108 protein-coding genes, 1 tRNA gene and 1 pseudogene (1 of these 110 running past the window's edge) are annotated in these 108003 nt (G+C 62.6%); 65 read left to right on the top strand and 45 right to left on the bottom strand.

Annotation, left to right across the window (positions count from 1 at the left end):
- The 7 genes and pseudogenes from B058_RS18210 to cheZ form a co-directional block, all read left to right on the top strand.
- A pseudogene (locus tag B058_RS18210) lies at positions 1-239 on the top strand (methyl-accepting chemotaxis protein); the annotation flags it as partial.
- Between the two features lie 54 nt (positions 240-293).
- Positions 294-1958, top strand: a complete 1665-nt coding sequence (locus B058_RS0116105; protein ID WP_018509531.1) for a methyl-accepting chemotaxis protein — start codon at positions 294-296, stop codon at positions 1956-1958.
- A 142-nt stretch (positions 1959-2100) separates the two neighbouring features.
- A complete protein-coding gene (locus B058_RS0116100; RefSeq protein ID WP_026240995.1) occupies positions 2101-2970 on the top strand; it encodes a CheR family methyltransferase in 870 nt (289 codons plus the stop codon).
- Positions 2967-3575: a chemoreceptor glutamine deamidase CheD gene (cheD, locus tag B058_RS0116095; protein ID WP_018509529.1), complete on the top strand. Its 609-nt coding sequence runs from the start codon at positions 2967-2969 to the stop codon at positions 3573-3575. Before B058_RS0116100 ends, cheD begins: the two co-directional genes overlap by 4 nt.
- Positions 3576-3606: 31 nt before the next feature.
- Complete coding sequence (locus B058_RS0116090; protein ID WP_018509528.1) at positions 3607-4680, top strand: protein-glutamate methylesterase/protein-glutamine glutaminase; 1074 nt, start codon at positions 3607-3609, stop codon at positions 4678-4680.
- 101 nt (positions 4681-4781) lie between these two features.
- The gene (gene cheY / locus B058_RS0116085; RefSeq protein ID WP_018509527.1) at positions 4782-5180 is read left to right on the top strand and encodes a chemotaxis response regulator CheY; all 399 of its coding nucleotides are present in this window, start codon (positions 4782-4784) and stop codon (positions 5178-5180) included.
- 1 nt (position 5181) lies between these two features.
- Positions 5182-5856: a protein phosphatase CheZ gene (gene cheZ, locus B058_RS0116080; protein WP_018509526.1), complete on the top strand. Its 675-nt coding sequence runs from the start codon at positions 5182-5184 to the stop codon at positions 5854-5856.
- An 81-nt stretch (positions 5857-5937) separates the two neighbouring features.
- Here cheZ and fliR read toward each other — a convergent pair whose 3' ends face one another.
- The 13 genes from fliR to fliF form a co-directional block, all read right to left on the bottom strand.
- On the bottom strand, positions 5938-6723 hold the full coding sequence (gene fliR / locus B058_RS0116075; RefSeq protein ID WP_018509525.1) for a flagellar biosynthetic protein FliR: 786 nt from the start codon (positions 6721-6723) through the stop codon (positions 5938-5940).
- A gap of 16 nt (positions 6724-6739) precedes the next feature.
- Positions 6740-7009, bottom strand: a complete 270-nt coding sequence (fliQ, locus tag B058_RS0116070; RefSeq protein ID WP_026240993.1) for a flagellar biosynthesis protein FliQ — start codon at positions 7007-7009, stop codon at positions 6740-6742.
- A 22-nt stretch (positions 7010-7031) separates the two neighbouring features.
- Positions 7032-7766 (bottom strand): flagellar type III secretion system pore protein FliP, encoded by a 735-nt coding sequence (gene fliP / locus B058_RS0116065; protein WP_051082157.1) that lies wholly within the window; start codon positions 7764-7766, stop codon positions 7032-7034.
- 13 nt (positions 7767-7779) lie between these two features.
- Complete coding sequence (gene fliO / locus B058_RS0116060) at positions 7780-8199, bottom strand: flagellar biosynthetic protein FliO (RefSeq protein ID WP_018509522.1); 420 nt, start codon at positions 8197-8199, stop codon at positions 7780-7782.
- A complete protein-coding gene (fliN, locus tag B058_RS0116055) occupies positions 8196-8597 on the bottom strand; it encodes a flagellar motor switch protein FliN (RefSeq protein WP_018509521.1) in 402 nt (133 codons plus the stop codon). Before fliN ends, fliO begins: the two co-directional genes overlap by 4 nt.
- Positions 8590-9594, bottom strand: coding sequence for a flagellar motor switch protein FliM (gene fliM, locus B058_RS0116050; RefSeq protein WP_018509520.1), 1005 nt, complete (start codon positions 9592-9594; stop codon positions 8590-8592). The genes fliN and fliM overlap by 8 nt, the downstream gene beginning before the upstream one ends.
- A gap of 13 nt (positions 9595-9607) precedes the next feature.
- On the bottom strand, positions 9608-10105 hold the full coding sequence (fliL, locus tag B058_RS0116045; protein ID WP_018509519.1) for a flagellar basal body-associated protein FliL: 498 nt from the start codon (positions 10103-10105) through the stop codon (positions 9608-9610).
- 126 nt (positions 10106-10231) lie between these two features.
- Positions 10232-11467: a flagellar hook-length control protein FliK gene (locus B058_RS17350; protein ID WP_081616825.1), complete on the bottom strand. Its 1236-nt coding sequence runs from the start codon at positions 11465-11467 to the stop codon at positions 10232-10234.
- A gap of 15 nt (positions 11468-11482) precedes the next feature.
- A complete protein-coding gene (gene fliJ / locus B058_RS0116035; RefSeq protein WP_018509517.1) occupies positions 11483-11932 on the bottom strand; it encodes a flagellar export protein FliJ in 450 nt (149 codons plus the stop codon).
- A gap of 27 nt (positions 11933-11959) precedes the next feature.
- Positions 11960-13360, bottom strand: coding sequence for a flagellar protein export ATPase FliI (fliI, locus tag B058_RS0116030; RefSeq protein ID WP_026240992.1), 1401 nt, complete (start codon positions 13358-13360; stop codon positions 11960-11962).
- A gap of 5 nt (positions 13361-13365) precedes the next feature.
- On the bottom strand, positions 13366-13992 hold the full coding sequence (locus tag B058_RS0116025) for a flagellar assembly protein FliH (RefSeq protein ID WP_018509515.1): 627 nt from the start codon (positions 13990-13992) through the stop codon (positions 13366-13368).
- 273 nt (positions 13993-14265) lie between these two features.
- Positions 14266-15264, bottom strand: a complete 999-nt coding sequence (gene fliG, locus B058_RS0116020) for a flagellar motor switch protein FliG (protein WP_026240991.1) — start codon at positions 15262-15264, stop codon at positions 14266-14268.
- The gene (gene fliF / locus B058_RS0116015; RefSeq protein WP_018509513.1) at positions 15257-16888 is read right to left on the bottom strand and encodes a flagellar basal-body MS-ring/collar protein FliF; all 1632 of its coding nucleotides are present in this window, start codon (positions 16886-16888) and stop codon (positions 15257-15259) included. The genes fliG and fliF overlap by 8 nt, the downstream gene beginning before the upstream one ends.
- A gap of 228 nt (positions 16889-17116) precedes the next feature.
- Here fliF and fliE point away from each other — a divergent pair, with 228 nt between their 5' ends.
- A complete protein-coding gene (gene fliE / locus B058_RS0116010) occupies positions 17117-17476 on the top strand; it encodes a flagellar hook-basal body complex protein FliE (protein WP_018509512.1) in 360 nt (119 codons plus the stop codon).
- Between the two features lie 104 nt (positions 17477-17580).
- On the opposite strand, the gene B058_RS0116005 is transcribed toward fliE, so the two are convergent.
- The 12 genes from B058_RS0116005 to B058_RS0115950 all read right to left on the bottom strand — a co-directional run bounded on the left by B058_RS0116005 (position 17581) and on the right by B058_RS0115950 (position 28228).
- A complete protein-coding gene (locus tag B058_RS0116005) occupies positions 17581-18540 on the bottom strand; it encodes a chemotaxis protein (RefSeq protein WP_018509511.1) in 960 nt (319 codons plus the stop codon).
- 43 nt (positions 18541-18583) lie between these two features.
- Complete coding sequence (locus B058_RS0116000; RefSeq protein WP_026240990.1) at positions 18584-19351, bottom strand: flagellar brake protein; 768 nt, start codon at positions 19349-19351, stop codon at positions 18584-18586.
- Positions 19352-19356: 5 nt separating this feature from the next.
- On the bottom strand, positions 19357-19650 hold the full coding sequence (locus tag B058_RS0115995; RefSeq protein WP_018509509.1) for an EscU/YscU/HrcU family type III secretion system export apparatus switch protein: 294 nt from the start codon (positions 19648-19650) through the stop codon (positions 19357-19359).
- Positions 19637-20713: a flagellar hook-length control protein FliK gene (gene fliK / locus B058_RS0115990; RefSeq protein WP_157265963.1), complete on the bottom strand. Its 1077-nt coding sequence runs from the start codon at positions 20711-20713 to the stop codon at positions 19637-19639. Before fliK ends, B058_RS0115995 begins: the two co-directional genes overlap by 14 nt.
- 9 nt (positions 20714-20722) lie before the next feature.
- The gene (locus B058_RS0115985) at positions 20723-21052 is read right to left on the bottom strand and encodes a flagellar protein FliT (RefSeq protein ID WP_018509507.1); all 330 of its coding nucleotides are present in this window, start codon (positions 21050-21052) and stop codon (positions 20723-20725) included.
- 13 nt (positions 21053-21065) lie between these two features.
- A complete protein-coding gene (fliS, locus tag B058_RS0115980; protein WP_018509506.1) occupies positions 21066-21500 on the bottom strand; it encodes a flagellar export chaperone FliS in 435 nt (144 codons plus the stop codon).
- Between the two features lie 76 nt (positions 21501-21576).
- Positions 21577-22998, bottom strand: coding sequence for a flagellar filament capping protein FliD (fliD, locus tag B058_RS0115975; RefSeq protein ID WP_018509505.1), 1422 nt, complete (start codon positions 22996-22998; stop codon positions 21577-21579).
- Positions 22999-23013: 15 nt separating this feature from the next.
- Complete coding sequence (locus B058_RS0115970) at positions 23014-23382, bottom strand: flagellar protein FlaG (protein ID WP_051082153.1); 369 nt, start codon at positions 23380-23382, stop codon at positions 23014-23016.
- A 53-nt stretch (positions 23383-23435) separates the two neighbouring features.
- Entirely contained in the window at positions 23436-24152 is a 717-nt protein-coding gene (locus tag B058_RS0115965; protein ID WP_018509503.1) for a flagellin N-terminal helical domain-containing protein, read from the bottom strand.
- A 149-nt stretch (positions 24153-24301) separates the two neighbouring features.
- Positions 24302-25903, bottom strand: a complete 1602-nt coding sequence (locus B058_RS0115960; protein WP_040724693.1) for a GGDEF domain-containing protein — start codon at positions 25901-25903, stop codon at positions 24302-24304.
- A gap of 174 nt (positions 25904-26077) precedes the next feature.
- Entirely contained in the window at positions 26078-26725 is a 648-nt protein-coding gene (locus tag B058_RS0115955; RefSeq protein WP_018509501.1) for a response regulator, read from the bottom strand.
- 36 nt (positions 26726-26761) lie between these two features.
- Positions 26762-28228, bottom strand: a complete 1467-nt coding sequence (locus B058_RS0115950; RefSeq protein ID WP_018509500.1) for a PAS domain-containing sensor histidine kinase — start codon at positions 28226-28228, stop codon at positions 26762-26764.
- A gap of 141 nt (positions 28229-28369) precedes the next feature.
- On the opposite strand from B058_RS0115950, the gene amrB reads away from it, so the two are divergent.
- The 7 genes from amrB to B058_RS0115910 all read left to right on the top strand — a co-directional run bounded on the left by amrB (position 28370) and on the right by B058_RS0115910 (position 38479).
- Positions 28370-29761 (top strand): AmmeMemoRadiSam system protein B, encoded by a 1392-nt coding sequence (amrB, locus tag B058_RS0115945; protein ID WP_018509499.1) that lies wholly within the window; start codon positions 28370-28372, stop codon positions 29759-29761.
- 87 nt (positions 29762-29848) lie between these two features.
- On the top strand, positions 29849-30943 hold the full coding sequence (gene amrS / locus B058_RS0115935) for an AmmeMemoRadiSam system radical SAM enzyme (RefSeq protein WP_018509497.1): 1095 nt from the start codon (positions 29849-29851) through the stop codon (positions 30941-30943).
- The gene (locus B058_RS0115930; RefSeq protein ID WP_018509496.1) at positions 30940-31590 is read left to right on the top strand and encodes a dienelactone hydrolase family protein; all 651 of its coding nucleotides are present in this window, start codon (positions 30940-30942) and stop codon (positions 31588-31590) included. Before amrS ends, B058_RS0115930 begins: the two co-directional genes overlap by 4 nt.
- A gap of 45 nt (positions 31591-31635) precedes the next feature.
- A complete protein-coding gene (locus tag B058_RS0115925) occupies positions 31636-32355 on the top strand; it encodes an ABC transporter ATP-binding protein (protein WP_018509495.1) in 720 nt (239 codons plus the stop codon).
- 3 nt (positions 32356-32358) lie between these two features.
- Positions 32359-34905 carry a magnesium-translocating P-type ATPase gene (gene mgtA, locus B058_RS0115920; RefSeq protein WP_018509494.1) on the top strand — a complete coding sequence of 849 codons (2547 nt, stop codon included), beginning with the start codon at positions 32359-32361 and terminating at the stop codon, positions 34903-34905.
- A complete protein-coding gene (locus B058_RS0115915; protein ID WP_018509493.1) occupies positions 34902-37271 on the top strand; it encodes an ABC transporter permease in 2370 nt (789 codons plus the stop codon). The genes mgtA and B058_RS0115915 overlap by 4 nt, the downstream gene beginning before the upstream one ends.
- Before the next feature lie 38 nt (positions 37272-37309).
- A complete protein-coding gene (locus B058_RS0115910) occupies positions 37310-38479 on the top strand; it encodes an efflux RND transporter periplasmic adaptor subunit (protein WP_157265957.1) in 1170 nt (389 codons plus the stop codon).
- A 3-nt stretch (positions 38480-38482) separates the two neighbouring features.
- Here B058_RS0115910 and B058_RS0115905 read toward each other — a convergent pair whose 3' ends face one another.
- Entirely contained in the window at positions 38483-39109 is a 627-nt protein-coding gene (locus tag B058_RS0115905; RefSeq protein WP_018509491.1) for a phosphoribosyltransferase, read from the bottom strand.
- A 291-nt stretch (positions 39110-39400) separates the two neighbouring features.
- Between B058_RS0115905 and B058_RS0115900 the strand changes: the two genes are divergently transcribed.
- The 15 genes from B058_RS0115900 to B058_RS0115835 all read left to right on the top strand — a co-directional run bounded on the left by B058_RS0115900 (position 39401) and on the right by B058_RS0115835 (position 56907).
- A complete protein-coding gene (locus tag B058_RS0115900) occupies positions 39401-40270 on the top strand; it encodes an efflux RND transporter periplasmic adaptor subunit (protein WP_018509490.1) in 870 nt (289 codons plus the stop codon).
- Positions 40271-40310: 40 nt separating this feature from the next.
- The gene (locus B058_RS0115895) at positions 40311-41420 is read left to right on the top strand and encodes an efflux RND transporter periplasmic adaptor subunit (RefSeq protein ID WP_018509489.1); all 1110 of its coding nucleotides are present in this window, start codon (positions 40311-40313) and stop codon (positions 41418-41420) included.
- Between the two features lie 60 nt (positions 41421-41480).
- Complete coding sequence (locus B058_RS0115890; RefSeq protein ID WP_245539333.1) at positions 41481-44546, top strand: efflux RND transporter permease subunit; 3066 nt, start codon at positions 41481-41483, stop codon at positions 44544-44546.
- Between the two features lie 103 nt (positions 44547-44649).
- A complete protein-coding gene (locus tag B058_RS17155; protein WP_169335108.1) occupies positions 44650-47286 on the top strand; it encodes an ATP-binding protein in 2637 nt (878 codons plus the stop codon).
- A complete protein-coding gene (locus B058_RS0115880) occupies positions 47283-48677 on the top strand; it encodes a sigma-54-dependent transcriptional regulator (RefSeq protein WP_018509487.1) in 1395 nt (464 codons plus the stop codon). Before B058_RS17155 ends, B058_RS0115880 begins: the two co-directional genes overlap by 4 nt.
- Before the next feature lie 18 nt (positions 48678-48695).
- Positions 48696-49286 carry a DUF302 domain-containing protein gene (locus B058_RS0115875; RefSeq protein WP_245539332.1) on the top strand — a complete coding sequence of 197 codons (591 nt, stop codon included), beginning with the start codon at positions 48696-48698 and terminating at the stop codon, positions 49284-49286.
- 57 nt (positions 49287-49343) lie between these two features.
- Positions 49344-50060 (top strand): superoxide dismutase family protein, encoded by a 717-nt coding sequence (locus tag B058_RS17150; protein ID WP_245539331.1) that lies wholly within the window; start codon positions 49344-49346, stop codon positions 50058-50060.
- 553 nt (positions 50061-50613) lie between these two features.
- Positions 50614-51267 carry a TlpA family protein disulfide reductase gene (locus tag B058_RS0115865; RefSeq protein WP_169335107.1) on the top strand — a complete coding sequence of 218 codons (654 nt, stop codon included), beginning with the start codon at positions 50614-50616 and terminating at the stop codon, positions 51265-51267.
- Between the two features lie 51 nt (positions 51268-51318).
- Positions 51319-52785 carry a twin-arginine translocation signal domain-containing protein gene (locus B058_RS0115860; RefSeq protein ID WP_026240988.1) on the top strand — a complete coding sequence of 489 codons (1467 nt, stop codon included), beginning with the start codon at positions 51319-51321 and terminating at the stop codon, positions 52783-52785.
- 84 nt (positions 52786-52869) lie between these two features.
- The gene (locus B058_RS0115855) at positions 52870-53337 is read left to right on the top strand and encodes a hypothetical protein (protein WP_018509482.1); all 468 of its coding nucleotides are present in this window, start codon (positions 52870-52872) and stop codon (positions 53335-53337) included.
- Positions 53338-53435: 98 nt separating this feature from the next.
- Positions 53436-54212 (top strand): pentapeptide repeat-containing protein, encoded by a 777-nt coding sequence (locus tag B058_RS0115850; protein ID WP_018509481.1) that lies wholly within the window; start codon positions 53436-53438, stop codon positions 54210-54212.
- Between the two features lie 55 nt (positions 54213-54267).
- Positions 54268-54642, top strand: a complete 375-nt coding sequence (gene soxX, locus B058_RS17145) for a sulfur oxidation c-type cytochrome SoxX (protein ID WP_018509480.1) — start codon at positions 54268-54270, stop codon at positions 54640-54642.
- A 39-nt stretch (positions 54643-54681) separates the two neighbouring features.
- The gene (gene soxA / locus B058_RS17140; RefSeq protein WP_040724676.1) at positions 54682-55518 is read left to right on the top strand and encodes a sulfur oxidation c-type cytochrome SoxA; all 837 of its coding nucleotides are present in this window, start codon (positions 54682-54684) and stop codon (positions 55516-55518) included.
- 26 nt (positions 55519-55544) lie between these two features.
- Positions 55545-55874 (top strand): hypothetical protein, encoded by a 330-nt coding sequence (locus B058_RS0115840; protein WP_040724673.1) that lies wholly within the window; start codon positions 55545-55547, stop codon positions 55872-55874.
- 250 nt (positions 55875-56124) lie between these two features.
- Positions 56125-56907: a hypothetical protein gene (locus tag B058_RS0115835; RefSeq protein WP_018509477.1), complete on the top strand. Its 783-nt coding sequence runs from the start codon at positions 56125-56127 to the stop codon at positions 56905-56907.
- Between the two features lie 17 nt (positions 56908-56924).
- Here the strand turns inward: B058_RS0115835 and B058_RS0115830 are convergent, their stop codons facing one another.
- The 9 genes from B058_RS0115830 to B058_RS0115790 all read right to left on the bottom strand — a co-directional run bounded on the left by B058_RS0115830 (position 56925) and on the right by B058_RS0115790 (position 64470).
- Entirely contained in the window at positions 56925-57653 is a 729-nt protein-coding gene (locus B058_RS0115830; RefSeq protein WP_018509476.1) for a hypothetical protein, read from the bottom strand.
- An 11-nt stretch (positions 57654-57664) separates the two neighbouring features.
- Complete coding sequence (locus B058_RS0115825; RefSeq protein ID WP_018509475.1) at positions 57665-58483, bottom strand: FTR1 family iron permease; 819 nt, start codon at positions 58481-58483, stop codon at positions 57665-57667.
- 3 nt (positions 58484-58486) lie between these two features.
- Positions 58487-58804, bottom strand: coding sequence for a cupredoxin domain-containing protein (locus B058_RS0115820; protein ID WP_026240987.1), 318 nt, complete (start codon positions 58802-58804; stop codon positions 58487-58489).
- A 164-nt stretch (positions 58805-58968) separates the two neighbouring features.
- Positions 58969-60591: an MFS transporter gene (locus B058_RS17135; protein ID WP_018509473.1), complete on the bottom strand. Its 1623-nt coding sequence runs from the start codon at positions 60589-60591 to the stop codon at positions 58969-58971.
- Between the two features lie 12 nt (positions 60592-60603).
- On the bottom strand, positions 60604-61281 hold the full coding sequence (ypfH, locus tag B058_RS0115810; RefSeq protein ID WP_018509472.1) for an esterase: 678 nt from the start codon (positions 61279-61281) through the stop codon (positions 60604-60606).
- A gap of 32 nt (positions 61282-61313) precedes the next feature.
- Complete coding sequence (locus B058_RS0115805) at positions 61314-62411, bottom strand: NADH:flavin oxidoreductase/NADH oxidase (RefSeq protein WP_018509471.1); 1098 nt, start codon at positions 62409-62411, stop codon at positions 61314-61316.
- 22 nt (positions 62412-62433) lie between these two features.
- Complete coding sequence (locus B058_RS0115800) at positions 62434-63231, bottom strand: dioxygenase family protein (RefSeq protein WP_018509470.1); 798 nt, start codon at positions 63229-63231, stop codon at positions 62434-62436.
- Positions 63232-63265: 34 nt separating this feature from the next.
- Positions 63266-63841, bottom strand: a complete 576-nt coding sequence (locus B058_RS0115795) for a YceI family protein (RefSeq protein ID WP_018509469.1) — start codon at positions 63839-63841, stop codon at positions 63266-63268.
- Positions 63842-63876: 35 nt separating this feature from the next.
- Complete coding sequence (locus B058_RS0115790) at positions 63877-64470, bottom strand: YceI family protein (protein WP_018509468.1); 594 nt, start codon at positions 64468-64470, stop codon at positions 63877-63879.
- Positions 64471-64627: 157 nt separating this feature from the next.
- On the opposite strand from B058_RS0115790, the gene B058_RS0115785 reads away from it, so the two are divergent.
- The 12 genes from B058_RS0115785 (at position 64628) to B058_RS0115730 (ending at position 76318) form a co-directional block, all read left to right on the top strand.
- Positions 64628-65542, top strand: a complete 915-nt coding sequence (locus B058_RS0115785; RefSeq protein ID WP_018509467.1) for a LysR family transcriptional regulator — start codon at positions 64628-64630, stop codon at positions 65540-65542.
- A 96-nt stretch (positions 65543-65638) separates the two neighbouring features.
- Positions 65639-66031 (top strand): HIT family protein, encoded by a 393-nt coding sequence (locus B058_RS0115780; protein WP_018509466.1) that lies wholly within the window; start codon positions 65639-65641, stop codon positions 66029-66031.
- 65 nt (positions 66032-66096) lie between these two features.
- Positions 66097-66519, top strand: coding sequence for a rhodanese-like domain-containing protein (locus tag B058_RS0115775; RefSeq protein WP_018509465.1), 423 nt, complete (start codon positions 66097-66099; stop codon positions 66517-66519).
- Positions 66520-66838: 319 nt separating this feature from the next.
- Positions 66839-67963 carry a DegT/DnrJ/EryC1/StrS family aminotransferase gene (locus B058_RS0115770; protein ID WP_018509464.1) on the top strand — a complete coding sequence of 375 codons (1125 nt, stop codon included), beginning with the start codon at positions 66839-66841 and terminating at the stop codon, positions 67961-67963.
- A gap of 39 nt (positions 67964-68002) precedes the next feature.
- Complete coding sequence (locus B058_RS17130) at positions 68003-68683, top strand: DapH/DapD/GlmU-related protein (RefSeq protein WP_018509463.1); 681 nt, start codon at positions 68003-68005, stop codon at positions 68681-68683.
- Positions 68684-68690: 7 nt separating this feature from the next.
- Entirely contained in the window at positions 68691-70235 is a 1545-nt protein-coding gene (locus tag B058_RS0115760; RefSeq protein WP_018509462.1) for a class I adenylate-forming enzyme family protein, read from the top strand.
- A gap of 2 nt (positions 70236-70237) precedes the next feature.
- Complete coding sequence (locus tag B058_RS0115755) at positions 70238-71365, top strand: Gfo/Idh/MocA family protein (RefSeq protein WP_018509461.1); 1128 nt, start codon at positions 70238-70240, stop codon at positions 71363-71365.
- Positions 71362-71649: an acyl carrier protein gene (locus tag B058_RS17125; RefSeq protein WP_018509460.1), complete on the top strand. Its 288-nt coding sequence runs from the start codon at positions 71362-71364 to the stop codon at positions 71647-71649. The genes B058_RS0115755 and B058_RS17125 overlap by 4 nt, the downstream gene beginning before the upstream one ends.
- A 19-nt stretch (positions 71650-71668) precedes the next feature.
- On the top strand, positions 71669-72949 hold the full coding sequence (locus B058_RS0115745) for a class-III pyridoxal-phosphate-dependent aminotransferase (protein ID WP_018509459.1): 1281 nt from the start codon (positions 71669-71671) through the stop codon (positions 72947-72949).
- Between the two features lie 12 nt (positions 72950-72961).
- Entirely contained in the window at positions 72962-74023 is a 1062-nt protein-coding gene (locus B058_RS0115740; protein ID WP_018509458.1) for an FkbM family methyltransferase, read from the top strand.
- A 17-nt stretch (positions 74024-74040) separates the two neighbouring features.
- The gene (locus B058_RS0115735) at positions 74041-75192 is read left to right on the top strand and encodes an iron-containing alcohol dehydrogenase (RefSeq protein ID WP_018509457.1); all 1152 of its coding nucleotides are present in this window, start codon (positions 74041-74043) and stop codon (positions 75190-75192) included.
- A 16-nt stretch (positions 75193-75208) separates the two neighbouring features.
- The gene (locus B058_RS0115730) at positions 75209-76318 is read left to right on the top strand and encodes a class I SAM-dependent methyltransferase (protein WP_157265946.1); all 1110 of its coding nucleotides are present in this window, start codon (positions 75209-75211) and stop codon (positions 76316-76318) included.
- A 10-nt stretch (positions 76319-76328) separates the two neighbouring features.
- On the opposite strand, the gene B058_RS0115725 is transcribed toward B058_RS0115730, so the two are convergent.
- Positions 76329-78806 carry a tetratricopeptide repeat protein gene (locus B058_RS0115725; protein ID WP_081616821.1) on the bottom strand — a complete coding sequence of 826 codons (2478 nt, stop codon included), beginning with the start codon at positions 78804-78806 and terminating at the stop codon, positions 76329-76331.
- A gap of 676 nt (positions 78807-79482) precedes the next feature.
- On the opposite strand from B058_RS0115725, the gene B058_RS0115720 reads away from it, so the two are divergent.
- Positions 79483-79839: a helix-turn-helix domain-containing protein gene (locus B058_RS0115720; RefSeq protein ID WP_018509454.1), complete on the top strand. Its 357-nt coding sequence runs from the start codon at positions 79483-79485 to the stop codon at positions 79837-79839.
- A gap of 107 nt (positions 79840-79946) precedes the next feature.
- On the opposite strand, the gene B058_RS0115715 is transcribed toward B058_RS0115720, so the two are convergent.
- The 4 genes from B058_RS0115715 to B058_RS0115700 all read right to left on the bottom strand — a co-directional run bounded on the left by B058_RS0115715 (position 79947) and on the right by B058_RS0115700 (position 83918).
- Positions 79947-80022: transfer RNA gene (locus tag B058_RS0115715), tRNA-Asn, on the bottom strand.
- Positions 80023-80067: 45 nt separating this feature from the next.
- Positions 80068-81303, bottom strand: a complete 1236-nt coding sequence (locus B058_RS0115710) for a Y-family DNA polymerase (protein WP_018509453.1) — start codon at positions 81301-81303, stop codon at positions 80068-80070.
- Positions 81304-81398: 95 nt separating this feature from the next.
- Positions 81399-82697 carry a YhjD/YihY/BrkB family envelope integrity protein gene (locus B058_RS0115705; RefSeq protein WP_018509452.1) on the bottom strand — a complete coding sequence of 433 codons (1299 nt, stop codon included), beginning with the start codon at positions 82695-82697 and terminating at the stop codon, positions 81399-81401.
- A 27-nt stretch (positions 82698-82724) separates the two neighbouring features.
- On the bottom strand, positions 82725-83918 hold the full coding sequence (locus B058_RS0115700) for a pyridoxal phosphate-dependent aminotransferase (protein ID WP_018509451.1): 1194 nt from the start codon (positions 83916-83918) through the stop codon (positions 82725-82727).
- Positions 83919-84209: 291 nt separating this feature from the next.
- Here B058_RS0115700 and uvrB point away from each other — a divergent pair, with 291 nt between their 5' ends.
- The 5 genes from uvrB to B058_RS0115675 all read left to right on the top strand — a co-directional run bounded on the left by uvrB (position 84210) and on the right by B058_RS0115675 (position 88677).
- Entirely contained in the window at positions 84210-86237 is a 2028-nt protein-coding gene (gene uvrB / locus B058_RS0115695; protein WP_018509450.1) for an excinuclease ABC subunit UvrB, read from the top strand.
- Between the two features lie 7 nt (positions 86238-86244).
- Positions 86245-86724 (top strand): low molecular weight protein-tyrosine-phosphatase, encoded by a 480-nt coding sequence (locus tag B058_RS0115690; RefSeq protein ID WP_018509449.1) that lies wholly within the window; start codon positions 86245-86247, stop codon positions 86722-86724.
- A 154-nt stretch (positions 86725-86878) separates the two neighbouring features.
- Complete coding sequence (locus B058_RS0115685; protein WP_018509448.1) at positions 86879-87595, top strand: RNA polymerase sigma factor; 717 nt, start codon at positions 86879-86881, stop codon at positions 87593-87595.
- An 87-nt stretch (positions 87596-87682) separates the two neighbouring features.
- The gene (locus tag B058_RS0115680) at positions 87683-88282 is read left to right on the top strand and encodes a ferritin-like domain-containing protein (protein WP_081616820.1); all 600 of its coding nucleotides are present in this window, start codon (positions 87683-87685) and stop codon (positions 88280-88282) included.
- 11 nt (positions 88283-88293) lie between these two features.
- Positions 88294-88677: a c-type cytochrome gene (locus B058_RS0115675; RefSeq protein ID WP_018509446.1), complete on the top strand. Its 384-nt coding sequence runs from the start codon at positions 88294-88296 to the stop codon at positions 88675-88677.
- Positions 88678-88759: 82 nt separating this feature from the next.
- Here B058_RS0115675 and B058_RS0115670 read toward each other — a convergent pair whose 3' ends face one another.
- Complete coding sequence (locus B058_RS0115670) at positions 88760-91351, bottom strand: Rne/Rng family ribonuclease (RefSeq protein WP_018509445.1); 2592 nt, start codon at positions 91349-91351, stop codon at positions 88760-88762.
- Positions 91352-91769: 418 nt separating this feature from the next.
- On the opposite strand from B058_RS0115670, the gene B058_RS0115665 reads away from it, so the two are divergent.
- From B058_RS0115665 to B058_RS0115645, 5 genes are read left to right on the top strand one after another with little or no spacing between them, the layout of a single operon-like run.
- Positions 91770-92738 (top strand): RluA family pseudouridine synthase, encoded by a 969-nt coding sequence (locus tag B058_RS0115665; protein ID WP_018509444.1) that lies wholly within the window; start codon positions 91770-91772, stop codon positions 92736-92738.
- Positions 92722-93378: an HAD-IIIA family hydrolase gene (locus B058_RS0115660; protein ID WP_018509443.1), complete on the top strand. Its 657-nt coding sequence runs from the start codon at positions 92722-92724 to the stop codon at positions 93376-93378. Before B058_RS0115665 ends, B058_RS0115660 begins: the two co-directional genes overlap by 17 nt.
- The gene (locus B058_RS0115655) at positions 93357-93707 is read left to right on the top strand and encodes a Rieske (2Fe-2S) protein (protein ID WP_018509442.1); all 351 of its coding nucleotides are present in this window, start codon (positions 93357-93359) and stop codon (positions 93705-93707) included. The genes B058_RS0115660 and B058_RS0115655 overlap by 22 nt, the downstream gene beginning before the upstream one ends.
- Complete coding sequence (locus B058_RS0115650) at positions 93704-94642, top strand: S49 family peptidase (protein ID WP_018509441.1); 939 nt, start codon at positions 93704-93706, stop codon at positions 94640-94642. The genes B058_RS0115655 and B058_RS0115650 overlap by 4 nt, the downstream gene beginning before the upstream one ends.
- Positions 94639-94851 carry a hypothetical protein gene (locus B058_RS0115645; RefSeq protein ID WP_018509440.1) on the top strand — a complete coding sequence of 71 codons (213 nt, stop codon included), beginning with the start codon at positions 94639-94641 and terminating at the stop codon, positions 94849-94851. Before B058_RS0115650 ends, B058_RS0115645 begins: the two co-directional genes overlap by 4 nt.
- Positions 94852-94862: 11 nt before the next feature.
- Here B058_RS0115645 and B058_RS0115640 read toward each other — a convergent pair whose 3' ends face one another.
- The 4 genes from B058_RS0115640 to B058_RS0115625 are packed head-to-tail and all read right to left on the bottom strand — an operon-like array spanning position 94863 to position 99408.
- The gene (locus B058_RS0115640; protein WP_018509439.1) at positions 94863-95570 is read right to left on the bottom strand and encodes an SAM-dependent methyltransferase; all 708 of its coding nucleotides are present in this window, start codon (positions 95568-95570) and stop codon (positions 94863-94865) included.
- A complete protein-coding gene (locus B058_RS0115635; protein ID WP_018509438.1) occupies positions 95546-96145 on the bottom strand; it encodes a Maf family nucleotide pyrophosphatase in 600 nt (199 codons plus the stop codon). Before B058_RS0115635 ends, B058_RS0115640 begins: the two co-directional genes overlap by 25 nt.
- Positions 96142-97986 (bottom strand): sodium-extruding oxaloacetate decarboxylase subunit alpha, encoded by a 1845-nt coding sequence (gene oadA / locus B058_RS0115630; protein WP_018509437.1) that lies wholly within the window; start codon positions 97984-97986, stop codon positions 96142-96144. Before oadA ends, B058_RS0115635 begins: the two co-directional genes overlap by 4 nt.
- Before the next feature lie 3 nt (positions 97987-97989).
- The gene (locus tag B058_RS0115625; RefSeq protein ID WP_018509436.1) at positions 97990-99408 is read right to left on the bottom strand and encodes an acetyl-CoA carboxylase biotin carboxylase subunit; all 1419 of its coding nucleotides are present in this window, start codon (positions 99406-99408) and stop codon (positions 97990-97992) included.
- Between the two features lie 94 nt (positions 99409-99502).
- On the opposite strand from B058_RS0115625, the gene B058_RS0115620 reads away from it, so the two are divergent.
- The 12 genes from B058_RS0115620 to tmk all read left to right on the top strand — a co-directional run.
- On the top strand, positions 99503-99934 hold the full coding sequence (locus B058_RS0115620; RefSeq protein ID WP_018509435.1) for a YceD family protein: 432 nt from the start codon (positions 99503-99505) through the stop codon (positions 99932-99934).
- 45 nt (positions 99935-99979) lie between these two features.
- Positions 99980-100159 carry a 50S ribosomal protein L32 gene (rpmF, locus tag B058_RS0115615; RefSeq protein WP_018509434.1) on the top strand — a complete coding sequence of 60 codons (180 nt, stop codon included), beginning with the start codon at positions 99980-99982 and terminating at the stop codon, positions 100157-100159.
- 68 nt (positions 100160-100227) lie between these two features.
- On the top strand, positions 100228-101247 hold the full coding sequence (plsX, locus tag B058_RS0115610; RefSeq protein ID WP_026240981.1) for a phosphate acyltransferase PlsX: 1020 nt from the start codon (positions 100228-100230) through the stop codon (positions 101245-101247).
- Positions 101244-102203, top strand: coding sequence for a beta-ketoacyl-ACP synthase III (locus B058_RS0115605; protein ID WP_018509432.1), 960 nt, complete (start codon positions 101244-101246; stop codon positions 102201-102203). Before plsX ends, B058_RS0115605 begins: the two co-directional genes overlap by 4 nt.
- Before the next feature lie 16 nt (positions 102204-102219).
- Entirely contained in the window at positions 102220-103158 is a 939-nt protein-coding gene (gene fabD / locus B058_RS0115600) for an ACP S-malonyltransferase (protein WP_018509431.1), read from the top strand.
- A 10-nt stretch (positions 103159-103168) separates the two neighbouring features.
- Positions 103169-103939, top strand: a complete 771-nt coding sequence (gene fabG / locus B058_RS0115595; RefSeq protein WP_018509430.1) for a 3-oxoacyl-ACP reductase FabG — start codon at positions 103169-103171, stop codon at positions 103937-103939.
- A 72-nt stretch (positions 103940-104011) separates the two neighbouring features.
- Complete coding sequence (acpP, locus tag B058_RS0115590; RefSeq protein WP_018509429.1) at positions 104012-104245, top strand: acyl carrier protein; 234 nt, start codon at positions 104012-104014, stop codon at positions 104243-104245.
- Between the two features lie 164 nt (positions 104246-104409).
- Entirely contained in the window at positions 104410-105642 is a 1233-nt protein-coding gene (gene fabF / locus B058_RS0115585; protein ID WP_018509428.1) for a beta-ketoacyl-ACP synthase II, read from the top strand.
- Between the two features lie 54 nt (positions 105643-105696).
- Positions 105697-105894, top strand: a complete 198-nt coding sequence (locus B058_RS0115580; RefSeq protein WP_157265940.1) for a chorismate-binding protein — start codon at positions 105697-105699, stop codon at positions 105892-105894.
- Positions 105891-106700: an aminodeoxychorismate lyase gene (pabC, locus tag B058_RS0115575; RefSeq protein ID WP_018509426.1), complete on the top strand. Its 810-nt coding sequence runs from the start codon at positions 105891-105893 to the stop codon at positions 106698-106700. Before B058_RS0115580 ends, pabC begins: the two co-directional genes overlap by 4 nt.
- Positions 106684-107682, top strand: a complete 999-nt coding sequence (gene mltG / locus B058_RS0115570; RefSeq protein WP_026240980.1) for an endolytic transglycosylase MltG — start codon at positions 106684-106686, stop codon at positions 107680-107682. The genes pabC and mltG overlap by 17 nt, the downstream gene beginning before the upstream one ends.
- Positions 107679-108003, top strand: partial view of a dTMP kinase gene (tmk, locus tag B058_RS0115565; protein WP_018509424.1) — the 5' portion only. Its footprint extends 287 nt past the window's final position; the window shows 325 of its 612 coding nt (coding positions 1-325); it begins with the start codon at positions 107679-107681; its stop codon lies off the right edge, out of view. The genes mltG and tmk overlap by 4 nt, the downstream gene beginning before the upstream one ends.

The raw sequence follows: 108003 nt of genomic DNA, 5'->3' as shown, positions 1-108003 counted from the left end.
CTGCGGCTGCGGCCGAGAGTTTGCAGGACCAGGCGGGCAAGCTGGCCGAGGCGGTGAGCGTGTTCAAGCTGGAATCCGCTGCGCAGGCCTACAGTCGGCCTGCCGAATTGCCGATATCGAATGGCAACGTGGCCCGGCTGCCGGCTGCCCAGAAGCGCATGCCGTCCAAGGTGGTGCCGCTGGCGCGTCCGAAGAAACTTGCAGCCGGCGGCGGTAACAACGAATGGGAAGAATTCTGAGCGGTGGCACAGGAGAGTGAAGCGCCGCTACCAAACCTAAAAAAGGAAAAAGCAATGCGATCCAACCTGCCTGTCACCAATACTGAATACGTCCTGAAGGACCATGAGACGCCGACTTCGAAGACGGATATCCACGGCAGAATCACCTTTGTCAATCGGGATTTCGTCAACATCAGCGGCTTCAGCGAGGACGAACTGATCGGAGCGTCGCATAACATCGTGCGCCATCCCGACATGCCGGTCGAGGCGTTCGCCGATTTGTGGCGCACGCTACGGGGCGGCAAGGCCTGGACCGGGCTGGTGAAGAACCGCTGCAAGAATGGCGATCATTATTGGGTAGAAGCCAACGTGGCGCCGATCGTCGAGAACGGCACGGTTGTCGGCTATACCTCCGTTCGCGGCAAACCCAGTCGCGACCAGGTGCAGGCAGCGGACCGCGCCTACCGTGCGATCAAGGCCGGCGATTCGACGCTCGAAATCCACGAGGGCGAGGCAGTCAAGCGCTCCTTCGCCCAGCGCTGCCGCCTGTTGAAGAACCTGTCGCTGAAGACCATGCTGGCCATCGCCGCCGGGTCGGTCGGTGCCCTGTTTGCCGGAATCGGCATTCTGGCCTGGCTGGCGACGACCGGCGACGGTACGGCCTACCTGAACTGGCTGATGGCGATCTCGATATTGGGCGTGCCGCTGGCCGTGGTGTTCGGGGTGCTGTCCTATCGCAGCGTGGTGGTGCCGCTTGAGCACGTTCGGGAGGAAATCGACCGGATCAGCTCGAGCGATCTGACCGGACAGATCGAGGCCAAGGGAATCGTCGAGCTGGCCAGGCTGATGCAGTCGCTGCGTATCCTGCAGATCAACATCAAGTGGCTGGTCGGGCAGATCAGGGAAAGCACCGATCTGGTGAATTCGGGCGCAAGCGAAATTGCATCCGGCAACGCAGATTTGTCTGCACGGACCGAATCGCAGGCCTCGAGCCTGGAAGAGACGGCCTCCTCGATGGAAGAGCTGACCAGCACCGTCAAGCAGAACGCCGAGAGCGCGCATCATGCGAGCAAGCTGGTTTCTTCGACGGCGGAGATTGCGGTCAACGGCGGGGAAGTCGTCGGCAAGGTCATCCATACCATGGGTTCGATCAAGGACAGCTCGCGGAAGATTGCCGACATCATTGGCGTCATCGACGGCATTGCCTTCCAGACCAACATCCTGGCCTTGAACGCTGCCGTCGAAGCGGCGCGAGCGGGCGAACAGGGACGTGGGTTTGCCGTCGTCGCCTCCGAAGTGAGGAACCTTGCCCAGCGGTCGGCGGGCGCTGCCAAGGAGATCAAATCCCTGATCGAGGATTCGGTTGGCAAGGTTGACGCCGGCGGCAAGCTGGTGGACGAGGCTGGCAAGACCATGGACGAGATCGTCACCTCGGTCAAGCGGGTCACTGACATCATGAGCGAGATTGCGGCGGCGAGCCAGGAACAGAGCGCCGGGATCGAACAGGTCAACCAGGCCGTCGGCCAGATGGACGAGATGACGCAGCAGAACGCTGCGCTGGTTGAAGAGGCTGCGGCTGCGGCCGAGAGTTTGCAGGACCAGGCGGGCAAGCTGGCTGAACTGGTCAAGACTTTCAAGCTGGTCCGGACGGGACACATGTCGAATGGCGGCCATCAAACCACGGCAGCCATGAGGCAATCCCGCTCCCAGCCCGCCGTGGCGGAAAGCCTGGCAGCGTAGACGGATAGAGTGTTGGATGTTCCCGCCGGGTGAATCCGGCAGGCGTGGCGTGTGACGGAATGGTCCAGTACAGAGAAATCGGGCTTGGTTTGATTCGTGGGTTCAGCCTGGAACGCAACATAGATTGGACGCACATTTCGACATGAAGCCTGTATTGAAGAACACGCCTGACAACGCCAAGGTGTTTGCGTTCACCCCGCGTGATTTCGCCCGGATACGGTCATTGATCTACCGGCAGGCCGGGATTGCGCTGACCGACAGCAAGCAGGAGATGGTCTATAGCCGCCTGGCGCGTCGCCTCCGGGCAAAGGGCCTGAATTCCTTCGAGGAATACCTCGACGAACTCGAAAACGGACGCGACAGCGACGAATGGGAGGCGTTCACCAACGCGCTGACGACCAACCTGACCTCGTTCTTCCGCGAGGCGCATCACTTTCCGATACTCGCCGAGCACATGCTCGGCATGAAGGCGCCGCTTTCGATCTGGTGCTCGGCCAGTTCGACCGGCGAGGAGCCGTATTCGATCGCCATGACGGTATGCGAGGCATTCGGGACGCTCACGCCCCCGGTCAGCATCGTAGCCACCGACATCGACACCAATGTGCTTGAGACGGCGGCGAGCGGCGTGTATCCGATCGATCGCATCGACAAGATGGCGCAGGATCGGGTCAGGCGTTTTTTCCAGCGCGGCAAGGGAGAGCGTTCCGGCCTGGTGCGGGTGCGCCCCGAACTTCGCCAGCTGATCACGTTCAAACCCCTCAATCTGCTGGCCAGCAGCTGGCCGGTCAGCGGGCCGTTCGACGTGATTTTCTGCCGCAATGTGATGATCTACTTCGACAAGCCGACGCAGAGCCGGATTCTGGAACGCTTCGTTCCGCTGATGAAGCCGGAAGGGCTGCTGTTTGCGGGGCATTCCGAAAACTTCATGTATGCGTCGGACGCCTTCAAGCTACGCGGCAAGACGGTGTATGAACTGAATTCCCGTCATCCCGGTGCAAGGAAACACGCATGAATCCTGCCATCGAAGAGCAGCTTGCGACCAATCTGTATTACGACCGGACCTTCGACTGCGAGGCCGCCAAGATATTGCCTGGCGAGTATTACTTCACCAATCGTCCCATGCTGATCGTTACCGTGCTCGGTTCCTGCGTGGCGGCGTGTATCCGGGACAAGGTGTCGGGAATCGGCGGCATGAATCATTTCATGCTGCCCGATGGGGGCGGGGAAGCCGGCAATCCGATGTCGGCATCGATGCGCTACGGGGCGTATGCCATGGAGGTGCTGATCAACCAGCTGCTCAAGGCGGGCGCCCGTCGCGACAATCTCGAGGCCAAGGTGTTCGGCGGCGGCAATGTCCTGCGCGGCTTCACCAGCATGAACGTGGGCGAACGCAATGCCCAGTTCGTACGCGATTTCCTGAAGGCGGAGAACATCCGCGTGGTGGCGGAGGACCTGAACGACGTACACCCGCGCAAGGTGTATTTCTTTCCGCAGACCGGCAAGGTCCTCGTGAAAAAGCTCAAGCAACTCAACAATTACACGCTGGTGAAACGCGAGCAGGATTACGCGAGCCGGCTTAAGACCAATGAAGTGGTTGGCGACATCGATTTGTTCTGAGCGCCGGCAGGGATGAGACCTGGAATTTAGCATGACGAAAATCAAGGTTCTGATCGTGGATGACTCGGCGCTGATCCGCGGCGTGATGAAGGAGATCATCAACAGCCAGCCGGACATGGAGGTCGTGGGCGTGGCCCCCGATCCGCTGGCGGCGCGCGATCTGATCAAGCAGACCAATCCGGACGTCCTGACGCTGGATGTCGAAATGCCGAAGATGGACGGCCTGGAGTTCCTCGAGAAACTGATGCGCTTGCGCCCGATGCCCGTGCTCATGGTGTCGACGCTGACCGAGCGCGGTTCCGAGATCACCATGCGAGCCCTGGAGCTGGGGGCGGTGGATTTCGTCACCAAGCCCAAGATTTCGATCCAGAGCGGCATGCTGGAATACACCGACCTGATCGCGGAGAAGATCCGCATCACGTCGCGGGCGCGGATCAAGCAACGCACGCCGGGTGCCGCCCCGGCGCATGCAGTGGGGCCGCTGGCGCCGTTGCGCAACCCGCTGACCAGCAGCGAGAAACTGATCATCATCGGCGCCTCCACCGGCGGGACTGAAGCCATCAAGGATTTCCTGATCCAGCTGCCCTCCGATTGCCCGGGCGTCCTGATCACCCAGCACATGCCGGAAGGTTTTACACGCTCGTTCGCCAACCGGCTCGACAAGCTGTGCAAGATTTCCGTCAAGGAAGCCGAGGGCGGAGAGCGGGTGCTGCCCGGCCATGCCTACCTCGCGCCGGGACATTCCCATCTGATGCTGGTGCGCAGTGGCGCCAACTATATGACCAGGCTCGACCAGGGACCGCCGGTCAACCGCCATCGTCCCTCCGTCGATGTCCTGTTCCATTCGGCGGCCGTCAGTGCGGGCAAGAATGCGGTCGGCGTCATCCTTACCGGGATGGGCAAGGACGGCGCGGCGGGGATGCTGGAAATGAAGAAGGCCGGCGCCTACAACCTGGCGCAGGACGAGGCATCGTGCGTAGTGTTCGGCATGCCCAAGGAAGCCATCGCCAGCGGCGCTACGCACGACGTGGCCCCGCTGCACGAATTGCCGGGCCGCGTGATGGAGTTTTTTGCGGCGCATGGCAACCGAGCAATGCGTGTGTAAACGTCCGTTCGTACCCGTTGCGCAGACAGATTTCACGCTTAAGTTTGACGCCGCAATGCCGATTAATCCAGTAACAATGAACTGCACCAATGGAGTATTGCATGGCCGATCCGAACACGAAATTCCTGGTTGTCGACGACTTTTCCACGATGCGCCGCATCGTGCGCAATCTGCTCAAGGAACTGGGATACTCCAACGTTGAAGAAGCGGAAGACGGCGCCGACGGCCTGGCCAAGCTGCGCGCCGGGAATTTCGATTTCGTCGTGTCCGACTGGAACATGCCGAACATGGATGGTCTGACCATGCTGCAAACCATCCGTGCCGATGCCGCCCTGTCCAAGCTGCCGGTCCTGATGGTGACGGCCGAAGCCAAGAAGGAAAACATCATCGCTGCGGCTCAGGCCGGCGCCAGCGGCTACGTCGTCAAACCTTTCACTGCAGCCACACTCGACGAGAAACTCTCGAAGATATTCGAAAAACTCGACAAAGCGGGAGCCTGACGTGGAAACGCAATTCGTCGGCTCCGCTGTAGCCGTGACCGTGTCGCACGCCGTGAGTCCCGAGGGCTGCGAGTCGGAGGAGATGCTGGCGCGGGTTGGCCAGATTACCCGCACACTGCATGACAGTCTGCGCGAGCTCGGCCTGGACAAGGTGCTGGAAAAGGCGACGACGGACATTCCCGATGTGCGGGAACGCCTCAACTACGTGGCACGGATGACCGAACAGGCGGCGCAGCGCGTGCTCAATGCCACGGATGCGGCCATTCCCATGCAGGAACGCATCGATGCCGGTGCCGACGAAATCCTGAACGGCTGGCAGGCCGCCTTCAAGGCGCCGTTCTCGGAAGCCAATTACCGCGACATGGCGACCATGACCATGCAATGCCTGGCGGACATGCGCAACGACACCAGTGCCACCAAGCAGCAGTTGCTGGACATCATGATGGCGCAGGATTTCCAGGATCTGACCGGGCAGGTGATCCGCAAGGTGACCGACCTTGCGCACAACCTGGAGCGGCAGTTGGTGCAACTGCTGATCGACTATGCGCCGGCTGAGGTGAAACGGGAATCCAGCAGCGGCCTGCTCAACGGCCCGCAGATCGATCCCACGAACAAGAGCGATGTGGTGGCCGACCAGAGCCAGGTCGACGATCTGCTCGACAGTCTCGGTTTCTAAAGCCTGATCGGGCTTTCCGGGTTCAAGCGCCGGGCTGCAGGGATTCCCCGCAGCCCGGCGCTTTCATTTCGCGTAGCCCTGCTAGGGGTGCAGCGCCCGGATGACCGCCGTCGTGGCTGCGAAACCGTTCCTGAACATATGCTCGAACTGGGGCGTGAAGTAGGGCAGGGTGATGTCCAGCGCAATCAGGCCCACCCCCAGGGTGATGGGAAAACCGATCGCAAAGATATTGAGCTGGGGGGCCGAGCGCGTGAGGATGCCGAGAGCCAGGTTGGTCATCAACAGGATAGCGATCAGCGGCAGCGCCAGTTGCAGGCCGATGGAAAACACGACGGAGCCATAGGTGGCGACGCTGTAGAAGCCTGCCGCGGAAAGCGGCTGCGGGCTGATGGGCAGGCTCTTGAAACTCTCGACGAGAATGCCCAGCAGCAGCAGGTGCGCATTGACCGCGAGGAACAGCAGCGCGGCCAGGAGATTGAAGAACTGGGAAATCACGAGAGTCTGGCCGGCGCTTTGCGGATCGAAAAAAGACGCAAACCCCAAACCCATTTGCAGGCCGACGATTTCGCCCGCCGCCTCCACTGCGGCGAACACGACGCGCATGATGAAGCCCATCGCCATGCCGATGAGCAGTTGCTGGATCAGGATGAACAGACCATACCAGGAGCCCAGTCCGACATCGGGCATGGGCGGCAGCGTGGGCGCGATGATCAGAGCGATGAACACGCCCAGGCCTATCTTGACGCGCCGTGGCACGGAACTGTGACCGAATACCGGCGCCACCATGATCAGGCCCAGGATACGGGTGAGGGGCCAGATGAAACTGATCAGCCAGGCATTGAGCTGGGCGTCGGTGAGGCTGAGCATGGGTGTCTGCGGGAGGTCAGCCGATGAGGTTGGGAAGATCGGTCAATATCCGTCGCATGTAGTCGGTCATGACCGTCAGCATCCACGGCCCGGCAATGGCGAACGTGGCGAGTACGGCGATGACCTTGGGAATGAACGAGAGGCTGGCATCGTTGATCTGGGTGGCGGCCTGGAAGATGCTGACGATCAGGCCGACCACCAGGGTGACCAGGAGGACAGGGGACGCCACCAGGATGGTCATTTCCAGCGCGGTGCGGCCCAGGGTCATTACGCTTTCGGGTGTCATGGCGTGTCTCGTCGGGATCGGGTCAATAGAAGCTTTGCGCCAGCGAACCCAGCAACAGATTCCAGCCGTCCACCAGGACGAACAGGATGATTTTGAAGGGCAGCGAAACGATGGAAGGCGACACCATCATCATCCCCATCGCCATCAGGATGCTGGCGACGACCATGTCGATGATCAGGAAAGGGATGAACACGGCAAAGCCGATCTGGAAAGCCGTCTTGAGTTCGCTGGTGATGTAGGCCGGAATCAGCACGCGCATCGGTACGTCGGCCGCGGTTTTCGGTGCTGCCGAGCCGGACATCTTCACGAACAGGGCGAGGTCGGTTTCGCGCGTCTGCTTCATCATGAACGCGCGCAGCGGCACGGCGCCCTTGTCGAGTGCCTCGCCCATCTGGATACGGTTCTCGGAAAGCGGCTGATAGGCTTCGGTGTAAATCTTGTCGAGGGTCGGCCCCATCACGAACAGGGTCAGAAACAGCGCCAGACCGATCATCACCTGGTTCGGTGGCGACGACTGGGTGCCCAGTGCATGGCGTAGCAGCGACAGCACGATGATGATGCGGGTGAAGCTGGTCATCATCAGCAACGCGGCCGGCAGGAAGGATAGCGAGGTGAGCAGCAGCAGGGTCTGCAGGCTCAGTGTGTAGGTCTGGCCGCCGCCGCTGGGAGTGCTGGTGAAGGCGGGCAGTCCCGCGCTTTGCGCCAGGGCCAGCGAGGGCAGCAGCAGGGCGGACAGCATGAGCAGAGCACGCATCATGCGGCGATGCAGCTTATTTTCCACGGCGTTTCTCGATCAGATGTTGCAGGCCTGCCGCAAAACTGGTGTTGAGGGAGGGGACGGGCGTGGACGGGATTTCGCCGCGGGGCAGTGTCATCAGGGCATTGACGCTGCCTGGCGCCACACCGACCACCAGCCACGACTCGCCCACCTCGACCACCACGACCCGCTCCCGTGCGCCGACCGAGGCGCTGCTGATCACCTGCAGCACATTGGATGCGCCGCCGCGGGTGACGCCGAAGCGCTTGGCGACCCAGGCCGTGGCGGCAATCAGGAGCAGTACGGCGACGAGGCCGATGAATACCTGGAGCAGGCTGCCGGCGGCCGAGACCGCCGGAGTCGGCGAGACGGCATCGGCAGCTTGCGCCAGGACCGGCAGGCTCGACACGATGCTTGCGACGAAACGCTTCATTTGTTGAGTTTCCGGATTCGTTCGGCCGGTGTGATGATGTCGGTGAGGCGCACGCCGAATTTGTCGTTCACCACCACCACTTCGCCCTGCGCGATCAGACAGCCGTTGACGAGCACGTCCATCGGTTCGCCCGCCAGTCCGTCGAGTTCGACCACCGATCCCTGCGCCAGCTGGAGCAGGTTCTTGATCGCGATCTTGGTCCGCCCCAGTTCCACGGTCAGCAGGACCGGGATGTCCAGGATGAAGTCGATGTCCTTGGCCAATCCGCCCGCAGCGGTGTTGCCTGACAGTTCCGGAAAGATTTCGGGACTCGGTTGGACGACCGCAGGGGCGGCCTGTTCGGCCATGGCGGCCGCCCAGTCGTCTTCGGCGATGGTTTGGGTGATGTCTTCAGACATGTTGGTCTCCTGTTTGCGGATCGCTCGTGCTGGTCGACAGCAGTTTCTCGACCCGCAGGGTGTATTGGCCGTTGAACTTTCCGTATGCGCATTCCATGACCGGGACGCCGTCCACCTTGGCCTCGATCGTTTCGGGGATATTGAGCGGGATGATGTCGCCGACTTTCATGTCGACGATGTCGCGCAGGCTGATGGCAGCCGTTCCCAGATCGGCGACGATCTCGACTTCCGCCATCTGGATCTGTTGCCGCATGAGGCGGATCCAGCGTTTGTCGACCTCCAGGTTTTCAGCCTGCAGACTGCTGGTGAGCAGGTCCTTGATCGGTTCGATCATCGAATACGGCATGCACATGTGCATTTCGCCGCTGATCTGCCCGAGTTCGATGGCGAAAGTGACCGCCACCACGACTTCGTTGGGCGTGGCGATGTTGGCGAACTGGGTGTTCATTTCCGAGCGGATGAACTCGAAATCGATGGGGTAGATCGGCTCCCACGATTTCGAGTAGGCCTCGAACACGATGTTCAGGATGCGCTGGATGATGCGGTGTTCGGTCTGGGTGAAGTCGCGCCCTTCGACGCGGGTATGGAAACGCCCGTCGCCGCCGAACAGGTTGTCGACCATGAGGAAAACCAGATCGGGGTTGAAGATCATCAGAGCCGTACCGCGTAGCGGCTTGAACTGCACCAGATTAAGGTTGGTGGGCACGACCAGGTTGCGGATGAACTCGCTGTACTTGGACACCCGCACCGGGCCGACCGAGATTTCCACGCCGCGCCGCAGGAAATTGTAGAGGCCGATCCGCAACTGGCGCGCAAAGCGTTCGTTGATGATCTCGAGCGTCGGCATCCGGCCGCGCACGATGCGTTCCTGCGTGGCGAGGTTGTAGGGACGTGCGCCTGAATGATCGTCCGATTCAGCCGGCGCCTCGTCGACTTCGCCGGTCACGCCTTTCAGCAGCGCATCGACTTCGTCTTGCGAAAGAAAGTTGTCGGCCATGGATGGGCTCTACTTACTGGATCACGAACGTGGTGAACAGGACATCGTCCACCTGTTGCGGTTTGCCGTTGGGATCGAACGGCAGCTTGATCTGCGCCAGGATTTCCTGCGCCAGCTTTTTCTTGTCGTCCGGCGTGATCAGCTCGTCAGCCTGCTTGCTGGAGAGCAGGGTCAGCAGACGGCTGCGCACGCGCGGCATGTGCACCTTGATGGACTCGACCTGGGCCGGATCGGCCACCTGCAGCGTGATATCAGTTTGCAGATACTGCTCGCCCCCCTGCAGATTGACGGTGAAGGTTTCGAGCGGCAGATACACCGGGGGTTTGGCCGGCTCGGCAGCCTTTTCCTTGGTGTCATGCGCACCATGCATGAAGAACCACGCACCTGCGCCGCCGCCTCCCAGCAGGACCACGAGGGCGCCTGCGATGATGAACAGCTTTTTTTTCGATTTCCTGGCCGGGACGGTTTCCTCGGCTTCGGATGATTCGACAGGTACGGCAGGTGCGGCCATTGTTGCTTTCCTCTACATGTGCAATGGGGGGCAGATGTTTGTCATTATGAAAAGGAACATGCGTCTTCGATTCGGTAAAAAGAGGGGGAAAAGGGACGCATATCGTGTGAAGTCACGCCTGCCCGGTTAGGCGAAGGTGTCGACCAGGCCGCGTCCGGATTGACGGATCGGCGTCTGAACAGCCTGCAAGCCGGCCGATGCGGCATGGTCGGCGCCGGAAAACGGAAGCGTGATGCGTTGCGCCTGGCGGTCGGGCGTGCTGTTTTGCTGCGGTGTATCCGCGCTGACCGTTGCCTGTCCGAGCTGAATGCCGGCGTCGTTCATCATTTCGCGCAGCCGCGGGAAGGCCGCTTCCAGTGCCTGGCGCACTTCGGGCTGGGCCGAGAAGAAGCTGGCCGTGGCCTGGTCGTTGGTGACATGCACCACAATCTGCAGCGGTCCGAGATTGGGCGGGTTGAGCGTGAGCGAGGCGGTTTGCTGGGTGCCCGCGGCCATCCACACCAGCTTCTCGCCCAGCGCCTGGCCCCAGGCCGCCGTACCGACGGAGGGTGCCAAGCGGGAGGACGACGCGTTGGCCGGCGCGAACTGGGTGTCGATCGATGCGTGCGGGGTCGTCCGCAGTGCAGGATTGCCGACGAGATCCGATGGAACGTCGGTCTTCACGGCGTCGGCGTGTCGGGCGGCCGCCAGTTGTCCCTGGAACGCGGCGGCGGCATCGGCCGGCGCGGCGGTCCGGGCTGCCCCGGCTGCGTGCATGTCTTCCTGTCTGGCAAGGCGCGGGTCGAGTTTCTGCGTGCCGTGTTCGCTACCGGCTTGGCGGGCATCGTGCTGCGCGGCTTGTTGCATGGTCTGCGTGAGTGGAATGGCGCGGCCCTTGCGGGCATCCTGGGCGGATACGCCCGGTGCACCCAGGGCAGGGCCGGCAGTCGCACCGCGGTCGGGTGCCGTTTCCGAAACGACACCTTCTGCGGCTTTCGTCCCGACGGGGCCCACCGTCGGCTTGAATGCATCCGGGCCGATCGGCAGACCGAGCAGGGTTTCCGGTGCGACTGTGGCTGTCTCTGCCGTGTCCGTCTCACCTTTCTTGTCATGGTCGCGCTCGGTTTTCTCGCCCGCCTGGATCGGCTGCTTGGAATCGGTCTTGCCTTCGGCTGACCCGGCAGGGCGGGAAGCGGCCGGATCCGGCTTTGCATCGGCATTGCCGCTGTCCTGAGGCGCCTCGCTTTTGCGGGTCTGGGCGATCTCGCTGGACAGCACCTGGCTGAACGGAACGTCCGGCGTACTGGCGTCTGCCGATTTTCCGGCCTGCGGCGCGGACTGAACGGCATTGCCGGACGTGGGATTCATGGGGGTCGCATTCATGGCGTCGGTCCTGTCTCAGGAAGGAGTTCTTTTGTGTTGCGAGCGCCGGGCGGCATGCTCGTCGTTCTGCTTCTGGTCGCGCCACAGTTCGCGGCGGGACTGTTCCTTGTTCGCGCGTTCGGCCAGCGTGACGAAGGACATTTTCTTCTGCTCGCAGGCCTGCCAGGCGGCCCGCGCCTGGGCAATCCGCAGTTGGGTGTCGTTGACGACCTTCTGCTGGCCCGAGATGGCGTGGTCGAGCTTGTGCATGAACATCTGGAAGTTGTTGAAATGCGTCGTACTGATCCCGCTGGTCAGATTGCTCTGGCAGCGTTCCGCATAGTCGTTGCGGTACTGCAACAGCAGATCGAGTTTCTGCACCGCTTCGTCGCCGACGCGCAGGGCGAGGCCCAGCTGCTTGGCGGCCTCGTCGGTTTCCTTGTGCGCCAGGTCGATCAGGGTGTTGAGGGCGGAGGGAGAAGCCATTCAATGTGCTCGATTCGTCGGAGGTGGTTATTGGAACAGGGCTGCGAGGTCGGTCAGGCTTTCCTGGACGTCGGCGCGTTCGTGAATGGCTTGCTGAAGAAAGGCCTCCATGCCGGTTTGCAGCCGGATGGCCTCGTCCAGCAACGGGTCGGTGCCGGCCGCGTAGGCACCGACGTTGATCAGGTCGCGGCTGCGCTCGTAGCGTGAATACAGTTTCTTCAGACGGCGCGCGAGTTGCTGCTGCTCCAGCGTCGTGATGCTGTGCATGGCGCGGCTGATCGACTGCTCGATGTTGATGGCCGGGTAGTGCCCGCTCTCGGCCAGCGAGCGATCCAGCACGATGTGGCCGTCGAGAATGGCGCGCGCGGCATCGGCGATCGGATCCTGCTGGTCGTCGCCTTCGGTGAGCACAGTATAGAAGGCGGTGATCGAGCCGCCGCCCGGCTTGCCGTTGCCGGCGCGTTCGACCAGCGCCGGCAGCTTGGCGAACACCGAAGGCGGGTAGCCCTTGGTCGCAGGCGGCTCGCCGATCGCCAGGGCGATCTCGCGTTGCGCCATGGCATAGCGGGTGAGCGAATCCATGATCAGCAGCACATTCTTGCCCTGGTCGCGGAAATGCTCGGCGATCGAGGTGGCGTACGCCGCACCCTGCAAGCGCATCAACGGCGGCGTGTCGGCCGGCGCGGCGACCACCACGGCGCGCGCCAGGCCTTCCTCGCCGAGGATCTGCTCGATGAATTCCTTGACCTCGCGGCCGCGTTCGCCGATCAGGCCGACCACGATCACGTCCGCGCTGGTGTAGCGCGCCATCATGCCGAGCAGCACGCTCTTGCCGACGCCGGAACCGGCGAACAGGCCCATGCGCTGACCACGGCCGACGGTCAGCATGCTGTTGATGGCGCGTACGCCGACATCGAGGATGTCGGTGATGGGGGCGCGCGCCAGCGGGTTGGCGGCGCGATTGTTGAGCGGCGCAGTAGCCGAGGCGTGGACCGGGCCGAGACCGTCGAGCGGACGGCCGCCGCTGTCGAGCACGCGCCCCAACAATCCCTCGCCGACCGGCAGATGGCGGGTGCGGTCGCTGGGCCGCCGGCGCGGATGATTGACCTGGCCGGCGCGGGGCAGGGTGGGAATGACTTCCACCGGGAACACGCGTGCGCCGGGGACGATGCCCTCGACGTCGCTTTGCGGCATGAGGAACACATGATCCCCGGCGAATCCCACCACCTCGGCTTCAAGATTTGAGCCGTTGGGAAGCGGCACGGTACAGGCGCTGCCGACTGGCAGTTTCAGTCCGACGGCCTCCATCACCAGCCCGGCCACCCGGGTGACGCGGCCGGATATCTGCATGGGCTCGGCGATCGCCAGCAATTCCCCGCAGTCCTGCAGGTAGGCCTTCCAGCGGGTGCTGTGGGCATGCGTGTCCATATCCATCAGGCGGCCAGCCAGTCCGAGTTCTTGCTGAGCGCTGCGGTCAGGCGCTGCCAGCGGGTGGGCAGCGAGGCATCGATCTGGTTGCTGGCCGTTTCCACGCGGCAACCGCCGGGTTCGAGTTGCCCGTCGTCGGCAAGTTGCCAGCCCATTTTTTCGAGTTCGTCGCCGATTCTTGCCTTGACCAGCAAGGCGTCGGACGGATTCAGGAACAGCAGGGCCGGCTGGTGCAGAACCGGCAGGTAGCGTACCGCTTCCTTGACGATGGGAATGACCAGCTCGGGACGGATCGCCAGCGCCGATTTCAACAATGCACGGGCCAGATCGATCGACAGGTCGAGAATTTGCTGGGAGATGATTTCATCGGCCTGGGCGACCTCGACCGAGAAGGTGTTGGCCAGATCGTGCAGCCGGGCCGCTTCGCGGGCGGACTCCTCACGTCCGGCGGCGAGTCCTTCGGCATGGCCGGCCTGGTAGCCTTCCTGCCGCGCCTGTTCCTGGATGGCGGTGATCTGCTCGATCGTCGGCAGGACGACGGCGGTATGGCCGGCATGCTTTGCCGGATGCAGGTGGGCATCGAAGCTGGTCATCTCCCAGGGCTGGCAGGCGGCCTGGTCCACGCTGGACATGACGTTGGCAGTTTGTCTGGTTGTATTCGTCATGCGCGCCGGGCCTCTACGGGATGCAGTGCAAGGCGCGGGGAGCGCCGTTGTGCCACCCACAACAAGCGGCCCGTAACGCCGCAATGCGCCCGTAGCGGCCCGGCCCTTCGGGTTGTCGCCAGAAAGCGCGTCTGCTGCGTTACGGCGCTAGGCAAGGGAATGGCCCTTGCCGTCGCGCCGTGCCTTGCATCCATCGCTTTCTGGCGACAACGCACACGACGAATACAGCCAGACAAGCTGCTAAACATACTGTTCCTCTCCCTTGGCGCCCAGCGAGATCTGGCCTTCGTCGGCCAGGCGGCGGACGATCATCAGGATTTCCTTCTGCTGCGCCTCGACCTCGGACAGGCGCACCGGGCCCTTGGATTCCAGGTCTTCCCGCATCATTTCAGCGGCACGCTGCGACATATTCTTGAAGATTTTCTCGCGCATCTCCTCCGACGCGCCCTTGAGCGCGATGATGAGCGAGTCGGACTGCACTTCGCGCAGCAACAGCTGGACGCCGCGATCCTCGATGTCCATGATGTTCTCGAACACGAACATCTCGTCCATGATCTTCTGCGCCATGTCGGGGTCGTAGCTCTTCAGGTACTCCATGGCGGACTGCTCGTTGTCGCCGCTCATGAAGTTGAGGATGTCGGCGGCCGCGCGCGTGCCGCCCATCGGCTGTTTCTTCAGGACGTCGCTGCCGGACAGCAGTTTGGTCAGGACGTCGTTCAGTTCGCGCAAGGCCGCGGGCTGCACGCCGGAAAGCGTGGCGATGCGCAGCAGCACGTCGTTGCGCAGGCGCTCGGTGAAGCAGCCCAGCACCTCGCAGGCCTGGTCGCGTTCCAGGTGCACGAGGATGGTCGCAATGGTCTGCGGATGTTCGCTGTGGATGAGATCGGCCACCGATTCGGCGTCCATCCACTTCAGGCTTTCGATGCCACTGGCATCGCCGCCGCCGCCGAGAATGCGGTTGAGCAGCGAGTTCGCCTTGTCGTCGCCCAGGGCCTTCTTCAATACGCTGCGGATGTAGTCGTCCGAGTCCAGGCCCAGCGAGGAATTCTGGTCCGCCACGTTGTTGAAATCGTGCAGCACGGTTTCGACCTCTTCCTGTGGAATGGCCTTCATGCTGGTCATCGCCTCGCCCAACTTCTGCACTTCACGCGGGCCGAGGTATTTCATGACTTCCGACGCACCCTCCTCGCCCAGCGCGAGCATCAGGATTGCACCTTTTGTAATGCCGTTATCACTCATGGCTGCCTACCCAGGTTTTGACGATGTTGGCGACGACACGCGGGTCTTCGTTGGCCAGTTTCTGCGCGCGCGCGAGGTTTTCCTGGTAATTGCGCTGGCCAGGCAGCGCCATCATGTCGCCGCCGCCGTGGTGCAGATGGGCATCGTGGCCAGGCGCAGGCAGTGCAGGAGCCTCGGAGATCTTTTTCAGCATCGGCTTGAGCATGCGCAGATACAGCAGCAGAAGCGCTACGGCCATCAGCAGGTATTTGCCCGTCTGCATGGCCAGGTCGAGGGTCTGGGGCTGCTTCCACAGCGGTACGTCGGGGATGATTTCCGCCGGCTGGCTTGCGAAGGAGCTGTTCACCACGTTGAGGGTGTCGCCGCGTTCCTGGTTGTAGCCCATGGCTTCCTTGACCAGATTGGTGATCTGGGTGATTTCTGCCGGGCTCAGCGGCTTCATGACGACCTTGCCGGCCTTGTCGACGGTTTTGCGGTAGTTGACGACCACGGCAACCGACAAGCGCTTCAGACCGCCGCCCGCCTTCTGCACATATTGAATGGTCTTGTCGACTTCATAGTTGACGGTGGAATCCTTGTGCGTGTTGGTGGTCGGGGCGGCCGGCACGGCTGCGGCAGGGGTCTTCTGACCGGGTACCGTGATTGGGGCGGTGGCCGGGGCCGGCGGCTGGTTGGTCAGTGCGCCCGGCACACCGGAGGGACTGGCGCTGCCGTTCTGCGATTCGCTGGTCTGCTGGCTGCGGATGGCCATGGCATCGGGCGTCTGGTTCGGCTTGTAGGATTCGACCGCCTGTTCGCTGCGCGAGAAGTCCATGTCGGCCGTCGCTTCGGCCCGCACGTTTTCCGCGCCGACGATGGGGGAGATGATGGATTCGATCCGCTTGGCGACATTCTGCTGGTAGTCCTGCACGTACTTGATCTGGCTCGGGTCCATGCCGTTTGCGCTGGCCGTCCGGGTCGTATCGGAGAGCAGATTGCCGTTCTGGTCGACGATGGTCACGTTCTTCGGCGAGAGTTCAGGAACGCTGCTGGCGACCAGGTGCACGATGGCGCTGACCTGCTGCGCATCCAGCACACGGCCGGGATGCAGATTGAGCAGCACCGAGGCAGTGGGCTGTTTCTGCTCGGAGACGAAGATCGAGTCCTTGGGCATGGCCAGGTGAACGCGTGCGGCCTGCACCGCCGAGAGGGATTCGATCGAACGGGCCAGTTCGCCTTCCATTGCGCGCTGAAAATTGACCTGCTCGAGGAATTGCGACGCCCCAAGCTTCTGGTTCTCCATCAGTTCGAAACCGACATTGCCGCCCTTGGGCAGGCCTTGCGCAGCCAGTTTCAGGCGTGCGTCGTGGACGCGGTCGGCCGGCACCAGCAGGGCGCCGCCGCCTTCGGCGTATTTGTAGGGGATGTTCATTTTCTCGAGCTCGGCGACGATCGCACCGCCGTCGCGGTCGCTGAAGTTCGCGAACAGGACGCGATAAGCGGGCTGCTGGCCCCATAGCCAGACGGCTGCCATGACCGCGATGACCGCGGCCGCGCCCAGCATCAACATGATTTTTCGTCCGCCGGCCGTCCGCGTGAAATCCATGACGTTGGCCGGAACCACCATTTCGCCTGCACCCGCCATTATCTTGCCCCTATCGTTCTGGCGTCATGGTGCGCCCTGTTTTCGATTGCCGTATTCATGCCATGTGATCCCATGAGGATGTCGCTATGTGAACGAATTATCGGCAGTGCAACGGTTTTCAATCGGGGGAATAGAAGCCGGTTTCAGGCGCTTATCGCGCTTATGGCTTGCCGCCTGACTGGTAAGGTGGGCACGTGGGAAACCGCCTGGACAGACAAGGAGGGCACAATGAGCGTAGGCATGATCGATACCAGCAGGATCGAGGCGATGGTGGCGCAGCTGAAGGCTGCCGCGGCCCGCGCCACCCCCGGGGGTGCCAATCCGGTAGGCGAGGGCGCCCTTCAAGCCAAGCCGGCTACAGGCGCGGTCGATTTCCAGTCGGCCCTGAAATCCTCGCTCGACCAGGTCAACGAGGTCCAGTTGCAATCGAAGAAGCTGGCCGACCGCTTCGAGATGGGGGATCCCAGTGTCAGCCTCTCCGACGCCATGATTTCATTGCAGAAATCCAGTATTGCCTTCCAGCAGACCGTGCAGGTGCGCAACAAGCTGGTGTCCGCTTATCAGGAAATCATGAACATGGGCATCTAAAACAGAGCGCCCCCCGCGCAGCGGGGGGCTTCAAGTTGCAAGATGCAGGGTTCACGCGGCGCCCAGGTTTCAGTCCTGGACATAGACTTCTTGCAACTTGCATCTCAGTGCACTGTGCTCAGCGCCTGGCGTAACGCATTCGCCAGGTCCTCGGCGACGAATTTCGCGACATAAGCATCTGCACCGACCTTTTTGACGTGCGCCTCGTTGGTCGAACCGGTCAGCGAGGAGTGGATCACCACGGGAATGGCGCTGAAACGCGGATCCTGCTTGATGTTGCGGGTCAGTGTGAAACCATCCATCTCGGGCATTTCCAGATCGGTCAGTACCAGAGCGACCCGGTCGTGGACGGTTTTTCCTTCATCCTGTGCCTTGGCGGAAAAGGCCTGCAACTGGTCCCAGGCTTCCTTTCCGGTCTTGCACATGATGTAGGGCAGGCCCATGGCCTCGAGCCCTTGCTCGATCATGGTGCGCGCGATCAGCGAATCGTCAGCCGCCAGGATGACGGTGCCGGGTTTGAGGTCGACATGCGGACCGATAGTGTCGGGATCGATTTCCAGTTCGGTCGACGGCATGACCTGGCGCAGGATCGTTTCCACGTCGAGCACCTGGGCCAGACGATCGCTGTTCTCGCCGTCCAGGCGGGCGATGCTGGTGACCATGCCGCTCGCGCCATTGCCTTCGGCAGACAGCACCTGGCGCCAGTCGAGCCGCACGATGTCCTCGACCGATTCGACGGCGAAGGCTTGCGTGCTGCGGGCGTATTCGGTGATCAGCAGTATGTTCAGCCCCGTTTTCGGGGTGCAGCCCGCCACGGCAGGCAGATCGATGACCGGCAGGATCTGGCCGCGCAGGTCGACCACACCCATCATGTGGGGGGGCGATCCGGCGACGGCCGTGATGGTCGGCATGGGGATGATTTCGCGAATCTTGAAGACATTGATGCCGAACAGCTCGTTGCGGTCGAGACCAGGGTCCTCGCCCAGACGAAACAGCAGCAGTTCCAGTTTGTTGGAACTGGTCAGATTGGTCCGTTCGTCAATTTCCTGCTGGATCGTTTGCATGGCGGTATCTCCTTGAAGCGTTCATGTAGGGTGGGCGTGCGGTTTAGAGGCTGTTTCGCCGCGCACGCTCGATATCCATGACAAAGCGTTGCAGCTTGGCCGCCATGTCGTTGGGTAGATTAATGAACTTGCAGCCCAGACGCGTCTGGAACGCACCGTTCTGCAAGCGTATCTGGGCCGAATTGCGAACCTCGAGGGTGGTCACGATCGCTTCCGTCTCGGGCAGCAGCAGTTTGCAATCGGGCATGATGCGGCCGGCCGCATTGCCGAGGCGTCCGCTGGTGTCGGCCAGCGCCACGCCGCCGCAGCCGATATCCACGATGTGCACGGAGATCGGTTCGTTATCCTCCGTCGAGAGGGCGGGTACGATGCACCTGACCGGGTTGGCGATGGGCATGGGCACCCTGAAATGCTCGCGCCGCTGCAGGCGAATGATCGAGCGCGGCAGGGCGATGCGCAGCGCCGGCAGCTTCTCGTATTCGCACAAGGTCACTGGGCCGGTGGCAAAGGTGATGGACACCCCGTCGAGCTGGGTGACGAACTCCGCGCCCTTGCCGGAGAGCAACTCGTGGTTGAGCGCGTCGCCTCGGGCACTGTCGAGGATCAGGGTGTGGCTGGATTCATTCACCTTGAGCACCGAGGTGACGATGATCTGCCGACTGCCCGGCAGATCGAGATTGACCAGTAGCTTGCGTTTCTGGATCGCACGCAGCAGGAAGAGTATTTCCGTGCGTGAATGCAGGGTAAAGCGTGCCAACTGGCCTTCGTGTTCGGAGGAATGGAGGTCATGTTGCTCGGATGGAGAAGCCATTCTGATCAAGTGTTGTTATGTGGCAGTGCCTGTTTATCGGATTCTTCCATGTGGTAGAGCCAGGCCAGCAACTCCGCAACCGCAATATAGAGTTGTGGCGGAATGTGGCTGTCGAGGTCGATCTGCATCAGCAGCGCCAGCAACTCGCGCGATTCGTGGACGTATACGCCCGACGCACGCGCCTTCTCGATAATAGTATCGGCAAGAATGCCCCGACCCTTAGCGACCACGCGCGGTGCCGCATCACCGGTCCGGTAGGCGAGCGCCGCCGCGGCCCGCTGTTTGTCAGGCGCCGTCATCGTGTTGCACCGTCAGACTGTGGAGCGTGCAGCCGGCGTCGGCCAGCCGTTTCGCCAGCTGTCCCCGGTTTCGCTGCAGCAGGGTCTCGGATTCGGGCTGCTCCGGCACCATCCGGATACTGAATGCATGGTGGGCATCGAGCTTGATATGCACGGTCAGGTTGCCGAGTTGCGGCAGGCTCAGCTTGAGCTGCGACTCCCAGCCTGTCCCGGCGTCGCCGGCCACATCGGCGCGCGCATGGCCCTGCTCGGGGTCGGTTTCCTGGCGCAGCTGCCACTCCAGCGGCTGGCCCGGCCAGACTTCCCCGCGCCAGACGAATTGCGGGGATTCCAGTACCTGTAATTGCTGCGACAGCAGGGCGTGCATGGGATTGAGCGGCTTGTCGCCGACTGTTTCGGCGATATTGGGCAGGGCGAGCAGGCCGGCCGGGCTGGCAGTGGCGCGCGCGGTTTCCGTCGCGACGAGTCGGTTCTGCGGCTCCTGCATCAGGCCGTCCAGACTGTCCTGGCCGACTGCCCAGTCGGCCAGATGCGATTCATAAAACAGGCCGCTGCGAACCAGTGCGGTACGCAGCGCAAGTGCCATGACGGCCGGGTTCGTGGTCGGCTGGTCGAGCAGAGGACTGTTCGGGGTGACCGTGGGCAGGACATTGTGCCCCGGCAGATGCTGCATCAGGTCGCTCAGCATGCGGGCCGTCTGGCTCAACTGCGGGGCGTCGCTGACGGCAGCTTGCGGGGTGGCGAGCAGAAATACGGGTTGTGGCATGTGCCCGGCGAAGCGCAGGCGCAGTGTATCGCCCGGCGCCGTTTCGGGGGGCAGCCGCATCGCAACGGTCTGACTGTCGATCTCGACCAGCGCCAGGCCCTTGCTCAGGCTCTTGACCAGGCCGGTCAACGTCTGGCCCAGGGCCAAGTGTTCGAATGTCGGACGCGGGGTGGTCTGGTCGTGTTCGGTGGCGTTCAGAACCGCCTGTACAGGCACCAGTCCGGACACGGGCCGCAGCGTGGTGTCCCGCGAGAGCGGGGCATCCATCATGCGAGCCATGAACTGAACCGGGAACATGGGGAGGCGTCAGGTTCGCTGCGCGTTGTAGGCCTTGACGCTACGCTGGCTTGCACGCGACAGGCTCAGGCGCTGCTGCAATTCGTGCAGGCGCGGTTCGGCCAGCGCACGGATCTGGGCATCGTTCTGCAGGATGGTACGGATGATCGCGACCTTGGTGCGTTGTTCGTTTTCGTTCAGGCGAACCCGATCGGTTTGCATCAGGCTGCCGACATAGGCCTGGCAGCGTTGCTCCAGCACGGCCAGATCATCCCATTCGCCCTGGCGGGCGGCATTCAGCATGCTGCCGGTCAGTTCGGAGAGCGATTCATAGGTGGTGAGGATTTCGTGGCTGGTCATGAAAGTCTCCGGTTCAAGCGGCGATAGGATGTTGGAGGGGGGTGGCGGCGGCCTGGCCGGTAGCACCGATCTGTTTCCAGGCGGTGTGAAGTTCGCGCAACAGCCCCAGCACTTCTTCCAGCGGCTCGGTCTGGTTCTTGAGGTGGGCGAGCATCAGGCGTTTGCCCATATAGTCGTACAGGGCGTCGAGCTGGATGGCGAGATCGCCTCCCTGACGGGTATCGAGTGCAGCGCGCAGGCCTTCCAGAATGATGGTGCTGGCCTTGGTGACGGCGGCCGATTTCTTGACCAGATCGCCTTCATTCATGTGCCGGATCGCCATCCGCACCGAAAGTTCGGCACCCTCATACAGCATGATGATGAGCTGGTGCGGATTGGCGGCCATCACGCCGGTTTCGAGGCCGACGTTGGCGTAGGCGTTGGCGGCAATTCTGGATTGTGTGTACACGTCTTCCTCCTGGTTTATTTATGCGGACGGCCGACGGGGCAGTCACGTGGCGCGGTCGGAACGAAGCAGGCGGCGCTCATTTGGACGAGGTGCCGCTCAGTTGCTGGGTCAGGTATGTGCTGGTGGAATTCATGCGGCTCAGCAGGAGGTTCAGGTTGGTATATTCGGCGGTGTATTTTTTCTGCAGGGCCGTCATCTGGTTTTCCAGCCGGTCGATTTCGTCGTTGCGGTCCTGGACGTATTTGTTGAGGCTCTGGGTGCGCGTATCGATCAGGCCGCCGGGATCGAGCGTGGACTGGGCCCAGTCGGCAAGCCGGGTGGCGAAGCCCGTCGACGACGAGAACAAATTGGTCACATCGCTGAAATTGGTCGAGATGGCGCTGTTGAGCTTGCTACTGTCCAGGCTCAGCGAACCGTCCTTCTGGAATGCGATGCCGACCTCGGCAAGCGAGGTCAGGGTGCCGCCACTGGCGGGCGTATTGAAAATGCCGCGCAACTGGTCCTGCATGACGCGCAAGGTGCCGTCGCCCGCCAGAGCGCCCCCTGTCGAGCCGTTGGTCGCGTAGGCGGATCGGGATTTGATCTGGCTGGCCAGTGCGTTGTAGGCCTCGACGAATCCCGATGCTGCGGTGTTGATCGCCGTGGTGTCGCGCGCGACCGTCAGGCTGGCTGGCGCGGCAGTGGTGTTCGTGAGCGTCAGCGTGACACCCTGGATGGCCTCGCTCACCGTATTGGATGCGCTGGTGATCGCGATGCCGTTCACCGTGAGATCGGCATTCTGGGCGGCGATGGTCTGGGTCAGGTTCTGCGTGCCGGCCGGGTCATAGCCCAGCAGGCTGCCGATGGAGCCGTCGCCGCCGCTGGTGGTGATTTTCATGCTGTTGCTGGCACCGGAACTGCCGGAGGTCAGCGCCAGGCGGTAGGGCGTGCCCGACCCGTCGTTCACGATGGTCGCGGTCACGCCCATGGCAGCAGAGTTGATCGCGTCGCGTATGCCTTCCAGGGTGTTGTTGGTGCTGTCGATGGTGATGCTGGCGGTGCCGTTGCCGTTCGACGTGAAGGCCGCGCCGCTGTATACCCCGTTGGTCAGGGTGCCGCCGCCGATGGTGCCGAAGTCGAACGTGACCGTGGTGGCGGTGCCGTTGCCGATGGCGGCGGTGCTGCTGGCTTGTCCTGCGGCAACCAGGCTCTGCGACTGCGCCAGCTTGCTCACCTCGACCGTGTAGTTGCCGGGCACCGCGGTGCTGCCCGCCGTGGCGGAGAAGACGCTGGGGTCGGAGGGCGTGGCGGCGAGTTTCTGCAGGGTAGTGCCCAGATTCTGGGCTGCGGTCTGGAAGCTCGAGACCAGGCCGCTCAGCGTGCCGAAGGAGGAGATCTTGGTCTGGTAGCTGGTTATCTGGGTATTGAGCGTGTCGATCGGACGCCGCTCGACTGCCATCAGCTGCGAGACGAGAGTGGGAACATCGAGTGCGGTCGTGGTCGACGAAGTAATGGCCATGATGAATCTCCTGACTCAAGCCTTTTGTTTCAGCAGCAGACCTTGCTGGAATTGTTCGATTCCACGCGAAATCGCAAGGGTTTCTTCGGACGGAAATTGGCGAATCAGTTGACCTGTGCTGGTGTCCACCATCTTGACCACGACTTTCTTCGTGTCGGTGTCCACGCTGAACTCGAGGTTCTGGTTCGATTGCTGCATGGCTTTGTTGAGCGTTTCCACGGCGTTTTTCAGTTCTGCCGCGGAAGGCTGCTGGGGAACATTGTGGGCCTGGGTGTCGGCGACAACCTTGGATTCGGTATGGGCGGCGCCATGGGCGCGCGCGGCCGGGAGCACGGCCTGATTCATGAGGGGGGTGTTCTGGATAATCATCGCGATATCCTTCATGTCAAATCCCCAACCGACTGCTTCGGTTGGGGGTGTCTCCTATCAAAAACCGCTTAACGCAGCAGGGTCAGCACGGTTTGCGGCGTCTGGTTGGCCTGCGCCAGGACTGCGGTACCGGCCTGTTGCAGGATGTTGTTCTTGGCCTGGGCAGACGTTTCGGCAGCGTAGTCGGTATCCATGACGCGGCTGTAGGAAGCCGAGTAGTTCACCGAAGCGGTCTGCAGCGTGGCCACGGCAGAAGCCAGCGACGACATGTCGGCGCCGAACTTGGCGCGGGCGGTACCGATGGCGGTCAACTCGGTGTCGAATGCAGCCAGGTTGGAGAAGGACGTCGCAGCGGTGAAGGTCGTACCCGTGCCGCCGGCCGTGCCGCCGCTTTCGTCCACCGTCACCGCAGTGCTGGCAGTGACCAGGCCGTCGATACGGCCATTTTCAGCAATGAGCGCAACCGCTTCCTGGTTGGTGACCGCGCCGGTCTGCACATAGATTTCACGCAGGCGCTGGGTATTTTCAGTGATCTGGGCCAGGTAGCCGTCGGAGATCTGGGCCTTGGAAATGCCGTCGTTGGCATTGCGAATGTTCATGTTCGCACCGCGGATCTTGGAGTCGTAGCCGGTTGCGATCGAGAGGCCGGTCGCATCGTCGGCCGCGCTGTTGATGCGCAGGCCGGAAGACAGGCGTTGCTGGGCGGTTTGCAAAGCGATCGCCGATTTGTTCAGTGCAGCGCCAGCAAAGAGAGCGCCTACGTTGGTGTTGATTACTTGTGCCATGTTGTTTCTCCTTAAGTGGGTCGATGGTTCCGGCTTCTATGCCCCAAAGGGTGCTCTGGTGCCGTCAACGTTGGTCTGCCCGTTGGGGCTACATGAACCGCCGTTGTGTGAGGAATCGTCGGGGGTTGGAGAAAGTTAAGGCTGCTGCTTCAAAAATCTGCATGATCTTCACTCCTGGCCTTGACAGGCGCGTCTGGAGCCAGGCAGACGCGGTTCTTGCCGCTGTGCTTGGCTTCGTACATGGCGCTGTCGGCACGGGCGATGGAGGCTTCCTGCGATTCGCCCGGCACGCGCTGGGCGACGCCGGCGCTGAAGGTGATCAATACCTTTTCGTTGTTGTCGAGGAAGTACTTCTTGGTGAGGCTGCGCTGCAGGCGGGTGACGATGTGCGCGGCCTCGTCGAGCGGGGTGTTGGGAAGAATGATCAGGAATTCCTCGCCGCCCATGCGTGCGATATGGTCGGTGATGCGCAGTTCTTCCTTCGCCACCTTGACCAGATGGATCAGCGCCTCGTCGCCGGTCTGGTGGCCGCGCTTGTCGTTCAGCGCCTTGAAATTGTCGACGTCGAGCACGGCGATGCTGAAGGGGGTGTCGTAACGGTCGGCGCGCGACGCCTCGCGTGCGAATTCATCGTCCAGGCCGCGACGGTTGAGGCTGCGGGTCATCGGGTCTTCGCGCACCAGGGCGCTCATCTGGGCGAGCTCGGTTTCCAGCTGCTTGATGCGGCTCTCCGCCTGCACGGCGGCGTCGCGCTCCCCGATCAGCTGCTCGTGGGCGCGCCGGGTGTCGGCCTGCGCGCTGCGCGTTTCATCCAGCAGGTTCTCGAGGATGCGATTCAGTTCCAGCACGTCCTCGGTGTTGCGGATGCGCTCGATGTGGGTAGCGATCTTGCCCTGGTATTCGTCGTTGGCCGCCACGGCATCCCGCATGCGGCTGACGAAGGTGGTCATGGTGGCTTTCAGCGTGGCGGTGGCCTCGCGCAGGCCGTGCTTGACCATGCTCTGCTTGTAGATGACCTCCTTGAGCCGCTTCTCCGCTTCCTGCAGAGACCGGATCTGGAGCGGGCCTGCGATGACTTCCTCGACCATGTCGAGCTGGCCGCGCAGCCAGGTGTCGTCGTCCAGCAGTTCGCCGATGTTTTCGACCAGCAGCAGCAGAATGCGCTTGAGCATCTCCTGCTGCTGCTGGAGATCCGGGGCCTGCATCTCGATGCCGACCCACAGGGATTTCAATCCGGACGTGACGCTGCGCAGGGCCGATGCGCTGTTGGCATCGCGCACGGCGGCGGCGAGATGCTGGGCCTTCTCGGCCAGGCGCGGACTGTGCGACAGCTGGGTGACGACGCCGAATTCCAGGGTTTTGGCCAGCAGGTCACGCAGCAGGGCCAGGTTTTCCCCGCCGCCTCCGCTGTTTTCGCCCTGCTGCTTGAGTTGCAGGGTGATCTGGCCCAGTTGTTTGCGACATTGCATCCAGTCGTTCTTGCGGATGGCCTGATTCAGCGTTTCCACGGGCGCAGCCAGTTCGGGATGGTGCAGGTTGAGGTCCATCACCAGCCCGGACAGGGCGCTGGCGGCCGTGGCGGCGCTCGATGTGGCAATGGGCTGGGCGCTCGACCCGCTTACGATTTCCTCGTACAACGTCTGATAGTTGTCCGGGGTGGGCGCAATCCGGCGCAAGGCCAGGCGGCGCAGGGTTTCGCGTGCGACTTCGGTCGGATTGGCAAGATTGATTTTGTCGTTTGGCTCAGCCATGTCGGCACTCAGGCCCGGGAAGGGCATTGACTATGCCTCGCATGGTAGGGCTGGCCCTGGCCGGGTGAAGTCCGGATTAAGGCAGTAAAACCCCGGTATTTCTGAAGACAGCTGCAAGTTTCAAGTTACAAGTTGCAAGGAAAAACTTGAAACTTGCAGCTTGTGACTTGCAACTCAGTCCAGCAGGCCGTGCTTGATGGCGTAATGCGTCAGTTCGGCATTGTTTCTCAACCGCATTTTCTGCAGCAGGCGGGCCCGGTACATGCTGATGGTCTTGACCGACAGGGCGAGCTTGTCGGCGATGGCGGAGACGGTCAGGCCCGAGGCGATCATGCACAGGGTCTGGTATTCGCGGTTGGACAGTGCTTCGTGTGGCAGGCCAGTGCGCTCGCCGCTGACTTGGCTGGCGAGTTCCTGGGCGACTTCGGCGCTGATGTATTTCTTGCCCGAGGCGACCAGGCGGATGGCGTCGACCAGCTGGTCGGGCGCACTCTGCTTGTTGAGGTAGCCCGCCGCGCCGGATTTCAGTGCCCGCACCGCATACTGGGTCTCCCGGTACATGGAGAGCATCAGCACCTTGATGCCGGGGTGCTCCTTTTTCATGAGTTCCAGTGTTTCCAGGCCGTTGCGGTCGGGCATGGAAATGTCCATCAGCACCATGTCCCAGGGTTCCAGCCGCGCCATCTGCAGGGCGCGGCTGGAACAGTCGGCCTCGCCAGCCACCACGATGTCTTCGACATCGGCCAGGATCAGCTTGAGCCCCTCACGGACGATGGCGTGGTCGTCGACGATGAGGATCCGATAGGGTTTTGCGGTTGCCACGAACGCTCTCTGCTTGGTATTGGGACGATTATGCCGTCATTCAGCCGGATCGGGCACGGGGACGGCCAGAGGAATGCGCAGGCTGACCTGGGTGCCCTGCCGTTTGGCGGGTTGTACAGTGAGCTCGCCGCCCAGCGTGGCTGCGCGCTCGATCATGCCGAGTATGCCGAAGCCATGTCCGTTTTCCGGCGCGGGCTGGAGGCCGCGGCCATTGTCGGTCAGCGTGATCCGCAAGCTGTCCGGTTCCCGCACCAGCCTGAGTTTCACCCGAGTGGCGCGGGCGTGTTTGGCGACGTTGGTCAGCGCCTCCTGCACGATGCGGAACGCGGCAATCTCCGCATCGGGGCCGAGCGGGATGGCTTCCTCGGACGCACTGAATTCATGGGGAATGTCGGTGTTGCGGGTAAAGCGTTGCAGTTGCCAGGCAATGGCAGGAACGATGCCGAAATCGAGTGCCGCCGGCCGCAGGTTGGAGGCGATCCGGTGCGCGGCCTCGAAGGTCTGGTCGACCACATTGTCCAGGTAGGCCGTGCGCTGGATCAGCAGCGGCTGGTCAGGCGGGAGGTGTCGCATCAGCCAGGACAGGCCGATCTTGATGGTGGTGAGGTTGCCGCCCAGGTCGTCGTGTACCTCGCGGGCCAGATGCAGGCGCTCCTGTTCCTTGACCGATTCGACGTGTGCGGCCAGCGCGCTCAACTGGGCCCGCGAACGCAGAAGTTCGGCCTCGGCCTGCTTGCTGTGTGTCATGTTCAGCATGATGCCATCCCAGATCGTGCCGCCCTCATCCTTGCGCTGGCTGACGCGTATCGCGACCCATTTCACATCCTTCCAGGCTTTCATCCAGATGCGGCCCTCCCAGTTGAAGGTCATGTGACCACCGTCGGCTTGCGCCAGCTGGGCCAGATAGTCGGGCCGGTCTTCCTCCAGGATCAGCTTGTAGAAGCGCTCGGGCTTGCCATGCAAGGCGGACGCCTTGATGCCGAGCAACTGGGCGGACTGCTCGCTCACGTAGCGCAGCGTGGGCGGGGCGTCGGGTCGGCGCTGGATCTGGAACGCCATGCCCGGGATATGTGCCACGATCGCGTGCATGTCCGATACCGAATGCGCCAGGGCCTGCCGCGTGGCTTCGCGCTGGCTGACGTCATTGGCAATCCAGATGAAAACCGGCTTTTCGTGGTCGGCCGAGTACAGTATCCGGACCTCGACGGGATACAGGGTGCCGTCCCGGCGGCGGCAGTGCACGCTGAGCGCGGTGCGGCGTTTTTTCCCGTGTCTGAGCAGGGTGAGCAGGGTATGGAAGGCCGGCCTGTCCTCGGGGGGTAGAAAATCCAGCGGTGTCAGTTTCTGCAAGGCCCTGGGTTGGTAGTGCAGATTCTTGGCCGCCGCCGGATTGGCCTGGACGATCCGTAGGGTGTCGGCGTCGAACACCACCACCTCGGTTACCGATTCCTGCAGGATGGCCTTGAGCAGGGTGCCTTCGTCGGCCGCTCTGGATGAAGCCATAAGTCTCCTCGATATTGGAACGATGGCGATCCGGTCGCCTCGGACACATTATTATCGGCGCAAACGCGGATCCGGCCGGGCATCACTTGAAAGCGGACAATTCCCCCAGATTTACTAGGCTGATTAATGAGGGAATGCCGTATGTCCACTATCCGCCCCGCTGCCGTTGCGGGATTGTTCTACCCGGACAATCCGATCGAGCTCAAGCGCACTGTCGCCGACCTGCTGGCCCACGCTGGGACGGGGACAGTTCGGCCGGCGCCGAAGGCCCTGATCGTACCGCATGCTGGCTATATCTATTCCGGTGCCGTTGCCGCCAGTGCCTTTTCGGCATTGGCCGACCTGCGCGGCCGCATACGCCGGGTGGTACTGCTCGGTCCCACTCACCGCGTTCCCGTCCGCGGGCTGGCACTGCCCGAGGCAGAGCGTTTTGCCACCCCGCTTGGCGAAGTCCAGCTGGACTGCGCGGGCATGCAGGCGCTCGCCGGACTGCCGCAGGTGGCGCGCAGCGCGGCGGCGCACCAGATGGAACATTCGCTGGAAGTGCAGCTGCCGTTTCTGCAGCAGGTGCTGGGCGACTTCCAGTTGCTGCCGCTGGCGGTGGGCGACGCCAGCGGCGCCGAGGTGGCCGAGGTGCTGGAGCAGGTGTGGGGCGGCGACGAGACGCTGATCGTGATCAGTTCCGATCTGTCGCATTTCCTGCCCGACGCGCTCGCTCGTCAGGTGGATGGCGAGACCGTCAAGGCCATCCTGGCGCTGAATCCGCATCTCAACCACGAGCAGGCCTGCGGCGCGACGCCGGTCAACGGCCTGCTGCTGGCGGCGCGCAAGCATGGCTTGCATCCGGTGGTGCTGGACGTGCGCAATTCCAGCGATACCGCCGGCGACCCCGAGCGGGTCGTCGGCTACGCCGCCTTCGCTTTTCAGGCCGAGGCGAGTCCCGAGAAAAGCCGAAAGGTCGAGGCTGATCAGGAGGAAGCGGAAAAAGGGTCGTTCCTGCTGAAGCTGGCGCGAGCCGGGATTGCCAAACAGTTTTGGGAGGACGTGCCGGAACCGTCGGTCAAACCCTGGATGGCCGAACCCGGGGCCAGTTTCGTCACCCTGACCCGGCAGGGCGACCTGCGCGGCTGCATCGGCACACTGGAGGCGCATCGCCCGCTGGGCATCGACGTGCGCGAGAACGCGTTGGCGGCAGCCTTTCGCGATCCCCGCTTCATGCCGCTCTCGCGCGCGGAATTCGACGATATCCGGGTCGAGGTTTCGGTTCTCTCGCCGACCGAAGCGCTGACCGTGGCGAACGAAGAGCACGCGCTGGAAACCTTGCGGCCCCACATCGACGGCGTGGTGTTCGAGTATCGCCACTACCGCAGCACTTTTTTGCCGCAGGTGTGGGAACAGCTGCCCGAACCGGCCGAGTTTCTTGCCCATCTGAAACGCAAGGCCGGCCTGCCGGTGGATTTCTGGGCCGAACAGGTACGCCTGTCGCGCTATACGGTGAGCAAGTGGAAGGAGAGGGGGGCGCATGAGCAGTGAGCCTCGACACGTGCGAACGACCGCGAATGCGGCCGCCACCGACGCGCTACCCGATATCTTCGACGTCATCCTGAAAGAGGGGGCCGCATGAGCATTCCCGAATCGCACTACCCGGCGCGCTGGTGGCATGTGCTGCCCGACGGCCGCATCGAGTGCGACCTCTGCCCGCGCTACTGCAAGCTGCACGAAGGCCAGCGGGGTCTGTGCTTCGTGCGCAAGATGGAAGGCGGCAAGATGGTGCTCACCACCTACGGCCGCTCGTCCGGTTTCTGCGTCGATCCCATCGAGAAGAAACCGCTCAACCATTTCTATCCCGGCTCGTCGGTGTTTTCCTTCGGCACCGCCGGCTGCAACCTCGCGTGCAAGTTCTGCCAGAACTGGGACATTTCCAAGTCGCGCGAGACCGACACCATGGTCGACCAGGCGATGCCGGACGAGATCGCCGAAGCCGCCGAGCGGGCCGGCTGCAAGAGCGTCGCCTTCACCTACAACGACCCGGTGATCTTCGCCGAATATGCGATGGACGTGGCCGACGCCTGCCATGCGCGCGGCATCAAGACCGTGGCGGTCACCGCCGGCTACATCACCGAGGCACCGCGCCGCGAGTTCTATGCAAAAATGGATGCGGCCAACGTCGACCTCAAGGGCTTCACCGACGATTTCTACGTCAAGCTGACCGGCGGCCACCTGCAGCCAGTACTCGACACACTGACGTACCTGAAGCGCGAGACCGACGTCTGGTTCGAGATCACCACCTTGCTGATTCCCGGCCAGAATGACTCCGACGCCGAGCTCGCGGCGATGAGCCAGTGGATCCTGCGCGAACTCGGCCCCGACGTGCCGCTGCATTTCTCCGCCTTCCATCCCGACTGGAAGATGCTCGACGTGCCGGCCACCCCGGCGTCCACGCTCACCCGCGCACGCGACATCGCGCTGAAGGCCGGCCTGCACTACGTCTACACCGGCAACGTGCACGACCCGGCCGGCGGCACCACGTCCTGCCCGAGCTGCCACGAAGCGCTGATCGTGCGCGACTGGTATCGCATCGACCACTACAGCGTCACGCCCGACGGCCATTGCCCGCACTGCGGCAGCGCCATCGCCGGCCGCTTCGGCGCGTTCAGCCATCCCTTCGGCAACCGCCGCATTCCGATCGCCATGCACCGGGAGGATCGGCCATGAGTACGTCCACCCTGGTTCACATCCCGGCGGGCGGCGTCACCGTCGAGGGCATGCTGGAGATTCCCGACGGCGCCGTCGGTCTGGTGCTGTTCGCCCATGGCAGCGGCTCGTCGCGTCATTCCCCCCGCAACAACTACGTTGCCGGCGAGCTGCGCGCGGCCGGCGTCGGCACGCTGCTGATGGATCTGCTGACCCCTGAAGAGGACCGCGATTATTCCCGCCGCTTCGACATCGACCTGTTGACCCAGCGGCTGCTGGAGGCGGCGGGCTGGGTCGGTTCGCAGGAAGCCACGAAGCATTTGCCGCTTGGCTTTTTTGGTGCCAGCACGGGTGCCGCCGCGGCGCTCGAAGCCGCCGCAGCACTGGGCGACCGGACCCGCGCCGTGGTGTCGCGCGGCGGCCGGCCCGACCTCGCCAGCGAGCAGGCACTGTTGAAGGTGAGCGCGCCGACGTTGCTGCTGGTAGGCGGCTACGATGACGGCGTGATCGACCTCAACCAGCTGGCCTACGACCAGCTGCACTGCGAGAAGGAAATGGTGATCGTGCCGGGCGCCACCCACCTGTTCGAGGAACCCGGCACGCTGGAGGCAGTGGCGATGCGGGCGGCAGGGTGGTTTGCGGAGCATCTTCCGCGCAAGGCACGGTGAGCGTGCGGGTGGCCGCCTGACAACGGGCGTGGCATGATGGCCCACATGCCGGACGCCTTTCCCAACGCCGTTTTCGTCGCTCACAACCTGACCAAGGTCTACCGCATGGGTGAAGTCGAGGTGCAGGCGCTGCGCGGCATCGACCTCACGCTCAATCGCGGCGAACTGGTGGTGCTGCTCGGCCCTTCGGGCAGCGGCAAGTCCACCTTGCTCAACATCCTCGGCGGGCTCGACGCGCCGAGCGGCGGCGAAGTCTACTACCTCGACCACAAGCTGACCGGCGCGAGCGAAGCCGAGTTGACCCGCTTCCGCCGCGAACACGTCGGCTTCGTGTTCCAGTTCTACAACCTCATCCCCAGCCTCACCGCACGCGAGAACGTCGCTGCGGTGACCGAGATCTCGCAAACGCCCATGCGTCCCGAGGATGCGCTAGCCTTGGTGGGTCTGGGCAACCGTCTCGACCATTTTCCGGCCCAGCTTTCCGGCGGCGAGCAGCAGCGCGTGGCGATCGCCCGCGCCGTCGCCAAGAATCCGGCGGTGCTGCTGTGCGACGAGCCGACCGGCGCGCTCGATTCGGCCACCGGCGTGGTGGTGCTCGAAGTGCTGGAAAAGGTGAACCGTGAACTCGGCACCCTGACCGTGCTGATCACCCACAATGTCGGCATTGCCGGCATGGCCGACCGGGTGATTCGGCTGTCCGATGGCCGGATCGCCGACATCCACGAAAACGCCACCAAGAAGCCGGCACACGATTTGGCCTGGTGAACCATGCCCGCCCCCGATCCGTTCCCCCTGGATTTCTGGCAGCCCCCGCTGGCGGAACTGCAGGCGCAGCTCGGCAGTTCGCCTGAGGGGCTCAGCGAGACAGAGGCCGAAGCCCGGCGCCGCACTTACGGGGCCAACCTGCTGCGTCCGCGCGCCGATCGGGCGTGGATACTGCAGTTCCTGGCCCACTTCTGGAATCCACTGGTGCTGGTGCTGCTGGCGGCCAGCGCGATTGCCGGGATGCTTGGCGACATGAAGAGCTTCGTCGTCATCACCGGCATCGTGCTGATGAGCGTGACGCTGGATTTCTTCCAGGAGTTTCGCGCCAGCCGCGCCGTCGAGAAGTTGCGGCACACGGTGGCCTTGCGCGCATCAGCGATACGCAATGGTCAGGCGCGTGCAATTCCCGTTGCGGAACTGGTCCCCGGTGACGTGGTTCTGCTTGCAGCCGGCGACCTGGTGCCTGGGGATGGTCGCGTGCTGGACGCGCGCGATCTGTTCGTCAATCAGGCCATGCTGACGGGCGAATCCTACCCGGTGGAAAAGCGCGCGCAGGACGAACGCCCTGGCGCCGACCTGGCTGACGCGACCAATGCGCTGTTCCTCGGCACCTCGGTGATCAGCGGGACGGGGCGCATGCTGATCGTCCGCACCGGCTCCGCGACGGCACTCGGGCAGATAGCCGATACCCTGACACAACGCCCGCAGGCCACGGCCTTCGAGCGCGGCACCCAGGCCTTCGGCGCCCTCATCCTGCGCCTTACCGTCATCCTCGTGCTGGCGGTGCTGCTGATCAACGCGGCGTTCCACCGCCCGCTGTTCGAGTCCTTCCTGTTCGCCGTGGCACTGGCGGTCGGCCTGACGCCGGAACTGCTGCCGATGGTGCTGTCGGTCACGCTGTCGCAGGGCGCGATGCGGCTGGCGCGGCGTCGCGTCATCGTCAAGCGGCTTTCCGCCGTGCAGGAGCTCGGCGGCATCGACGTGCTGTGCACCGACAAGACAGGCACCCTGACCGAAGGCCATATCCGGCTGGAGCGGCATGTCGACATCCTCGGTCGCGACAGCGCGCGCGTGCTGGAACTCGCCTACCTCAACAGCCAGTTCGAGACCGGCATCCGCAGCCCGCTCGACGAGGCGATCCTCGCACACACGCACATCGACGTCAGTCCCTGGCGCAAGATCGATGAGGTGCCTTTCGACTTCGAGCGGCGCCGGGTTTCGGTGCTGCTCGACCGCGACGGCGTACGCAGCCTGTTTGTGAAGGGATCGCCCGAGGACATGCTGCGCCTGTGCGCACGCTACGAAGACGGGGAGCAGACGCCAGTGCTGGACGACGCGGCACGCGAACAGGCGCTGGCCCTCTTCGAGGCGCTGAGCCGCGACGGATTCCGCGTGCTCGGCATCGCCTGGCGCCAGACCCCGCCGCATCAGGATCACGCCGTGGTCACCGACGAGAGCGAACTGGTGTTCTGCGGCTTCGCGGCCTTTCTCGACCCGCCGAAAGCCAGCGCGGCGCCGGCGCTCGCCGCGTTGGCGGCCAGCGGCGTGACGGTGAAGATCGTCAGCGGCGACAACGAACTCGTCGCGCGCTACATCTGCGACAAGCTGGGTGTGACGATCGCCGGTGTGCTCAACGGCAACGACATCCAGGCCATGAGCGATCCCGCCCTGCACGCGCAGGTGGAGCGGGTCAACCTGTTCTGTCGCGTCACCCCCGCGCAAAAAACGCGGATCATCGAAGCCCTGCGGGCGCGCGGCCACGTGGTGGGCTTCCTCGGCGACGGCATCAACGACGCGCCGGCCCTGCACGCCGCCAACGTCGGCATCTCGGTCGACAGCGCGGTCGACGTCGCCAAGGAAGCAGCCGACCTGGTGCTGCTGGAACACGACCTGAACGTGCTGCAGGAGGGCGTGCGCGAAGGCCGGCGCACCTTCGGCAACGTCACCAAGTACATCATGATGGGTACCAGTTCCAACTTCGGCAACATGTTCAGCATGGCCGGCGGCACGCTGTTTTTGCCTTTCCTGCCAATGCTGCCGATCCAGATTCTCCTCAACAATTTCCTCTACGACCTGTCGGAGATCGCCATCCCGCTCGACCGGGTGGACGAGGACACCCTGGCCCACCCGCGGGTGTGGGACATGCACTTCATCCGCAACTTCATGCTGGCCCTGGGGCCGGTGAGTTCGGTGTTCGACTTCCTGACCTTCTTCGTGATGCTGAAGGTGTTCCAGGCGAACGAGGCGCTGTTCCATACCGGCTGGTTCATCGAGTCCATTGCCACCCAGGTGCTGGTCATCTTCATCATCCGCACCCGCGGCAGCCCGCTCGCCAGCCGGCCCAATGTCTGGCTGGTGGCGCTGTCGCTTGCCGTGGTGGCGGTGGCGGCGTTGCTGCCGTGGCTGCCGTTCGCCGGCGAGCTGGGCTTCGTTGCGCCGCCGCCCGCGTTCTACGCGGTGCTGGCCGGCATCGTCGCCGCCTATCTCGCGGTCATGCTGTGGGCCAAGCAGCTGTTCTACCGGCACTGGGAACGGCGTCACCCGCGATGAAGGCGCTCGACCGCAAACTCTTCCGTGATCTCTGGCACATGCGCGGGCAGGTGCTGGCGATTGCGGCGGTCATCATGGGCGGCGTCGCGACCATGGTGATGTCACTGTCCACCTACGATTCGCTGGTCGGCACGCGCGACCGCTTCTATGGTGAATACCGTTTCGCCGACGTATTCGCCGGCCTCAAGCGCGCCCCCCAGCCGGTGGCGGAACGGCTCGCCGGCGTGCCAGGGGTGGAACGGCTGGAAACGCGGGTGAGGGCCGGAGTGAAGCTGGAAGTGGCCGGGTTTTCCGATCCGATCACCGGCCAGATCCTGTCCCTGCCGGACGTCGGCGAGGCGCAGCTCAACCGTCTGTATTTCAAGCGCGGACGCTCGGTGCAGCCATGGAGCACGGACGAGGTGGTGGTGTCCGACACCTTCGCCGATGCCCACCATCTGCAGCCCGGCGACACGCTCGCCGCCATCATCCACGGCAAGCGCAAGACACTCACCGTCGTCGGCGTCGCAGTGTCGCCGGAATACGTCTACCAGATCGCGCCGGGCGCCATGTTTCCCGATTTCAAGCGTTACGGCGTGCTGTGGATGGCGCGCAACGCGCTCGGCATCGCCTACGACATGAAAGGCGCGTTCAACCAGGTCAGTCTGACGCTGGCGCGCGACGCCAACGAGCAGGACGTGATCGACCGCGTCGACGCGATCCTGGCCGACTACGGCGGTACCGGTGCCTATGGACGAAAAGATCAGTTTTCCAACCGCTTTCTCAGCGAGGAATTGAAGCAACTGCGCACCATGGCCACCATTTTCCCGGCCATCTTCCTCGGCGTCGCCGCTTTCCTGCTGAACGTCGTGCTGAGCCGGCTCATTGCGCTGCAGCGCGAGCAGATCGCCATCCTCAAGGCATTCGGCTACAGCTATGCGGCGATCGGCACGCACTACGTCAAGATGGTGCTGCTGATGGCGCTGCTTGGCGTGGCGGCCGGGGTGGCGCTCGGCACCTGGTTCGGCCAGGGGCTGTCGCATGTCTACAGCGAAACGACCTTCCGCTTTCCCTATCTCGATTACCGGCTGCAGCCAGGCACGGTGCTGATCGCGCTGGCGGTGTCGGCGCTGGCGGCCGTGAGCGGCACCCTGGTGTCCGTCATGCGCGCGGTGCGGTTGCCGCCGGCCGAAGGCATGCGCCCGGAGATGCCGGCGCGATATCGCACCAGCCTGGTCGAGCGCATCGGACTGCAGCGCTGGCTGGCCGCGCCGTCGCGGATGATCCTGCGCCACATCGGGCGGCGCCCGCTGAAGTCGCTCTTGACCGTGCTCGGCATCGCCTGTGCCTGCGGCCTGATGATGGTGGGCAACTACCAGAAGGGCGCGATCGATTTCATGGTCGACGTGCAGTTCCGCCAGGCCTCGCGCGAGGATCTCGCACTGGCGTTCATCGATCCGACCTCCGGCCGCGCGCTGCACGAACTCGCCGCACTGCCTGGCGTCGACTTTGTCGAAGGCTATCGCGACGTGCCGGCGATCCTGCGTTTCGGCCAGTACCGGCATCGCGCCGCGCTGTTCGGCATCCAGCCGGAAGGCCGGCTGCACCGCTCGCTCGACAGCCGGCTGAAGCCGGTGGCGGTGCCGCCGGGCGGGGTGGTGCTCACCGATTACCTGGCAAACGACATCCTGCACGTGAAGCCGGGCGACATGTTGACGGTGGAGGTGCTGGAAGGCAGCCGGCCGGTGCGGCAGGTGCCGGTGCTCGGCATCACCCAGCAGTATCTGGGCGTGTCGGCCTACATGCAGAAGGACTCGGTGAATGCACTGATGCGCGAGGGCAATACAGTGACCGGTGCCTACCTGGCGGTGGAGCCGGGCACCGAGCCGGAACTCTATGCCAGGCTGCACGAGCGCCCGCGCGTGCTCGGCATGGTCGCCAACAAGACGGCGGTCCAGAGCTTCTACGCCACGATCGGCGAATTCATCCTGTTCTACAACCTGGTGGCCACGGTTCTCGCGGGCGCCATCGGTTTCGGGGTGGTCTACAACAGCGCGCGCATCGCGCTGTCGGAACGCGGGCGCGAGCTTGCCAGCCTGCGGGTGCTGGGCTTCACCCGCGGCGAGATCGCCTATATCCTGCTGGGAGAGCTGGCGCTGCTGACGCTGGCGGCGATTCCGGTCGGCTTCCTGGTCGGCGTCGGCCTGGTCGGCATCCTGGTGGTGGCGTTCCAGAGCGAACTGTACCGGCTGCCGCTGATCCTGACGCCGGAAAACTACGCCATGGGGGCGAGTGTCGTCATCGTCTCGGCGCTGCTGTCCGGGCTTCTGCTCTGGCGACGCCTTGGCCGGCTGGATCTGGTGGCAGTTCTGAAAACACGCGAATAGGAACAACGACAGCTATGCGGCTACGCGCAAAAATCGGAATGCTCGCCATCGCTGCGGTGGTGGCCGTGGGCCTCGTGATCGGCTTCATGCCGCGTGCGGTGCCGGTCGATGTCGCAGAGGTGAAACGGGCGCCGCTCACAGTGACGGTGGAGGAGGAAGGCAAGACCCGGGTGCGCGAGCGCTACCTGGTGTCGGCACCGGTCGCCGGCTATGCGCGGCGCATCGATCTCAAGGCCGGTGATGCCGTTGCCGCCGGCCAGGTTCTCACAGTGATCGAGCCGGCGCGCTCGGTGGCGCTCGATCCGCGCACCCGCGTGCAGGCCCAGGCGCAGGTGAGCGCCGCACAGGCCGCGCTGGTGGTGGCGCAGGAAAATGCGCGCGCCGCCGTCGCCGCCGCAGAGCTGGCGCAGCAGGAGCGCGGCCGCGCCGAATCCCTGCGGCAGTCGAATTTCGTCTCCGCCCAGGCACTCGATACTGCGCGAAGCGCAGAAACCCGTGCCCGCGCGGCGGAGCAGGCTGCGCAGTATGCGGTCAGGGTGGCGCGGTTCGACCTGGAGACGGCGCGCGCGGCGGCGGCCAGCACCGCGCATCTGCAGGCCGGCGGTGCGGCCGAAGCGCTGCAGGTGCATGCGCCGGTGGCTGCACGCGTGCTCAGGGTGCAGCATGAAAGCGAAGGCCCGGTGACGGCCGGCCAGCCTCTGCTCGAGATCGGCAATCCCGAAAGCCTGGAAGCCGAGGTGGAAGTGCTGTCCACCGATGCGGTGAAGATCGTGTCGGGATCGAAGGTGATCCTGGATCGCTGGGGTGGCGACCAATCGATCGAGGGCAGGGTACGCGTCGTCGAGCCGGGCGGCTTCACGAAAATCTCCGCGCTCGGCGTCGAGGAGCAGCGGGTGCGCGTCATCGTCGACTTCACTTCGCCGCGTGAGGCGTGGGCACGGCTCGGCGACGGCTACCGGGTGGAGGCGCGTTTCGTGCTGTGGGAAGGCCAGGACGTGCTGCAACTGCCGACCAGCGCATTGTTCCGGCTCGGCTCGGGGTGGGCGGCATTTAGGCTGGATGGTCGACACGCCCGCCAGACACCGGTCGAAATCGGCCAGCGTGCCGGGCTGGTGACCCAGGTGCTGTCGGGGCTCAAGGCCGGCGACCGGGTGGTGGCGCATCCGGACGAAACGATCCGTGACAGTGTGCGCGTGAAGCCGCGCTGACGCTCAAGTCTGCTTGAGGATGGCCTCGACTTGGGCGTCGTCGATCTGCGGAAATTCCGTATAGAACTGCCCCACCGCCTGGAAGGACATCGGCGTCGACAGGCAGACTACCTCGTCCGCATAGGGTCGGATCTTTTCCACCGTGTCGACCGGGGCCACCGGCACCGCGCAGATCAGGCGTGCCGGTTTCTTGTCGCGCAGCGCATGCAGCGCGGAAATCATCGTTGCACCTGTCGCCAGCCCGTCATCGACCACGATGACGATGCGCCCGGTGGGGTCGATCGGCGGGCGCAGCGGCGTGTACTGTGCCCGCCGTTTCTTGATGACGTCGAGCTGGGCCTGTCTTTCTTGCGCGAGATAGGCTGGCGTGCCGCCGACCGACTCCGCGTAGTCGGCCACATACGTCCAGCCCGATTCGTCGATCGAGCCAATGGCGAATTCCGGATTGAAGGGGGCGCGCAGCTTGCGTACCAATACCACGTCGAGCTCGCCTTCGAGGGCCCGCGCGAGCTGCTGCCCCATCGGCACGGCGCCGCGCGGAATGGCAAGAATCAGGGGATGCTGGCCTTTGTACGAGGCCAGGGCCGTCGCGAGACGCTCCGCGGCCTGATGGCGGTTGGCGAAAACCATGGTTAACCCCTATTCCCTTTAATGTTTTTATCTTAGTTGCAATAACGACGAGCACGCGATGCCATGAGCCATTTTATGTAGGGACGGGAAGCCGGAACATTTCCTTTCCTGCGTGCCTGGACTGTTCCAGAAAACGCGGGTCAAGCCATTGATGTTCCGTATTGAAACATCATGAAACGCCGATTGGGGGAATGAGGGCTCACCGCGGCGCGTATGCGGGGGGTCGGACAGTGGCACAGTCATTGCTGACGGGTTGGACGGTACATTCTGGAACGGCTGTCCATACTGATCATGCTGCCCGCCATCATTGGTTGCACTGCGTTGTTTTGTCTATTGACCGGTCTGCAACAGCAGGCGTGGGCGCATTCCGATTCGTCCGTGTTTAGCGCGCCTGCCGCAGCCCATCATCATGACGATGAAGAGGCGGAGGCGGAGCCGGCGAAGCTTTATCCGGCCAAGGTATCGATCGATCCCCGTCATATGGTGAGTGTGGTAATCAAGATCAACGCCCGCATGGCCAATCTCCGCAACGTGTATGTCGGAAAAAGAGTGAGCCGGGGCGAGGTGCTGGGCGAGATAGAAAGCGCCGAACTGGAGACGGTGCAGGCTACCTATCTGGGCTTGTTTGCCAACATGGATGCTGTCCGGGCATTTTCCATGACCAGCGAAGAGAAGATGGTCGATGCGCGCATGAATCTGCTCTGGCGCGGTATGTCGGAGGAGGATATCAAACGTCTGGAAGCAACGCGCCAGCCGCTCAAGCTGATCAAGATCAAGGCCCCGACCTCGGGCTACCTGTATAGCCTGAATGTGGTCAACAACCAGATTCTCAATGCCGGTACACAGGGCGGCCAATACGCGACCAGTGGCACCACGATCGCCACGATCGCTCAGCCTGGCGCAATCGTGGTGGAAGCGAGTTTACCGGTAAGCGAGGCTTCGGCGATCAAGCCGGGACAGTCTGCCAAGGTCTATGTGACTGATCCAGCCAAGGGGCGGATAGCGGTGGCCGCGAAGGTGCAGCGTGTGTATGCCTTTGTGAACCCGGTCAGTCAGAGACAGTGGGTGCGGTTACAAGTTTTCAGTGCGCCTGAGCGTCTGGGTCTGCTGAATGGGGTGGTGGCAACGGTCAGTTTTTCGGGGGACGCGCATGTTCATTAAGGTGGTATTGGCGCTTCCCATTGTTTTGCTTGCGCTAAGTATGTCCGCCCTGGTTCATGCGCATGGCGACTCTGGGGTATTCGAACAGATCGTCGAACGCAACCGTGAAGCCAGCGAGGTCAGGCTGCCCTCGGGCGTGCGTGACATTGGAGACGTTATCACGCTCGCATCGGTCAGGGCCGATGCTCCTGCCAAACGGCTGAGGACTTACGGCCAGGTCGTGCCCAATGCCGAGGCGGTTCTGGATGTAAATACTGTCGTCAGCGGCCAGATTGTTCAGGTGTTCGTGCGCCCCGGCGACAGCGTGAGAAAGGGACAGCCGATGGTGTCCATTTTCAATCCCGAGTTCATCACGACCCAGAAGGGGTATTTGCAATTCCTGCAGAACGAAGAGCGGCTTCAGGTTCTTCGCGAAGAGGGACGTCTGCCGAACTATCTCAAGGATGCCAAGGAGAACCTGCGCTGGTGGGGGATGAGCGATCCCCAGATTACCGCGTTGATCGACAAGGGGACAGTGGTGGAACACCTCATCCTGGAGGCCCCCACCGATGGATTCGTCACCGACATGTTCGTGCAGCCCGGATCGCTGATCAATGCAGGAGACCGCACCATGAAGCAGTTCGTGGTGATAGGAAAGTCGGTGGCGCGCATGGTGTCCAGCAAGCAGTCATTGTGGGTGGAAGGCTATATCTATGCTGGTCAGGAGGCCCTGCTTCGGCCAGGCATCAAGGTCGAGGTCGCCTTGCCTGGCGGCGTAAGGATGCAGCGCCCGATATCCGAGGTGGTGCCGGGTATCGATCCCCGGACACAACGTGCCCGTTTCCTGCTGGATCTGGGGCGCAGCGTGCCTGGACTGGCCACCGGCCAGACGGTGGAGCTTGTGCTCGCCCTGGATGGCCGGGTGGGAATTTGGGTGCCGCGCCAATCGGTTCTGGGCCAGAAGCTGGATCCGGTCGTGTATGTGCAAGCTGCGCCCGGGCACTACCTGCGCAAGCCGATAGCAGTATTGGGCGAAACGGAGGGTTGGCTCCAGGTGACGGGTGTCGATCCGCGCGACCGGGTGGTGGTCGACGGCAAGATGATTCTGGAAGGGGTGTACCGCATGTCCGGCAATCATGCCAGCGCCGCAAACGGCGACCACCATCACTGAGACGGATGAACGAAGATGTTTGATTGGGCAATCAAGTGGTCTCTTAAGAACCGGCTGGCCGTGGTGCTGCTTTATGTGTTGATGGCCGGCGCGTCGATCGCCGCTGCGCTGCACATGGCGGTGGATGTATTCCCGGAATTTGCGCCGCCGCAGGTGCAGATCCAGACCGAAGTGCCGGGTTACTCGACTAAAGACGTGGAAGGGCTGGTCACCCGGCCGATCGAGATCGTCCTGCAGGGAGCCCCGTATATCGATCAAATCCGATCCAACTCGTCGGTCGGCCTGTCGCGCATCACGATCACATTCAAATGGGGCGTCGATATTTATCGTGCTCGCCAGATCATCCAGGAACGATTGCAGCTGGTGCAGGGCCAGTTGCCCGACTCGGCCCAGGCTCCCCAATTGATGCCGGTCACGTCGGCAGTGAGCTGGTTGCTCAAGTTCGCCTTGGTCGACTGGTCTGGCGAAAACCGCGAACATGAGTTGCGTACGCTGGCGGACTGGGATATTCGCAATCGTGTGCTGGCCCAGCCGGGCGTCGCGTCTGTGGTGGCAGTGGGTGGCGGGGTGAAGCAGTACCAGGTGATGCTTGATCCCATTCGCATGCGCAAGTATGACGTGTCCAGCGAAGAGGTGATGCAGGCCCTGCGCCGCGCCAATCTGGTGGCGTCCGGAGGGTTCGTCTACCCTACCAGTGAGGAGGAATATTTCATTCGCGTCAATGGCCGGGTGCAGAGCCTCCGCGATGTGGCCGAGACACTGATTGTCATGCGTGAAGGCCAGCCTATCCGGGTCGAGGATGTGGGGGAGGTGCGCTTTGGAAGCGAGGTAAAACGAGGCGATGGCCAGATCTTCGGCGGCCCGGCCGTGATCGGAACCGTTTCCAAGCTATGGGGTGCGGACACGCTGGAAACCACGCACAACGTCGAGAAGGCGCTGGCCAATCTGGCGCGCAGCCTGCCCGCGGATATTCAGCTGATTCCCGATGTATTCCGCCAGGCAAGTTTCATCGAGACTGCTATCGCCAATCTGCGAGACGCATTGCTCGATTCCTCCCTTATCGTGGCGCTGGTGCTGCTGCTGTTCCTGTTCCGCTGGCGTCCCACTGCGATCAGCCTGATTGCCATTCCCGTTTCCCTGATGGCTGGTGTACTGGTGCTGTGGCTTTTTGGCATCGGCATCAACGCCCTGACCCTGGGAGGACTGGTGTTCGCCATTGGCGAAGTCGTGGACGATGCCATCATTGACGTCGAGAATATTCTGCGCCGCTTGCGTGAAAACAAGCAGGCTGCGGATCCGTTGCCTGCGCTGGAGATCGTTTACGAAGGCTCGCGCGAGATACGCAATTCGGTGGTATTCGCCACCTTCGTGATCATCGTGGCCTTCATGCCGATCTTTTTTCTCCAGGGCATCGAGGGCCGTATCTTCCGGCCGCTGGCGATCTCCTACTTGGCGGCCATTGCCAGTTCTCTTGTGGTTGCCATCACGCTCGTGCCGGTTCTGAGTTACTACCTCATGGGGCGGCGGCCGCAATATCAGAGCTATGGCTTGAGCCCCATTTCCGACATGCTGCTCAGCCGTTATGCGAAGGTATTGAAACCCTGTCTGGATCGGCCCTTGCCGACGGCCGCGATGTCCGCATTGATCCTGGTCGCAGCGATCCTGGTGATTCCGTCCCTTGGCCGATCCTTTATTCCCGCCTTCCACGAGGGCAATCTGGTGATCGCGACCACGCTGATGCCGAGTACGTCACTGGAGGAAAATTTGCGTGTGGGCCGCAAGATCGAGCAATTGATCGGCGATATGCCGGAGATTGCCAGCCTCGCCCAGCGTGCCGGACGCTCGCGTCTGGACGAGGATGCCCAGCCAGTGAATTTCAGCGAGTTCGATATTGCTCTCAAGCCGGGTACCCGCAACGTGCCCGAGGTGATGCAGCGCATCCGTGACAAGCTGACGCAGATTCCAGGCATGTCGGTCAATGTGTCCCAGTTCATCACCCACCGCATGTCGGAGATCCTGTCCGGGGTGCGTGCCCAGGTTGCAGTGAAGATCTATGGCCAGGATTTCGGGGTGCTGCAGCAGAAGCAACAGGAAGTCTATCAAGCGGTGAAGGGCGTGACGGGCGTGGTGGATTTGCAGATGGAGCCGATGGTTTTGGTACCTGGTGTCGATATCCGGGTCAATCGGACCGTCGCAGCCGCCTATGGATTCACCCCGGGTGCGGTCGTTACCCAGGTCAGTGCCGCGTTCAATGGGGTGGCGGTATCCAAAGTTCTGGAACAGGACCGTACCTTCGATATTTTCATGCGTGTGAACGAAGCAGCCCGCAGCGATATCCAGACCTTGGGCGAGATGCCGCTGATGTCACCTGGCGGTGCAGTCATTCCATTGCGTGAAGTGGCCGAGCTGAAATCGGTGCAGGAGCCTTACATGATCAACCGCGATGGTGCCGCACGCCGAGCGGTGGTGCAATGGAACACCGAAGGACGCGATCTTGACGGGGTGGTACGGGAGGCCCAGGACCGCATTCGCGACAAGGTTACGTTGCCGCCTGGCTACAGTATTGAATTTGGCGGCGACTACGAGGGTCAGCAACGTGCATCCCGCACCCTGTTGGTGACGTCCGCCGCTGCAATACTGTTGATGTCGGTCGTTATGTATCAGGCGTTCCGGAGCTGGTCGTTGGTATCGCTGGTCATGCTCAATTTGCCTTTGGCTCTGATCGGCGGCGTATTCGCACTTGCACTGGCCGGAGAGACCCTCAACGTATCCTCGCTGATCGGCATGATTGCCCTGTTCGGCGTGGCCACCCGCAATAGCCTGTTACTGATATCCCGCTATCAGTCCCTACTTCGCATGCGTCCAGACCTCAATGCCAGAGAAATCGCCTTGAAAGGGTCGGTGGACCGCCTGGTCCCTATTTTGATGACGGCATTTACAGCCGCACTGGCTGTGATTCCACTGATTATGGGCGACCCCACTGGAAAGGAATTGCAACGGCCGCTGGCTATTGTTTTGCTGGGTGGCATGTTGAGCTCGACCCTGCTCAATCTGCTGGTGATCCCGACGCTCTTCCACTGGATGGCCAGCCGCCGCAAGGGCTGGCTGGTGCCGAGCGGATTGTGAGCCGATAATCCTTGTCCGGACTGCGCTGACCTAACATGAAGTAGGTGGTTTATCCGCGGCCGCCAAGGCTGGAGCAAACGCAATGCAGGTGAAATTTTTTCGAATGGAACGTGGAATCGGGCTGCCTGAATCGGACCGGTCGGGCAACCTGCTCGAGACCGGAGTGATGCTGTGGGTGATATTCCTGCTTTTGCTCCCGATCCTGCTGTTTGGGAATCTTTCTCCTCATCTGCTCGCGCAGCAGTTTGTCGAGATCAAGAGCCACATGCTGATCGAGTCATTCTGCGGCTTTGTAGCGTTGATGGTCGCCGGCATGATTCTGGCCGTGAGCGCGAGACAAAAGAGCTACGACGGGGCTTTTTTCGGAATGGCTTTCCTGTCCATGGGGGTCATGGACATCCTGCATGCCTGGTCGAATCCGGGCCCGGAGTTGCACCATTTTGTCGCCTACCATACCGTCTCTTCCCTGTCTGGGAGCGGGCTGATCCTGGCCGGCATCGTGGCCCATATTTTCTCCGATCGGAAACGCTGGCCTACTCACAGCGATGTGTTCACTGTGGGGATGGGGGGGCTGGTCGTACTGGTGGTGGCGGTCTTGTATCAGATATTCATTCCGAACCTGATGTCGGGCACTTACCCCGATTCCCTGGATTTTCTGCCGACCACGCATAGCGTGCATTACCTGGCCAGCTTTCTCTATGCGCTCGATGCCGTTGCGTTTTACGGTTATTACCGGAAGTATCGGAAAAGCCTTGCACTTGTGATCGCCAGTCTGCTGATGGTGTTTGCCCAGAGTGCCTATCTGTTTAACTTCTCCAAACTATGGGACATCATCTGGTGGGGGTGGCACGGGGTCAAAATGATGTTCTATCTGGGCGTCATGATCACGGTGTCAGTCGGTTTCCTGCTGGCGCTCAATACCATTGAGCGCTCGCGCCATGTTCTGATGCGCGCCAACCGGCGACTGCATCGCACCCAGCGCAGGATCAGAAACGTCAATCAGGAACTTAGAATACGCAACCGCATGGCACGCGAGGCGATGACCTCGCCCGATCTCAACAATGCGCTCGATGTGGTCTCCGGTGCGGTCAACCAACTGCTGGGTATCCCCTGTGGTGAGTTGATCCTGAGCATTCCGGCGGATGAAGTCGATGAGTTCGAGCGGCACATGCCCCAATTGGGATCACACTGGCCCATTCGCGCCAAGGCGTCGAACGCCACCTGTTTTGGACAAAGCTGCCAGTTGGTGAGGGAGTCGGGTGGCAGCTATTACGAGTGCTCTTCCGGTACGGTCGATCAGTCGGTTTGCCTGTCGCTCACGGCAAGCGGTCAGGAGATCGGCCACCTTCGGCTGCTCATGGAAGATCGCGAGCACTTGCGCCAGCGCATGGGCCAGTTGCAGGCGTTGGCGGCGGAGATTGGCACTATCGTCAACAATGCGTTGCTTTACCACCGCTGGCTGGATGCCAACGAATTCCGGGCCGCCTTGCTACGGGTATCGGCCATGATGACCTCAACCCTGAACCTCAAGCGGGTGCTTGAATCGGTATGCAGCGAAAGCGCTGCCCTGCTGGACAGTGAAGGGGCGCTGGTCTGGCTTCCCAGCGAGAAGGAACCCGGGCGCTTTACTCTGGCGGCCCGATGGTTTGCCGACAGCGACAAGGCTTGTACTGCCGAATTGGAGGCCTGGTGTCGCGATGGCCGTTCGTGCGCACGGCTTCTGAATAATATCGACGGCCACTTCCGTCCCCGTGCCATGCTGTGGTCGGACAGTCAGGCGTTGTTGGTCTCAGGACAGCCATTGGGCTGCCATTGGGGAGCGATGGCGCTGTTTCCCCTGCTGGACGAAGAGCGCTTGATCGGCGCCATGGTGCTGATACGCAGGGAGAGGGTGCAATTCAGCGAGGCGACCCTGGCCAAGGGGGAACTGCTCGCTGGCCAGGTCCGCATCGCAATCAATAATGCTCATAGCTACCAGCAATTGTCCGAAATCAACCAGCAACTTAAACTGTCCGAGGCAAACAAAATCCGCGCGGAACGCCTGGCAGCGCTGGGTCAGATGGCTGCCTCGGTGGCGCATGAGGTACGCAATCCGCTGTCGGCCATTACCAATTGTCTGGCGGTGTTGAAGGCGGAACGTAATACCGGGGGCCGAAGCCATGACGCCCTGGAAATCATCCAGGACGAGGTGGCGCGGCTGGATAATCTGACGCGCGACTTCCTTATGTTCGGCAAGCCGCGTGTGATGGCAAACAAGCCGGTGGTGCTGGAGGCGCTGGTTTACAAGGTGTGTGCAGCCCTGGAACGCCATGTTCAGCAACAGGGACAAATGATTGAAGTAGAAGCGGACATCTCGGGCAACGCCATGCCCCATCTGTTTGATGCGGACGGACTGGAAGTCGTATTGTGGAACCTCCTGCTCAATGCGTCGCAGGCCATTCATGGGCGGGGCCACGTGTATGCCACGGTACGTGTCTACCCCGGCTGGTTTCTGCTGGTCGTGGCGGATACCGGCAAGGGCATCCCGCCCGTGGAGCGCAAGCTGATTTTTGAGCCGTTTTATACCCAGCGTTCGCATGGTGCCGGGCTGGGGCTCGCCATCGTGCAGCGCTTCGTGCAGGAGTGGGGCGGCCGTATCCGCATTGCAAGCCAGGTGGGGCGCGGCACGCGGTTTTATGTGCGTGTGCCCTTGCCCGAACCGGTCGACGCGACCATTGACCGTACGATAGCAATGGCATGAGTAGCAAACCGCTTCATATCCTGCTGGTGGACGACCAGAAAAGCCTGCGCCGTAGCCTGTCGCTCATGCTGCTGGGCGCCGGCTTCGACACTAGCGAGGCGGAAAGCGGCAGCCAGGCGTTGACGATATTGAGCCAGGCTGAATACGACCTGGTGATTACCGATTTGCGTATGGATGACATGTCCGGGATTGATCTGCTGCGCGAGATCAAGCAGATCAATCCCCATCTGCCGGTGATCCTGATCACAGCCTATGGCAGCATCGAATCGGCAGTCGATGCGATGCGCCTGGGCGCATTTGATTACCTCACCAAGCCGTTCAGCGAACACGATATTCTGGAGAAAATCCACGCCAGCCAGGCATTGCGCAATTACGTCACTGCAATGCGCATGCCCTCCACGGCGGAGTTGCGTGAGGCAGACGACATCGTGGCCGATACCCCGCAGATGCGCGCGACCCTGATCAAGGCGGAACGGCTGGCGGCCACCGACATCAGCGTGCTCATTACCGGCGAGACCGGCACCGGGAAGACCCGCATTGCCCGTCTCATCCACGAGAAAAGTGCGCGCAGCGGGCATGCCTTTGTCAGCATCAATTGCGCCAGCTTACCGGAGCAGCTTCTGGAGAGCGAACTGTTTGGTCATGTGCGGGGCAGCTTCACCGGCGCGACCGATTCCCGTGCCGGTCTGTTTGAGGAAGCGGACGGTGGCACCATTTTTCTGGACGAGGTGGATACCCTGTCGCCCGCGATGCAGGCCAAGCTATTGAGCGTATTGCAGGAGCGGCAGATCCGCCGGGTGGGATCGAACAAGAGCAAACAAGTGGATATCCGGGTGATCTCCGCCACCAATCAGGTGCTCGACAGCCTCATGGAACGTGGGCATTTCCGTTCCGACCTGTATTTTCGTCTCAACGGTATCCGACTGCATCTGCCGCCGCTCCGCGAGCGGGGCGAGGACCTCAAGCGGCTGCTGACGCGTTTTCTCGAAGTCTACAGCGCCAAGTACAGGCGAAGCGGACTCAGTCTGACGTCGCGTGCCCTGGCTTGCGTACTGGCTTATCCTTACCCAGGGAATATCCGCCAGTTGGAAAACTTCGTGGAACAAATGGTGGTTTTCGCTGACGAGCAGGGGGTGATCGATATCAACGCTCTGCCCGAAGATCTGTTGCAGCATCTGGGCAGCATACCCGTGGCCAATGATGCCTCCGCCCCGTTGTCGCAAGGAGAGGGTGGCAGCCTTGCCAAGACCGAGCGCATGTTGATCGAGGCTGCCTTGCAGCGTGCCAGGCATATCGGCGAGGCTGCGCGTGAATTGGGTATCGGCCGTACCACTCTGTGGCGCAAGATGCGCGAATTCAATCTCCAGTTCACGCCAAGTCGGCGCGAATAATGTCTCGCATCATCTGGCATGCTGTTTGCTGAAGTTCCGCAGGGCCGATTCACGGCCTGTTGGTTGAAACAAACAGGAGAGAGGGTGATGAAGATTTTTCCCCGTATTAAACGCAACAGCCGCATGCTATTTTTACTGGGTTTGCTGACGATCTTGCCAGCGACATCGGCCATGGCCGATGAACCTCATGTGGCGGCAACCGAACTCAAGTTCGAAGTTACCGTGGCAGACAAAATCGCGACCGTGCGCGATATGCTGCTCTCGCAACTCGAAGCCAGGAATTACGCCATCATCAACGTGCTCAATGTGCAGGAAGGCCTGCAGGGGCGCGGGATCGATGCGCCACCGCTCCAGCTCATCGAGTTCTGCAATCTGACCAAGGCCTACACGGTCACCCATCATGTGCCCAACTTCGAGATGTTTGCGCCCTGCCGGTTGGCGCTCATCGAGCATGACGGCAAGACCACGGTCATGATGCAGCGTCCGGCCCATATTTTGAGCCTGCTCGCCAGCGACAAGAACTTGACGGACGAAGGCCGGGCAACGCTCAAGCAGTTCGACGATGACTTGCGTGCCATTCTGGATAGCCTGGCCAGTGGCGGGTTCTGATGGCAGGGCGGGTTCGTTCCAAAATGAAACGACCCGCCGGACACACCGTTCAAATCTATGCCCAGCAAGCTTGCTGCGGATGGGAACGAAAATTGCCTGCGCTTCCCGCAGGCCATGGACAGAGGTCCTGGATACACTCAACCCAATGACAAGGAGTATTTGATGAAGTGCAGGTGGAACGGGATGCCTGAAACCCGATATATGAGGCGGATCGCCGTTGCTGTGCTGCTTGGAGCAATGGGACAGGCCGGTGCGGCAGAGCATTCCCACCATGGCCATGATGGAGCGTCTCCCATGGATCACAATCATGGGGGCTCGAATGCGACGGCAGAACTGGTGGCCATTTCCGGCAGTCAAGCGCACGGTACGCTGCATCTGGTTCAGCATGACAACAGTAACGTGCTGATCAAAGGACGCGTGACAGGCTTGACACCGGGTAAGCACGGTTTTCATATCCATGTGAACGGCAATTGTGATTCGCCGGATGGAATGAGTGCAGGCGGTCATTTCGCGCCTTCTGGCGGGCCTCATGGCGCTCCCTCCGGCGCACATCATCTGGGCGACCTCGGCAATATTGAAGTGGATCGGAATGGCGTTGCCAACGTTAGCGTGGATGTACCGGGTGTGAGTCTGGCATTGATTGGCCTCAATTCCATTGTCAACCGCGCCATCGTCATTCACGCCAATGAAGACGATTTTTCCGATCCGGCGGGTAATTCCGGTGCGCGCGTGGCCTGCGGCGTCATCGAGCAGGACAACGACATGCGCATGTAAGCGTCATCCCGCTTCGTGAGCGTTTCGCCTGTTCCGGTCTGTGGGGCCGGCCGCGATCGATTCAACCTATTCCAATAACAGCGCAATTCACTCAGGGCGGCTTTCAGCCTGCAACAATCGCCAGAGAGAGACTGACGATGTGCTGATTCCGGACTCGCTGCCCTTATTCATTGGCTGATTCAGCCGTGGATCCAAGGCCGACCTCATCTAATCGCTCAATCTCCTCCTCCTCTGCCGGTAGCCATGCGCTACCGGCTTTTTTTTGCGTGGGTGATGGGGGGCTTCCGCAGGCCAGACAGAGTATTTCAACGTGAAACATTCGTTGAAACAGAGCGAGGGGGAGTGCGTTCAATCCATTGAAAATAAACAGTAAATTAAATTGGCATGGTAAGTGCTCCAGACCAACCGCGACAAGGTGTCGCAGCTTTGTTGGACAGGCTTTCTGGAGAGCGGTTTGGCCGCCGGGTTTCTGGATGGCGGTTCGGTTGTGTGGCATCCGGTTCTGATTTCGGGTCGGTCGTGCGACAGGGTTTAACAACAGGAGAATTTACAGATGAAATCTAAGGCAACAACGGTATCAGGTGGGCTGGAGAAGCGACGCGTCGTTTCTGCACTTTGCACGGCGGGGCCAGCTCTTTTCGCGTTGGGGCTGCTTGCAATACCCGTTAGCGCGGTGTTGGCGGATGGCAAGGATGGCACCTTTCCGTCTGCCGAGCAGGTGGGGGGCGAAGTGTTCATCCAACCGATGGCGGTAGGCACAAAAATGCCGACCGACATCGAGATTTACGACTCGCAAGCGAAAAAAGCCGATCTCGGCAGCTTGGTGGCGGGCAAACGTACGCTGGTGGTGTTTTTCATCTCCGCGGTACCGGTTTCGGTTGCTCAACTGAAAAAGACCGAGGAGTTCGTGGACAAATACGGCCGTGGAACGAATGTCGTTTTTGTCAATGCGGACACGATGGGTACGCACCTGATGGGCGGTCCGACGCAAGCGATTCCTTCCACAGCGGCAACCATGCGCCTCATCAAGAAGGAGCATAACTTGAAGCGGGATATGTATGTGGCGCCCAACGACGTGCTGAGCCCTAAAGGCGTTTCTACGCGCCTGGGGATTCGCGGCCTGCCGACCAGCTTCCTGTTGTCTGCCGACGGCACGATCGAAAAGGTCTTCGTCGGTCCGCAGGACTGGAAGAAAGGCGACATCTGAATCGACGCTAGGGCGTCTGCATAAAGCTATACAACGCAAGGAGTTAAATTAATGAGTATTTCCAGAAGGCAGTTCATACAGGGTTCGCTCGCTGCCGGCATGGCCGGGGCAGCGGGTGTTTTGGGTTCGGGAAGCGCCATGGCAGCTCGCCACGATCCGCTCAACGAAGCGCAGGCTGATTTCTTCAAGAAATTCGATCGCAACGTTGTGCTGCTGCCGAGCAAGTACGGCGGTTACGTGCAGGCGCTCGACCTTGCCGTGCCGGAAACCCTGGCCTGGTACAACTACGGCCTGGCTGGCGTCAACATGCCCATCCCGCACCACATCGCTGCCATGCCTTCGGCCGATCCCTACAAGGGGTTCGATTTCTACCAGACCATGCAGCCGCCCGGGACGCCTTATGTCAACGAGAACTCCCCCGAATGGCGTGATCGGGGCGATTTCAAGATGTTCAAGATGCGCTATGACGGTAGCGGCAAGCAAAACCACATCGAAGTGGTCAATGACATCGGCGTGACCACGGGTATGTCGCTGGGTGTGCACGTGTCCATCGGCGTGGGCGAAAACGCCAACAAGTATGTCGCGTTTGCAGATGGCCAGAAGGACATGGTGCTGATCACCACCATCGATGACAACCCGAAAATCGTCAAGGCTTTCCGTGCCGATTACGACCCCGTCAAGCGGCAGCTTCACATCAGCCATGTCTTCCCCGATGCCACCACCGGCAAGTTCGACTACGTGGGCCGCAAGGGCATGAAGACGACCCATGAGGCGATGCTGGGCGAAGAGTTGATGCCGGCCGACCCGACCGCGGTATTCGTGGATGCCTTTACCTGGCACCCAACCCTGCCGTTTGGTGCGATCCTGATTCGCCGCCTCGGTTGCTGCGCGATCGTCGATACGCGTACCTGGGAAGTGGTTGCGCTGCTTTCCACCGCCAAGGGCGCGCCTGACAATTTCCCGCTGACCAGGCAACAGGGGTTCACCTGGACCTTCTCCGTGCCGTCGGTGCTTACGCCTTTGCATGAGGCTGGCTTCATTACGAGCGGCGAGTATTTCTGCGCATGCAACAACGTGCTGCAGAACAACATCGCGATCTACCGTGCGACCGATGAGAATCCGCTCAAATGGAAGAAGGAAGCCTTCGTTGAGGGATTCGGCGACAAATACCTGCCGCTGCACATGGGCAACGTGCCGGATTCGCGTTTTGCCTACTTCACCATGTGGGCGCGCAAGCCGAACAATGGCTACATCTGCAAGGTGGATACCAAAACCTGGAAGGTGACCGCCAAGTGGGATACCGGCCCGGATCCCCATACCTGCGACTGCTCCGTTGACGGCAAGTACATGACCACGGTGTACAGCGGCAACCAGGGCGGACAGTCCGGCTTGGTGATCCTGAACGTCGAGACCGACAAGATCGAAGCCCGTATCGCCGTTCCCGGCGGCATGCACGACCACGTCGTGGTGCCGGAAAGCTGGGAAGGCATGAAGTTCTCGCGTAGTACCTCGGTGTAACGGAACGTTTCGTTATTTCCGTCGGCGGCATCGCCGCCGACGGGATATCCGATGGAAAGATTATTAAAGAACTGGAAGACGACCATGAATATTCAAAAAACGATCGCGAATACATTCGCCTCGGCAATGCGCTGGATTGCCTGCCTGGGTCTGCTGTCTGCGTTGGGCCTGCCGACTGCGGCGCTGGCCCACAGTAACGAATATCTGGCCACCATCAAGGGCGACCACGGCGGTTTGCTGCGCATGGCGGAGATGTATCACTTCGAATTGGTGGTGAAGGATGGCGAGGTCCAGGTATGGGTCACCGACCATGGTGATGCGCCCCAATCGACCCAGGGTGCGAACGCCAGCCTGCATTTCATCGCGGGCACGCAAACCATGACGGTGAAATTGAATCCGGCCGGCACCAACGAACTGGCAGGAAAGGATTCCCGGATCAGGCCTGCTGCCGGTACCAAGATCGTCCTGACCGTGACGATGAAGGGACAAAAACCTTTGCAGGTTCGCTATCTGCTGGGCGACTTGAAGGCGGATCACGCGGGAAAGCATTGAGCCGCGAACCTGGAATCATGATGTATCTGCGACTGCATGATGAGCTGTGCTTTCCGGTGCAGACAGGTATCGGCGGTTAGCGGGAGAGGAGAGCAGACATGCAGATGGCACAACCCAGGTATTGGTTCTCTCGGGCCGGCCAGATCGCAGGCTTGGCATTCCTGGCGGCGACCGCGGCGATGGCGCATGCGGCGACCGCTCAAACGACGGTCCCGCACAGGGACAGCCGCGACCGATTGCTTGCGACCAATGCCTGCGTGAAATGCGACCTGTCCGGGGTTGATCTGTCCGGCCTCAATCTCATGGGGGCTGATCTGTCCCAGGCTGATCTGTCCCGGGCCAATCTTGCCGGCGCCTATCTGACGGGTGCCACGCTCTATCAAGCCAAACTGACCGGGGCTAACCTGAGTGGCGCGGTTATCGGCGGGGCCAACTTGAGTGCTGCGGATATGGGCGGCGTCAACCTGACGCGGGCGGTATCGAGCCGGGCCAATCTAAACATGGCCAATCTGGCACGTGCCGATTTTTCCGGGGCCAAGCTGGAATATTCCAATATGGAAGGGGCCATCCTGACGGGCGCGAATCTGAGCCGCACCGATTTGTACGAATCCCGCTTCCTGTTTGCGGACCTGACCAATGTAAATTTTATTGGCGCAAATTTGCATGAGGCCGATTTCAGTCATGCCGACGTCAACGGGGTGGCAACCGATGCCACGACTACCTGCCCTGATTTGAAGCCCGGCCCTTGCGATATGCATGTCTTGAGCGAAAGCGGAGAAAAGCTCGGCACCATGCGGCAGCCGCATTTTGCGGGCGAGGGCGCTACGCCTCGAGAGGATCCGTTCCAGTTTGTTCTCACGCTGTACGAAGGGTGAGAACAAAGGTGTTTGTAATTTTATGGCGTTAATTAAAACCGACAGGGTAAGACAGATGGGGAAACCACTTGCAATCGTCACCGCAGTCAGCTTGGGTCTTCTGCTCGCTGCCACATTCATTTCCTCGGCACGGGCAGCGGAAGCGCCCAAGCCGGAACCGACCGGACAGGAACTGGCCTTCGATAACCGCAAGGGAAATTGTCTGGCATGCCATGCCATGCCCGGTGAGCCCAAAACGGTGACCAACACCAACATCGCTCCGCCGCTGATCGGCATGGCGGCGCGTTTCCCCGATCGAAGAAAGCTGTATGGACAGATCTGGGATGCTACGCGAGCCAATCCCGACACGGCGATGCCGCCATTCGGCAAGAACGGGATTCTGACCGACACGGAGATCAACAAAGTCGTGGATTACGTCTACGGGCTGTGAATGCCCGGCTGTCATGTGATTTAGAAAGAGAAAAGAAACATGAAACAAACAACATGGATGCTGACTTGCCTGGGCATGCTGGCTTTCAGTGCCGATGCGCTGTCCCTCTCTCCGGAACAGGAGCGATTGAACCGCGTACAGGCGGTGCAGCAAAAATACCCCGATATCAAGTTCGAAGACTATGTGTATGGTGCGCTGGCCTTCAGCCCGGATGCCAAGGCGCAATATGAAAACATGATGGCGTTCCCGCCGTTCGAGTCCGAGATCGACAAGGGGCGCCAGTTGTGGGAGACCCCGTTCAACAACGGCAAGCGTTATGCCGATTGCTTTCCCGGAGGTGGCAGGAACGTAGCCGGCAATTACCCTTACTACGATGAGGCCATGAAAAAAGTGGTCACCTTCGAAATGGCGCTCAACCAGTGCCGAGCAAATAATGGCGAAGCGCCCTACAAGCAAGCTGACATGAATACCATGGGCCTGCTTACCGCTTACGCCAGGACCTTGTCGGATGGCATGCTCATGAACATCAAGGTGAAGGGCAGCGGCGCCCTGGCAGCCTTCGAGTCCGGCCGCCGCTTCTTCTATCAGCGTCGCGGACAGCTCAATTTTTCCTGCGCAAGCTGCCATGTAGACCACGTCGGCGAAATCCTGCGTACCGAGTATCTCTCGATGTTGCCGGGCCAGGCTACGCACTGGCCGGCCTTCCGTGGGGGCGATTACGCTTTGTTTACGCTGCAGCGACGCTACTCGGCATGTAATCAACTGGTGCGTGCGGTACCCATGGAAATTGGCGGGGAGGAGTACAACAACCTGGAGTACTTCCACTCGTATCTCAGCAATGGCCTGCCGCTCAAATCATCAGTTTTCAGAAAATAGCGAGCCGGGGGCGGCCAGGAGGAAAAATGAATTCATGTCGTATTGCGATCCGTTTGCTCGTATGGAGTGGACTTGTGATGGGGGTGGCGGGACATGGCGCGCGCGCTGCCGAAAGCAGCAGCAAGCCGATCTTGTCGGCTGAGGCCACTGAGGCCTTGGCGAGAGCGGAGTCTGGCGTGGCGCTGGCAATAGCCAAGAAAGCATTGTGGACCACCGCGGCCAGTGCGCTTGCCCAAGCCCAGGAAGCCGCCAAGCAACAAGATAATGCAGCGGTGATGAAGTACGCCGCCGTTGCCACCGAGCAGGCGTCTCTCGGCATGGCGCAAGTCGATGGCCCGCTTACCAGCCAGCATTAGCCTGTCTGTGTGGCGGTCTGCTTTTTATCACGCATGCAGCCAGAAGTTGCCCGATGTGTGCATGTTGGAGCAAGGGATGAAAATGCGCTTTTCAGGAAGAAGCCGGCGGTTGAAATATAGTGCGATGTGCGCGCTATGGGGTATTCACGGCTTGGCATTCGCTAGTTGCGGTTCAGCGTTCTGTACCGTCAATACCGACTGGGATACGCAAGCCCCCTGGGAGAATGACGCCACTCGCCTGGATCTGCGCATGGAATACATCCACCAGAACCAACCGCGTTCAGGGACGGATAAGGTCTTGGGGGGCGGTCACCATCAGGAGGTGGAAACCTATAACCGCAACTGGGTGGTGGGCTTGAGTCATGCACTCACACCAGACTGGAACCTGTCGGTTCAAATCCCGGTGGTGTCGCGCGACCATCTGCATATCCATAATCACCATGGCGTCCCTATTCCTGAAAGCTGGGATTTCACGCGCCTCGGCGATATCCGGATGCTGACACACATACGTCTGGATACGAGCGTGCCGTCACAGGGGACTTTTGGCCTGCTAGGCGGAATCAAGCTGCCTACCGGCAGCATCGATGTGCGCAACAACGATGGCGATGTAGCAGAGCGTTCCCTACAGCCGGGATCAGGCTCTACTGATCTCATCGCCGGCGGATTCGTGTCGGGTCGTTTTGCGCAGACCGACTGGCACGCACAGTTGCGTTGGCAGCATGCGGTGCTTGAGCGCCAGAATTATCGTCCGGGCGATCAGCTGGGACTGGATGCCGGAATCCGCTATCCGCTGGGGCCGGTACAGGCACTGGCGCAAATCAACCTGCTCTGGCGCGGCCATGACCGAGGTGCGGACGCCGAGCCGGCCGATAGCGGCGGGCGGTTCGTTTTCTTCTCGCCTGGCTTGGCGCTGCCCATCGGCAGGAACATGCAGGCGTTTGGTCTGATTCAGTTGCCGCTTTACCAGAACGTACGCGGCGTCCAGCTGACGACCGATTGGGCCGCCACCGCCGGTTTGACGATGCGTTTCTGACGGGAGTTCAGGTCCCGTCAGAACTCGTATTCGGTCTGCAGCCTGAACGTATTGTCGGGCGTGGCGTCCGACACGCCGAACAGCCAGGCGGCGTTGTACTTGATGACATGATGGTGGGCGGTAGCCAGCTTGCCGAAGACGGCCGGGCCTATTTTATGCGACTGGTCCCGGGATGCCTCCCAGTCGTTCCAGGGGCCGGTGCCGCCAAAGCCCTGGAGGCCGTACTCGAAGGCGGGCTGCCAGCGGTATTTCACCTGCCATTGATACCCGGCTTCGGTCGGGCTGGATACGGCGGCATTGAAGCGCTTCTCGAAGAGGATGTTGCCATTGAACTGCAGCTTGCCGAATTCGGTCTGGAAGAGCGGGCCGACTTTCAGTTCAACGCCTTCGTCGTGGTCGCTCGGAACTTCGATCTCGGTGATGAAGCCGACGTCCACCGGATATTTCCCCGTTTCGGTGAGTTGGAACTTGTTCTCCCACTCGACGGCATCGTACTTGACGCCGTCGCCGCCTGTCTTTGCATACTTCAGATAGATTTCGGTGAACCACCAGTCGTTGGCACCATAGCCCAGCCCCAGCGAGGCCATGGATTGCCGCGGCGCGCTGTCGACGGTGCCGAATTTGAAGTCGATCTCCTTCTCGCCTTTCTCCACGGTGGGCGTATAGACGTAGTCGGTGGGACCGGCGAGGGCGGATTGCAGATACAGCATGCCCATTGCAGCAATCAACACTGCGTTGCGTTTCATGGTGTTTCCTTTCAGGTTGCCTGGGGGATGCGGGGGCGACTCCAGCGCATCCCGAACAGGATGACGAGGAAGGTCAGCGTGTAGAACAACACCTGCATGCCGCTGGGGCGGGCCTCGTAGCCGGCGAAGATGTGCAGCAGGTTGCCCAGGAGCGAGTCCATGGGCAGCAGGGATGATGAATCCCAGAGCGGGCTGGCGAGCGGGCGAATAAGATCGCCCTGGATCAGCAGGCGCGCCATCTGCCCGGCCATGCCGGCTGCGAGAAAAAGAATCAGGGCGCTGGTGACGGTGAAGAAATGGCGCAGGGGGATCCGGGCGAGCCCCGAATACAGCACCCATCCCGCGCCGATGCCGGCCGCCAGGCCCAGCAGGCCGCCGCTCAGCATGGAAACCCGGCTCGAGCCATCGCCCGCGGCCAGTCCGTACAGGAACAAGGCGGTCTCCGAACCTTCGCGCAGGACGGCCAGGGCGATCAGGATGGCCAGCGCCGACATCTCCCGCTGCCCGGATTTGACCGCGTTTCCCATCGATTTGGCCTGAGCAGCCATTTCACGCCCGTGGGTGGCCATCCAGATGTTGTGCCAGCCCAGCATCAGCACCGCGATGCCCAGGATGGCGGCATTGAACAGTTCCTGTCCGGCGCCTTCGGCCATCTCGGCGATGGTCTCGGTCAATCCGGCTACGACCAGGGCACCGCCCAGGCCGGCGCCGATGCCGATGGCGAGCCAGAGGTTGCGGCCGGTCAACCCGCGCGTGGCGGCGGCGATGATACCGATGAGCAGGGCAGCCTCGAGGCTTTCCCTGAAAACGATGATGGCCGATCCGAACATGCTTTACTCCGCCACGATCACGCCGCGCGCGGTCTTGTCGTGGAATTCGCCGTAGAAGGGATATTTGCCGGGTGCGAGCGGGCCGACATAGATCGTGGCCTTGCCATTGCCGGCCACCAGTTTTTCGCGGTTGAGCTCATGGCTCTCGAATTCTTCCGGCGTGCTGTCCAGATTGCTGACCAGCAGCTTGACCTTCTTGCCTGCGGGCACCTTCAGTTCGCTGGGCGTGAATCGATGGTCCTTGATCGTCAGCGCGGCTTCCAGATCGGCGGCAAGGGCGGCAAGGGGGAACATCAAACAGGCAAGGACAAGGGCTTTCATGGGTGCTTACAAATAATTCACATATGTATAACGATAATCGTTCTCGTTAATATACGCAAGCCTACTTCCTGCAGGCCGCTTCGCAAGCCCAAAGAGGTCAGGTCGCATCCGCCGCAGCGGGCTGGCCGAGCGTGTTCGAGGCACCGTTGTCCGGACCCGAAATCTCAAAAGGGAAAGCGCGACGTCATGGCCGGCCGGCTCTTGCCGGCGACCAGATGCGTGACTTTGGGCGGCTCGCTGCCGCGATGAAATGCCCGTGTTTGTTCCAGGACGTCCCGATCCGCAACCGTGACCCGTTCGTGCTGGCGCAAATGCTCGTGCCAGGATTCGACCATGAAGCATTCCATCATGCGCTCGGGATGTTCGATGTCGCAGAACAGCTCCCACATGAAGGCGCCATCGCGCCGACGGATCCGGCTGATCTGCTGCATGGTTCGGGTGAACGCCTCGGTCTGGGCCGGATCGATCCGGTATTCCACCGTGACCATGACCGGCCCGCGGTCGGCTTCGAGTTCGCCGGCCATCATTGGCGTGGGCCAGAACAGCGAGGGCGAAAGATCGGCGACATCATGCTGTCCGACCCGGTACGAGCGGGTGAGGGCAATCCCGATCAGTGCGCCGACGGCGGCGGCACTCAGCGCGAGCGGGATGCCCGTCCAGGAGGCGACCTGGCCCCACAATGCGCTTCCGGCCGCCATCCCGCCCATGTAAACGACCCAGAACAAGGCCAGGCCACGCGCGCGCACCCACCCGGGCAGGGCCATCTGCGCGGCGGTCATCAGCGACGAAACCACGCTGATCCAGGCAACCCCGATCAGCAGCATGGCCGTCCCGGCCGCATACACGTTCCCGCTGTGGGCGAGCGCCAGCATGGCCAGGGCGTACAGCCCGGTCGCGCCAGCCACGATCCGGTCGCGCGCGAGGCGGGCGTGCGCATGGGGCAGCAGCAAGGCGCCGGCCACTGCGCCCAGGCCCAGACAAGCCAGGAAGAGTCCGTACGTCCCGGGGCCGCTGTGCAGTTCCTGTCTGACGATGAGCGGCAGCAGGGCCCAGGAGGCGCTGGCGAACACGAAGAAGGCGACGCCGCGGGTGAGCACTGCGCGCAACTCGGGCGAATGGCGCGCATAGCGCAGGCCGGCACGCACCGCACCGACAAGGCGTTCGGCGGGCAACCCGTTTGCCGTGGGCGGGCGCTGCCAATGCTTCAAGGCGGCAATGACGGCAAGAAACGACACGGCGTTCAGCACGAAGACCGCGCCCGGCCCGGCGGCGGCCACGATCACACCGGCCAGGGCGGGGCCGACGGCTCGGGCGACGTTCAGCCCCATGGAATTCAGGCCGATCGCTGCCTGGAGTTGGGCGCGTGGCACGAGTTCCGGCGTGATCGCGCCCCAGGCCGGCATCATCATGGCGTTGCCGATGCCGAGTGCGAAGGTGAACAGCAACAGGAGCGGTGCGGTGGTCAGGCCCGCGAGCGTGAGGACGCCCAGCGTAGCCGCCATGGCCAGCATCCACACCTGGGAGGTGATGAGGTAGCGCCGCCGGTCGACGATGTCGGCCAGCGCCCCGGCCGGCAGCGCCAGCAGGAAGACCGGTGCTGTGGTGGCGGCCTGTACCAGCGCCACCATCAGGGGGTTGGGCGCGAGCGAGGTCATCAGCCAGCCGGCGCCGACCTCGTGCATCCAGGAACCGATGTTCGACGCGACCGAAGCAATCCATAACGTCCGGAACACGCGGTTGTGCAGGGGGATCCAGGGTGAGGTGGGCTTGAGCGTCTCGGCTGTCACGATGCGTCCGCGTCAGGCACCGTTGAGCGCGTTTTTCCAGGTGCGCAGCGGAATGCACGTCTGCAGGCGATGGACGGCGCGGTCGACAAGCGCGGCATGGAGTTCGTGCCCGACCGGCGAGGCCACGTCCAGCGTGGCGTCTCCCTGGCACTGCATGAGCCGTTCATAGGCGGCATAGGCATGCTCGACCGGGATGATCGGGTCGTCTTTTCCGTGCAGCACGTGCAAGGTCGTGAACTCGGGCGCCCGGTCGGGCAGCGTCGTAAAGCGGCCGGAAAACGCCAGGACCCGGCCGACGCCGCCGTCATGCGCAATGCCGTATTCCAGTGCCATGATCGCGCCCTGGGAGAAGCCGACCAGCGCCGTGTCCGGCTGCATCACCTTGAGACGATCCTGGGCCTGTCGAATCAGTGCGTGCAGCGCCGGCATGGCCGCGGCCACGCGGGCAGCCCGGTTGTCGTCGCTCAGGCCGTCGAGGGAGAACCACTGCCTGCCGCTGTCGTGTCCGTCGAATTCGGAGAGCCCCTCGGGCAGTAGGAACGCGGCCTGGGGAAAGACGGCACTGAGCGTGTCGGCCAGCGGCAGCATGTCCGCGGGCGTCCCGCCCCCGCCATGCAGCAAGATGAAAAGCTGCCGGACCGGAAGTGCGGCGGGCAGCAATTCGATTCCTTGCAAGTCGCGTTCGCTCATGTGCTGTCTCCGCCGCCAGTCCGGCAGGCTGTTTATCCCGGCTTGAACAGGTCTTTGTAGGCCCGCGGCTGGGAACGCCAGTACTGCTTTGGCGCATCGACCTGGTCGCCGAGCTTTGCCGCCGCGTGCCAGGGCCAGCGCGGGTCATACAGCATACCGCGAGCGAGCGCCACCATGTCGGCCTGGCCCGAGGCGAGGATCGTTTCCGCCTGCTCGGGCTCGGTGATCAGGCCCACGGCGATCGTGGGCAGTCCGGTTTCGCGCCGGATTCTGTCGGCGAAGGCGACCTGGTAGCCTGGCCCCACCGGGATCTTTTGCAAGGGAGAAAGCCCGCCGCTGGACACGTCGATGAACGCGCAGCCGCGGCGTTGCAGTTCCTGTGCGAACGCCACGCTCTGTTCGATCTCCCAGCCACCGTCCACCCAGTCGGTGGCGGAAATCCGGATGCCCACCGGCGTGTCATCCGGCACGGCGGCACGGAGGGCGTCGAATACCTCGAGCGGAAAGCGCATGCGATTGTCCAGCGTGCCGCCGTAGCGGTCGTCGCGGGTATTCGACAGGGGCGACAGGAACTGGTGCAGCAGATAGCCGTGTGCCGCGTGCAGTTCGATCACGTTGAAGCCCAGCCGTTGCGCGCGCTGCGCCGCGGCCACGAAATCGTTGCGGATGCGCGTGAGTCCCGCATCGTCGAGCGCGAGCGGGCGCGTGTCGTCTGTCGCATAGGGCAGGGCGGACGGTGCGACGGTTTGCCAGCCGCCGCTGGCCGTGGCGATGGACTGGCCACCTGCCCATGGCACCGCGGTGGAGGCCTTGCGGCCGGCATGCGCCAACTGGATGGCGATGGGAATCGGGGAATGCCGGCGGACCGACTGGAGGACATGTGCCAGCGCCGCCTCCGTCTCGTCCGACCAGAGCCCGAGGTCGGCGGGCGAGATGCGGCCCTCCGGCGCGACCGCCGTGGCCTCGATGAACATCAGGCCGGCACCGGACAAGGCCAGCTGTCCCAGGTGGATCTGGTGCCAGTCGGTCGCCCGACCCTCGTCGGCGGAGTACTGGCACATGGGAGCGATGACGGCGCGGTTGTCCAGAACCTGCCCGCCGAGTGTGATGGGAGAAAACAAGATGCTCACGATGATGGATTCCTTTAAGGGATCAATGGGCTTCCGCCGGGTCCCGCCACACATAGGCATCCATGGCAAGGCCGCCATAGGCGAAGGGAGGTTGATGGCGCGTGGCCCGGTCGCCGTCCGCGGCGCCCAGGGCGACGAAAAACGGCAGGAAGTGTTCTTCGGTCGGATGCGACGCCGAACCATGGGGCGCCGAACGATAATCCAGCAGGGCCGCGACATCCTGCGCCGCGACGCGCGCGGCGACCCAGTCGGCGAAGCCCTTCGCCTGCGGAACCGGCATCGGGTCGCCGGCCGCCTGCCAGTCCAGCCAGCCGAAGTTATGCGTGATCGAACCGGTGGCGACGATGAGCACGCCTTCCTCGCGCAGCGGCGCCAGCGCCTGCCCCAGCGCGAAATGCGCCGCCGGGCCGGCGTTGCGCACCAGCGAGAGTTGCGCGACCGGCACGTCGGCCTGCGGAAACATTGCCGACAGCGGCACCCAGGCGCCGTGATCGAGCCCGCGGCTGGGATGGAGCTCGGCCGCTGCGCCGGCAGCGGCCAGCAGGGCGACGGCGCGCTCGGCCAGTGCCGGCGCGCCTGGCGCGGGATACTGCATGGCATGCAGTGTCGGCGAGAAACCCGAGAAGTCGTGGATCGTCTCCGGCGCGCCGGACAGGCTGGCCGTGGGCTGGCGCGCTTCCCAGTGCGCCGAGATCGCGAGGATCGCCGTCGGCCGCGGAATGTCCCGGCCGATCCCGCGCCAGCAGGCCACGGCCTCCGGTGCCTTCAGCAGGGCATCGGGGGCGCCGTGGGACACGAACACGACGGGCAGGCGAGACATATCGGACTCCATTCTCCGCCAGAAGCGGCGGCGTTTACTGCTTGTTGACCGCGACGGCTTCCATCGGGATTTCGAGGGTCACGTCATCGGACACATAGGGCGCGTATTTGCCCATGTTGAATTCGGTGCGCTTGATCTTGGTCACCGCATTGGCGCCGATCGCGTCCTTCTTCATGATGGGATGCGGCATCGCCTGGAACGAGGTGACGGTCAGCGTCACCGGCTTGGTGATGCCCTTGATCGTCAGGTTGCCGTCGACCGACACCGGCTTGTCGCCATCGAATTTCACGGAGGTCGACTTGAACGTGATGGTCGGGTACTTCGCGGTATCGAAGAAATCCTCATCCTGGATGTGTTGGTTCAGCAGGGGATAGCCGGTGTTCACCGACTTGGCGTCGATGGTGACGTCCACCGAGCCCGTCCGGGCGGCCTTGTCGAACATGATCGTGCCGCTGGTCTTGTCGAAGCTGTGCACCTGATTGGAGTAGCCGAAGTGGTTGTACTCGAAGCGCGGCTGGGTATGCGTAGGGTCGATGACGTAGGTTTCCGGCGCGGCGAAGGCGCTGGCGGCGAAGGAGGCAAAGGCAAGGGCAAGCGCGAGTTTCTTCATGGGGATTCTCCTGGGTGAATGAGGGATGGGACGCACTACTTCTTGCTGGCTGCCGCAGCGGCAACCAGCCGGAATTTGATCTGCACTTCGTTGGCGACGGTACCGTAGTCGGCCCACATGCCTTCGCCGATGCCGTAGTCGCCACGCTTCAGTACGAAACTGCCTTCGAACATGCCGAGATTGCCTTCCTGCCTGAACGTGGCGGGCGTTTTCGTATCGAGTGTGCGGCCCTTGATGCTCATCCTGCCCGCCACTTCGAAGCGGTTGTTGCCCAGCGGCTTGATCGAAGTGGACACGAAACGCGCGACGGGAAACTGCTGGGTGTTGAACCAGAGCTTGCCGGCCACTTCGTCGTTGCCTTCCTCGGAGCCGGTATCGATGCTGGCGAGCTCGATATCGATTTCGGCCTTGGCGAGCGCCGGCTTTGCCGGATCGAAATTGATCCGGCCGTTGAAGCGCTTGAAGCCGCCATCGAGCGGCACGTTCATTTGCTTGTACGCGAAGCTCACTGCGCTCTTGTCGGCCAGCAGCTGGTTGAATTCGATGGCCTGGGCACCCGCCGACAGCAACAGGGCGGCCAGGGCGGCCAGGCCGGCGAACGGCGCGACATGCCGTGTGCCGGGTTTCATCAGGCTCAAGGAGAAAGAGCGAGCGGTGAGATTCATGGCTGAACTCCAGAGTGCGGACAAGACGATAGGTTCACTGTACGCAGGCCGGGCTTGGGGAAATAGGCTACATTTGGCAAATTATTGTTGCTCTGTAGGCAACAATCGGACGGGAACATACATGGACCGACTCGACAGCATGCGGCTCTTCGTGCGGGTGGCCGAACTCGGCAGCTTCTCCGCCGTCGCGCAACAGATGAACGTGGCGCGCTCGGTGGTGACGCGACAGGTGGCGGCGCTCGAAGCGCACCTTGGGACGAAGCTGCTGGCCCGCAGCACACGGCGTCTGAGCCTCACGTCGGCTGGCGCGACCTACCTGGAAAAATGCCGCGAAATCCTCGGGCTGGTGGATGCCGCCGAAGCCGGCCTGACCGAGGACAGCCAGGCGCCGCGCGGCCACCTCCGCATCACCTTGCCGTTCTCCTTCGGCATTCGCCAGTTGATGCCGATGTTCGGCGACTTCATGGCCGCCAACCCGGAGATCACCGTCGAACTGGAATTCAGCGACCGCCGCACCAACCTGATCGAAGGCGGGCTCGATCTGGCTATCCGCATCACCGACCGGCTGGAGCCGGGAGACGTGGCGCGCAAGATCGGCAGCAGCCGGAGCGTCGTGGTGGCCGCGCCCGGCTACATCAAGCGCCATGGCCGTCCGCGTCACCCGAAGGACCTGATCCAGCATGAGTGCTTCGGCTATGTGCTCGCCACGCGCACAAGCTGGGCCTTCACCCTTGACGGCAAGACCGAGTGGTTTCCCGTCGCCGGCCGGCTCGAGGCCAACAGCGGCGACGCCCTGCTCGCTGCCGCGATAGGCGGGCTCGGGATCACCTATCTTCCCACTTTCATTGTCGAAACGGCGGTACGCGAACATAGCCTGGATATCCTGCTGCCTGCGTTCCGTGCGCCTGAACTGGGAATCTATGCGGTCTTTCCGAGCAATCGCTACGTGCCGCACCGCGTCCGGGCCCTGGTTGAATACCTGGCCCAGCGGATCGGCAACAAACCGCCCTGGGACGAAATCCTGCCCAAGGGATAGTGTCGCCGGGGGCGAGACCGCCTCCCGTCTGCCTGAACGCATCGGGTAAACTCGATCCTATCCCGACCGCACCATCAACACGAGCACACCCAAGGCATGACCGCACCTGAAACCAAACCCTGCCCCTTCTGCCAACTCGACCCGCACCGCATCGTCGCCGAAGATGAACTCACCGTGGCCTATCGCGACGGGTTTCCCGTCTCGCTCGGCCATACGGTGATCATCCCGCGTCGCCACGTCGCCACCCTGTTCGAGGCCACCGAAGCCGAGCAGACTGCGTTGCTCAGCATGCTGGCGCAAGCGAAAGACATCCTCGACAAGCACCACCAGCCCGACGGCTACAACATCGGCATCAACCACGGCCCGGCCGGCGGCCAGACCGTCCCGCACCTGCACATCCATCTCATCCCGCGCTACCGCGGCGACAAGGAAGATCCGCGCGGCGGTGTGCGCTGGGTGCTGCCGGACAAGGCGAAGTACTGGGCCTGAGTGTGCCCGGCGCCGCAATCTGATATTTTTCGGCCTTTCAACAACCCGATCCTGGAACCCCCACGATGTACAACACCTTCAAACCCGAACAGCCCATGAGCCTGATGGACTTCGTCCGCGCCGCCAAATCCTGCGTCAGGGAAATCACCCCGCAGGCGCTGCTGGACAAACTCAATGCGAGGGAGGACCTGCTGTTGCTCGATGTGCGCGAACACGGCGAATTCGAGACGGGCCACATCAAGGGCGCGCAGCTGGTGCCGCGCGGCATCATCGAAGCGGCCGCCGACCCCAGCTATCCCAAGCACCTGCCCGAACTGGCTGCCGCCCGCGACCGTCAGATCGTCGTCTACTGCGCCACCAGCGGACGTTCCGCCATGGCTGCCGCCGTGCTGCAGATGATGGGATTCAAGAACGTGCTGAACATGGAAGGCGGCTATACCCGTTGGGTGGACGACGGCATGCCGCAGGTCCACGAAGCCACGTATTGATCCGGCAGGCGCAAACGCCGGCCCTGCCGTCCGATGCAGCAAGGCCCGCAGCAATGCGGGCCTTGCTGCATCGGGCATGCCCGTTTCATCGAGCCTGAAGCCTGTGCCGAGAGGGGGCGGCCTTCCCAATCCAACAAATCCTTCAAATAACCCATTATCATCGGGCCTCGGGCCTCGGGCCTCCACTCAGCTTGCATGCGGCTTCAGATTGCCCGACTTGAGCCGTTCATGAAGTCACGCCCGCCCCGGGCGCCCCATAATAGATTCATGAGCACGCGCGTTCTCCTGTAGCGAACGATTGATATGCCAAGGTTGATCGATGAGCACTGATCCGGAACAGATTTACGTCACGCAACCCTATCTGCCGCCCCTGGACGAGTTCATCCCGTACCTGGAAAAAATCTGGGAGAGCAAGCAGCTCACCAACAACGGTCCCTTCCATCAGCAACTGGAACAGGCGCTGGGCGAGTATCTGGGTGTCGAGCACATCGCCCTGTTCACCAACGGCACGATCGCCTTGATCACGGCATTGCAATCCTTGCGCATCACGGGCGAGGTCATCACCACGCCCTATTCCTTCGTGGCCACCTCGCATTCCCTGCTCTGGAACGGTATCAAGCCCGTGTTCGTGGATATCGACCGCGACACGCTCAATCTCGACCCGGCGAGGATCGAGGCCGCCATCACGCCGCAGACCACGGCCATCATGCCCGTGCATTGCTACGGCCGCCCGTGCGATGTCGAGGCCATCCAGGCCATCGCCGACAACTACAACCTCAAGGTCATCTACGATGCGGCGCATGCATTCGGCGTGCGCGACGCGGGTGGCAGCATTCTGAGGCATGGCGATCTGTCGGTGCTGAGCTTTCACGCCACCAAGGTGTTCAATACCTTCGAGGGCGGGGCGATCGTCTGCCCGGATGCCAAGACCAAAACGCGGATCGATCACCTGAAGAATTTCGGCCATGTGAGCGAGGTGGCAGTCGTCGCCCCGGGCATCAACGGCAAGATGAGCGAGTTCAATGCGGCACTGGGCATGCTCCAATTGAAATATATCGACCAGGCGCTTGCGCGGCGCAGGGAAATCGACGCGGTCTATCGCAAACGCCTGGAAGGGGTGGCCGGGATTCAATGCATGCCGGCGGAACGGGGGGATATTTCCAATTTCGCCTATTTCCCGATTCTGGTCGAGGCCGATTATCCGATCAGCCGAGACGACCTTCACCAGAAACTCAAGGACAACGGCATCCACCCGCGCCGTTATTTTTATCCGCTGATTTCGGACTTCTCGATGTATCGAGGGCTCCCTTCCGCGCACCCCGACAATCTCCCGGTCGCGGTCGAGGCCGCAGAAAAAATCTTGTGCCTGCCGATTTACCCGAACCTGGATGACAGGCAGATCGACACCATTACCCGACTGATTGCAGCGCAGTCATGCATTTAGAACAGAGCGTCGCGAAAAGGGCGGGGCATGACAGCTGCGATGGAAAATAAAAAACTGATCATCTACGGCAATGGCCAGATGGCACGCATGTTTCTGGAGTTTGCGCGACTGGAGTACGAGGTTGCGGCGTTTACCGTCGACCGCTCCGTCCTGACCGATCCCTTCATCGAAGGCCTTCCCGTCATCCCGTTCGATGACATCGAGACGGGCTACCCGCCGGCAGACCATTGCCTGATCATCGCCGTCGGCTATCGGGAGATGAATGACTTGCGGGTCCGCAAGTACCAGGAAGGGCTGGCCAAGGGCTATGCCTTCGCCAGCTATGTCCACGCGTCCGTGGTGCGCCACGCCAGCGTGTCGGTGGGCGAGAACACCATCATCCTCGACCATGCCGCCATCCACCCCTATACGCAGATCGGCAACAGCGTCTTCATTGCCAGCAATGCGTCGATAGGACATGGTTGCCGCATCGGCGACGCCTGCTGGATCAATTCGGGCGTTGCCATCGGGGGCGAGACCGTGATCGGGGACGCCTGCTTCCTCGGCATCAACGCTACCCTCGGCGACAACATCCGGGTCGGCAGGCAATGTTTCGTGGGCGCCAATACGCTGGTGACCCGGAACACGCTCGCCGACGAGGTGTATGTCTCGGCGAGTGGCGAGCGCTTTCCGCTCTCGAGTCAGGCTTTTCTTCAATTTATTGCCCGCTCCACCCGTTAGCATACCCATGCTGACTTCATCGCACCCCGCAGCCCTCTATGGGCACTTCCGGCATGCCGCCGAACGCAGCCCCGACAAACTGGCGCTCGTGGTGGGCAACGCCCGCTACACCTATCGCGACCTTCTGCAGGAGGTGGATGCGCTGGCGGATGGCCTGTCGATTGCAGGGGTGCATGCCGGCGACCCCATCGGCGTGCTCCTGCCCAATTGTGCCGAGTTTGTCCTGACCTTGCTCGCAGGCGCGCGCCTCGGCGTGGTCATCGTGCCCCAGAGCATGGGGCTGGGTGCGGAAGCGTTGGCGGCCACCTTCAAGGCTGCCGACGTCCGGCACCTGATCGCATGGTCAGGCGCGGCTTCCAGCCTGGACGACCTGCGTCTTCCGCCCGGCGGCATGCGTGTCGTGGCCGGCGGTGTCCGGGAAGGCTGGACATCCGTGCAGGCGCTGATCGATACAGGCCGCGCTACGCCCGGGCCGGCGCCCACGTTGTCGGAGACGTTGCCGTATCTCATGGTGCTCACCTCCGGCTCCACCGGACAGCCCAAGCCCATTCTCCTGAGCCAGCGTACCAAGCGGCTGCGTGCCGCGGCGGCTGCCGAGTTGTATGGCGTCACCGCGGACGACGTGACGCTGGCCGCCACGCCGCTGTATCACTCCCTGGCGCAACGGCTGGTGCTGATGCCGCTGATTTCCGGGGGGACGAGCATCGTCATGGCGCACTTCAGCCCGGCCACCTGGATCGCTGCGGTCCGCCAGCACGGCGTGACCTTCTCCATCGCGGTTTCGTCACAGCTCAGGCAAATACTGGACGCCTTGATCGCCAGCGGGGAAACGCTGCCCTCGCTGCGCTGTCTGGTGTCTTCTTCCGCGCTCCTGGACGATGAAACGAAGGCCAGGCTGCTGACCCACCTGTCCTGCGCGTTTCACGAGTGCTACGGCGCGTCGGAGATTGCCATTGCCACCAACCTGGCGCCCGGCGCGGCGTCCCGTAAACTGGGCTCGGTCGGTACCGCCATTCCGGGAACGGACGTCCTGATCCTCGGCGAAAACGGGCAGGCGGCGGCGCCGGACACGCCAGGTGAGATCGCGTGCCGCACGCCCATGCTGTTCAGCGGCTACTATGCCCAGCCGGCCGCGACGGAAGCCGCGATGTGGGGGGACTATTTCCGTACGGGCGATCTCGGCAGGATGGACAGCGAAGGCTTTCTGTTCTTTCTCGGACGGATCAAGGACATCATCATTTGCGGCGGCATCAACATCTATCCGAAGGACATCGAGGACGTGGTCGCCACCCACCCCGCAGTCAGAGAGTGCGCGGCCATTCCGCTGCCGGACGACCAGCTGGGCGAAGTGGTCGGCGTTGTCGTCGCCTTCCATGCGCCGGATGCGCCGGCGCAACCGCGCGACCTGCAACGGCTTTGCATGCAGCATCTGGGTGATTTCCAGCAGCCGCGCCGCTTCTTCGTCGTCGATGCGCTCCCGCGGAACGCAATGGGTAAACTCGACAAACCTGCACTGCGACAGGCCTATTCAACCGGCCTGCACAAAGGATAAGTATGGCCCATACCCACCTGCCTCCCCTGCGACTGGGTTTTATCGGCGGCGCCCTGAATTCGGCCGTCGGCTACACGCACTACAATTCCAGCCGGCTGGACGGCCATTTTCGCGTGGATTGCGGGTGCTTCAGCCGGCGTGCCGCCATCAACGAAGACACGGCGCGGACGTATGGCATCCCATCCGAGCGCACGCACGCCACCTGGCACGCGCTCCTGGAAAGCGAGCGGCAATCGCTCGATGCCATCCTGGTGCTGACGCCGACGCCGGATCATCTGGATAGCGTGATCGCGGCGCTCGATGCCGGGTATCCGGTCATTTGCGAAAAGGCCCTGGCGGTGTCCAGCGAAGCGTGCCGGCGCATCGGCGAAGCCGTGGACCGCAACCGCGGCTTCCTGGCGGTCACCTACAATTATTCCGGTTATCCGATGGTGCGCGAATTGCGCCGCATGATCGCCGACGGCCAGCTGGGGCGCCTGCAGCAGATCCAGATCGAGATCCCCCAGGAAGGCTTCCTGCGGCAGGCGGCTGCGCCGCAAGCCTGGCGCCTCAAGGACCATGCCGTTCCCACGGTGTCGCTCGATCTCGGCGTGCACGCCCATCATCTGGTCCATTTCCTGACCGGGGGCAAGGCGCCGCTCGAAGTCATCGGCGATCAGGCCACCTATGGCCAGTTCGGCGACATCGTCGACAACGTCTATTGCCTCGCGCACTACGAGGACGGCCTGCGGGTGCAGTCCTGGTTCGGAAAGACGGCGCTCGGCAACCGCAATGGCCTGCGCATCCGCGTCTACGGCAGTCTCGCCAGTGCCGAGTGGTTCCAGATGCAGCCCGAGGATCTGCTGTTCAGCCAGGCTGACGGCCGCAGACTACTCATTGACCGCGGGTCAGGCGATGCCGACCTGGCCCGGCAATTGCGCTACAACCGTTTCAAGTCTGGTCATCCCTCCGGGTTCATCGAGGCCTTTGCCAATCTCTATGCCGATATCGCCGACCAGCTGCGCCAGCATCAATCCGGCACCGTGACGCATAATGCGTTCGTCTACGGTGCCCAGGAGTCGGAAGAGGGTCTGCGTTTCCTGGAAGCCATTTCCCGATCGGCGCAGACACGAAAGTGGGAAGCAGTATGACGCGCCCCGACCAGACCACCCCCATGTCCCCATCCGTTTACGATTTCATCGTGCAGCTGCTCGAAGAAAAAGGCGCAGTCCCGGAACCTGCAGCGCTGCCCGCCTACCGATACCTCGACGTCGGCCATATCGATTCGCTCGCCTTCATCAAATTCATCTTTCGCATCGAAGAGCGCTTCGGCATCCAGTTCTCGGAAGCGGACATGCTGGGCGACCAGGCAAAAACCGTCGGCGGACTGGTTGCATTGATCGAAGAGAAACGCGATCGATCCCCCGCACCTTGATGACATTGGGTCACCTGACATGAGTCTGCCAGACAACAACGCGTCCCTGCTTGCCGAATATGGGCGCTACATGCTTCCCGTCCTCAGCTTCCGCGACATCGTCCTGGTGCGGGGGCAGGGGAGCTACGTCTGGGACGCGGATGGCAACCAGTATCTGGATTTGAACAGCGGCCAGTTCTGCGCGGTGCTGGGCCACTCCGACCCCGGCGTCGCCCGCAAGATGCAGGAGATCGCCCAGACCCTGCAGGACACCGACACCTCCACGCTGACGCGGTCGGTATTGCTGGCCGCCAAGCAGATTCATGACCGCGCCCCGGAGATGAACGGCAGGATCCTCTTCCTGTCGACCGGCGCGGAGGCCGTCGAATGCTGTCTCAAGTACGCGAAGCACATCAAGGAGAAGCCGGGCGTCATCGCCTTCGACAAGGCCTATCACGGGCTGACGCACGGCAGCGCCGCGTACTCGATGTCGCGCGACCGGATCCGGCCGCCGGTCGAGCACTCGTACGTCACGCCTGCGCCGCGTGCCCATGCCGATGACGAAGTGGAAACCGACCGCTGCATCGAGGCGTTCCGCCAGATCCTCGGCGAGTGCAAGGACGACATTGCCGCGGCGATCTTCGAGCCGATCATCTCGGGCGGGGGATTCTTCTTTCCGTCGCGCCGGTATTTCCAGGCGATCCGACAAATCTGCGACGACAACGGCATCTTCCTGGTCTTCGACGAATGCCAGACCGGCTTCGGCAGGACGGGCAGCTGGTTCTACTATCAGCAGCTCGGATGCGTGCCCGATTTCGTCGTGTCCGCAAAAGCCATGGGAATGGGCTACCCGGTCTCCTGCGTCATCGCCAACGGACATACCGTTCCCCATGCGAAGTTCGCGATGGAGTATTTCAGCTCCCACCAGAACGAGTCCTACGCCGGCGCCCTGGTGTCGCACCTGATCGACGAGATCGAAGCCCGCGGCCTGCTCGACCGCAACCGCGCCTCCGGCGCGTACCTCCTGGCTAAACTCGGCGCGATTGCTGCCGAATCCTCCCTTATCGGCAATCCCCGAGGCCAAGGGCTGATGTGCGCTTTCGACCTGAGCGACACGGGCAGGCTCGACAGCAAGCAGGCGGGCGACCTGTTCTGCAGGCTGGCCCAGCAGAACGGCTTGCTGCTCCAGCATTGCAATCTCGGCCGGACCATCCGCCTGCTGCCGAACTACGCCGCCACCGAGGCGGATTTCGACTTTTTTGCGGCCCGATTGCAGGCCACGCTGGCCCGGTTCCAGGCCACACTCGATCAACCTCTCTAGCGAGCGACCCCCATGTTATTTTCAGAGATCGACACGACTTACCTGGCCAACACGATCAAGGGCCTGCAGGGGAAAAAGCTCATCCTGTGGGGCGCCGGGCGGCGGCTCAAGGGTTTCGTCGAGCACTACTGCGGCGACGGCAAGCTCCTGCCCACGCCTTACGGCATCTGCGACAGCACGCGCGAGATTGCCGAGAAGACGCTCTGGGGCATCCCCGTCCTGCCATTCAAGGACGTGCAGAACATGCTGCCCAAGGATACCGTGATCATCATCACGGCCGGCCTGCTGGAACTGCAGGCGAGGGTGGTTGCAAGCGAACTCTACTATTTCCCGCTGTTCCATTGCCGGACCTTCGAGGTCTACGACTACCTGCAGAAAAACATGGACCAGTGCGACCGGGCCATTGGCCTGCTGGCCGATCCTGTGTCGAAGAAGACCTACCGGGGCTGCATCGAGAACATCCTGTGCGGACGGCTGTGGGACCAGTCCCTGTTCAGCCCCAGCCCGTATTTCGGCAACGACATCAACGAACGGCTCGACGCATCCGGCCAGCTCGTCTTTGCCGGCGCCTTCAACGGCAAGCATCTCGACCGCGCCCTCGAGAACAACCCTGCCATCCGCATCGCGGCCTTCGAGCCGAGCAAGACCTGGTCGGCCTATCTGCGGGACAAGTTCAAGGACGCACCGCAGGTGACGATCCACAACAAGATCCTCTGGAGCGAGAACACGCTACTGAGCTTCGACGACGACATGTCCAATTCCGGACTCGACGCGCACGTGACTGCGGACGCGGCTAACAGCACCTACCAGCACGAAGGCGTCGCCATCGACGAGATCATCGAGGGCAAGGTGTCGATGATCGCGCTCGACGTCGAAGGTTCGGAGCAGCGCGTCGTCCAGGGCGCGCATCGCATGATCGAACGCGACCGCCCGCGTCTGTGCCTTTGCCTGTACCACAACCTCGACGACTACTTCAGGATTCCGCTCATCATCAGCGAGCGCTATGGCTATCGCCTGCACGTCAAGCATCACTCCACGATCAGCGCGATCGAAACCGTCCTCTATGCGGTCTGACTGCCCGGCGTTCGCCCATGCTTGATTTCGCGTTCTCCATGCCGACCCGGATCCTGTTCGGGTCGGGTGCGCGATCGCTGCTGGAACGGGAACTGGACGAGCACCCCGTTTCGAAGGTAATGCTGGTCTATGGACGCGAAAGCGCGCGTCTGAATGGCAGCTACGACGACGTCACCGGCCTGCTTGAAGCGCGCGGCATCGCGTACCTCGAGCATCCGGGATGCCGGGAAGACCCGGATGACGAATTCGTCGGGGCAGGCGCCGACCTTGCACTCGATCACGGCGTGGATTTCGTCCTGGCGATCGGCGGCGGTTCGGTGATCGACGCCGCCAAGGCCATCTCTCTGCTGGCGGCCAACCAGGCACGTGACATCTGGGCGTATCACGCGGCACGGCAAGACTTCACCGCGCCCGCACTGCCGCTCGGCGTGGTGCTGACCACCACGGGGACGGGCACCGAGGTCAACGGCGGCTTCGTCATCAGCCGCCGCGCCGACAACGAAAAGATTGCGTTCAGCAGCCTGTCCACGCGTCCGCGCTTTGCCTATTGCAACCCCGACTACACGATCACGCTGCCGCCGCAGGTGCTGGCCGATAATTACACCGACATCCTGTCCCATCTGCTGGAGCAGTATTTTTCGATGGAGGACAGCACGGGAATCGTCGATGCGATCATTCTCGAAGCCATCCACTACCTGCTGAAGAACACGCCGGCACTGCAAACCTGGAAAGATTCGTACGGCTTCCGGGCCAACACCATGTTTGCATCGACGCTCTCGCTGTCCTATCTGTTTTCCTGCGGCAAGAAAGTCCCGTGGATCCTGCATTACCTGACCCATGCGCTGGCCGCCCGTCGCCCCATTTCGCATGGCGCATCGCTCAGGATCGTCATGCCGGGCTGGCTCGTCTGGCTGTCGGGCAACCCCGCCTATGCCTCGCGATCGCGCCAGCTTGCCGACAAGCTGGCGCTGTCCGATGCGGCCCAATTGGGACAGTATTTTCTCGATCACTTCGCGCTGATGGGCTGCGATCCGCATCCGCTGCTCAGCGATGCGGAGAAGGCGCAGATGGTGGCGCGGCTGTCGGCCGACATGGATTTTCTCGCTCGCGCAAACCTGCACGTGCGCGATCTGAAATGCATCCTCGACTGGACGCATCATGCATGCTGAACCGGCATCGCCTGACATGAACACGACAACGATACTGATCTTCCCGCTCGATATCGACGACGCGGACGCCTTCATCCGGACCGCGAAGGCGCTCGGCCGCACGGTCGTCGGCGCCAGCTCTGCCATGGCCGGCCCGGGGGATAAAGCGGTCGACGGTTTCCTCCGGCTGCCCTTCATCACCGACCCGGCCTTTGACCGGGCCTTGCAGAACGCGCTCGAACAGCACGCGGTGACGACGGTCTATGCGCCGCATCAGGGCGTCTGGCGCCATCTGAATACGCTCCTGAAAACACACCCGGGCCGCTTCCGCTTCACGCTCTGCAGCCCCGATCCGTTTTCCGCGACGCAGCAGCGCTTTGCGCCACACGAGGCGTGGGCTGCCTTGATGTCGTCCGACTCCCCGCTTGCAGGACTTGCGGCACCCCAGCCGATCCGTCCGCCCTTGTCGCCTGCACGGTATTCTGCGCTGCATCGGCAGTTCCTGAGCATTCCCGGGGATTCCGATGTCGGAAAACTTCATGCCTTGTGCGACATTGCCCGTCTGTTGCCCCTCGGCGACCTGCTCGAAGTGGGATGCCTGTACGGACGCTCGGCGTTTGCGCTGGGCTATCTGGCCCGCCAGTACACGCTGGGCAGCATGATCTGCGTCGATCCGTGGAATACCGCCGAGCTGACCGACCAGGGCGCCGACGCCGCGATCATCAACGTCGAACTCGCCAACACCGACATCGACAGCGAAAAAATCTTCCGGGTATTCCTGAATGCCGCAGCCCTGCTCGACAACGTGGGGTATATCCGCAAAACCTCCGAGAAAGCGACGGGCGAGTATGAGGCGGCCATCCGCAGCGGTGCATTGCGCAGCCCCGAACTGGGCAGCATTCCGGTCAGCGGGCAGCTGAGCCTGCTGCACGTCGACGCCAACCATCGCTACGACCACGTGCGGCGGGACGTCGAGCTATGGAGCCCTTATCTCGTCGAGGGGGGCTGGCTGCTGCTGGACGACTATGTGTGGGCGTTCGGCGACGGACCGCGGCGGGTGGGCGACGAACTGCTCGGTAGTCCCCTCTACGATTCGGCGTTCGTCAGCGGCGACACCCTGTTCCTGCGCCGCACCGGCGTGAATTGAGGCGCGCGCCTCAGCTGCTACACCATGTCCGCCACATCTCCCGGTAGGCGGCTTCCAGGTGGCGCGTGACGGTTTCCGGGCCATAGTTCGACGCCGTCATCCGCGCGCGCAGGGACTGCCGGATTCGATCCAGCCCTGGCAAGTCCTGCGCCATCCGTATGGCGAGCTGAAAGTAGTCTTCCTCGCTGTGCGTGATGAATTCGCTCAGACCGACACGCGACAGCAAGGGAACCGCGCAGCGCGACACCATGTGTTCGCCGGCCAGGGTGATGACCGGCACCCCCATCCACAGCGAGTGCATCGTGGTGGTGCCGCCGTTGTAGGGGAAAGGGTCGAGCGCCAGATCGATCGTGTGATGCAGCGCCAGGTACTCGCTGAACGACATGCGCGGCTGCAGGATCAGGCGATCGGCTTCCACGCCCGCCTGGCCGAACCGTTCGATCACCCGCTGCCGGACGCCGTCGTCCGTTATGTTGCCAAGCATCAGCCTGGCGTGCGGTAGCGCTTTCAGAATCCGTGCCCACAGATTGACGACCGATGGGTTGATCTTGATCAGGTTGTTCAGGGAGGCGAACACGAAGGTGTCGGCGCTCAGGGCCGGCAATGGATTGACGGGCGGACACCCCGGTTCCGGCCGGTAGGCCACGCCCGAGTCCGGCATGCGCACCAGCGACTCGCTGTGGTAACGCTCGGTCAGCCCGGGCGGGTCCATTTCCGCATTGGTGATCCGGTAATCCATCGCGGTGAGGCCGGTGGAGCCGGCGTAGCCGATCCACGTGGCCTGCACGGGCGCCGGTTTGCGGGCGAACACGGGCAGGCGGTTGTAGCCGGTATGTCCGGACAGATCGATCAGAATGTCGATGCCGTCCGCACGAATGCGTTCGGCGAGCTGCGCGTCGCTCATTTTCGAACAGGCCAGCCAGTGATCGGCGTGGGCGGCAATCTGCTCGGTATGGGCATCACGCTTGATGTGGTTGTAGTAGCAATGGATCTCCATCTGGGATTTGTCGTGTCCGGCCAGAATCGGCTCGATGAAGAAGGCCACGGCATGATTGTAAAAGTCCGCGGAGACGTACCCGATCCTGAGTCGTCGTTCGGGGTCGCGGCTGTTGGCGTGGGGCCGCCAATGCGCCTTGAGCGGGGTTTCGAAGCGCTCGGCGTAGCGCTGGTGTTCGCTGAATACTTCCGCCGGCGTGACAGTATCCATGTACTGCATCGTATACAGCAGGTTGCTGTATGCGATCGTCGAATCCGGCTTGAGCGACAGGACCTGCCGGTAACAGGTGATGGCTTCGTCCAGCCTGCCTTGCGCCTGGAGCGTATTGCCCAGGCCGTTGTAGGCCTCGGCGAAATCCGGCTTGAGCAGCAGTGCCTGTCTGCCGCATGTGGCGGCTTCGTCCAGCCGGCCGTGTTCCCTGAGGGCGGTTCCCAGACTGTTGTAGGTCTCGGCGGAGTCCGGCCTGATTTCGAGCGCCCGCTTGTTGGAGGCGATGGCTTCGTCCAGCCGGCCCAGTGCATAGAACGCCTCGCCCAGATTGCTGTATGCCTCGGAGAAATCCGGCTTGATCGAAACAGCCTGTCGGCAGCAGGCGATCGTTTCGTTCAGCCTGTCCTGCTTCTGGTAAATGACGCCCAGGTTGTTGTAGGCCTCGGCGAAATCCGGCTTGAGCCGGATGGCCTGCTCATAGGCCTCGGCCGCCTCGTCCAGCTTGTCCTGGTTCTTCAGCACGTTGCCCAGGTTGTTGTAGGCGTCGGCATAGTCCGGCTTGAGCTCGATCGCCCGTCGGTAGCTTGCGGCTGCTTCGTCCAGGTCTTCCCGCTCCCTTAGCGCATCGCCCAGGTTGTAGTGCACTTCCACCAGATCCGGATCGAGCCTGAGGGCCTTGCGGTAGCTGGCGATCGCCTCGTCCAGCCGGCCTTGCGTCTGCAGCGCATCGCCCAGGTTGCTGTGCAGCTGGGCATAGTTGGGCGTGAACGCGACGGCCTTGCGGTAGCTGGCGATCGCCTCGTCCAGTCGGCCTTGCTCCTTGAGCGCATTCCCCAGGTTGTAATGGGCATTGGCATGGTTGGGCTGCAGCGCAATGGCTTTCCGGTAGTGGGCAATCGCCTCGTCCAGCGCGCCTTGCGCCATGAGCACCACCCCCAGGTTGTTGTGCCCGTCGGCAAAGTTCGGCGCGATCTTGGTCACACTGCCGAGCAGGACGGCCGCCACATCGAGCATGCCGATCTGATACGCAATCATCCCCTGCATATGCAAGGCATCCGGATGATTGGGCGACAGTTGCAGGATCTGCTGGCAAACCGCGTCGGTCTCGCGCAACTGCCCCGCCTGGTAGTGTGCGGAGGCGCGCTGCAAGGCATTCGCGAGATCCATCGCTGCCGAAGCGGGGGGGACGGGTTGCCCCGCCGTGAGCAGGCAGCACTGCTTGTACTTCTTTCCGCTTCCGCACGGACACGGATCGTTACGCGCGATTTTCTGGGTTGTCATGGCACATTGAGAGGGCGCGGCGGGGCCGGTTCAGCGCCTATTGTAGCGATCCTTGGAGAGAGCCCGCACGATCGTGGCGCGAATGAACGGAAACGTGGACCAATCGACGACGAACTGGCAACCCGCAAATGCGCCGCTTCCGTTTCCAGGCCGCATCAAACCGGGATGAAAACGCCCATTCGCCAACTCATAGTCATTTCCTATATGAGTTATTGACATTAAGTCTTTGAAAATGGCAATCGCTTGATTGATGATTGGGGTCGTCAATAATTTCTGTTGCTGCGCCTCTCGGTTTTATAACGTCCCGCTATGCGAAGGCGCCAGGATCGTTGATGTTCTGGAGGATCAAGCAAAGATCCTCCCTAGGCAAGGAGGTTTTCGTACTGAAAATTAAGGATTCTTGGATGCGTTAAACGATGGCGTGAAGTCTTTTTGGGCCGTGCGGCCTTTGGCCAAACCAACGGGGCTCCCGGACAGAGGCATCACCCGCCAACTCAAGCGAACGCCACCACCGGATGTTCGTGGTGCTTGTCTTTCCAGTCTTTCATGGCGTGCCGATCAAACGAATCGCCATGCCTTCCCACACGGGAAACCCCGCCGAGCTGCTAACGCTACTCCCCTTGATACGCATCAATGAATCCCCCTAATCGTTGATGGACGCTTGCATGGAAACTATATGGTCAATCTAACGGAATTTGGGATAGTCGTGAGGAAAGCGAGGCTTGACGCCAAGGTGACCCAGAGCGAAATGGCGGCCGCGCTGGGCGTGACGTCAGCTTTTTTGAGTAATTTGGAGAAAGGGCGAAGCAAGATTCCGGAAGAATGGGCAACGAGAATTGAATCGTTCTTCAAGCATAAAGGTGTCGCTACCCCGAATCTGCGCAAACTGGCAGATGTGGCGAACCGCTCGATATCGCTGGAAGGCATGAACCCGCAGAAAGCGATGATGCTGGCTGCCTTCGCAAGGGCAAGCTTTTCCCAGCAGCAGATGGAAAAATTCTCGCAACTGCTCGGCGAGATCAAAGAGAACTAGCCGAGGCTGATTGTCGGATCGGAGTTGCCGTGCCTGCAAACGATTGCATGCAAAGGGTGGCAACTGGAAATAAAAAAGGCCCGCATCGTTGCGGGCCTTTTTGTATCTGGCTCCCCGACCTGGGCTCGAACCAGGGACCTGCGGATTAACAGTCCGTCGCTCTACCGACTGAGCTATCGGGGAATGGGAAGCGCGCATTCTAGAGATGGCGGGCGATTCGGTCAACCCTCAGCCGTCATTTTCCACCTGCAATTCGGGCACGTGGCTGAAGGCGATGCGCATCGGCGCGGTGCCGCGGCTGCTGTGGGCGCCGCCGAAATACAGGGTATTGGGGCCGTAGCGCTGGTTGATCTGGTCGAGCACGTTGTTGAGGGGTTCGTGCAGGTCTTCGGGGTCGAACAGGTCGCGTGTGACCTGGCCAGGTTCGACGAAGTCGGACAGGGTGACGCCGACCTTGAGGATGGGGCCGGGGTCGGACGGGCGGCGTTGCCACAGTTCGGCCAGCACGGGGTTGAACTTGAAGGTGTCGGCGTGCGGCGAGAAGCGCGCCTGGTCGACCCAGCGGGGATGGCCGGTGCCGGTCTTCATGTATTGCAGATGCAGGCTCAGGGCGCCCGCGCAGTAGCCGTAGTAGCGCAGCCGCATCGCCGCCTTGTGCAGCAGGCGCTTGAGCACGGCGAGGGCGGAGGCCGGATCGCGCAGTTCGGGCGCGAGCACGTGCGAATGGCCGATGCTGGCGCGCTGGGTGGGGGCGGCGGCCATCGCGTCGCCGCGCAGCTTGGCATAAAAACGTTCGCCTCCGATGCCGCCCCAGACATGGCGCAGGGTCTCCTTGCTGGCGGTGCAGAGCTGCTCGACGGTATGGATGCCAAGCTGGTTGAGGCGGTGTTCCATGGCGCGGCCGATGCCGGTCAGCGCGCCGAGCTTGAGGCCATACAGCCGTCCAGGTAGTTCGCTCTGGCGGATGACGACGAGACCGTCGGGTTTCTGCATGTTGGACGCGGTCTTGGCGAGGAAGCGGTTGGGTGCGATGCCGATCGAGCTGTGCAGCATTTCGCCGACCTGGTCGTAGATCGCCTGTTTGATCTGCTTGCCGAGCTTGATGGCGTTGGCTTCCTCGCGGTCGCTGCCCATCAGCTCGCAGGCCATTTCGTCGATCGAGAGCACGTCGCCGACGGGGGTGCAGGATTCCACCGCAGCGATGATGCGATGGTGGATGTCCACATAGATCGAGGGCCGCGCCTGCACGAAGACGATGTCCTTGCAGAGCTTCCTGGCCTGCCACACCGGGGTGCCGGTACGGATGCCGAAGTGCTTGGCGTCGATGCTGGCGGCGATGCAGCAGGTGGTGTCGGCCATCACCGGCAGCACGCCGATGGGCCGGCCGCGCAATTCGGGGCGCAACTGCTGCTCGACCGAGGCGAAAAAGGAATTGAGATCGACGTAGAGCGACTGCAAGGACATGGCGGCTGCGATATCCCGGCTTTCCCGGATGACGGAAAGGCCGGGCTGGGGTTACGATTGAAGTAGTGTATATCCATACACTATTTCAGATCAATTCAGCCTGGATTCGCCAGGTTCATCCGTTCCAGCCGCTGGCAGAGTGTGTCGATGATGCGGCGCGACAACGGGGCGGAATGGCGCATCAGTTCTTCGAGGAGATGCGGCGGCAAGGCCAGCACGGTGATTTCGCTGTCGGCGACGACCGAGGCGGTGCGCTTTTCGTTCAGCAGGTAGGCCATTTCCCCGAACAGCTGGCCTTCGTTGAGTTCGCTCAGCCGGCGGCGGCCTTCGGCGGTGTCCTTGTAGACTCCGGCGCGGCCGGCGTAGAGGAAGTAGGCGATGCGCGAGTCGTCGCCTTCCGCGATCAGCACATGGCCGGCCGGGTAGGTCTCGCCGTATTTTTCCAGCAGGCGATGGGCGTTGCCGAAGACATAGCTTTCGAGCGTGCTGGTCCCTTCGTCGGTGGCGGCGAGGAACAGCTTCTCCAGGGCGGTGATGTCGGCCTTGCCGCAGGCATACAGCGCCTGTGCCCACAGGTACAGCAGCAGGAAGGCGAAATAGGCGCCGATCAGCACGAACACCACGCCGCCGAGTGCGCCGTACAGGCTGTGGTAGTTCTCCAGCTTGAAGAAGGCGCCGAACAGGGCGAACAACATCCCCAGGCTCACCGTCGCAGCCAGCGCGAACGCGGCGGCAACGCGCGCGCGCGGATGCCTGCGCGGCAGCCGCCAGTAGGCGGCAAACAGCAGCGCCCAGATCATGGCAAAGCCGAACAGCGAGTTGAGCGCCTTCAGGACCAGCGCGTTGCCGATGCCGATGAAGTCGTTCTGCGCCAGGAAGCTCAGCGTCACCTGCGCCAGGGCGGCCACGCCCATCAGCAGGAACAGCACCGGCAGGATGATCAGCGGCAGCACCCACGACACCACCATATTGCGCCTGATGGTGTCGGGAAAAATGATGCTGAACGTGCCCTGCATCGTGTTCACCAGCCCGCGCGACGACAGCAGCAGGGTGACGAGACCGACGCCGCCGGCGGCGAGTTGCGTCTGACGCGGAATGAAGCCGAGCGAGGTGAGCGTGTCCAGTTGCATCTGACTGTAGAGCGCGGCCATGAGGATGGTGGCAGGCACCGAGTTCTCGGCGATGCGGCCCAGCAGCTGCAGGGCGTAGCTCAGCAACAGCAGCAGCGGGGTGGCGGACAGCAGGAAGTAGAACGAGGTTGCCGCGGCGTGGTTCTGCAGGCTGTTCTGCTTGAACAGGCGTGCGGTGGTGTAGCCGAGCTGGAGCAGCCAGCTCAGCGTTCCCGGAAGGGAAACAGTCCCGTGCGGGGAGGGCAGGGCGGAGGGTGGAGACATGCCGCTAGCCTACCCGCGCCGGGCGCGCTAGGCCAGCGCGGCGGCGATGCGTTTCAGCGCCTTTTCCAGGTTGGCGTGCGAGGTGGCGAACGACAGGCGGATATAGCCTTCGGCACCGAAGGCCGAGCCGGGAACGACGGCGACGTCGGCACTTTCGAGCAGATATTCGGAGAAGGCGATGTCGGTCGCTTCCTCGATGACGTCGCGCGCCAGCAGGTTCAGGATCGCGGGGCGTACGTAGGGGAAGGCGTAGAACGCGCCGCCGCTGTCGACGCAGCTGAAGCCGGGGATGGCGTTGAGTCCATCGACGACTAAACGATGGCGTTCCTTGAAGGCGTCGAGCATCGGCGTGATGCAGCCCTGATCGCCGTTGAGCGCGGCCTCGGCGGCCACCTGCGAGATCGAGGTGGGGTTGGAAGTGGACTGCGACTGCACGTTGGTCATCGCGCGCATGATCGCCTCGGGCCCGGCCGCATAGCCGATGCGCCAGCCGGTCATCGAATACGCCTTCGACACGCCGTTCAGCACCAGGGTGCGGTCGTAGAGGTCGGGGCAGACGTTGAGGATGTTGACGAAGGGCACGTCGTTCAGGCGGATGTGCTCGTACATGTCGTCGGAGGCGATCAGTACCTGCGGGTGCTTGCGCAGCACGGCGCCCAGCGCGGCCAACTCGTCGCCGCTGTAGACCGCGCCGGTAGGGTTGGACGGGCTGTTGATGACGACCAGCCGGGTCTTCGGCGTGATCGCCGCTTCCAGTTGCGCGGGGGTGATCTTGAAGCCCTGCTCGATGCCGGCCTCGACGATCACCGGTTTGCCATCGGCGAGAATGACGATGTCGGGGTACGAGACCCAGTACGGCGCCGGGATGACGACCTCGTCGCCGGGATTGATCACGGCCTGCACCAGGTTGAAGAAGCTTTGCTTGCCGCCGCACGACACCAGGATCTGCTTGGGGCCATAGTCGAGGCCGTTGTCGCGACGGAGCTTGTCGATGATCGCCGCCTTCAGGCTGGGCGTGCCATCGACCGCCGTGTATTTGGTGAAGCCTGCGTTGATCGCCTTGATCGCCGCGTCCTTGATGTGCTGCGGCGTGTCGAAGTCGGGCTCGCCGGCGCCGAGGCCGATGATGTCGCGGCCGCTCGCCTTGAGCGCGGCGGCGCGGGCGGTGACGGCCAGGGTGGGCGAGGGTTTGATGGCCTGTACGCGGCGGGAGAGTTCCACTATGGTTCCTTCAGAGCATCCGCTGGAGCGGAAGTGCTACTATCGACAAGTTTTAGCCGCGCGATTTTAACCCGAATGTTTCATAAATTCGCGTGATGATCGCGCAGGATTTTGTTTTGTAGGGGAATTTTGTGAAGGAGTGGCGTAGTGATTCATACGCCCGACGGAGCAAAGTTTCCATACGAAGCAAAAGCCCCCGCAAGGGGGACGCCGGATTCGTAAGCGCCAAGGCGCAACGACTCCGCTGACCAGCGAGCGGCGCGTCCTAATTTATGAAATATCCGGGTTCTGATGTTCGTCACCTTCCCCAATAGCCCCTTCCGTCTGTTTCAGCCGTTTCCGCCGGCTGGAGACCAGCCGACCGCGATCGCCCGGCTGGTCGAGGGGATCGAGGACGGCCTGTCGTACCAGACTCTGCTGGGGGTGACCGGCTCGGGCAAGACCTTCACCATGGCCAACGTCATCGCGCGGACGGGACGCCCGGCGCTGATCATGGCGCCCAACAAGACGCTGGCGGCGCAGCTGTATTCCGAAATGCGCGAGTTCTTCCCGGAAAACGCGGTCGAGTACTTCGTGTCCTACTACGACTACTACCAGCCGGAAGCCTACGTGCCGGCGCGCGACCTGTTCATCGAGAAGGACTCCAGCATCAATGAGCACATCGAGCAGATGCGGCTCTCGGCGACGAAATCCCTGCTCGAACGGCGCGATACCGTGATCGTCTGCACCGTGTCGGCGATCTACGGTATCGGCGACCCGTCCGACTACCACAGCATGATCCTGCTGCTGCGGCAGAACGAGAAGATGACCCAGCGCGACGTCATCACGCGGCTGACGCAGATGCAGTACGACCGCAACGACGTCGAGTTCAAGCGCGGCGTGTTCCGCGTGCGCGGCGACGTCATCGACATCTTTCCGGCGGAACATGCGGAAACTGCGATCCGCGTCGAGCTGTTCGACGACGTGGTGGAGACCCTGCACCTGTTCGACCCGCTGACCGGGCAGATCCTGCAGAAGGTCGGGCGCTTCACCGTGTTCCCGTCGAGCCATTACGTGACCCCGCGCGAGACGACCCTGCGTGCGATCGAGCAAATCAAGGTCGAACTGCGCGAACGGCTGGAGTGGTACTACGCCAACGGCAAGCTGGTCGAAGCGCAGCGGCTCGAGCAGCGCACCCGCTTCGACCTCGAGATGATGGTCGAACTGGGCTTCTGCAAGGGCATCGAGAATTACTCGCGCCATCTGTCGGGGCGCAAGCCGGGCGAGCCGCCGCCGACGCTGATCGACTACCTGGCGAAGGACGCGCTGATGTTCATCGACGAGTCGCACGTCACCGTGACGCAGGTCGGCGGCATGTACAAGGGCGACCGCTCGCGCAAGGAAAACCTGGTCGACTACGGCTTCCGCCTGCCGTCTGCGCTCGACAACCGCCCGCTGAAGTTCGAGGAGTTCGAGGCGCTGATGCCGCAGACGGTGTTCGTCTCCGCCACGCCGGCCAAGTACGAGGCCGAGCACGCGGGGCAGGTGGTCGAGCAGGTGGTGCGCCCGACCGGCCTGGTCGATCCGGTGGTCGAGGTGCGCCCGGTGGGCACGCAGGTCGACGACCTGATGAGCGAAGCGCGCAAGCGCATCGCCGTCGGCGAGCGCGTGCTGGTCACCACGCTGACCAAGCGCATGGCCGAGGATCTCACCGATTACCTCGCCGAGCACGGCATCAAGGTGCGCTATCTGCATTCGGACATCGACACCGTCGAGCGCGTCGAGATCATCCGCGACCTGCGGCTGGGCGAGTTCGACGTGCTGGTCGGCATCAACCTGCTGCGCGAGGGCCTCGACATCCCCGAGGTGTCGCTGGTGGCGATCCTGGACGCCGACAAGGAGGGCTTTCTGCGTTCCGAGCGTTCGCTAATCCAGACCATCGGCCGTGCCGCGCGCCATTTGCACGGCAGCGCGATCCTGTATGCCGACCGCATCACCGATTCGATGCGCCGGGCGATGGACGAAACCGACCGTCGCCGTACCAAGCAGGTCGCCTTCAATACCGAGCACGGCATCACGCCGCGCGGCGTGGTCAAGCGCATCAAGGACATCATCGACGGCGTGTACGACGCCGACGCCACGCGCCAGGAACTCAAGGCGGCGCAGACTGTGGCCGAATACAAGTTGCTGGATGAGAAATCGCTGACGAAGCGGATCAAGAAGCTGGAAAAGGACATGCTGGACGCGGCGAAGAACCTCGAATTCGAGAAAGCTGCGGAACTTCGCGACCAGTTGAAGGAACTCAAGCAGGTGTTATTTGGAGTGGAAGAACATGACTAGGGTGTTGATGATCTGCATGGGCAACATTTGTCGTTCGCCGATGGCGGAGGGCATGCTGCGTAAAGCCCTGCAGGAGGCGGGTCTCGACCGACACGTGGAAGTGGATTCGGCCGGCACGCATGCCTACCACATCGGGTCGGCGCCTGATCCGCGTGCGCAGCAGGCGATCCGCCAGCGGGGGGTGGACATCAGCAATCTGCGCGGGCGCAAGGTGGCAGACGAGGACTTCGAGCGCTTCGACTACATTCTGGTCATGGACGGCGACAATTACGACAAGCTGATCCAGCGCGCGCCGGCGCGCCACCACGGCAAGATCCGCCGGCTGCTGTCGTTCAGCCGCAAATACCCCAACCTCGATGTGGTCGATCCGTATTACGGCGGCCCGCAGGGATTCGAGGAAAACCTCGACATGATCGCGGATGCAGTACAGGGCCTGATCCGCGAAATCACCTCCGATTCAAGCGTAAGCACCCGAAAATCCGTTTAACGCTTCGCCGACTTGCAAGACCGGGCTGCTGATGGCCCGGCTTGTCTCCTCTCCGTGATCACCGTTATTCCAGGCTGGGTATCGCCAGTGGGAACGGGATGTGTTTTGCTGTCATCTAATGGCGTGACAGCAGATCGCACATCAGGAGACATTCATGCAGCAGCCTGTGCCGCAAGCCCCCATCAAGGATTTGACGGACGCCGAATTGGCGGGACGCATCGCATCGGGGGACAGGCTTGCGCTTCAGTGCCTGATGCGCCGGTACAACCAGACGCTCTACCGTACCGCACGCAGCATCCTGAAAGACGATGCCGAAGCCGAGGATGCCGTTCAGGAGGCCTATGTGCTGGCCTATCACGCAATGGATCATTTCCGCGGCGATGCGAAATTGTCGACCTGGCTGATCCGTATTGCGGTCAATGTGTCGATCCGGCGCGCACGCAAGCTTAACCGTAGCGCCAAGGTGATCGACCTGGTTGCCGACCCGGCGGATTTCCGCGAGACCGGAGGGATGTCGCAGGGGGCCGAGATGGATGAACACACGCCTGAGCAACCTGAACGTGCCGCCTTGCGCGCGGAAACCCGGCGGCTGATCGAGGACAAGATCAGCCTGCTGCCGGATGCCTTCCGCACGGTATTCGTCATGCGTGCGATCGAGGAAATGTCGGTGACCGAGACGGCGATTTGCCTGGATATTCCAGAGGCCACGGTACGCACGCGCTATTTCCGGGCGAAAGGCTTGTTGCGCGAAGCCCTGGCACGCGAAATCGACTTCAGCCTGAGCGAGGCATTCTCGTTTGCCGGCGATCGCTGCGATCGCATCGTCGCTGGCGTGTTGCGCCAGCTCGGCAATTCATCCCCCGGTATTTGATTCGCCTGGTTGTCCGGCACAAGGCACAGCTGGGCCGCGGCTGGGCATGCAGGTTTGTTCGCAGCACTTTTGAAAAGGAAAAACACCATGTCTTCACGCATTCAATCCCCGGATGCTTCACTCTCCCTCGCCTCTGACGTGCCGGACCTGGAAACACGCCGTTCCTTCCTCGGGAAATCGGGGCTTGTTCTGTCCGGTGCGGCGGTCGCGCTGCTGGCCGGCCGGGATGTGCTGGCAAAAGGGAACCGGTCTGCCGGTTCCGATGTGAACGTGCTGAATAGCGCGTTGGGCGCAGAGCTCGAGGCCATCGCCGCATACCAGGTAGGGGCGGAAAGCGGCCTGCTGCAGAAGCCCGTGCTCAACCTGGCCGTGACGTTCCAGGGGCATCACAAGGAGCATGCCGACGTGCTCGCAAAAACCATCATCAAGCTGGGCGGCCAGCCCGTGTCGGCAAAAGAGAAGTACACCTTCCCGGTGGAGACTTTGAAAACCCAGTCCGATGTATTGCGTTTTGCCGCCATGCTCGAAAAGGGCGCAGTCAGTGCCTATCTGGGCGCGGTACCGGTCTTCGACAATCGCGATCTGGCCAAGGCCGCAGCCAGTATCCTGGGCGACGAGGCCATGCATTGGGCGATCCTGCGCAACGCGCTGGGCGACGCGCCGGTGCCTGCTGCGTTCATGTCGTGAAGCTGGCGCCTATGTCGGCCGCCGTCGTGCTCGCCGTTGTCGTCGGCGCGGCTGCGGCGAAAGGCGAATTAACCGGTGACCCGAAAGCAGGCGAAACGATCTATGCGCGCTGCTTTGCCTGTCATGCGCTCGCTTACAACCGCACCGGCCCGAAACATTGCGGCTTGCTGGGACGGCGCGCAGGCAGCGTGGCGGGGTTCCAGTACTCGGCGGCGATGAAGCGTGCGAACTGGGTCTGGAACAAGCAAACCCTCGATCGTTTTCTGGCCGATCCGCTGAAGACCGTTCCTGGAACCACGATGGGATATGCCGGCGTGAAAGACAGGCAGGAGCGTGCCGATCTGATCGCCTATATCGAACAGGCGGGTCATTCCGAGGTCTGCCGCGCGCGTTGAGTCGAATCGCACGTCATCCTTGGATGCAGCAAGAACATGGGCCGCTTCAAGCGGCCCATGTTCTGTGGGGCGGTGCAGTGGATTACTTCGACTGTGTTTCCACCTGCACCAGCGGCTCCTGGGGCGGCGTCACCTGCGGGCGGGTACGTCGGCGCGTGGGATGCGGAGCCGTTTCAGCCGATGCCGGCATCTCGGTGACGCTGGTCACGGGCGCTGTGGTTTCCACCTGCATCAGGCTGACGGCTTCGGCTTCTGCCTTGACCGCGGGCCGGCGACGCCGACGTGAGCGAGACGGTTCGCTACGTTCAGCCGTGTCGACGGCAACACCCTGGGTTTCCACCTGTTGCAGATCGGCCTTGCTGGTTGCCAGGTCTGCCAGGATGGTGGCCGGCGATGCGGTGACCGCACCGGGTAAGGGTGCGCTCGGCGCAGCTACGGTTTCCAGTTGCAAGGCCTGCTGCGCAGGGGCGGTGACCGCTGCCGGTGCGGGCGTCGCCTTGGGTTTGCGCGCGATTTCGATGACTGCGTGGAAGCCGGCGGTTTCGATGACGGCATGCGGCGCGACCGTGCTGCCAGCCTCGGCCGCATCTGGACGGGCGTCGCGGGGGCGGCGATTGCCGCGTCCGCGGCGGCTGCGCGACTCGCGTTTTTCCTCGGCGCCGGCTTCACGCGGAGCGTCGGCCGTTTCCGCTGTGCGCGGGGCGACTTCGGCTTCGGGACGCGGCTTCGGCTGGCGTGGCGGACGCGGCTGTTTGGGTTGCTCGCTGCCGCGGGTTTCCCGGGTCTCGCGACTCTCACGGCCTTCGCTTTGGCGCGGCTCCTGCTGGCGGGTTTCGCCATTGCGAGGCTCGCCTCGTCCTTCGCCGCGGCCGCGGCGCTGGCCGGGTTTGCGCTCGCGTTCGCCCCGGCGCTCGCTTGGGCGTTCGCTGCGCGCGATGGCGGCAACCGGTTCGGCTGCGGGGGCGGTTTCGGCCGCGGCGGATTCTTCGCCCCGTTTTTTGAACCAGCCGAAGATACGCTCGAACAGGCTGCCCTGGGCTGCTTGCGGCGCGGCCGGTACCACCGGGCGTGCCGCGGGGACCGGTTGCGGCGGCGCGATGGATTTGACCGCGGCTTCCTGGCGCGCCGGCGCGGCGGCCTGGGCGGTCTGGTAGACGGATTCGGTTTCCGGCACGACCGCCATCTTGTAGCTGGGCTCGGCCGAGCCGGTCAGGTTCAGTTCGTCGTGACGCAGGCGGGTAATGGTGTAGTGCGGGGTTTCCATGTGGATGTTGGGGATCAACACCACATTGACCTTGAGCCGCGATTCGACGGTGTGGATGTCGACACGCTTCTCGTTCAACAGGAAGGTGGCGACGTCGACCGGCAGCTGCACGTGTACGGCGCCGGTGTTTTCCTTCATCGCTTCTTCCTGCAGGATGCGCAGGATGTGCAGCGCCGACGATTCAGTGCCGCGGATGTGGCCGGTGCCGTGGCAGCGCGGGCAGGGCGTGTAGCTGGTCTCGCCGAGCGAGGGCTGCAGCCGCTGGCGCGACATTTCCAGCAGGCCGAAGCGCGAGATCTTGCCGGTCTGCACGCGGGCGCGGTCATGATGCAGGGCATCGCGCAGGCGATTCTCGACTTCGCGCTGATGCTTGGGGTTTTCCATGTCGATGAAATCGATCACGATCAGGCCGCCGAGGTCGCGCAGGCGCATCTGGCGGGCGATTTCGTCGGCCGCTTCGAGGTTGGTGTTGTAAGCGGTCTGCTCGACGTCGCTGCCCTTGGTGGCGCGGGCCGAGTTGACGTCGACCGACACCAGCGCTTCGGTGTGGTCGATCACGATGGCGCCGCCGGCCGGCAGGTTGACCTGGCGCGAGAATGCCGACTCGATCTGGTGCTCGATCTGGAAACGCGAGAACAGCGGTACGTCGTCGCGGTAGAGTTTGACCTTGTTGACGTTGGCCGGCATCACGTGCGCCATGAACTGCTGCGCCTGTTCGTAGATGTCCTCGGTATCGATCAGGATTTCGCCGACGTCCGCCGAGAAATAGTCGCGGATGGCGCGGATCACGAGGCTGCCTTCCTGATAGATCAGGAAGGCGCCGGGCTGCGAGGTGGAGGCGCCGTCGATGGCCTTCCACAGGCTCAGCAGGTAGTTCAGGTCCCACTGGAATTCTTCGGCGGTGCGGCCGATGCCGGCGGTGCGGGCGATCAAACTCATGCCTTCGGGGATGTCGAGCTGCGCCAGGGTGTCGCGCAGTTCGTTGCGCTCCTCGCCCTCGATGCGGCGCGAGACGCCGCCGCCACGCGGGTTGGTCGGCATCAGCACGACATAGCGGCCGGCCAGCGAGACGTAGGTGGTGAGCGCCGCGCCCTTGTTGCCGCGTTCATCCTTTTCCACCTGGACCAGCAGTTCCTGGCCTTCCTTCAGATTTTCGGGGACGCGGCCGCCGTTGGGCAGGCAGGCACGGGAAATTTCCTTGAACGGCAGGAAACCGTGGCGCTCGCAGCCGTAATCGACGAATGCGGCTTCCAGGCTGGGCTCGACGCGGGTGATGACACCCTTGTAGATATTGCCCTTGCGTTGTTCCTTGCTGGCGGACTCGATGTCAAGGTCGACGAGCTTCTGTCCGTCGACGATGGCAACCCGGAGTTCTTCCGCTTGGGTTGCGTTGAAAAGCATGCGCTTCATTGTTTACTCCCGCGCGCGTGCATACGGGACAGGCCAGACTGCCGCCTAAAGTGGGCGGCTCATGCGATCACGGATTGGGTTGAGTGAAATGGCATGGGTGAGGTGTCCTGTTCCTGGAGAGGGGCGCCGGCAGAGCCGGGGCGGTCTTTCCGATTCCCGCTGGCACGGAGCCGAGCGTGAATGCTGATTTCGTATGCTTCTTGTCGCGTCATTGATAACATCGCTGCTTTGCCGATTGCGCGGGGCGGGTGGCTTCGACTGTCCGCGCCAACGTGGAGTTGGCTGGGCGGCAGGAATCCAGACGGGCCGGGCTGGCGGCGGCCGGTGAGCGTTTTAACCGGCGTGATCTCTAAAATCTCCGGCATGAATGCCGGGCAATTGGACAGGCAAAAATCGGCCTGAACCGGCGGTAGTGTATATGAAAATGAAGGACTTAGAGAAAGATTCGGTCAGGCGGCTGAAGATCGACGATAGCGCGGATAGCCAGCGTCTGGATAACTTTCTGATGGCGCGGCTGAAAGGCGTGCCGAAAAGCCGCATTTACAAGCTGGTGCGAGGCGGCGAGGTGCGGATCAACGGCGGCCGGGTCGACGTCGGCTATCGCCTGAAGCTGGGCGACGAGGTGCGCATTCCGCCAGTGCGCGTAGCCGTACCCGTGATCACGCCCGCGACCCACCTGCCGCAGGGCGGGCTCCGGCTGGTGCCGCACATCCTGTACCGCGACGATGCCCTGATCGCGCTGAACAAGCCGGCCGGCATGGCGGTGCATGGGGGCAGCGGCATTTCGCGCGGGGTGATCGAGCAGATGCGGTTGGAGCTGCCGGAATGCCGCTATATGGAACTGGTGCACCGGCTCGACCGGGAGACCTCGGGCGTTCTGCTGATCGCGCTGAAGCGGCGCGCACTCGTCGGGCTGCACGCGGCGATGCGCGACGGCAAGATCGAGAAGCGCTACCTGACGCTGGTGGCGGGGCGCTGGCCGAACCCGGTGCAGCATGTGAAACTGCCATTGCACAAACGCGTCACCGACGAGGGCGAGAAACGGGTGACGGTACGCGACGAAGGCCAGGCCGCACACACCATTTTCCGCCGCCTGCAGCAGTTTGATGCGTTCACCCTGCTGGAAGCGGAACTGAAGACCGGGCGCACCCATCAGATACGTGTGCACACCTCGCATCTGGGCTTTCCGATCGCGGGCGACGACAAATACGGGGATTTCGAACTCAACAAACAGCTGATCAAACAGGGACTGAAGCGCATGTTTCTGCATGCGGCCAAGCTGGTGTTCGAGCATCCCATTTCGGGCGAGCGCATGCAGATCGAAGCGCCCTTGCCCAATGATCTGGCCAAGTTTCTGGATACTCTGAATCATGCCCAAGCAGTTTGATGTACTGATTTTCGACTGGGACGGCACCCTGATGGATTCCGCCGGGGTGATCGTCGACTCGATCCAGCGTGCCTGCGAGGATATCGGCCTGGCCGCGCCGAGCGATCGCGCATCGCGCCAGATCATCGGCCTCGGGCTGGTCCAGGCGCTGCAAACCCTGCTGCCAGATCTGCCGGCGGACGCTTATCCGCGCCTGGTCGATCGTTACCGCCACCATTACCTCGGCCGCGATGCACAGATTCCGCTGTTCGCTGGCGTGCCCCAGGGCATCCGCGACCTGCACGAGCGGGGCTTCCAGTTGGCCGTTGCCACAGGGAAAAGCCGCATCGGCCTCGAACGCGCGCTCGAAGCCAGCAGCCTCGGGACCTGGTTCGCCGCCACCCGTTGCGCCGACCAGACGCACTCCAAGCCGCACCCGGCGATGGTGCTGGAACTGATGGACGAACTCGACGCCGATCCGGCCCGCACCCTGGTGATCGGCGACACCAGCCACGATCTCCTGATGGCGTCGAATGCCGGCGTCGCCAGCCTGGGGGTCACCTATGGCGCGCACGAAGCGGGCGACCTGCATCCGCACGCGCCGCTCGCCCTGATGGACAGTTTTGTCGAGGTGTATGCATGGCTTGCCGCGAACGCCTGATCTGCGCCGCAAGCGATCTCGCCGAACTGGGTCGCGGCATGCGCTTCGAGCTGACCCGTTTCGGTCAGCCGCAGCAGGCCTTCGTGGTGCGTTATGACGGCCAGCCGCGCGCTTTCCTCAACCAGTGCGGCCACGTGCCGGTGGAACTCGACTGGCAGGAAGGCGAATTCTTCGATCACTCGCGGCTATACTTGATCTGCTCCACCCACGGCGCGCTCTACCACCCCGCAAGCGGGCACTGCGTCGGCGGACGCTGCGCCGGACGCGGCCTGATCCCAGTCCCGGTCGTCGAACGTGACGGCCATGTTTATCTGATGGAAGAACAATGAGTGAACCCACCCCGAATTGGGAACGTGAAGTCCTGGAAAAACTGGCGCTGTCGGCGATCCAGGAGCAGCGTCGCAGCCGCCACTGGAGCATCCTGTTCAAGACGCTGGGCTTCCTGTATCTCTTCATCGTGCTGTTTCTGGTGGCGGGCTGGTTCGGGTCGGACGGCGTGTCGATCAATGGACACACCGCGCTGGTCGATCTGCAGGGCGAGATCGCGTCCGACAAGGCCAGTGCCGATACCGTGATCGCCAGCCTGCAGAGCGCATTCGACGACAAGAAGACCAAAGGCGTAGTCCTGCGCATCAACAGCCCCGGTGGCAGCCCGGTCCAGGCCGGCCAGATCCATGACGAGATCAAGCGCCTGCGTGGCCTGCATCCGGATATTCCCCTGTACGTCGTGGTGGACGACATCTGCGCCTCGGGCGGCTATTACGTCGCCGTCGGAGCCGACAAGATCTTCGTCGACAAGGCCAGCATCGTCGGCTCCATCGGTGTGCTGATGGATGGCTTCGGCTTCACCCAGACCATGCAGAAACTCGGTGTCGAGCGCCGCCTGCTCACCGCGGGCGAAAACAAGGGCTTCCTCGATCCTTTCTCGCCGGTCGATCCCAAGCAGGAAGCCTATGCCAAGCAGATGCTGGAAGAAATCCACGGCCAGTTCATTAGCGTGGTTCGCGAAGGCCGCGGCAAGCGCCTGAAGGAAACCCCCGAGATGTTCAGCGGCCTGGTGTGGAGCGGCGAAAAGAGCATCCAGCTGGGCCTGGCCGATGGCCTGGGCAATGTCGAATCGGTTGCGCGCGACGTCATCAAGGCCAAGGATATCGTCGACTTCACCCAGCACGAGGGCCTCGCCGAGCGGCTCGCCGGACGCCTGGGCGCGTCGATGGCAACGGCGCTGGCGCCGTTTGAAAAGGCAGGCGTCACGCTGCGTTGAGCGATTACCGGCCGATTCCCTGCGCCAAGCACGAGCGGCTGGAGTTTGCCGCGCTCACAAAACAGTGGCTGCAGGTGACGGTAGGCGGTGGCATGGCGCAACGCCTGCTGCCTCTGGATGTGTACACCCGCGATGGCGCCGAATGGCTGAAAGCGCAAACCGGAGTGGGTGACGTGGTCACGTTCAGGCTCGATACGCTGACATTCTGATTGCCTGCGTTCTAGGCAGCGACCCCGAATACGACCAGGCGGTCCTTGACCGCATCGGTCTTGTCGCGCCAGTTTTTTGCGCTGCGGGTCTGGATCAGCTGGCTCGGCAGGCTGAGATCCGCGCCGACGCTGACGAGGGTATCGGGCGACAGGGTGGTGGCCAAGGCGTCCAGCAGGGCCGCGCTGCGGTAGGGCGTCTCGATGAAGAGCTGGGTGGCGCGGTCGCGGCGTGCGGTTTTTTCGAGTTCGCGGATGGCCTGGCTGCGCTCGGGTTCCTTGGCGGGCAGGTAGCCGTGGAAGGCGAAGCGCTGTCCGCCCAGACCCGAGGCCATCAGCGCCAGCAGGATGGACGACGGACCGATCAGCGGAACGACCCGGATATTCTCACGATGTGCGGCGAGGACCAGTTCCGCCCCGGGGTCGGCCACCGCAGGGCAGCCTGCTTCCGACAGCAGGCCGACGTCGTGTCCGGCCTTGAGCGGCGCCAGTAGCGACAGGATGGCTGCGGCCGGAGTGTGTTCGTTGAGCTCTTCGAGGTGCAGCGCCTGGATCGGTAGAGGATGGCCCATCGCCTTCAGATGCGCGCGCGCGGTCTTGGCGCGTTCGACGACGAAGTGCTCGAGCCGGCGCGCGACCGCGAGGGTGTCGGGCGGCAGGCAGGCCTCGGGACTGACCGGCCCCAGCGGCACCGGAATCAGGTAGAGGCTACCGGTTGCCATGTGAGGACGTCGACGCCTTCGTTCAGCAACATCCCGGTCAGCGCCATCAGCGGCAGGCCGATCAGGGCGGTGGGGTCGGGGCTGTCCATGCGTTCCATCAGGGCGATGCCGAGCGATTCGCTCTGGGCCGAACCGGCGCAGTCGTAGGGCTGTTCCTTCTTGAGGTAGGCCTCGATCTGCGCGTCGCTGAGCGGCCGGACGTGCACCACGGTCGGTACGTCGCGCGTCTGCGTGTGGCCGGTGCGGCTGTTCAGCAGTGTCAGCGCGGTATGGAAGACCATGGCCTTGCCCTGCATTTTCTTCAGCTGGGCGAAGGCCTTGTCGAAATTACCGGGCTTGCCGAGTTGCTCGTCGTCGAGCATCAGCACCTGGTCCGAGCCGATGATGAGCGCGTCGGGATGCGTCGAGACTGCCGCCTGCGCCTTCAGCACCGAGAGCCGCAGCGCGGTGGCCGATGGCGACTCGTCCGGCAGCGGCGTTTCGTCGACGTCGGGCGACAGGATTTCGAACGGGATATGCAGGCGCGACAGCAGCTCGCGCCGGTAGCGCGAGGTGGAAGCGAGCACCAGTTTCATTCTGGCTGGATCTCGACCAGCGCCATGTCGGGCGTCACCGCGTCACCCTTCTTGCAGAAGATGCTGATGACGACGCCGGCAATCGGCGCCTGCACCTCGTTCTCCATTTTCATCGCCTCGATCACCAGCACGCCGTCACCGGCCTTGACCGTCTGACCGATCTTCACCAGCACGTCGACGATGGTGCCCGGCATGGCGGCGGTGACGTGGCCGGGGTGGCTGGCGCGTGGCTTCTGGCCGGGCGCGGGGGTGGCAGCGGTTTTGCGTGGCGTGTTGTCGCTGCCGGTTGATACCGCAACCTCGTTCAATGGCTCGACCAGCACTTCTTCCGAGACGCCGTCGATCGATACGAAATACGGGCGCTGGGCGGCGTCGCTGCGACCACTGCCGGAAAGCTTGATGTGGTAGGTCTCGCCGTGCAGCGTGATCTTGAATTCGTCGGCGGCGTAGCGCGGCGCGCTGTCTTCCTGCGATGCGCCCGGCGGCAGCAGTTGTTCGGGCTTGAGGCTGCCGGCCGCGCGTTCCTGCAGCCAGGTCTTGCCGATCTCGGGGAACATGGCGTAGGTCAGCACGTCCTCGTCGGACTTGGCCAGGCCTTCGATTTCGCCGCGCAGCTTGTCGAGCTCATCGGCGATCAGGTCGGCCGGACGGCAGGTGGTGACCTCGAGGTCACCGATGGCAAGCTTGCGCACTTCCTCGTTGACGTGCCCTGGCGCCTTGCCATAGCGGCCCTGCAGGTAGAGCTTCACCTCGTTGGTGACCGATTTGTAGCGCTCGCCCGTGAGCACGTTCAACGCGGCCTGGGTGCCGACGATCTGCGAGGTGGGCGTGACCAGCGGGGGGTAGCCGAGGTCCTGGCGCACGCGCGGGATCTCGTCGAGCACGGCGTCCATCCGGTCGAGCGCGCCCTGTTCCTTCATCTGGTTGGCCAGGTTGGAAATCATCCCGCCCGGCACCTGGTTGATCAGCACGCGGGTGTCGGTGCCGGTGAAGGCCGATTCGAACTGCCAGTACTTCTTGCGCACCTCCTTGAAGTAGGCCGAGATTTCCTCGATCAGCGGCAGCGACAGGCCGGTGTCGTAGGCGGTGCCGGCGAGCGCGGCAACCAGGCTCTGCGTGGTGGGATGGCTGGCGCCCTCGGCAAACGCGCCGACGCTGGTGTCGATGAGGGTCGCGCCGGCTTCCACCGCCTTCAGGTGCGTCATGTGCGCGAGGCCGGACGTGGCGTGGCTGTGGGTGTGGATCGGCAGGTGGGTGGCTTCTCGGATCGCGCACACCAGGTCGTATGCGGTGTAGGGCGTGAGCAGCCCCGCCATGTCCTTGATCGCGATGGTGTCGCAGCCCATCTCGGTCAGCCCCTTGGCGAGTCCGACGAAATGCGGGATGTCGTGCACTGGGCTGGTGGTGTAGCAGATCGCGCCTTCGGCATGCCTGCCGGCGGCTTTCACCGCTTCGATCGAGACCTTGAGGTTGCGCAGGTCGTTCATCGCGTCGAACACGCGGAACACGTCGACGCCGTTGTCGGCCGACTTCTGCACGAAAGCCCGCACCACGTCGTCGGAATAATTGCGGTAGCCCAAGAGGTTCTGCCCACGCAGCAGCATCTGGATGCGCGTGTTGGGCAAGGCCTTCCTGAGCTTGCGCAGGCGTTCCCACGGGTCTTCGCGCAGGAAGCGCACGCAGGCGTCGAAGGTGGCGCCGCCCCAGGCTTCCAGCGACCAGAAGCCGACCTGGTCGAGCTTGCCGCAGATCGGCAGCATGTCTTCGGTGCGCATACGGGTGGCGATGAGCGACTGGTGGCCGTCGCGCAGGACGAGATCGGTGATGTGTACTTTGGCCATTTCTTATAACCCTTGATGCGCGGCGATGGCGGCTGCAATGGCAGCTGCGATCACTTCCGGCGGTTTCTTTTCGGTGTACTGGGTGAGTTCGGGGTGCATTTCAACGAAGCTGGTGTTGAAACGCCCGCTGCGGAACTCGGGATTTTTCAAAATTTCCTGATAGTAGGGAATCGTCGTCTTCACGCCGTACACCAGCATGTCGGCGAGTGCACGGCTGCCGCGCGCGATGGCGGATTCCCAGGTCAGGTTCCACACCGTCAGCTTGGCGCACATCGAATCGAAGTAGGGCGGGATGACATAGTCGGTGTAGATCGCCGCATCCACCCGCACGCCGGGGCCGCCCGGCGAGTAATAGCGCGTGATGCGGCCCAGGCTGGGCAGGAACTCGTTTTTCGGGTCCTCGGCGTTGACGCGGAATTCGATCGCATAGCCGCGATGCGCGATGTCTTCCTGCTTGTATTGCAGCGGCAGGCCGGAGGTGATGCGGATCTGCTCCTGCACGATGTCGACGCCGGTGATGGTCTCGGTGATCGGATGCTCGACCTGCAGCCGGGTGTTCATCTCCATGAAATAGAACTGGTTGTCCTGGTCGAGCAGGAATTCCACCGTGCCGGCATTGACGTAGCCGACCGCCTTGGCGGCGCGAACCGCCAGCTTGCCGATATATTGGCGCTGCGCCTCGGTCAACTGGGGGCTTGGCGCGATTTCGATCAACTTCTGGTTGCGCCTTTGGATCGAGCAGTCGCGCTCGAACAGGTGAATGATGTTGCCCTGGGTGTCGCCGAGGATTTGCACCTCGATGTGCTTGGGCTGCACCACACATTTCTCGACGAAGACCTCGGGCTTGCCGAAGGCCTTGCTGGCCTCCGATACCACGCGGTCATAGTTTTTCAACAGGTCTTCCTCGCTGTCGCAGCGGCGGATGCCGCGGCCGCCGCCGCCGTTGGTGGCCTTGAGCATGACCGGGTAGCCGATCTTGTTGGCCAGCGCGCGTGCTTCCTCGACGTTTTCCAGGTTGTGGTCGGAGCCTGGCACCACCGGGATGCCAGCGGCGATCATCGCATTGCGGGCCTGGATCTTGTCGCCCATGCGGCGGATCACCTCGGGCGAAGGGCCGATGAAGCGGATGCCGCGACGCGCGCAGATAGTCGCCAGATCGGGATTTTCCGAGAGGAAGCCATAGCCGGGATGGAGCGCGTCGCAGCCCGACGCGGCCGCCAAGTTCACCAGCGTGTGCGCGTTCAGGTAGCCGAGAATCGGGTCCTTGCCGATGTGGTAGGCCTCGTCGGCTTTCTTGACATGGAGCGCGTGGCGGTCGGCGTCGGTATAGATGGCGACCGATTTGATGCCCAGTTCGGCGCAGGCGCGTACGATGCGGACAGCGATCTCGCCCCGGTTGGCGACCAGTATTTTCTTAAGCATGGGTTCGCCTGAAGTTGGGATGGCTAGGGTTTCTTTGACAAAAAGAACGCGAAATCATATCATTGCGGGCTAATGTTTAACCGGGTGCTTCGCCATGCTTCCGTCTGTTGAGGTCGATCCATGGCGTTTTTGCAGGGATGCGCAATCGTGGGAAATCCAGTCCGATGTGGCTGTGTTTCCGCGACTTGCCCATGAATTTACGCAAGGCACGCTGTTCTGTCGAGTTGTCGGGCGTGTGGACCAGCGTGGCAGTCTGTCCCTGCAGGTGTCGATCAGCGGCGAAGTGGGATTGACGTGCCAGCGTTGTCTGGGGAGCATGCCGTATACAGTCGGGCTTGAGCGCACGCTGTATCTGGCGCGCAACGAGGCGGAACTGGAACGGTTGGACGCATTGCCTGACAGTGACGCGATTCAGGCAGGCGAGCGATTGAGCCTCGTCGAGCTGGTTGAGGATGAAGTGTTGTTGAGCCTGCCGCTTGCACCCATGCACGCAGAAGGTGAATGCTCCATACGTGGAGCGCAATAGGTTTGGGTGCCGGAATCCGGTGCCACGATTTTTAAGGAGTAAGAAATGGCAGTCCAGCAGAACAAAAAGTCCCCGTCCAAGCGTGGCATGCACCGCTCGCACGATTTCCTGACCAACCCGCCGCTGGCCGTCGAGCCGACCACGGGTGAAGCGCATCTGCGCCACCATATCAGCCCCAACGGCTTTTATCGCGGCCGCAAAGTCATCAAGGCCAAAGGCGAATAATTCATTTACGCGCCACGGCGTGATAGTTACCGCCCGGCGCGATCCACTCAGCCAACGATTCCGGCTGTATGAGAAACATCACAGTCGCCATTGATGTCATGGGGGGCGATCATGGCCCCCATGTCACGGTCCCGGCGGCGATCCGTTGTCTTGCGCGTCATCCTGACCTGAACGTGATTCTGGTCGGACCGCAGGACATTGTCGCGGCCGAACTCAAGGCGCGCCGGGCCAAGACCGGCCCTCGTCTCATCGTGCGCCACGCCAGCCAGGTGGTGGCGATGGACGAGGCGCCGGCGCTGGCCCTGCGCGGCAAGAAGGATTCCTCGATGCGCGTGGCCATCGACCTCGTCAAGTCCGGCGAGGCCGATGCCTGCGTGTCGGCCGGCAATACCGGCGCGCTGATGGCGACCGCCCGTTTCGTCCTGAAAACCCTCCCCGGTATCGACCGCCCTGCCATTGCTGCCGTCATGCCGACGACCACGGGTCATGCGCTGGTGCTCGACATGGGCGCCAACGTCGATTGCTCGGCCGAACACCTGCTGCAGTTCGGCATCATGGGCGCGATGCTGGTGTCGGCCGTGGAGCACAAGCCGAACCCGAGCGTCGGCCTGCTGAACATCGGCGAGGAAGACATCAAGGGCAACGAAATGGTGAAGCAGGCTGCCGAACTGCTGCGCGACAGCCATCTGAATTTCTACGGCAACGTCGAGGGCAACGACATTTTCAAGGGCACGACCGACGTGGTGGTGTGCGACGGCTTTGTCGGCAACGTGACGCTGAAGGCCTCCGAGGGGCTTGCCAAGATGATTGCCACCACGCTGCGCGCCGAATTCCGTCGCAACTGGCTGACCCGTCTCGCCGGCCTGCTGGCCATGCCGGTGCTGAGCGCTTTCAAACGCCGGATGGATCCGCGCCGCTACAATGGCGCCACCCTGCTGGGACTCAAGGGGGTCGTGGTGAAGAGCCATGGTTCGGCCGACCGCTTTGCCTTCGAGCACGCGATCGAAACCGCCAGCGACGAAGTCCGCAACAACGTGCTGAAACGCATTACCGATCAGATCCAACTCCTGCAACGGGTAGCCGCTTGACCTATTCCCGCATTCTCGGCACCGGCAGCTATCTGCCTGCGCGCATCCTCACTAACGCCGATCTCGAAAAACTGGTCGAGACGAACGATCAATGGATCGTCGAACGTACCGGTATCCGTGAACGCCATATCGCCGCCGAAGGTGAATTCACCAGCGACCTCGCCATTCAGGCGGCACGCGCCGCACTCGACGTGGCGGGCCTGCAGCCCGACGACATCGATCTGCTGCTGGTTGCCACCACGACGCCCGACCTGGTGTTCCCCAGTACGGCATGCATCGTGCAGTCCAAACTGGGGATGACCAACGGCAAGCCCGCTTTCGACCTGCAGGCAGTATGCAGCGGTTTCGTATACGCCCTGTCGGTGGCCGACCAGTTCATCAAGACCGGCGCTGCCCGGCATGTGCTGGTGATCGGTGCCGAAACGCTGTCGCGCATCACCGACTGGAACGACCGCAGCAACTGCATCCTGTGGGGCGACGGCGCGGGTGCCGTAGTGCTTGGGGCATCTGTCGAGCCGGGCATCATTGCCACCCATATCCATGCCGATGGTCGTCACAAGGAATTGCTGCGCACGACCACCGGCGCTTCGACGGGCATGCGCGAACCGGCACTGATGCGCATGGAAGGCAATGCCGTGTTCAAGATGGCGGTCAATACGCTCGACCGCATCGTCGACGAAACACTGGAAGCCAACGGTCTCTCGAAATCCGACATCGACTGGCTGGTGCCGCACCAGGCCAACATCCGTATCATTTCGGCTACCGCAAAAAAGCTTGGCATGAGCATGGACAACGTGGTGACCACGGTCGCCGGCCATGGCAATACCTCGGCGGCCTCGGTGCCGCTGGCCTTCGACGTGGCGGTGCGCGACGGCCGCATCCAGCGCGGCCAGACCGTGCTGATGGAAGCCTTCGGCGGCGGCTTTACCTGGGGCTCCGCGCTCCTGAAATATTGATTCAAGGAACACGTACGTGGCTGTTTTCGATAAAAAACTTGCTTTTGTATTTCCCGGACAAGGCTCGCAATCGGTCGGCATGATGCAGGGCTGGGGCGATCGCGCCGAAGTGCGCACGACTTTTGCCGAAGCCTCCGACGCGCTCGGCCAGGACTTGTGGGCGCTGGTGACCGACGGCCCGACCGATCTGCTGAACCAGACCATCAACACCCAGCCCGCGATGCTTGCGGCCGATATCGCCGCCTGGCGTGTGTGGCAGGCAGCGGGTGGTGCGATGCCGGCGCTGCTGGCCGGACACAGTCTCGGCGAATACGCGGCGCTGGTCGCGGCGGGTTCGTTGGGCTTTGCTGATGCGATCAGGCTGGTGCGTTTCCGCGCCGAAGCCATGCAGGCGGCGGTACCGGAAGGCGTCGGTGCGATGGCGGCAATCCTGGGACTGGACGACGACGCCGTGCGTGCGGCCTGCGCCGACGCGGCTGCAGGCGAAGTGGTCGAGGCGGTGAACCTCAACTCGCCTGGCCAGGTGGTGATCGCAGGCAACAAGGCCGCAGTCGAGCGCGCGATGGCACTGGCGAAGGAGAAGGGGGCCAAGCGCGCCCTGCCGCTGCCGGTCAGCGTGCCGTCGCATTCCTCGCTGATGCAGCCGGCTGCTGACAAGCTGCTGGCGCATCTGCAGGGTGTGGCGATTGCGGTGCCGTCGATCCCCGTGCTGCACAATACCGATGTGCAAAGCCATGCCGATGCGGATGCGATCCGTGCGGCCCTGGCAAAGCAGCTGCATACCCCGGTGCGTTGGGTCGAGACCGTCCAGGCCCTGAAAGCCGCCGGTATCGAGCGGGTGATCGAATGCGGCCCTGGCAAGGTACTGACAGGCCTCAATAAACGCATCGACGACAGTCTGCCCGCCGTGGCGCTGGTCGACGAAGCCAGCCTCGCGGCTGCGCTCAACCCATAAGGAGACGAGGATGTTGCAAGGACGCCTCGCGCCTGGCGCGAATCTTGAAGGACAGGTGGCACTGGTGACCGGCGCCAGCCGCGGAATCGGCCAGGCGATCGCATTGGCGCTCGGTAACGCAGGCGCCACCGTTGTCGGCACTGCCACCAGCGACAAGGGCGCACAGGCGATCAGCGATTACCTCGCCGTGGCCGGCATCAAGGGCGGCGGCATGAAACTCAACGTCACCAACGCCGCCGAAGTCGATGCCGTGATCGCGGCGATCGAAAAGGATTTCGGCACCATCGGCATCCTGGTCAACAATGCCGGCATCACTCGCGATAACCTGCTCATGCGGATGAAGGACGAGGAGTGGGACGACATCCTGGCGACCAACCTCACCTCCGTGTTCCGTCTGTCGCGTGCGGTGCTGCGTGCCATGATGAAGGCGCGCAGCGGGCGCATCATTTCCATCGCTTCGGTGGTCGGTGCGATGGGCAATGCGGGGCAGACCAACTACAGCGCAGCCAAGGCTGGCATCATGGGTTTTACCAAATCGCTGGCACGTGAGGTCGGCAGCCGCAACATCACGGTCAACTGCGTGGCGCCGGGCTTCATCGACACCGACATGACGCGTGCGCTGCCGGACGCGCAGCGCGAGGCACTGCTTGCCCATATCCCGCTGGGCCGGCTGGGCGCCGCCGAAGATATCGCGCAGGCCGTCGCTTTCCTGGCGTCGCCTGCGGCGGGCTACATTTCAGGCACTACCTTGCACGTAAACGGCGGCATGTACATGGCGTGACCGCCCCCGAAAGTTTGGTAAAATCGATCGGCTTCAATTTTGTTGAAGCCTTATTTCAAGAGAGGATCAGTAATGGAAAACGTACAGCGTGTAATTAAGGTCGTCGCCGAGCAATTGGGCGTCAACGAAGCGGACATCAAGAATGAGTCCTCCTTCGTCGGCGACCTGGGCGCCGACTCGCTCGATACGGTTGAGCTGGTGATGGCGCTGGAAGAAGAGTTTGGCTGCGAAATCCCCGACGAAGATGCGGAAAAGATCACCACCGTCCAGCAGGCGATCGACTACGTCAACAGCCACTCGAGCTGATCGTTCACCCGGCTATTGAGTCGGCCCGGCCATGTGCGAAGCTGCTGTGCGTGTGCAATGCCGCTTGCTTGGTGTGTTCGCCGGCCGTCCAATAGTGCGCCTTCCAATGTTCAATGATTCGGCCTACGTCCGTATCGTGCCGGATCGATAAAAAGGACTGACTTTTGTCCAAGCGTCGCGTTGTCGTGACCGGCCTGGGAATCATCTCCCCGGTCGGCAATACCATCCCGGAGGCCTGGGACAATCTGGTTGCTGGTCGCACCGGGATTGCCCGGATCACCCGTTTCGATCCTTCGCCTTTTGCCTCCCACATGGCGGGCGAGGTGAAGGGTTTTGACGTCGAGCAATACCTCAATCCCAAGGAAGCGCGCCGCATGGATGTCTTTATCCAGTTCGGCATGGCCGCCGGCATTCAGGCGATCCGCGATTCGGGCCTCGAGGTCACCGAAGCTAATGCCGAGCGCATCGGCATCAACATCGGCTCCGGAATCGGCGGGTTGCCGCTGATTGAGGAGACCCATTCCTTGCTGATGGAATCCGGCCCGCGGAAGATTTCCCCCTTCTTCATTCCGGGGTCCATCATCAACATGATTTCCGGCAATCTTTCGATCCTGTATGGGATGAAAGGCCCCAACCTGGGGGTTGTCACCGCTTGCACCACGGGTCTGCATGCCATTGGCCTGTCGGCCCGCCTGATCGAGCATGGTGACGCGGACGTGATGGTCGCCGGCGGCGCCGAGTGCGCCACTTCGCCGCTCGGCGTGGGCGGCTTTTCCGCCGCGCGCGCGTTGTCCACTCGCAACGACGACCCGGCTACCGCCAGCCGTCCGTGGGACAAGGATCGCGATGGCTTCGTGCTGGGCGAGGGGGCCGGCGTGCTGGTGCTCGAGGAGTACGAACACGCCAAGGCACGCGGCGCGAAGATCTACGCCGAGGTGACGGGGTTCGGCATGAGCGGCGACGCCTATCACATGACGGCACCGAGCACCGACGGCCCCCGACGTGCGATGCTGAATGCGATGCGCGACGCCGGCGTGAATCCCGACCAGATCAACTACATCAACGCGCACGGCACCTCCACGCCGCTGGGCGACAAGAACGAAACCGACGCGATCAAGCTTGCCATGGGCGATGCGGCCTACAAGACCGTGGTCAACTCGACCAAGTCGATGACCGGCCACCTGCTGGGTGGCGCCGGCGGGGTGGAGTCGGTGTTCACCGTGCTGGCGGTGCATCACCAGTTGTCGCCGCCGACCACGAACATCTTCTCGCAAGATCCGGAATGCGATCTCGATTATTGCGCCAACACGGCGCGCGACTTGAAGATCGACTTTGCGCTCAAGAACAACTTCGGGTTTGGCGGCACCAACGGCTCGCTGGTTTTCAAGCGCGTCTGATCTCCGCGATGGACTCCCCATCGCATCCGATCAAGCCGGTTGTCCGACATGACCATGCTTGAAGCCTTGCGCGCGGGGGGGCCGGACGGCACCATGAACGGCTGTTCCAAGGTGCGCACCATGCAAATCATCCATGAACCACAGCGGACGTCACACTGCAGCCACACCGGCAGCGATATCAGCCGAGACGGCCGCTTCGCTTTCGATGTCCTGATCCGCAGCGTCCTGCTGCACATACTGGAAATTGCATGATGCTCGTCAATGGCCAACCGGCCGATTCGGTCGATGCCCGTGATCGTGGGTTGGCCTATGGCGACGGCGTGTTCCGCACCCTGCGCACGCAGAACGGACAACCACTGTGGTGGCGCGATCATTACGCCAAGCTGGTGGCCGACAGTGCGGCACTGATGCTGGACTGCCCCGACGAAGCGGGGCTGCATGGGGAAGTTTGCCGTGTGGCGGAGACCGGGGAAGGGATCGTCAAGATCGTGCTCACGCGCGGCGCCGGAGCACGCGGCTATGCGCCTCCGCCAAGCCAGGCGGCCACCCGGATCGTTTTCTCTGCGCCGTTGCCGGCTTATGCGCAGGCCGGTGCGCCGGACGCAATTGCGGCGCGCTGGTGCACCCTGCGGTTGGCACGGCAGCCCCGGCTGGCAGGGATCAAGCATCTGAACCGCCTGGAGAACGTGCTTGCACGTGCCGAATGGACCGATCCGGCGATTCTCGAGGGGCTGCTGTGCGATGACCTCGGTGCGGTGATCGGCGGGGTGATGAGCAATCTGCTGCTGATCAGGAATGGCGAGCTGTTCACGCCGGATCTGGGCGAATGCGGTGTGGCGGGCGTGGCCAGGACGCGCCTGCTGCGGGCCGCGCCGCGTCTCGGTATTCCGGTCCATGTCGGCCGTTTGTTGCCCGCGGCTATACTCGCTGCCGACGAAGTGATGGTCTGCAACAGTGTCATCGGCGTGCGCCGTGTGGCCAGGCTGGATGACGCAATATGGCCACCTGCGGGTTGGGCTGCGCTTTTGAGTAAGGCCTTGAATGAAGACGTCGATTAAACGATTGATTGCGCTCGCTACGCTGCTTGCGCTCATGGGTACAGGCGGACTGGCCTGGTATGGCAACCGGCCTTTGCAGATCGAGCCGTTGCCGAAGACGCTCAACGTGGTACCCGGCACGAATTTGCGGAGCCTGAGCGCCATGCTCGAACGCGAGGGCGTGGTCGGCAATGCGCAGGTATTCTGGCTGCTTGGACGCATACTGGGCAAGGCAGGGACACTCAAGGTGGGCGTGTATACCCTCGACAGGCCGCTGACGCCACTGGAACTGTATGCCATGATCCAGCGCGGCGAGGTCTCGCAGGCCATGGTGCAGTTCATCGAGGGCTGGAACTGGCGCGAGGTGCGTGCTGCGCTTGCCGCCCAGCCCATGCTGAAGAATGAAAGCGCCAGCATGAGCGATACCGAAATCCTGCAAGCCATCGGCGCCGAAGAAGATCACATTGAGGGCCTGCTGTTTCCCGATACCTATTTTTATGCACCTCATACCTCCGATCTCGGTGTGCTGCGCCGCGCCTATCGTCGGCAGCATGAGAAGCTCATGGCCGCCTGGGAGACGCGTGCTCCCGGATTGCCATATCGCACACCGTACGAGGCGCTGATCATGGCGTCGATCGTGGAAAAGGAAACCGGCGTGGCATTCGAACGCCCCAGGATCGCCGGCGTTTTCCTGAATCGGCTCCGGCTGGACATGCGCCTGCAGACCGATCCGACCGTGATCTACGGCCTGGGGGAGCGCTTCGACGGCAACCTGCGCAAGGTCGACCTGCAACACGATACGCCGTACAACACCTATACGCGCGCCGGGCTGCCGCCCACGCCAATCGCCATGCCGAGCGAGGCGGCCATCCAGGCTGCGCTCAACCCGGCCAAGACGGATGCGCTGTACTTCGTTGCACGGGGCGACGGCACCCATGTATTCTCAAGCACGCTCGACGCGCACAACCGCGCGGTAAACCGCTACCAACGCGATCAACGATGACCCGAGGAAAATTCATCACGCTCGAAGGCGTCGACGGCGCCGGCAAAAGCACCCACCTGGAATTCGTTGCCGACTGGCTGCGCCGGCAGGGCAGGGAGGTCGTCGTTACCCGCGAGCCGGGCGGTACCCCGCTTGGCGAGGCTTTGCGTGAACTACTGTTGCATCGCGACATGGATGCCGACACCGAATTGCTGCTGATGTTCGCCGCGCGGCAGCAACATCTGGCCGAACTGATCCGGCCTGCGCTTGCACGCGGCGCTTGGGTCGTGTCCGACCGTTTCACCGATGCCAGCTACGCCTACCAGTGCGGCGGGCGCGGCA

The sequence above is a fragment of the Thiobacillus thioparus DSM 505 genome, from assembly GCF_000373385.1.
Taxonomy (GTDB): Bacteria; Pseudomonadota; Gammaproteobacteria; order Burkholderiales; family Thiobacillaceae; genus Thiobacillus; species Thiobacillus thioparus.
This window is presented reverse-complemented; position numbering and strand designations above follow the sequence as displayed.

Bases quoted from the DNA above. Each gene is read 5' to 3' on its own strand.
- B058_RS0116105 (WP_018509531.1), top strand. From the start codon at position 294: ATGCGATCCAACCTGCCTGTCACCAATACTGAATACGTCCTGAAGGAC.
- B058_RS0116100 (WP_026240995.1), top strand. From the start codon at position 2,101: ATGAAGCCTGTATTGAAGAACACGCCTGACAACGCCAAGGTGTTTGCG.
- cheD (WP_018509529.1), top strand. From the start codon at position 2,967: ATGAATCCTGCCATCGAAGAGCAGCTTGCGACCAATCTGTATTACGAC.
- B058_RS0116090 (WP_018509528.1), top strand. From the start codon at position 3,607: ATGACGAAAATCAAGGTTCTGATCGTGGATGACTCGGCGCTGATCCGC.
- cheY (WP_018509527.1), top strand. From the start codon at position 4,782: ATGGCCGATCCGAACACGAAATTCCTGGTTGTCGACGACTTTTCCACG.
- fliR (WP_018509525.1), bottom strand. From the start codon at position 6,723: ATGCTCAGCCTCACCGACGCCCAGCTCAATGCCTGGCTGATCAGTTTC.
- fliQ (WP_026240993.1), bottom strand. From the start codon at position 7,009: ATGACACCCGAAAGCGTAATGACCCTGGGCCGCACCGCGCTGGAAATG.
- fliP (WP_051082157.1), bottom strand. From the start codon at position 7,766: ATGATGCGTGCTCTGCTCATGCTGTCCGCCCTGCTGCTGCCCTCGCTG.
- fliO (WP_018509522.1), bottom strand. From the start codon at position 8,199: ATGAAGCGTTTCGTCGCAAGCATCGTGTCGAGCCTGCCGGTCCTGGCG.
- fliN (WP_018509521.1), bottom strand. From the start codon at position 8,597: ATGTCTGAAGACATCACCCAAACCATCGCCGAAGACGACTGGGCGGCC.
- fliM (WP_018509520.1), bottom strand. From the start codon at position 9,594: ATGGCCGACAACTTTCTTTCGCAAGACGAAGTCGATGCGCTGCTGAAA.
- fliL (WP_018509519.1), bottom strand. From the start codon at position 10,105: ATGGCCGCACCTGCCGTACCTGTCGAATCATCCGAAGCCGAGGAAACC.
- B058_RS17350 (WP_081616825.1), bottom strand. From the start codon at position 11,467: ATGAATGCGACCCCCATGAATCCCACGTCCGGCAATGCCGTTCAGTCC.
- fliJ (WP_018509517.1), bottom strand. From the start codon at position 11,932: ATGGCTTCTCCCTCCGCCCTCAACACCCTGATCGACCTGGCGCACAAG.
- fliI (WP_026240992.1), bottom strand. From the start codon at position 13,360: ATGGACACGCATGCCCACAGCACCCGCTGGAAGGCCTACCTGCAGGAC.
- B058_RS0116025 (WP_018509515.1), bottom strand. From the start codon at position 13,992: ATGTCCAGCGTGGACCAGGCCGCCTGCCAGCCCTGGGAGATGACCAGC.
- fliG (WP_026240991.1), bottom strand. From the start codon at position 15,264: ATGAGTGATAACGGCATTACAAAAGGTGCAATCCTGATGCTCGCGCTG.
- fliF (WP_018509513.1), bottom strand. From the start codon at position 16,888: ATGGCGGGTGCAGGCGAAATGGTGGTTCCGGCCAACGTCATGGATTTC.
- fliE (WP_018509512.1), top strand. From the start codon at position 17,117: ATGAGCGTAGGCATGATCGATACCAGCAGGATCGAGGCGATGGTGGCG.
- B058_RS0116005 (WP_018509511.1), bottom strand. From the start codon at position 18,540: ATGCAAACGATCCAGCAGGAAATTGACGAACGGACCAATCTGACCAGT.
- B058_RS0116000 (WP_026240990.1), bottom strand. From the start codon at position 19,351: ATGGCTTCTCCATCCGAGCAACATGACCTCCATTCCTCCGAACACGAA.
- B058_RS0115995 (WP_018509509.1), bottom strand. From the start codon at position 19,650: ATGACGGCGCCTGACAAACAGCGGGCCGCGGCGGCGCTCGCCTACCGG.
- fliK (WP_157265963.1), bottom strand. From the start codon at position 20,713: ATGTTCCCGGTTCAGTTCATGGCTCGCATGATGGATGCCCCGCTCTCG.
- B058_RS0115985 (WP_018509507.1), bottom strand. From the start codon at position 21,052: ATGACCAGCCACGAAATCCTCACCACCTATGAATCGCTCTCCGAACTG.
- fliD (WP_018509505.1), bottom strand. From the start codon at position 22,998: ATGGCCATTACTTCGTCGACCACGACCGCACTCGATGTTCCCACTCTC.
- B058_RS0115970 (WP_051082153.1), bottom strand. From the start codon at position 23,382: ATGAAGGATATCGCGATGATTATCCAGAACACCCCCCTCATGAATCAG.
- B058_RS0115965 (WP_018509503.1), bottom strand. From the start codon at position 24,152: ATGGCACAAGTAATCAACACCAACGTAGGCGCTCTCTTTGCTGGCGCT.
- B058_RS0115960 (WP_040724693.1), bottom strand. From the start codon at position 25,903: ATGGCTGAGCCAAACGACAAAATCAATCTTGCCAATCCGACCGAAGTC.
- B058_RS0115950 (WP_018509500.1), bottom strand. From the start codon at position 28,228: ATGGCTTCATCCAGAGCGGCCGACGAAGGCACCCTGCTCAAGGCCATC.
- amrB (WP_018509499.1), top strand. From the start codon at position 28,370: ATGTCCACTATCCGCCCCGCTGCCGTTGCGGGATTGTTCTACCCGGAC.
- amrS (WP_018509497.1), top strand. From the start codon at position 29,849: ATGAGCATTCCCGAATCGCACTACCCGGCGCGCTGGTGGCATGTGCTG.
- B058_RS0115930 (WP_018509496.1), top strand. From the start codon at position 30,940: ATGAGTACGTCCACCCTGGTTCACATCCCGGCGGGCGGCGTCACCGTC.
- B058_RS0115925 (WP_018509495.1), top strand. From the start codon at position 31,636: ATGCCGGACGCCTTTCCCAACGCCGTTTTCGTCGCTCACAACCTGACC.
- mgtA (WP_018509494.1), top strand. From the start codon at position 32,359: ATGCCCGCCCCCGATCCGTTCCCCCTGGATTTCTGGCAGCCCCCGCTG.
- B058_RS0115915 (WP_018509493.1), top strand. From the start codon at position 34,902: ATGAAGGCGCTCGACCGCAAACTCTTCCGTGATCTCTGGCACATGCGC.
- B058_RS0115910 (WP_157265957.1), top strand. From the start codon at position 37,310: ATGCTCGCCATCGCTGCGGTGGTGGCCGTGGGCCTCGTGATCGGCTTC.
- B058_RS0115905 (WP_018509491.1), bottom strand. From the start codon at position 39,109: ATGGTTTTCGCCAACCGCCATCAGGCCGCGGAGCGTCTCGCGACGGCC.
- B058_RS0115900 (WP_018509490.1), top strand. From the start codon at position 39,401: ATGCTGCCCGCCATCATTGGTTGCACTGCGTTGTTTTGTCTATTGACC.
- B058_RS0115895 (WP_018509489.1), top strand. From the start codon at position 40,311: ATGTCCGCCCTGGTTCATGCGCATGGCGACTCTGGGGTATTCGAACAG.
- B058_RS17155 (WP_169335108.1), top strand. From the start codon at position 44,650: ATGGAACGTGGAATCGGGCTGCCTGAATCGGACCGGTCGGGCAACCTG.
- B058_RS0115880 (WP_018509487.1), top strand. From the start codon at position 47,283: ATGAGTAGCAAACCGCTTCATATCCTGCTGGTGGACGACCAGAAAAGC.
- B058_RS0115875 (WP_245539332.1), top strand. From the start codon at position 48,696: ATGCTGTTTGCTGAAGTTCCGCAGGGCCGATTCACGGCCTGTTGGTTG.
- B058_RS17150 (WP_245539331.1), top strand. From the start codon at position 49,344: ATGCCCAGCAAGCTTGCTGCGGATGGGAACGAAAATTGCCTGCGCTTC.
- B058_RS0115865 (WP_169335107.1), top strand. From the start codon at position 50,614: ATGAAATCTAAGGCAACAACGGTATCAGGTGGGCTGGAGAAGCGACGC.
- B058_RS0115860 (WP_026240988.1), top strand. From the start codon at position 51,319: ATGAGTATTTCCAGAAGGCAGTTCATACAGGGTTCGCTCGCTGCCGGC.
- B058_RS0115855 (WP_018509482.1), top strand. From the start codon at position 52,870: ATGAATATTCAAAAAACGATCGCGAATACATTCGCCTCGGCAATGCGC.
- B058_RS0115850 (WP_018509481.1), top strand. From the start codon at position 53,436: ATGCAGATGGCACAACCCAGGTATTGGTTCTCTCGGGCCGGCCAGATC.
- soxX (WP_018509480.1), top strand. From the start codon at position 54,268: ATGGGGAAACCACTTGCAATCGTCACCGCAGTCAGCTTGGGTCTTCTG.
- soxA (WP_040724676.1), top strand. From the start codon at position 54,682: ATGAAACAAACAACATGGATGCTGACTTGCCTGGGCATGCTGGCTTTC.
- B058_RS0115840 (WP_040724673.1), top strand. From the start codon at position 55,545: ATGAATTCATGTCGTATTGCGATCCGTTTGCTCGTATGGAGTGGACTT.
- B058_RS0115835 (WP_018509477.1), top strand. From the start codon at position 56,125: ATGGAATACATCCACCAGAACCAACCGCGTTCAGGGACGGATAAGGTC.
- B058_RS0115830 (WP_018509476.1), bottom strand. From the start codon at position 57,653: ATGAAACGCAACGCAGTGTTGATTGCTGCAATGGGCATGCTGTATCTG.
- B058_RS0115825 (WP_018509475.1), bottom strand. From the start codon at position 58,483: ATGTTCGGATCGGCCATCATCGTTTTCAGGGAAAGCCTCGAGGCTGCC.
- B058_RS0115820 (WP_026240987.1), bottom strand. From the start codon at position 58,804: ATGAAAGCCCTTGTCCTTGCCTGTTTGATGTTCCCCCTTGCCGCCCTT.
- ypfH (WP_018509472.1), bottom strand. From the start codon at position 61,281: ATGAGCGAACGCGACTTGCAAGGAATCGAATTGCTGCCCGCCGCACTT.
- B058_RS0115800 (WP_018509470.1), bottom strand. From the start codon at position 63,231: ATGTCTCGCCTGCCCGTCGTGTTCGTGTCCCACGGCGCCCCCGATGCC.
- B058_RS0115795 (WP_018509469.1), bottom strand. From the start codon at position 63,841: ATGAAGAAACTCGCGCTTGCCCTTGCCTTTGCCTCCTTCGCCGCCAGC.
- B058_RS0115790 (WP_018509468.1), bottom strand. From the start codon at position 64,470: ATGAAACCCGGCACACGGCATGTCGCGCCGTTCGCCGGCCTGGCCGCC.
- B058_RS0115785 (WP_018509467.1), top strand. From the start codon at position 64,628: ATGGACCGACTCGACAGCATGCGGCTCTTCGTGCGGGTGGCCGAACTC.
- B058_RS0115780 (WP_018509466.1), top strand. From the start codon at position 65,639: ATGACCGCACCTGAAACCAAACCCTGCCCCTTCTGCCAACTCGACCCG.
- B058_RS0115775 (WP_018509465.1), top strand. From the start codon at position 66,097: ATGTACAACACCTTCAAACCCGAACAGCCCATGAGCCTGATGGACTTC.
- B058_RS0115770 (WP_018509464.1), top strand. From the start codon at position 66,839: ATGAGCACTGATCCGGAACAGATTTACGTCACGCAACCCTATCTGCCG.
- B058_RS17130 (WP_018509463.1), top strand. From the start codon at position 68,003: ATGGAAAATAAAAAACTGATCATCTACGGCAATGGCCAGATGGCACGC.
- B058_RS0115760 (WP_018509462.1), top strand. From the start codon at position 68,691: ATGCTGACTTCATCGCACCCCGCAGCCCTCTATGGGCACTTCCGGCAT.
- B058_RS0115755 (WP_018509461.1), top strand. From the start codon at position 70,238: ATGGCCCATACCCACCTGCCTCCCCTGCGACTGGGTTTTATCGGCGGC.
- B058_RS17125 (WP_018509460.1), top strand. From the start codon at position 71,362: ATGACGCGCCCCGACCAGACCACCCCCATGTCCCCATCCGTTTACGAT.
- B058_RS0115745 (WP_018509459.1), top strand. From the start codon at position 71,669: ATGAGTCTGCCAGACAACAACGCGTCCCTGCTTGCCGAATATGGGCGC.
- B058_RS0115740 (WP_018509458.1), top strand. From the start codon at position 72,962: ATGTTATTTTCAGAGATCGACACGACTTACCTGGCCAACACGATCAAG.
- B058_RS0115735 (WP_018509457.1), top strand. From the start codon at position 74,041: ATGCTTGATTTCGCGTTCTCCATGCCGACCCGGATCCTGTTCGGGTCG.
- B058_RS0115730 (WP_157265946.1), top strand. From the start codon at position 75,209: ATGAACACGACAACGATACTGATCTTCCCGCTCGATATCGACGACGCG.
- B058_RS0115725 (WP_081616821.1), bottom strand. From the start codon at position 78,806: ATGACAACCCAGAAAATCGCGCGTAACGATCCGTGTCCGTGCGGAAGC.
- B058_RS0115720 (WP_018509454.1), top strand. From the start codon at position 79,483: ATGGTCAATCTAACGGAATTTGGGATAGTCGTGAGGAAAGCGAGGCTT.
- B058_RS0115710 (WP_018509453.1), bottom strand. From the start codon at position 81,303: ATGTCCTTGCAGTCGCTCTACGTCGATCTCAATTCCTTTTTCGCCTCG.
- B058_RS0115705 (WP_018509452.1), bottom strand. From the start codon at position 82,697: ATGTCTCCACCCTCCGCCCTGCCCTCCCCGCACGGGACTGTTTCCCTT.
- uvrB (WP_018509450.1), top strand. From the start codon at position 84,210: ATGTTCGTCACCTTCCCCAATAGCCCCTTCCGTCTGTTTCAGCCGTTT.
- B058_RS0115690 (WP_018509449.1), top strand. From the start codon at position 86,245: ATGATCTGCATGGGCAACATTTGTCGTTCGCCGATGGCGGAGGGCATG.
- B058_RS0115685 (WP_018509448.1), top strand. From the start codon at position 86,879: ATGCAGCAGCCTGTGCCGCAAGCCCCCATCAAGGATTTGACGGACGCC.
- B058_RS0115680 (WP_081616820.1), top strand. From the start codon at position 87,683: ATGTCTTCACGCATTCAATCCCCGGATGCTTCACTCTCCCTCGCCTCT.
- B058_RS0115675 (WP_018509446.1), top strand. From the start codon at position 88,294: ATGTCGGCCGCCGTCGTGCTCGCCGTTGTCGTCGGCGCGGCTGCGGCG.
- B058_RS0115670 (WP_018509445.1), bottom strand. From the start codon at position 91,351: ATGAAGCGCATGCTTTTCAACGCAACCCAAGCGGAAGAACTCCGGGTT.
- B058_RS0115665 (WP_018509444.1), top strand. From the start codon at position 91,770: ATGAAAATGAAGGACTTAGAGAAAGATTCGGTCAGGCGGCTGAAGATC.
- B058_RS0115660 (WP_018509443.1), top strand. From the start codon at position 92,722: ATGCCCAAGCAGTTTGATGTACTGATTTTCGACTGGGACGGCACCCTG.
- B058_RS0115655 (WP_018509442.1), top strand. From the start codon at position 93,357: ATGGCTTGCCGCGAACGCCTGATCTGCGCCGCAAGCGATCTCGCCGAA.
- B058_RS0115650 (WP_018509441.1), top strand. From the start codon at position 93,704: ATGAGTGAACCCACCCCGAATTGGGAACGTGAAGTCCTGGAAAAACTG.
- B058_RS0115640 (WP_018509439.1), bottom strand. From the start codon at position 95,570: ATGGCAACCGGTAGCCTCTACCTGATTCCGGTGCCGCTGGGGCCGGTC.
- B058_RS0115635 (WP_018509438.1), bottom strand. From the start codon at position 96,145: ATGAAACTGGTGCTCGCTTCCACCTCGCGCTACCGGCGCGAGCTGCTG.
- oadA (WP_018509437.1), bottom strand. From the start codon at position 97,986: ATGGCCAAAGTACACATCACCGATCTCGTCCTGCGCGACGGCCACCAG.
- B058_RS0115625 (WP_018509436.1), bottom strand. From the start codon at position 99,408: ATGCTTAAGAAAATACTGGTCGCCAACCGGGGCGAGATCGCTGTCCGC.
- B058_RS0115620 (WP_018509435.1), top strand. From the start codon at position 99,503: ATGCTTCCGTCTGTTGAGGTCGATCCATGGCGTTTTTGCAGGGATGCG.
- rpmF (WP_018509434.1), top strand. From the start codon at position 99,980: ATGGCAGTCCAGCAGAACAAAAAGTCCCCGTCCAAGCGTGGCATGCAC.
- plsX (WP_026240981.1), top strand. From the start codon at position 100,228: ATGAGAAACATCACAGTCGCCATTGATGTCATGGGGGGCGATCATGGC.
- fabG (WP_018509430.1), top strand. From the start codon at position 103,169: ATGTTGCAAGGACGCCTCGCGCCTGGCGCGAATCTTGAAGGACAGGTG.
- acpP (WP_018509429.1), top strand. From the start codon at position 104,012: ATGGAAAACGTACAGCGTGTAATTAAGGTCGTCGCCGAGCAATTGGGC.
- B058_RS0115580 (WP_157265940.1), top strand. From the start codon at position 105,697: ATGCTTGAAGCCTTGCGCGCGGGGGGGCCGGACGGCACCATGAACGGC.
- pabC (WP_018509426.1), top strand. From the start codon at position 105,891: ATGATGCTCGTCAATGGCCAACCGGCCGATTCGGTCGATGCCCGTGAT.
- mltG (WP_026240980.1), top strand. From the start codon at position 106,684: ATGAAGACGTCGATTAAACGATTGATTGCGCTCGCTACGCTGCTTGCG.